This window comes from Hymenobacter sp. B81, from assembly GCF_044628455.1.
Lineage (GTDB): Bacteria > Bacteroidota > Bacteroidia > Cytophagales > Hymenobacteraceae > Solirubrum.
On the sequence record NZ_JBIYZW010000005.1, the window covers coordinates 1 to 89931 of the forward strand.

General features: G+C 58.5%; 92 protein-coding genes and 3 pseudogenes. 50 read left to right on the forward strand and 45 right to left on the reverse strand.

Annotated elements, in window-relative coordinates:
• Nucleotides 1-295 precede the first annotated feature (295 nt).
• The 5 genes from ACE191_RS20960 (at nt 296) to ACE191_RS20980 (ending at nt 3259) form a co-directional block, all read left to right on the forward strand.
• Complete coding sequence (locus tag ACE191_RS20960; RefSeq protein WP_400194212.1) at nt 296-1222, forward strand: T9SS type A sorting domain-containing protein; 927 nt, start codon at nt 296-298, stop codon at nt 1220-1222.
• A gap of 876 nt (nt 1223-2098) precedes the next feature.
• Complete coding sequence (locus ACE191_RS20965; RefSeq protein ID WP_400194213.1) at nt 2099-2233, forward strand: hypothetical protein; 135 nt, start codon at nt 2099-2101, stop codon at nt 2231-2233.
• A gap of 6 nt (nt 2234-2239) precedes the next feature.
• Nucleotides 2240-2539, forward strand: coding sequence for a helix-turn-helix domain-containing protein (locus ACE191_RS20970; RefSeq protein ID WP_400194214.1), 300 nt, complete (start codon nt 2240-2242; stop codon nt 2537-2539).
• 14 nt (nt 2540-2553) lie between these two features.
• Entirely contained in the window at nt 2554-2805 is a 252-nt protein-coding gene (locus tag ACE191_RS20975; protein WP_400194215.1) for a hypothetical protein, read from the forward strand.
• 22 nt (nt 2806-2827) lie between these two features.
• The gene (locus ACE191_RS20980) at nt 2828-3259 is read left to right on the forward strand and encodes an IS1 family transposase (RefSeq protein WP_400194301.1); all 432 of its coding nucleotides are present in this window, start codon (nt 2828-2830) and stop codon (nt 3257-3259) included.
• A 67-nt stretch (nt 3260-3326) separates the two neighbouring features.
• Here ACE191_RS20980 and ACE191_RS20985 read toward each other — a convergent pair whose 3' ends face one another.
• The 6 genes from ACE191_RS20985 to ACE191_RS21010 form a co-directional block, all read right to left on the reverse strand.
• Nucleotides 3327-4703, reverse strand: a complete 1377-nt coding sequence (locus ACE191_RS20985) for a toprim domain-containing protein (protein ID WP_400194216.1) — start codon at nt 4701-4703, stop codon at nt 3327-3329.
• Nucleotides 4704-4809: 106 nt separating this feature from the next.
• Nucleotides 4810-6681: a DUF3945 domain-containing protein gene (locus tag ACE191_RS20990; RefSeq protein WP_400194217.1), complete on the reverse strand. Its 1872-nt coding sequence runs from the start codon at nt 6679-6681 to the stop codon at nt 4810-4812.
• Nucleotides 6682-6776: 95 nt separating this feature from the next.
• Nucleotides 6777-7205 (reverse strand): helix-turn-helix domain-containing protein, encoded by a 429-nt coding sequence (locus ACE191_RS20995; protein WP_400194218.1) that lies wholly within the window; start codon nt 7203-7205, stop codon nt 6777-6779.
• Nucleotides 7206-7207: 2 nt separating this feature from the next.
• Complete coding sequence (gene mobC / locus ACE191_RS21000) at nt 7208-9220, reverse strand: conjugal transfer protein MobC (RefSeq protein ID WP_400194219.1); 2013 nt, start codon at nt 9218-9220, stop codon at nt 7208-7210.
• Nucleotides 9221-9251: 31 nt separating this feature from the next.
• Nucleotides 9252-10085: a relaxase/mobilization nuclease domain-containing protein gene (locus ACE191_RS21005; RefSeq protein ID WP_400194220.1), complete on the reverse strand. Its 834-nt coding sequence runs from the start codon at nt 10083-10085 to the stop codon at nt 9252-9254.
• Nucleotides 10082-10402, reverse strand: a complete 321-nt coding sequence (locus ACE191_RS21010) for a plasmid mobilization protein (RefSeq protein ID WP_400194221.1) — start codon at nt 10400-10402, stop codon at nt 10082-10084. The genes ACE191_RS21005 and ACE191_RS21010 overlap by 4 nt, the downstream gene beginning before the upstream one ends.
• Before the next feature lie 700 nt (nt 10403-11102).
• On the opposite strand from ACE191_RS21010, the gene ACE191_RS21015 reads away from it, so the two are divergent.
• Genes ACE191_RS21015 through ACE191_RS21080 form a run of 14 tightly spaced genes read left to right on the forward strand, consistent with a single transcriptional unit; the run spans nt 11103 to nt 22961 of the window.
• On the forward strand, nt 11103-11918 hold the full coding sequence (locus ACE191_RS21015) for a ParA family protein (protein ID WP_400194222.1): 816 nt from the start codon (nt 11103-11105) through the stop codon (nt 11916-11918).
• A 37-nt stretch (nt 11919-11955) separates the two neighbouring features.
• A complete protein-coding gene (locus ACE191_RS21020) occupies nt 11956-12573 on the forward strand; it encodes a hypothetical protein (RefSeq protein ID WP_400194223.1) in 618 nt (205 codons plus the stop codon).
• A 27-nt stretch (nt 12574-12600) separates the two neighbouring features.
• Nucleotides 12601-13485, forward strand: coding sequence for a hypothetical protein (locus tag ACE191_RS21025; protein ID WP_400194224.1), 885 nt, complete (start codon nt 12601-12603; stop codon nt 13483-13485).
• Between the two features lie 33 nt (nt 13486-13518).
• A complete protein-coding gene (locus tag ACE191_RS21030) occupies nt 13519-13833 on the forward strand; it encodes a DUF4134 domain-containing protein (RefSeq protein ID WP_400194225.1) in 315 nt (104 codons plus the stop codon).
• Between the two features lie 9 nt (nt 13834-13842).
• Nucleotides 13843-14175 carry a DUF4133 domain-containing protein gene (locus ACE191_RS21035; protein WP_400194226.1) on the forward strand — a complete coding sequence of 111 codons (333 nt, stop codon included), beginning with the start codon at nt 13843-13845 and terminating at the stop codon, nt 14173-14175.
• Between the two features lie 28 nt (nt 14176-14203).
• Nucleotides 14204-16693 (forward strand): TraG family conjugative transposon ATPase, encoded by a 2490-nt coding sequence (locus ACE191_RS21040; protein WP_400194227.1) that lies wholly within the window; start codon nt 14204-14206, stop codon nt 16691-16693.
• A gap of 24 nt (nt 16694-16717) precedes the next feature.
• Nucleotides 16718-17371: a hypothetical protein gene (locus ACE191_RS21045; protein WP_400194228.1), complete on the forward strand. Its 654-nt coding sequence runs from the start codon at nt 16718-16720 to the stop codon at nt 17369-17371.
• A 28-nt stretch (nt 17372-17399) separates the two neighbouring features.
• Nucleotides 17400-18047: a hypothetical protein gene (locus ACE191_RS21050; RefSeq protein ID WP_400194229.1), complete on the forward strand. Its 648-nt coding sequence runs from the start codon at nt 17400-17402 to the stop codon at nt 18045-18047.
• A gap of 36 nt (nt 18048-18083) precedes the next feature.
• Nucleotides 18084-18413, forward strand: a complete 330-nt coding sequence (locus ACE191_RS21055) for a hypothetical protein (RefSeq protein WP_400194230.1) — start codon at nt 18084-18086, stop codon at nt 18411-18413.
• A gap of 49 nt (nt 18414-18462) precedes the next feature.
• The gene (locus ACE191_RS21060; RefSeq protein WP_400194231.1) at nt 18463-19578 is read left to right on the forward strand and encodes a hypothetical protein; all 1116 of its coding nucleotides are present in this window, start codon (nt 18463-18465) and stop codon (nt 19576-19578) included.
• Between the two features lie 53 nt (nt 19579-19631).
• Nucleotides 19632-20246 carry a conjugative transposon protein TraK gene (gene traK / locus ACE191_RS21065; RefSeq protein WP_400194232.1) on the forward strand — a complete coding sequence of 205 codons (615 nt, stop codon included), beginning with the start codon at nt 19632-19634 and terminating at the stop codon, nt 20244-20246.
• A 12-nt stretch (nt 20247-20258) separates the two neighbouring features.
• Entirely contained in the window at nt 20259-21458 is a 1200-nt protein-coding gene (traM, locus tag ACE191_RS21070; RefSeq protein WP_400194233.1) for a conjugative transposon protein TraM, read from the forward strand.
• Nucleotides 21459-21465: 7 nt separating this feature from the next.
• Nucleotides 21466-22635, forward strand: a complete 1170-nt coding sequence (gene traN / locus ACE191_RS21075; protein WP_400194234.1) for a conjugative transposon protein TraN — start codon at nt 21466-21468, stop codon at nt 22633-22635.
• 35 nt (nt 22636-22670) lie between these two features.
• Entirely contained in the window at nt 22671-22961 is a 291-nt protein-coding gene (locus ACE191_RS21080; RefSeq protein ID WP_400194235.1) for a hypothetical protein, read from the forward strand.
• Between the two features lie 46 nt (nt 22962-23007).
• On the opposite strand, the gene ACE191_RS21085 is transcribed toward ACE191_RS21080, so the two are convergent.
• Together ACE191_RS21085 and ACE191_RS21090 are read right to left on the reverse strand one after the other, a co-directional pair.
• Nucleotides 23008-24435, reverse strand: a complete 1428-nt coding sequence (locus tag ACE191_RS21085) for a Fic/DOC family protein (RefSeq protein ID WP_400194236.1) — start codon at nt 24433-24435, stop codon at nt 23008-23010.
• Nucleotides 24436-24501: 66 nt separating this feature from the next.
• Nucleotides 24502-24729: an antitoxin VbhA family protein gene (locus ACE191_RS21090; RefSeq protein ID WP_400194237.1), complete on the reverse strand. Its 228-nt coding sequence runs from the start codon at nt 24727-24729 to the stop codon at nt 24502-24504.
• A gap of 603 nt (nt 24730-25332) precedes the next feature.
• On the opposite strand from ACE191_RS21090, the gene ACE191_RS21095 reads away from it, so the two are divergent.
• Complete coding sequence (locus tag ACE191_RS21095; protein WP_400194238.1) at nt 25333-26217, forward strand: hypothetical protein; 885 nt, start codon at nt 25333-25335, stop codon at nt 26215-26217.
• On the opposite strand, the gene ACE191_RS21100 is transcribed toward ACE191_RS21095, so the two are convergent.
• Nucleotides 26214-27107, reverse strand: coding sequence for a nucleotidyl transferase AbiEii/AbiGii toxin family protein (locus ACE191_RS21100; RefSeq protein WP_400194239.1), 894 nt, complete (start codon nt 27105-27107; stop codon nt 26214-26216). The two genes, ACE191_RS21095 and ACE191_RS21100, sit on opposite strands and share 4 nt — an antisense overlap.
• 237 nt (nt 27108-27344) lie before the next feature.
• On the opposite strand from ACE191_RS21100, the gene ACE191_RS21105 reads away from it, so the two are divergent.
• Complete coding sequence (locus tag ACE191_RS21105; protein ID WP_400194240.1) at nt 27345-28307, forward strand: tyrosine-type recombinase/integrase; 963 nt, start codon at nt 27345-27347, stop codon at nt 28305-28307.
• A gap of 441 nt (nt 28308-28748) precedes the next feature.
• Here the strand turns inward: ACE191_RS21105 and ACE191_RS21110 are convergent, their stop codons facing one another.
• From ACE191_RS21110 to ACE191_RS21125, 4 genes are all read right to left on the reverse strand, one after another.
• Nucleotides 28749-29345: a hypothetical protein gene (locus ACE191_RS21110; RefSeq protein WP_400194241.1), complete on the reverse strand. Its 597-nt coding sequence runs from the start codon at nt 29343-29345 to the stop codon at nt 28749-28751.
• On the reverse strand, nt 29342-30190 hold the full coding sequence (locus ACE191_RS21115) for a dCTP deaminase domain-containing protein (RefSeq protein WP_400194242.1): 849 nt from the start codon (nt 30188-30190) through the stop codon (nt 29342-29344). The genes ACE191_RS21110 and ACE191_RS21115 overlap by 4 nt, the downstream gene beginning before the upstream one ends.
• Before the next feature lie 700 nt (nt 30191-30890).
• A complete protein-coding gene (locus ACE191_RS21120; protein WP_400194243.1) occupies nt 30891-32141 on the reverse strand; it encodes an McrC family protein in 1251 nt (416 codons plus the stop codon).
• Nucleotides 32138-34423 carry an McrB family protein gene (locus ACE191_RS21125; RefSeq protein WP_400194244.1) on the reverse strand — a complete coding sequence of 762 codons (2286 nt, stop codon included), beginning with the start codon at nt 34421-34423 and terminating at the stop codon, nt 32138-32140. Before ACE191_RS21125 ends, ACE191_RS21120 begins: the two co-directional genes overlap by 4 nt.
• A 445-nt stretch (nt 34424-34868) precedes the next feature.
• On the opposite strand from ACE191_RS21125, the gene ACE191_RS21130 reads away from it, so the two are divergent.
• The 11 genes from ACE191_RS21130 (at nt 34869) to ACE191_RS21180 (ending at nt 49836) form a co-directional block, all read left to right on the forward strand.
• Entirely contained in the window at nt 34869-37958 is a 3090-nt protein-coding gene (locus ACE191_RS21130) for a site-specific DNA-methyltransferase (protein WP_400194245.1), read from the forward strand.
• On the forward strand, nt 37955-39058 hold the full coding sequence (locus tag ACE191_RS21135) for an AAA family ATPase (RefSeq protein ID WP_400194246.1): 1104 nt from the start codon (nt 37955-37957) through the stop codon (nt 39056-39058). Before ACE191_RS21130 ends, ACE191_RS21135 begins: the two co-directional genes overlap by 4 nt.
• A 139-nt stretch (nt 39059-39197) precedes the next feature.
• A complete protein-coding gene (locus tag ACE191_RS21140) occupies nt 39198-39866 on the forward strand; it encodes a DUF4276 family protein (RefSeq protein WP_400194247.1) in 669 nt (222 codons plus the stop codon).
• 17 nt (nt 39867-39883) lie between these two features.
• Nucleotides 39884-43156, forward strand: coding sequence for a DEAD/DEAH box helicase family protein (locus tag ACE191_RS21145; protein ID WP_400194248.1), 3273 nt, complete (start codon nt 39884-39886; stop codon nt 43154-43156).
• A gap of 1055 nt (nt 43157-44211) precedes the next feature.
• The gene (locus ACE191_RS21150; RefSeq protein ID WP_400194249.1) at nt 44212-44823 is read left to right on the forward strand and encodes a toll-Interleukin receptor; all 612 of its coding nucleotides are present in this window, start codon (nt 44212-44214) and stop codon (nt 44821-44823) included.
• 4 nt (nt 44824-44827) lie between these two features.
• Nucleotides 44828-46270 (forward strand): SIR2 family protein, encoded by a 1443-nt coding sequence (locus tag ACE191_RS21155; protein ID WP_400194250.1) that lies wholly within the window; start codon nt 44828-44830, stop codon nt 46268-46270.
• A gap of 4 nt (nt 46271-46274) precedes the next feature.
• Nucleotides 46275-46763: a TIR domain-containing protein gene (locus tag ACE191_RS21160; RefSeq protein WP_400194251.1), complete on the forward strand. Its 489-nt coding sequence runs from the start codon at nt 46275-46277 to the stop codon at nt 46761-46763.
• 42 nt (nt 46764-46805) lie between these two features.
• Nucleotides 46806-47456: a TIR domain-containing protein gene (locus ACE191_RS21165; protein ID WP_400194252.1), complete on the forward strand. Its 651-nt coding sequence runs from the start codon at nt 46806-46808 to the stop codon at nt 47454-47456.
• Nucleotides 47457-47730: 274 nt separating this feature from the next.
• Nucleotides 47731-48735: a nucleotide kinase domain-containing protein gene (locus ACE191_RS21170; RefSeq protein ID WP_400194253.1), complete on the forward strand. Its 1005-nt coding sequence runs from the start codon at nt 47731-47733 to the stop codon at nt 48733-48735.
• Nucleotides 48699-49193 carry a TIR domain-containing protein gene (locus tag ACE191_RS21175; RefSeq protein WP_400194254.1) on the forward strand — a complete coding sequence of 165 codons (495 nt, stop codon included), beginning with the start codon at nt 48699-48701 and terminating at the stop codon, nt 49191-49193. The genes ACE191_RS21170 and ACE191_RS21175 overlap by 37 nt, the downstream gene beginning before the upstream one ends.
• A gap of 1 nt (nt 49194) precedes the next feature.
• Complete coding sequence (locus tag ACE191_RS21180; RefSeq protein WP_400194255.1) at nt 49195-49836, forward strand: hypothetical protein; 642 nt, start codon at nt 49195-49197, stop codon at nt 49834-49836.
• A 31-nt stretch (nt 49837-49867) separates the two neighbouring features.
• On the opposite strand, the gene ACE191_RS21185 is transcribed toward ACE191_RS21180, so the two are convergent.
• The 3 genes from ACE191_RS21185 to ACE191_RS21195 form a co-directional block, all read right to left on the reverse strand.
• On the reverse strand, nt 49868-50440 hold the full coding sequence (locus ACE191_RS21185) for a hypothetical protein (protein ID WP_400194256.1): 573 nt from the start codon (nt 50438-50440) through the stop codon (nt 49868-49870).
• On the reverse strand, nt 50437-51609 hold the full coding sequence (locus tag ACE191_RS21190) for a toll/interleukin-1 receptor domain-containing protein (protein ID WP_400194257.1): 1173 nt from the start codon (nt 51607-51609) through the stop codon (nt 50437-50439). Before ACE191_RS21190 ends, ACE191_RS21185 begins: the two co-directional genes overlap by 4 nt.
• 491 nt (nt 51610-52100) lie before the next feature.
• Nucleotides 52101-53209, reverse strand: a protein-coding gene (locus ACE191_RS21195; RefSeq protein ID WP_400194258.1) for an IS3 family transposase whose coding sequence is annotated in 2 segments (ribosomal slippage) — nt 52101-52954 and nt 52954-53209 — 1110 coding nt in all. Because the reading frame shifts where the segments join, the coding sequence is not laid out codon by codon here.
• A 611-nt stretch (nt 53210-53820) separates the two neighbouring features.
• Between ACE191_RS21195 and ACE191_RS21200 the strand changes: the two genes are divergently transcribed.
• On the forward strand, nt 53821-54282 hold the full coding sequence (locus ACE191_RS21200; protein WP_400194259.1) for a hypothetical protein: 462 nt from the start codon (nt 53821-53823) through the stop codon (nt 54280-54282).
• 57 nt (nt 54283-54339) lie between these two features.
• Here the strand turns inward: ACE191_RS21200 and ACE191_RS21205 are convergent.
• A pseudogene (locus ACE191_RS21205) lies at nt 54340-54439 on the reverse strand (IS481 family transposase); the annotation flags it as partial.
• Between the two features lie 1391 nt (nt 54440-55830).
• Between ACE191_RS21205 and ACE191_RS21210 the strand changes: the two are divergent.
• A complete protein-coding gene (locus ACE191_RS21210; RefSeq protein ID WP_400194260.1) occupies nt 55831-56994 on the forward strand; it encodes a hypothetical protein in 1164 nt (387 codons plus the stop codon).
• 670 nt (nt 56995-57664) lie between these two features.
• Here ACE191_RS21210 and ACE191_RS21215 read toward each other — a convergent pair.
• The 4 genes and pseudogenes from ACE191_RS21215 to ACE191_RS21230 all read right to left on the reverse strand — a co-directional run.
• Nucleotides 57665-58573, reverse strand: coding sequence for a DUF4249 family protein (locus ACE191_RS21215; RefSeq protein WP_400194261.1), 909 nt, complete (start codon nt 58571-58573; stop codon nt 57665-57667).
• Between the two features lie 86 nt (nt 58574-58659).
• Nucleotides 58660-61083: a TonB-dependent receptor domain-containing protein gene (locus ACE191_RS21220; RefSeq protein ID WP_400194262.1), complete on the reverse strand. Its 2424-nt coding sequence runs from the start codon at nt 61081-61083 to the stop codon at nt 58660-58662.
• Between the two features lie 295 nt (nt 61084-61378).
• Nucleotides 61379-62392, reverse strand: coding sequence for an IS3 family transposase (locus tag ACE191_RS21225; RefSeq protein ID WP_400194302.1), 1014 nt, complete (start codon nt 62390-62392; stop codon nt 61379-61381).
• A pseudogene (locus ACE191_RS21230) lies at nt 62302-62541 on the reverse strand (transposase); the annotation flags it as partial. The gene ACE191_RS21225 and the pseudogene ACE191_RS21230, both read right to left, overlap by 91 nt.
• Nucleotides 62542-63021: 480 nt before the next feature.
• On the opposite strand from ACE191_RS21230, the gene ACE191_RS21235 reads away from it, so the two are divergent.
• Nucleotides 63022-63285 (forward strand): hypothetical protein, encoded by a 264-nt coding sequence (locus ACE191_RS21235; RefSeq protein WP_400194263.1) that lies wholly within the window; start codon nt 63022-63024, stop codon nt 63283-63285.
• Nucleotides 63286-63327: 42 nt separating this feature from the next.
• Here ACE191_RS21235 and ACE191_RS21240 read toward each other — a convergent pair whose 3' ends face one another.
• From ACE191_RS21240 to ACE191_RS21255, 4 genes are all read right to left on the reverse strand, one after another.
• A complete protein-coding gene (locus tag ACE191_RS21240) occupies nt 63328-63573 on the reverse strand; it encodes a hypothetical protein (protein ID WP_400194264.1) in 246 nt (81 codons plus the stop codon).
• Nucleotides 63574-63584: 11 nt separating this feature from the next.
• Nucleotides 63585-63944, reverse strand: coding sequence for a hypothetical protein (locus ACE191_RS21245; RefSeq protein ID WP_400194265.1), 360 nt, complete (start codon nt 63942-63944; stop codon nt 63585-63587).
• A gap of 78 nt (nt 63945-64022) precedes the next feature.
• Nucleotides 64023-64178 carry a hypothetical protein gene (locus ACE191_RS21250; RefSeq protein ID WP_400194266.1) on the reverse strand — a complete coding sequence of 52 codons (156 nt, stop codon included), beginning with the start codon at nt 64176-64178 and terminating at the stop codon, nt 64023-64025.
• A 78-nt stretch (nt 64179-64256) separates the two neighbouring features.
• On the reverse strand, nt 64257-64514 hold the full coding sequence (locus ACE191_RS21255) for a hypothetical protein (RefSeq protein ID WP_400194267.1): 258 nt from the start codon (nt 64512-64514) through the stop codon (nt 64257-64259).
• A 313-nt stretch (nt 64515-64827) separates the two neighbouring features.
• Here ACE191_RS21255 and ACE191_RS21260 point away from each other — a divergent pair, with 313 nt between their 5' ends.
• Genes ACE191_RS21260 through ACE191_RS21270 form a run of 3 tightly spaced genes read left to right on the forward strand, consistent with a single transcriptional unit; the run spans nt 64828 to nt 65768 of the window.
• Nucleotides 64828-65124 (forward strand): hypothetical protein, encoded by a 297-nt coding sequence (locus ACE191_RS21260; RefSeq protein WP_400194268.1) that lies wholly within the window; start codon nt 64828-64830, stop codon nt 65122-65124.
• Between the two features lie 9 nt (nt 65125-65133).
• The gene (locus ACE191_RS21265) at nt 65134-65331 is read left to right on the forward strand and encodes a hypothetical protein (protein ID WP_400194269.1); all 198 of its coding nucleotides are present in this window, start codon (nt 65134-65136) and stop codon (nt 65329-65331) included.
• Nucleotides 65332-65336: 5 nt separating this feature from the next.
• Entirely contained in the window at nt 65337-65768 is a 432-nt protein-coding gene (locus tag ACE191_RS21270) for a transposase family protein (protein WP_400194270.1), read from the forward strand.
• On the opposite strand, the gene ACE191_RS21275 is transcribed toward ACE191_RS21270, so the two are convergent.
• From ACE191_RS21275 to ACE191_RS21285, 3 genes are all read right to left on the reverse strand, one after another.
• Nucleotides 65752-65994: a hypothetical protein gene (locus tag ACE191_RS21275; RefSeq protein ID WP_400194271.1), complete on the reverse strand. Its 243-nt coding sequence runs from the start codon at nt 65992-65994 to the stop codon at nt 65752-65754. The genes ACE191_RS21270 and ACE191_RS21275 overlap by 17 nt on opposite strands.
• A gap of 5 nt (nt 65995-65999) precedes the next feature.
• A complete protein-coding gene (locus ACE191_RS21280) occupies nt 66000-66290 on the reverse strand; it encodes a hypothetical protein (RefSeq protein WP_400194272.1) in 291 nt (96 codons plus the stop codon).
• Between the two features lie 408 nt (nt 66291-66698).
• On the reverse strand, nt 66699-66839 hold the full coding sequence (locus tag ACE191_RS21285) for a hypothetical protein (protein WP_400194273.1): 141 nt from the start codon (nt 66837-66839) through the stop codon (nt 66699-66701).
• A gap of 1179 nt (nt 66840-68018) precedes the next feature.
• Between ACE191_RS21285 and ACE191_RS21290 the strand changes: the two genes are divergently transcribed.
• A complete protein-coding gene (locus ACE191_RS21290) occupies nt 68019-68954 on the forward strand; it encodes a replication initiation protein (protein WP_400194274.1) in 936 nt (311 codons plus the stop codon).
• Nucleotides 68955-69078: 124 nt separating this feature from the next.
• Here ACE191_RS21290 and ACE191_RS21295 read toward each other — a convergent pair whose 3' ends face one another.
• From ACE191_RS21295 to ACE191_RS21310, 4 genes are all read right to left on the reverse strand, one after another.
• Nucleotides 69079-69621, reverse strand: a complete 543-nt coding sequence (locus ACE191_RS21295; protein ID WP_400194275.1) for a hypothetical protein — start codon at nt 69619-69621, stop codon at nt 69079-69081.
• 59 nt (nt 69622-69680) lie between these two features.
• Entirely contained in the window at nt 69681-70076 is a 396-nt protein-coding gene (locus tag ACE191_RS21300; protein WP_400194276.1) for a hypothetical protein, read from the reverse strand.
• A 209-nt stretch (nt 70077-70285) separates the two neighbouring features.
• Nucleotides 70286-71182, reverse strand: a complete 897-nt coding sequence (locus ACE191_RS21305) for an ArdC family protein (RefSeq protein ID WP_400194277.1) — start codon at nt 71180-71182, stop codon at nt 70286-70288.
• A 29-nt stretch (nt 71183-71211) separates the two neighbouring features.
• Nucleotides 71212-71484, reverse strand: coding sequence for a hypothetical protein (locus ACE191_RS21310; RefSeq protein ID WP_400194278.1), 273 nt, complete (start codon nt 71482-71484; stop codon nt 71212-71214).
• Nucleotides 71485-72216: 732 nt separating this feature from the next.
• Between ACE191_RS21310 and ACE191_RS21315 the strand changes: the two genes are divergently transcribed.
• Both ACE191_RS21315 and ACE191_RS21320 read left to right on the forward strand, forming a co-directional pair.
• A complete protein-coding gene (locus ACE191_RS21315) occupies nt 72217-72540 on the forward strand; it encodes a helix-turn-helix transcriptional regulator (RefSeq protein ID WP_400194279.1) in 324 nt (107 codons plus the stop codon).
• Nucleotides 72541-72544: 4 nt separating this feature from the next.
• Complete coding sequence (locus tag ACE191_RS21320; RefSeq protein ID WP_400194280.1) at nt 72545-73822, forward strand: type II toxin-antitoxin system HipA family toxin; 1278 nt, start codon at nt 72545-72547, stop codon at nt 73820-73822.
• Between the two features lie 213 nt (nt 73823-74035).
• Here the strand turns inward: ACE191_RS21320 and ACE191_RS21325 are convergent, their stop codons facing one another.
• Nucleotides 74036-75025, reverse strand: a complete 990-nt coding sequence (locus ACE191_RS21325; RefSeq protein WP_400194281.1) for an IS110 family transposase — start codon at nt 75023-75025, stop codon at nt 74036-74038.
• Nucleotides 75026-75573: 548 nt separating this feature from the next.
• On the opposite strand from ACE191_RS21325, the gene ACE191_RS21330 reads away from it, so the two are divergent.
• The gene (locus ACE191_RS21330) at nt 75574-75786 is read left to right on the forward strand and encodes a hypothetical protein (RefSeq protein WP_400194282.1); all 213 of its coding nucleotides are present in this window, start codon (nt 75574-75576) and stop codon (nt 75784-75786) included.
• A 34-nt stretch (nt 75787-75820) separates the two neighbouring features.
• A complete protein-coding gene (locus ACE191_RS21335) occupies nt 75821-75961 on the forward strand; it encodes a hypothetical protein (RefSeq protein WP_400194283.1) in 141 nt (46 codons plus the stop codon).
• Nucleotides 75962-76044: 83 nt separating this feature from the next.
• On the opposite strand, the gene ACE191_RS21340 is transcribed toward ACE191_RS21335, so the two are convergent.
• From ACE191_RS21340 to ACE191_RS21365, 6 genes are all read right to left on the reverse strand, one after another.
• Nucleotides 76045-76488 carry a transposase gene (locus ACE191_RS21340; protein WP_400194284.1) on the reverse strand — a complete coding sequence of 148 codons (444 nt, stop codon included), beginning with the start codon at nt 76486-76488 and terminating at the stop codon, nt 76045-76047.
• Nucleotides 76428-76769, reverse strand: a complete 342-nt coding sequence (locus ACE191_RS21345) for a winged helix-turn-helix domain-containing protein (protein ID WP_400194285.1) — start codon at nt 76767-76769, stop codon at nt 76428-76430. The genes ACE191_RS21340 and ACE191_RS21345 overlap by 61 nt, the downstream gene beginning before the upstream one ends.
• A 69-nt stretch (nt 76770-76838) precedes the next feature.
• The gene (locus ACE191_RS21350) at nt 76839-77048 is read right to left on the reverse strand and encodes a hypothetical protein (RefSeq protein WP_400194286.1); all 210 of its coding nucleotides are present in this window, start codon (nt 77046-77048) and stop codon (nt 76839-76841) included.
• 347 nt (nt 77049-77395) lie between these two features.
• Nucleotides 77396-79444 carry a S9 family peptidase gene (locus ACE191_RS21355; protein ID WP_400194287.1) on the reverse strand — a complete coding sequence of 683 codons (2049 nt, stop codon included), beginning with the start codon at nt 79442-79444 and terminating at the stop codon, nt 77396-77398.
• Between the two features lie 44 nt (nt 79445-79488).
• Nucleotides 79489-79845: a hypothetical protein gene (locus ACE191_RS21360; protein WP_400194288.1), complete on the reverse strand. Its 357-nt coding sequence runs from the start codon at nt 79843-79845 to the stop codon at nt 79489-79491.
• A 308-nt stretch (nt 79846-80153) separates the two neighbouring features.
• A complete protein-coding gene (locus ACE191_RS21365) occupies nt 80154-80318 on the reverse strand; it encodes a hypothetical protein (protein WP_400194289.1) in 165 nt (54 codons plus the stop codon).
• A 407-nt stretch (nt 80319-80725) separates the two neighbouring features.
• Here ACE191_RS21365 and ACE191_RS21370 point away from each other — a divergent pair, with 407 nt between their 5' ends.
• Nucleotides 80726-81250 carry a transposase gene (locus tag ACE191_RS21370; RefSeq protein WP_400194290.1) on the forward strand — a complete coding sequence of 175 codons (525 nt, stop codon included), beginning with the start codon at nt 80726-80728 and terminating at the stop codon, nt 81248-81250.
• Nucleotides 81165-81887, forward strand: coding sequence for a transposase (locus tag ACE191_RS21375; protein WP_400194291.1), 723 nt, complete (start codon nt 81165-81167; stop codon nt 81885-81887). The genes ACE191_RS21370 and ACE191_RS21375 overlap by 86 nt, the downstream gene beginning before the upstream one ends.
• Nucleotides 81888-82288: 401 nt before the next feature.
• Here ACE191_RS21375 and ACE191_RS21380 read toward each other — a convergent pair whose 3' ends face one another.
• Nucleotides 82289-82786: a GNAT family N-acetyltransferase gene (locus ACE191_RS21380; RefSeq protein ID WP_400194292.1), complete on the reverse strand. Its 498-nt coding sequence runs from the start codon at nt 82784-82786 to the stop codon at nt 82289-82291.
• Nucleotides 82787-83310: 524 nt separating this feature from the next.
• Here ACE191_RS21380 and ACE191_RS21385 point away from each other — a divergent pair.
• Nucleotides 83311-83712, forward strand: coding sequence for an NUDIX hydrolase (locus ACE191_RS21385; RefSeq protein WP_400194293.1), 402 nt, complete (start codon nt 83311-83313; stop codon nt 83710-83712).
• Nucleotides 83713-84315: 603 nt separating this feature from the next.
• Entirely contained in the window at nt 84316-84444 is a 129-nt protein-coding gene (locus ACE191_RS21390; RefSeq protein WP_400194294.1) for a hypothetical protein, read from the forward strand.
• A gap of 83 nt (nt 84445-84527) precedes the next feature.
• On the opposite strand, the gene ACE191_RS21395 is transcribed toward ACE191_RS21390, so the two are convergent.
• Entirely contained in the window at nt 84528-86012 is a 1485-nt protein-coding gene (locus tag ACE191_RS21395; RefSeq protein WP_400194295.1) for a serine hydrolase domain-containing protein, read from the reverse strand.
• Nucleotides 86013-86775: 763 nt separating this feature from the next.
• Between ACE191_RS21395 and ACE191_RS21400 the strand changes: the two genes are divergently transcribed.
• Nucleotides 86776-86931 (forward strand): GntR family transcriptional regulator, encoded by a 156-nt coding sequence (locus ACE191_RS21400; protein WP_400194303.1) that lies wholly within the window; start codon nt 86776-86778, stop codon nt 86929-86931.
• Here ACE191_RS21400 and ACE191_RS21405 read toward each other — a convergent pair.
• Together ACE191_RS21405 and ACE191_RS21410 are read right to left on the reverse strand one after the other, a co-directional pair.
• Nucleotides 86928-87329 carry an IS1 family transposase gene (locus tag ACE191_RS21405; protein ID WP_400194296.1) on the reverse strand — a complete coding sequence of 134 codons (402 nt, stop codon included), beginning with the start codon at nt 87327-87329 and terminating at the stop codon, nt 86928-86930. The two genes, ACE191_RS21400 and ACE191_RS21405, sit on opposite strands and share 4 nt — an antisense overlap.
• A 19-nt stretch (nt 87330-87348) precedes the next feature.
• Nucleotides 87349-87612, reverse strand: a complete 264-nt coding sequence (locus tag ACE191_RS21410; RefSeq protein WP_400194297.1) for a hypothetical protein — start codon at nt 87610-87612, stop codon at nt 87349-87351.
• 499 nt (nt 87613-88111) lie between these two features.
• Between ACE191_RS21410 and ACE191_RS21415 the strand changes: the two genes are divergently transcribed.
• Together ACE191_RS21415 and ACE191_RS21420 are read left to right on the forward strand one after the other, a co-directional pair.
• The gene (locus ACE191_RS21415; protein WP_400194298.1) at nt 88112-88705 is read left to right on the forward strand and encodes a transposase family protein; all 594 of its coding nucleotides are present in this window, start codon (nt 88112-88114) and stop codon (nt 88703-88705) included.
• On the forward strand, nt 88620-89051 hold the full coding sequence (locus ACE191_RS21420) for a transposase family protein (RefSeq protein ID WP_400194299.1): 432 nt from the start codon (nt 88620-88622) through the stop codon (nt 89049-89051). Before ACE191_RS21415 ends, ACE191_RS21420 begins: the two co-directional genes overlap by 86 nt.
• Here the strand turns inward: ACE191_RS21420 and ACE191_RS21425 are convergent.
• Nucleotides 89048-89317: a hypothetical protein gene (locus ACE191_RS21425; protein WP_400194300.1), complete on the reverse strand. Its 270-nt coding sequence runs from the start codon at nt 89315-89317 to the stop codon at nt 89048-89050. The genes ACE191_RS21420 and ACE191_RS21425 overlap by 4 nt on opposite strands.
• Before the next feature lie 508 nt (nt 89318-89825).
• Nucleotides 89826-89931 (reverse strand): annotated as a pseudogene (locus tag ACE191_RS21430) (IS110 family transposase); the annotation flags it as partial.

The window sequence follows — 89931 nt, forward strand, 5'->3', positions numbered from 1 at the left end:
GGGCTCAAGGGCCCCAGGCTCTGCCATCTTGCTCCTGCTCGTTGCCCAATAACCTAAGTTTAAGCAGTGGCTCAAACATAGGAGCCTCTAGGTCGCGCGGCAATCAGCCCTGGCTGCTGATCGATTTGAAAACGGCCGTTTCGTAGTGCCTACGCACGATGGATTGCCCAAACCCTATCCCCTCAGAGACGTTAAGGCGTGCAACCCAATCGCATGTAGCTCTTTGTTGGCAAAAAATTTCCAGCGGCACAACCTTTCCGCTAAAAGTCTCCACTCTGTATCAAATCCCTTCAACATGAAACGTTTTGTACTTTCTTTGCTGAGCTTATTCGCGTTCAGTCCGGGCGTCTCTGCCCAACAGCTGCCCAACGGCGGCTTGGAAAACTGGACTAGCAATCCCCTGCGCGGCAACGTACCGCAAGGCTGGCTGACGGCCGACGACCTGATCGGCGCTGCCTTTGGCATAACTGTGCCCACTGCCACTACCCTCCGCTCAACCGACCGCCGCAGCGGCAACTTCGCCGCCCGGCTCGAAACCAAAACCGTTGCGCTGCTTCAGAACGCCCTCGTACCTGGCGGCCTCATCATCGGCAGTAAGATTAACCTCGGCCGCGGGCAACATGGCGGCGTACCGTTTAGCACCCGCCCCGCCAACATGGAGTTCTACTATCGGCTGTCGGGCGTTAATCTGGATCAAGACTCGGCTTACGTGAACGTGATACTGACGCGCACCGTCAACGGCGTGATTGAGCCGTTGGCCAGTGGCGAACTATACCTGAAGCAAGCCCAGGCCGCCAGTGCCTTTACCAGAACCACGGTTCCGCTCTTGTACGGCTCGTCGGCAGCGCCCGACTCTATCCGGATTTTCTTCACATCAGGCGCGGGCGAAACGCTCAACCCGGGCACGGCCTTCATCATCGACGACGTGGCGATGACCGGCACGGCAACCGCCACCCGCGACAATAAGTCGACGGTCCTAAGCGTGTACCCCAACCCGAGCACCGGCGGCCTCTTCACCATCGACGCGCGCCAAGAACCTGCGTTACTGAAGGCTAGCCTAACGGTGACGGATATTACCGGCCGCCAAGTTTTCGCCCAAGCCGCTCCCGCTGGCCCCTCCCCCACCCGGACAGTGGACCTACGTGGCCAACCATCGGGCATATACACCTTACGGCTGACCTCGCGGCAGGGCACCAGCATACGACGCTTAGTGGTCCGGTAGTGGCCGGCGCCATTGGGTTCCTGATTTTTAACTTGTAGGTCTCTAGATGTTTGTTTAGGGCTTCGCCCTAAAATACAGGCCCTTTTTACATCACCACCTCATGAAGCATATAATACAAATACTAGTAAGCTTGCTGGTATTATCACTTACGGCCTGCGAGGACCAAGACACGCGCACCATTCCTAGCCACGTCGCGGCGTGGCTGAACGAACAAGATGGCCAAGTACTGACCTTTCGCAACCCCGAAGGACGGGTGCGCACCGTTACCGTAGCCCGCACCCGCATAATTGGCCGGGAAAAATCCGGGGGCAAGACCCCAAGCTATTTTCACTCTGATAGGATTAAAGTTGCTTACCGTAGTGGCCCAGATTCCTTGCTGAACCTGTAATTAAATAGCGACTACGAGCGGATTTACGTGACTCGACTCAATGCTCAGTGTGGCCTTCTTTTGCCGCTGGAGCAAGAGGAATACGCTCGCTATTGCCCCAACGGAGCTCCGATGGGCGCTCCTTGCCGTGCACTTACACGCGATACTATTATCGGTAGCCGCACCTACAGCCGCTTAATCCGAATGCCTATCCCTAGTTCCCAACAGTTTCGCGACTCAGTAACCGCGGTTTACTTAGCGCAGAACGTAGGTGTAATCGGCTTTAGCACCAAGCACAACGGGTTCTGGTCACGTGATTAAACTTTGGTATGCATGCCCTTCTTCTCGAATTGGCCCTGGAGTTCGCTGGTAACCATCTTCGTGGTTTTGGAAGCCCGTGCACAAGTGCCGGCCGGTCGTTTGACGTCGAGCCACGCTGCGATCGGCCGGCATGAGGCAACACAAATCTTTAAGTACGTTGTTCAGGAAGTTTCCTGATACATTAGAGGATGGCAAGATCGCATCTCACCCTTACGCCGGAGCAGGTGGCACACCTGACGGACTTGACCACGCGCGGGACGGTGGCCGTGAAGACGTACCGGCGTGCCTGCGCCTTGCTGGCGCTGCACGCCGGGCAGTCGTAAGCGGCCGTGGCCGCGCACCTGGGCGTGCGCTACGCCACCGTGTCGGAGTGGGCCAAAGCCTTCGCGGCCACGGGCTTGCAGATGCTAGTGGACAAACCGCGCAGCGGCCGGCCCCTGCTCATCCAGCCCGCGGATCGGGCCCGGCTCACGGCCTTGGCCTGCAGCAAGGCGCCGGACGGGCATAGCCAGTGGAGTCTGCGCCTGCTGGCCGGCAAGTCGGTCGAGTTGGGCCTGTGCGCCCGCATGTCGGCCAGCTCGGCCCACGGCATCCTGAAAAAAACGGTAGTGGCACAACTGGATTGCTGACCGTATAAGCGGTCATGAACACGTGCCCTCATTGCCACTGCGCCGAGCTGCGCAAGTACGGCTTTGCGCCCAACGGCAAGCACCGCTTCCTCTGCCGGGCGTGTGGCCGCACCAGCCGCCGCGACCCGGGCCGAGGCGCCTACCCGGAAGCGCGCAAAGCCGAAATCCTGCGCGCCTACCAAGAGCGCACGTCCTTGCGCGGGCTCACGCGCATCTTCGGCGTCTCGCGCCAGGCGGTCACGGCGGGGTTAAAAAAAAGCCCGTAGCCTGCCGCCGCTGGCCCACACGCTGGCCCCGGCCAAGTCCATCGACGGGCTGGAACTGGACGAGTTGTGCACGTATGTGGGCTGCAAGGCGCAAAAAGTGTGGCTCCAGCTGGCCTTGTGCCGGCGCACGCGCCAGGTCGTGGCCTATGCCCTGGGCTGCCGCAGCCGGCGCACGGCCCGCCGGCTTTGGCGCCGCTTGCCGCCCCAATACCGCCGTGCCTGGTGCTACACGGACCTGTGGGAAGCGTACCGCGGCCTCATTCCCTGGCGCCAGCACCTGGCCGGCTACGGGCGCGGCCCGACCAACCACGTGGAGCGCTTCAACGCCACGCGGCGGGCCCGAATCGGTCGGCTCGTGCGCAAGTCGCTCTCCTTTTCCCGCTCCTGGAAGCTGCTCGACGCCGTCGTCAAGCTCTTCCTACACGACTACAACGCCACCCGTAAACCCACTTGAGCCACTACCCATTTTCCAAACGACCGTTCACAAAACGTGACAGTCCGGCGCCAATGCGACTTCGTACTTAAGCTAATCGCGGACCGCGCCGGCGCTCCCCGTTCGGAGTGGGCTCCGCAGTCTTGACAGGCGGTCTTAGTTCCCGCTTGACGACCTGCTCCATTTGCTTCTGCTTCAGGTCCTGGTTCCAATCCTTGCCCTGGCTCTTGACAATCTCGATGCGGTGCTGAAACGACAGACTTTGAATGGCTCCCTGGTTGAAGGCCGACAACGCCTCCCGGCTCATGGGAACGTGGAACTGGTACGTACTCGGGCCCAGCTTGGCGGAGCTGATCAGCTCATCGCGCAGCGTCTGGCTGACAGCCTGGGCAGACTCCCCGCTCACCTGGCGGTACTGGCGGGCAGCCTGGTCGTTGTAGTGCTTGAGGTGGTTGGTTAACGCCTGCACCCCGGCCGGGTTGGTAGCTGTTATTTCGACGGTCAGCAGGTGCTTGTGCTCCCGCACCACTTTCATCGGGTTTTGCTCGCTGGCCATGCCCGCCAGCAGGCGCGTGTCGTAGTGGTGGCCCTGGGTGTCGTTGTCGAAAGCCGCCTTGACGCCGCAGATGCACTCCTCCCCGAGCACCCGCTTCATCTCGAAAACCTTGTTCTGCGTCAGAATGCCGGCCGTGGATGCATACAATGCCTTCTCGCCGGGGTGCAGTTGCGCGTAAGACAATGCGTCGAGCGCGGACTCCGCCACTACCATGTGCGATGCCCGGCTTTCGGGCAGGTTGCTAAGCCACAAAGAGCGGAAAAACTCGCTGTCCGGAGCCTGTCCTTTGTAGCCCTCTCCTTTTAGCTCCAGCCCCACTACCCGCCCCTCGTGGTAGGCCGGGAAGGCCGTATTCACGAACGTCTTGGCCAGCATGCCTTCCTTCTGCACGGTATGCAGCTGATTGAGGATGCGGCCCGCAAACTGCGGCTGCTGCAGTGTGGCCTTGTGGATGCCGCGGCTCTCCAGGTAGGTGGTGTCTTCCAGCGGGCGGCAGTTCTGGGTGTAGATGCTCTGGAACCGCTCTCCCGGTGCCGTTTCGCTGAGGGGGGGCAACTCCAGCTTCGGGCGCTCCTGCTCGGGCAGCTTTAGGTACGCCCGAAACAGCTCATTCACGGTCTGCCACACGTTGCGGCCGGGCTGCGGTTCGATGCCGGCAATACGCCCGGAGTTTACCCGGTTCTTCATCCAATCGATGACGCTGCCCTTGTCGTGGTCGTCCTGGCTGTTGAAGTACATCCAGTCATTGCCCCGCCCCTTGAACACGACGAGCGTATCATCTCCCTCGAACACGTGCCATTTCCCCCGGCCCAGGCTCTCCCCTTTCTTCAGCGTGTATCCGTAGTGGGTTAGCAGCTCCGGGAGTTCTACCCGCTCTTTTATCTGCTGAAAGGTAAGGTCGTGTTCCATGCTGGGTGGGGGCGTTAGGTAGGAAGGGCGAAAAGGTAAATAGCAGAAGCCCGAAAATGGCTTTTCGGGCTTCTGCCAGCACAAGGCGGATGGCTCTGGCTAAGCGCTACAAACGGGGCCCGCGTCGGACGGTGGGCGCCTCGACCTTGGCCTTTTGCTCCTTGGGAGCGTCCACGGCGGCCACCTGTTTGGCGGCCACGGTTTGCTTCTGCTGCAGCTCGTGCGTGGCGGGCCGAATCTCAAGGCACGCCTTGGCGGCGTTTACCTGCACCGTGCCGTCGAACTTGCGCCCGCCGTTCCCGCTGGCCATATTCGACAAGTTCACGGGCTTGCCCTCTCGCAAGTCGTGGCACTGCTCCTTCGACAGTTTCACCCCGGCGATAGTGTCCTGCAGCGTGACTTTGCTCTCCGGCAGAATGACTACCTGGTTCATGGCTTTGTCCACGGCCACGTACCCGTTGTACTCCTGGCCCTGCGCATCTCTCAGGCCCCGCACCAAGCCGGCATTGCCCTCTGTTTCGAGCTTTTGGCGCTGCTCCGGGGTGAATGCCTGCCCGCCAATCTCATGCGGGATGACCAGCTTCTCCTGGGGCAGTTCCAGCTTGAGGGTAGCCGTGCCGTTCTCCTCGCGCCGCAGTACCATCTTGCCCTCGAACTGAACCGGCTCCTGGCCATCCGGGCCGGCGACCTGCAGGGGCAGCAGATCGGTTTTTTGACCGCTCAGCAGCTTTTGCAGCTGACCGTTATGTTCCAGCTCGCCAATGCTTATGCCAAGCGATGCCAACACCTTTTGCGGCACGTCGGCCGCTTGAAAGAGGGTTGGGACAGTGGCCTGAACTTCCGGTTTGGGAGTGGCAGCCGTGGCCCCAGCCGGCGTCGCTACGACGGGCGAGGTGGCGTCACCCTTCGGCTGGGCGTGGGCAGCTTGCCGCGGCGCCTGCTCGGGGTTGTGGTCCGGCTGCGCGGAGCCAGCCCTTTTCAGCAACCGGGCTTGCAGTTGCTCCCGGGTTCTATCATAATCCACTTCCAGGGTCTGCCGGGTCCTGGGGTTGCCGTTCAGGTGGGCGTAGAAGTTTTTCAGGAACGCGGAGGCAGGATTGCCGCTGGTGTCGATATCGAAGAGGCTTTTGCCCTCCTTCAGGACCTGCTCCTTCGTTTTTCCCTGCTGCTGAGCTAACTGCTCCACCCGCCGCTCCGCGGCCTTCTGCTGCACCTGTTCGGGCACCGTCAGCGCCGTTTTCGGTACGTCCGCCAGATTAGCGCTCAGCGCATCCCACTGCTTCACGCCAAAGGCTTCTTTTACCTGCTTGCTGCGCGGCGGCTCGTAGTCGTCGTCGTAGCCGGCCTCCTGCCGGCGGGCGGCCGCCTGGCCGGGCTTTTCAACTACCGCCAGCCCGTTTTCAACCTGCTTAAACCCCTGCAGCGTGGCTTCGAGCTGCCCGAGCTTATTGGATTCCGGGTCGTAGCTCACACCGAAGCGGCCGCTCAGCTTCCCGTCCTCGCCGCGTTCCAGCTGCAGGGCCCCGACCGCTACGCCGGCTTCTTTAAGTTGGTCGAGATAGGCCCGCATTTCCAGCAGCGGCGCTACCTCGTCGCCTTTCTGCTTCCATTGAATCTGCAGCTCCCCTATCGGTTCAACATCCGCGAGGTCTGTGGCATCGGGGGCCGCCGGTGCCGGCGCCGCACTCGGCTGCGGAGCAAGCGCATCCCCATAGGGCGTGGTCAGGTGCTCGTCACCCAATCCGTTCCCCTCAACGGCTTCGCCGGCATCTGCACCTGACTGAACCTGGTTCGCTATTGCTTCCGAGTTAGCCACCGCTACCGGCTCTTGGCTGTTATTTTCCGGGATAGCCGCTGCTTCAACAGCCTGTTCTGGCACCTCGATGCGCTGAGCGGTTTGTTTTGGAGCCAGGGACGTAGCCTCGCCCGCGGCATCCGGCTCGGGTGCCGGGACAAGGTTTTCTGCTTCGTCTACCATAGAGAGATAGTGTCTGGACAAAAAATGGGCAGGAACCTGGCCGGCTCCTACCCACTCGTTTACCCCCTTATTGAAATCGAGGTTCCCGATTGAACTTACCAATTAGCCTTGCCGCTGACCAGCAAGGCGCGCAAGTCGCTTATCTCCTGATTGTGAACCTGGCTGTAATGGTCGAGTCGCTTCAGCAGCTCAGCCCGAATGTTCGCGCTGGCATCCTGGGTGGCGTCCTGCAGCTGCAGCTTGCTCACCAGGATATTGTTCTCCGTCAGGATCCAGTTCAGGTTGTAACCTTCCTTCTCGTAGAGCGCCAACACCTTCAGCCAGTTTTCAATTTGCCCGCCTTTCCCGTTCTCCATCCGGTGGATGATGTTCTGGGTCAGGCCCGTCTGCCGGGCCACCTGCGCCTGGCTCCAGGCGTGTTCTCCGTGGAACCGGCCCAGCTCCTCCCGGATGCTCACCAGTCGCTTTCCGACGCGCACACTGTTGAGATTTTCGCCCGGGGCACTGGCCTTGGTTTTCGGCATCGCTACGCTTCTTTTTGCTTGATGAGGTGTTGCAGGGAGGGGTCGTTGCCGATTCTGAGTAGCTCCCGTTGGCAAAGCTCCTTTACGTCGGTCTTAATCCGATTAAAGTTAGCCTTTATCATCTCCTCCGCCTCATCCTTGCCGGTGGCCGGATTGACGAAGCTGGTGATGTCGGGAATGGGCTGGTACTCCCTGGCCTCGGCTGCAGCAAGGTTGAGGTCCACCTGAATCCTGGCGTGGAATACCTTCTGGTCGATTTCTTCCCCAAAGTTGTCCGCTACCGCCCCCACAAAGTTGCCTTGGGTGAGGTTGGCAATGGTGCTGGCCGGAATCATGCTATCCATCTGCGTCGACAAGCTGGTGCTGGTTTCGCGCATGTTGATGTTCAGGCTCTGGCGCTGCTGCAGGATTTTGCCGAACCGTTCGCTCAGCCACTTGCCGCTGTTACCAGACACCTGACCGGAGAAAACGTTGCCTACCGTGTTCTTAATTACCTCCGCCTCCTTCTGGCCGTAGTCGCGCTCGAGCTGCGAAAAGTCCTGGAAACCCAGACAGGTAGATACCTTGTTGCTGCGGGCCGTGGCAATCAGATTATCCAGGCCTTTGAAGTAGATGGTAGGCAGCTCGTCGATGATGATGGAGGATTTCCGCTGGCCCTTCTTGTTGACCAGCTTCACCAGGCGGGCATTGTAGAGACCCAGGGCCGCCCCGTAGATGGCCTGGCGGTCCGGATTGTTGCCCACGCACAGGACCTTGGGCTCGTCGTTGCTGTTGATGTCGAGCGTAAAGTCATTGCCCGACATCACCCAGTAAAGCTGCGGCGAAGCCAGCCGGCTGAGCGGAATCCGGGCGCTGGCAATCTGCCCTTCCAGCTGCTCAATGGCGTCCTTCTGGAACGCTGACACGAAGGGCTTGACCAGGTTCTCAATTTCCGGGTAGGAAGCCAGCACGGGGAAGATTTCCTCGTAGTCCCGGCTCAGAAATTCAATAACGTGGGGAAAGGTGCAGTACTTGCCCTTCTCGTACAGCTTCAGAAACCAGATGATGGCGGCCACGAAGTTGATGGGCGACTCCACGAAGAAGTCTCCCTGCTTCTGAATCCAGCTCTTGTTGAGGTTGAGCATGATGGTGGACGCGCTTTCGTAGGCGTCCACGATGTCGGTCATCATCTCCGGCAGCAGCGGGTTGCAGCGGTGGCTCTTGCGCGGGTTGTCGAAGTTGATGACGTAGAAGCCGACCGGCTTATCGTACTTGTCCTGGTGCTTCAGCAGCTGGTTGTAGCAAATACGGCTCAGGTCATCAAACTTGTAGTCGTAGATGTACATGCAGAAGCCCTTGGCGATGTGCTGCCGGATGAACTCGTTGATGACCGCGAAGCTCTTCCCGCTGCCAGGGGTGCCCAGCACCATCGTCGCCCGGAAAGGATTGACCACGTTCAACCAGCCCTGCCGCTGCTTGCCGCGCAGCTGGTAGGTCGTGCGCAGGTTCACCGAGTACTCGTTTTCCAGCAGGCGCTCTTCCTGGGGAAAGCTCTCGTTGTGCTTGTTGAAAATGTCCTTCATCAGGTCGTTGTTGAACAACCGACCAAGCCAGGCGCCGGCGCGCAGCAGCAGCAGAAAGCCGCTCCCCACGGCCACCGAGTAAAGCAAGGTGGCAAGCCCCAGGTTCATGGAGACAGCGCGTACCACATCGGAGCCAAACAGCAGCACCAGGCCTGCCAGGCCGTAGCCGACAATCGCTTTGCCCTGAAGCGTTTCATCGGCCCGCCCTTTGGTGCCCAGGCAGCTCAGCAACAGAAAGGCGGCGGCAATGGCTTTGCTTATCCAGCTGGCGTTGAAAAGCAATGTAGCGCGGGTGAAGTTACCCAGTATCGTTTCGATAACGGGGTGGCTCCACCCTGCCGACTTAAAATAGCCGAAGCAGAAATAGTACACATTCACGGCCAGCAGCACGATGGCCAGCAGCCGCATAAACTCCATAATCTTTCTTAGCCCTTTGTCTTCTTCCATCGGCATAGGTTTACTTGGTGAGTCGTGAGAAAACGGTTTAGCGCCCAGGCCCCTTCTTACTGCGCCCTGGGCGCTTCTGGTCGCGGCCTGTTGCCGGGAGTTGCGGGGCCTGGGCATGCGTTACGCTGGCTTGCAGGGCTTCGCGCAGCTGAGCCCCTTTGTAGCCTACTTCCTGACCTTTTACGGCGACGCCGTTCCATTCAAAGCTTACCCCGCGCAAAACGCCGCCCTTGTCGTGGGTGTAGCGAAGCTGGATTTGCTGCCGCCGCAGCTGCTCCTGCAGCCACTGCTCCCCTCCCCTACCCTGCTCTTGTAGCAGCTGCTGCACGGCTTCCCGAATGGCTGCCCGCGCCGCCTCTTTGCCCGGGTCCACGTCCTTGACGCTCTGCCGGCGCACCGGGAGCGGCTGCATTCCCAGCTCCTCGCTTATCTGCCGGGTCACGGCCGGCTGCCGGTAGAAATTGTTGCTCGTGCGCAGGGCGGGGCCGCCATCGACGGGCACCCGGTTGAGGTAGATGTGGACGTGGGCGTGCTTCTTATCCTTGTGCTCGTAGACCACGACCTGGTGCCGCGCCGCCGGGGCGCCCATCAGTTCGCAGTACCGCTTGACGGCTGCCACCTTCTGCTCCTTGGTGACCACCTCGCCGGCCTTCCAGGAAAGCACCGTGTGCCAGACCGGTTTCTGCACGCGGCGGCTCTCGGCCGCTACGCTTTGCATCTGCCGGGCCATGAGCTGCGGCGTGGCCGCGACCACGTTGGAAATGTACAGGGGCTCTACGTCCCCCGGCTCTTTGGTCTTGCCTTTCCGCAAACCCGCGCCATAAGTCAGTGCCCCCTCGAAGTCACTGCCGGTAACGGTTTTCGCTATCATGCCAGCAGCTCTAAAATGAGGGTGAGCGCCTGTTTCAATTGAACCTCATGGCTGTGAAAAGGCTTTCCGGAATTAGCCAGCCGCGCAATCTGATTAAGGTTATTCCCGATGCCTACCAGCTGCCGCCGTACCTCCGGCGTAAGCTTCTGCGTTAGCTCCGTTCCTTGTCCTACATCGCGCAAGTAGGCCGAAACGCTCTTGTAACCGGCTAGGCTGGCCTTCAATTCAATTGCCTTTTTTTCGTCTTCCGAGACGCGTACGGGAATCATTTTGTCGCGAAGCGGCTCTTTAGCAGTAGGTTCTGTTTCGTTGGTCATGTGCCTTCGGGTGGCTGATTGGCCTTAACTACGGCTAAACCACTCTCCCGGCTAAATTACGGTCGTCTGCTTTAGCAAGCCAAGCCAGGTGAGCCCGCGAACCTGGCGGTGCCATTGTATATACAAACGAAGTTTGTATATACAATGGCATGGCTTGCTGGACGATTGAACGAGCTGTCAGAACGAGGCCGTTGAACGAGCGGTGCTGGGGCTAGGGCTACTCCGTTGGTGACGCTTTGAGGCTATGATGCTTTGAGGCTGAGATGCACGTTGACAACTGCTCATTAAGGCAATCAACAGACTGTAGATTCCAGGCTGGCCCATCCACAACATGACGCTTTGAGGCTGTGATATTGTGAGGCTAAGGAGCAAAAAACCAAAGAGGCTTTGAAGCTTGATACGAGTATTTGACAAGTGTGTGCGCTCAACCGGCCTCACAGCCTCTTTGGGGCAATGATATTTGGTCGCAAAGAAGCTGTGATTATTTGAGGCTATGAGGCTGATATTCTATGAGGTTATGAAGCTATGATTATAAGCCTCACAATACCTTAGTATCATAACCTCAATGAGGTTTTGATTACTTGAACTTACGAGGCCATGATGTCTAGCCCCATCATACCAAAGCTCCTTTGAGGCCATGATCCTTTGAGGCATCAGTTCCGCTGTTAACTTTGCTTATCACCGTCCCATCACTTAAACCATGAGCGAACCCAAAGTCATTGCCTTTGCTACCCAGAAGGGGGGGGCTGGCAAGTCCACCATCACCGTCCACGTCGCCTCAGCCCTGGCCTATGTCTACGGCTACAAAGTGGCCATCCTGGACTGCGACTATCCGCAGAACACCATTCAGGTCTATCGCAACCAGGAGCTGCAGAAAATCAACACCGACGAGGCGTACAAGAACCGCCTGCTCAACCAGGGCATCACGCCTTACCCGGTCGGCATCTCCAGCGTGGAAAAAGCCGTGGACGCCATCGAGTCCCTGGAACAGCAAGGGTACGACTTCATCCTGGTCGACACGCCCGGTACCATAAACATCGCCGGCCTACCCGAACTGCTTCGCATGGTGCAGTACATCTTTCTGCCGATGGAAGCCGACCAGGGCACGGTGGCCTCCACCGTGGGTTACATGCAGATTCTGGGCAACTTCATCAAGTCGGCTCAGCCGGACCCGGACGAATCGAACCTGCTGGGCTACTATGCTTTCTGGAACCGGTTTGTGAAGTCGGAGAAAAAAGCGACGTACGACAAGATAGAAGCCTTTTTCGAGCAGAAGGGACTGCCGCTGCTGCAGAGCCGGGTAGAGTTGCTCATTGGCTACAAAGAGAAGCGGTCTACGCTGTTCTCCCTGCCCGAACGGGAGTTGGAAAAGCTAGGCCTGGGCAAGCTCATCATGGAGATGCTTTCCATCGTGCTCGGCCCCGGACAGACAACGCCCTCGGGCAAGCGCATTGAAATGCCGGTCGCCTCGACGGCAACCGTCGAAGCCGAGCCCGCCTCGGACGACTCGCTCTAATTCACTCACCAGCACTTTCACAGCCCTCCACTGACCCATGGCAAGACCGAAAGCCAAAAGCCCGGAAGAAAAGCAGGCCGCCCTTGACCAGTTGTTGAGCATGGCCGCCACCACCAACCTGTTAACCGGCGCGAATACGACTACTGCTCCCGCCGCCCCAGCAAGCGCTCCGGCCACGGAGGCGGCACCAGCTGTTGCTTCCCCAACAACAGAACAAAAGGGAGAAAAGACGGCCCCGACGGCAGCCACTTCTGAGCCCGCCCCGGCACCGGAGCAGCTCATTGCGGCGCCGGCAACTGACCCGGTACCAGCACCGGCCACAGAGCCTGTAGCCGCACCCGTAGCCTCTCAACCGGAAGCGGAATCAGCCCCCCAACCTGCGAGCGAAGCCATACCCGAGCCCGCTTCTGCCGTAGAGGTGGGTGCGCTGGACCTGGCCTCGCTGTTCGTCCCGGCCGCTGAAAAGAAGGTATTCACGATGCGTCTGACGGATGCACACTACCAATACCTGCTGCTTTTGGGCACCATCGTGGGCAATGGTGCATCCCCGCCCGACATCGTGCACAACATCCTGCGGCAGTTCATCGACCGGCACGACACGCAGATCCAAAAAGCGATCAACAAACAGTTGCGCCAGCGGCAGGGCAAGAAGTAAACACACACCAACCAAACACCTTTCCCAATGCTTAGCCAGTATTCCTGGGGTGACTTCGCCCTCTTCGTCCTGGTACTTGTAATCATCTACTACGCGGTGGTCGGCTTGCTCTACTACCGGCAGGAGTTAAGCGCATTCATCACCCGGAAGGGTAGGGGAGGGGCCCAATTGGCAGGCGCGGGGACCAGACCAGGTGCGACGGCCGCGGCACCGCCGCCCTCGCTGGTACGCACGACGTCGGCCTTCGCGCCCGTTACGCCAACGGCAACGGCGGAAGCTACGCCGCCCACCGCGGCGGGCGCGGCGCAGAGCCTGCCGGAGGGCCCGCCCGTGGCTGAAGTAAGCGGGGAATTGCCCGAATCCACGGCGGCGGCGACTGGCTTCGATGAAGGTCAGGACGCCGCCGCCCCGATGGATGGCGCCGGTGAGGCAGCGTACGAAGCGGAAATAGCGGCCGAGCTGGACGAGCAGCGCACGGAAGAACTGGACGAGGTGGACACGGACCTGGCCGAGCGGGCCCGGCAGTTGGCAGGGGAGATGCCGACGGAAGAAAACGGCTTATATGACGAAGTACTTATTGAAAATAACAATAATGTACCTACACCTATTGAAACCATCAGTAGATTCATCCACGTAGAAGCCGCAGTAGCCTACGAGCCGCACCCCGCCAGCGAGGACGTGCTCTATTCGTTTGAGGCTCCGATTGCCTCACCGACCGATGTGGTCCCCGTGCCGATGGAACAGCTGTTCACGGCCACCTCGGTAGTTGAGTTCATCGCCCAGGCGCAGGCCGGCAACCGGCCCCCTGTTCCTGCGGCAATCCGGGAAACCAGTCTGGCCAGCTTGGTAGCTGACCGGGTAGCGGCAAACAACGAAGAGTTGAACTCCCTATTCGGTGCTGAGTCGGCGTAGGCGGTTTCCTACATACGCCCCCTCTGCACCTCTATGAAAAACAAACGCATTGTTCGCAGCCTCCTGACCGCCATTCTGCTATTCTCCGCCCACCTCCTGTTTGCTCAGGGTGGGGGCAACGGCACCGCCGGCATTCAGGATGCCACGACGCAAGTAACGAGCTATTTCGACCCGCTCACCCGGCTCATGTACGCCATCGGCGCGGTGCTGGGGCTGGTAGGGGCTATCAAGGTGTACAGCAAGTGGAATTCGGGCGACCAGGACACGCAGAAAGTTGCGGTATCCTGGTTCGGCTCCATGATTTTTCTGGTCATCGTGGCCACGGTGGTACGGGCCTTCTTCCTGTAAGCCGCCGCCATGCCGCTCTACGACCTGAACCGGGGCATCAACAAGCCCGTTGAGTTCAAGGGCCTGGTGGGAAACAACATTTACTTCCTGGTCGCGGGCATCGGCCTGACGTTCGGGCTGTTTGTGACCTTGTACCTGCTCAGCACGCCGCTGGTGCTGACCATCCTGATAACCTTCGCAGTTGGTGGGGGAATGTGGGCGGGCGTGTTCGCGCTGAATCGCAAATACGGGGAGCATGGCTTGATGAAGGCCAGCGCCCGGCGGGCGTCGCCCAAATACATTACGAATCGGCACAGCCGCTTATTCCAACATCTCAACGAAGACCGGACCGGGCGCACGTAGCGCCCGGTTTCGGTTACAGCCGACCGGTATGAGCAACAACGTTCTCGCCTCCGCTTCGCTGGAGTCCAAGCAGCCTATCTACAAAGTGGAGAAAGACTGCCTCATCTCCAAGAATGCCGACGTAACGGTGGCCTTCCGCCTGGACCTACCCGAAATCTTCACGCTCTCGCGCCAGGACTACGAGCAGCTGCAGGCGGCCTTCGTGAAAGCGGTGCGCCTGCTGCCCGACCACTGCGTGGTGCACAAGCAGGACTGGTACGTCGAGGACCGGTACGCGCCGGGGTTTGAGGCGGAACGAACCCTGCTGTCGGCCTCTTACGAGCGCCACTTCAACGAGCGGCCCTTCCTCAACCACTTCTGCTACCTCTTCGTCACCAAAACCTCGTCGGAGCGGCCCGACTGGGGCAGCACCGCGGGCCTGCTGGCCCGGCGGCACATCGTGCCCAAGGAGATGCTGGACACCAAACAGCTCGAGGCCTTCTTCGACAGCGTGGGGCAGTTCGTGCGGACCCTGGAAAGCGTGGGGCCCACCAACGCCCCCTTCGTCAAGTCCCACCGGCTCACCTCCGACGAGCTGGCCGGCACAGAGCACGCCGCGGGCCTGCTGGAAAAATACCTCTCCCTGGACCTCTCCGACCAGGCGCTGCAGGTAGACCTGGACTTAACCAACGGGCTGAAGGTGGGCGCGCAGTTCTGCAACATGTTCTCGGTAGCCAACCTGGATGATTTGCCAACCGCCGTGGAAACGGATAGCCGCTACGAGCAATACAGCACCGAATCCTCCGACTTCCCCATCTCGTTCGCCGCCCCTCTGGGCTTGCTTCTGGGCTGCAACCACATCCTGAACCAGTATGTGTTTCTGGACAACACGGCCAAGACGGTCAAGATGTTCGAGCGGAAGAAGGACCGCCTCAACTCGCTCTCGCTCTACTCGCGGCAGAACGCTATTAACGTTGAGTATTACAACGCGTTTCTCAACGAGTTGATTGCCACCAAGCGCCGGCCGGCGCGGGTGCACTGCAACGTGCTCACCTGGAGCCCCAACGAGGGCCAGCTGACCGAAGTACGCAAGCTGGTGCACGCGGGCTTCAACGCCATGAACTGCAAGCCCCGGCAGAACACGGTGGACATCGCGGCCTTGTACTGGGGCGGCATTCCGGGCAACGCGGGCGACTTTCCCAGCGAAGAAACCTTTTACACGTTCCTCGAACAGGCCGTCTGCTTCTGGGCCTGTGAGACCAACTACCGCTCCACGGGCGCCACCAAAGGCATCAAGCTCTCCGACCGCCTCACCGGCAAGCCCGTGCTGGTAGACATCTCGGACGAGCCGATGAAAAAGCAAATCATCTTCAACCGCAACAAGTTTGTGCTCGGCCCCTCGGGTTCGGGCAAGTCATTCTTCACCAACCACATGGTGCGCCAGTACTACGAGCAGGGCGCGCACGTGCTGCTAGTGGATACGGGCAACTCCTACAAGGGGCTCTGCGAGCTGGTGGGCGGGGTATACTTCACCTACGAGGAAGAAGACCCGATTGCCTTCAACCCTTTCCTGATTTCGGGCAAGCTCGACGTGGAGAAGAAGGAAAGCATCAAAACGCTGCTGCAGGCGCTCTGGAAAAAGGACGACGAAACCGTCAGCCAGTCCGAGTACGTGTCGCTGTCTACGGCCGTCAGCCTATACTACGTCATGCTGGACGCCAACCCGGCTATCCGGCCGGGCTTTAACTCTTTCTACGAGTTCGTGCGGGGCCCTTTCCGCAAAGTGCTGGAAGAGGAGAAGGTCCGGGAGAAGGATTTTGACATCGACAACTTCCTCTACGTGCTCAAGCCTTACTACCGCGGCGGCGAGTACGACTACCTGCTCAACTCCGACAAGGAGCTGGACCTGGTGAATGCCCCCTTCATCGTCTTCGAGCTCGACAACATAAAGGACCACCCCATCCTGTTTCCGGTGGTCACGCTCATCATCATGGAGACCTTCATTTCCAAGATGCGCAAGCTTAAGGGGGTGCGGAAGATGATTCTGATTGAGGAAGCCTGGAAGGCGCTGACCACGCCGGGCATGGCCGCCTACATCAAGTACCTGTTCAAAACGGTGCGCAAGTTCTTCGGCGAAGCCATCGTGGTGACGCAGGAAATCGATGACATCATCGGCAACGAGATTGTCAAGGATGCCATCATCAACAACTCCGACTGCAAGATTCTGCTCGACCAGCGCAAGTTTCTGAATCGCTTCGACGAGATACAGGCGCTGCTCTCGCTCACGCCCAAGGAAAAGGACCTAGTCCTCTCCATCAACCGCGACAACAAGGCCAGCCGCGGACGCTACACGGAGGTGTTCATCAGCCTGGGCGGGGTCGTGTCGAAGGTGTACGCCATCGAAGTTTCCAAGGAAGAATACGTGACCTACACCACGGAGGAAACCGAGAAAATGAAGCTGTTTGACAAGTTCCAGCGGACCGGGGACATGCCAACGGCCATCAGGCAGTACGCGGCCGAGCTGCGCGAAGGCCGCTAAACTTTCAACAAAAGGGAAGATACGATGATGCAGAAGAAAGTAGTAACCCTCCTCAGCCTGGTTTTCGTCGCGCTCAGCGCCGGCCAGGCCCGTGCGCAGCTCGTGGTGACGGCCCCGGTGCTGGAAGTGCAGTCGGGCGTGCAGACCGGCCTGCAGAATACCATGAAAGGCCTGTCCTCGGCGGCCAACGTGCTCGTGCGCACCGGCGTCAAAGAGCAGGAGCTAACGAAGGTGTTCTCGGAAAAGAACCTGCAGCTGGCCAAGACCTGGTACGACGGCTTGCTGCAGGTCAGCAACGCCGTTCGCACCTACCGGCGCGTGCAGTCAGTGTTCGAGAAGCAAGGGCGCATCATTCAGACCTACTCCACGGCCATCGAGACGCTGCGGCAGTCACGCTACGTGCAGCCTCAGCAGCTCGCGACGATGACGACCGTTTACACCCGCATGCTCACCGACAGCAACAACACGCTGGAGGACCTGCGCACCATCGTCAGCCCGGCCATGCTCAAGATGACCGACGCCGAACGGATGCGCTTCATCGACAAGCTGGACGGCAAGATGTCCGACCAGCTGGGCCTCATCACCTACTACACGCAGCGCAACCTCGCGCAGATGCACATGGCGGAGCAAAAGGCGCGGGACGCCGAAGCGCTCAACGCGCTGATGACCGCCCGCTAGTACCACCGCTCTTTTCCGCCCCCCTGCTATGAAAACCCGATTCCTCCTGTGCGCCCTGGGCCTGGCCCTGGCCGCCGGCCCGGCCTACGCGCAAGTGCCGGCCGTCATCTCCGCCCCGATAGCCGAAGAAAGCTCCCGCAAGCAGATCTTCCACCAAGGCGTCTCCACCACCTTGCTCGGCCAGGGCAAGAAGCTGGCCGGTGACGTGAAGGAGGTCAGCGGTAAAATCAAAGGCATCATCGACCGCACCCAGCAGCTGCACGACCAATGGTACAGCAGCCTGCTTCAGATCAGCGCGGCCGTGCGCAACTACCGCCGGGTGCAGGAAATCTACGCCAACCAAAGCGCGATGATTGCCCAGTTCACGACGGTGCTCCCGGAGCTGCGCACCCGGCAGCTGACGCCCGCGCAGCTCACCGAAGCCACCACCGTTTACCAGGCCATCCTGCAGGAAAACGTGGGCTTGATGAGCGAGCTGATCGGGGTGCTTGGCGCCGGTCAGGCCAAGATGACGGACCCGGAGCGGGTAGAGTTCATCGACAACATCGCCGACCGCATGACCAAGCAGCGGCACTTGATGAACTACTACACCAACAAGTGCCGAGCCGTTGCCCAGCACCAGGCCCAACAGCGCCAGGACCGCCAATCCATGCAGGCGTTCATGACCGCCCAATAGGGCTTGTCCATCCTTCACTCTTACTCTTTCGACCCTATGAAAAGCAAGCTAAACCAGCTGCTCACGGTAGTTGCAGTCCTAGTGCTGGTAACCTTCACGTCGTGTTCCTCCTCCAGTGAAACAGACCGGTTTACGGGTGAATGGCAGTCAGTGAATAGTCCGGCCCGGCCGCACATGACCATCCAACAGCGCGGCGAAAACTTGACGTTGCTGGAAGGCAATAAAGAATACCCGCTCACCTACGATAAGGACAACCATAAGCTCACCGTAAACGCCGGGTTAGGAGCGATGGACATCATTTACCTGGAAGACAAGAACCACCTGCTGGTTTCAGGCGCAGGAGAGTATTCCAAAGTGGAAAAATAACCAGTGTACCGGACGGCGCTTTCTGCCAGTTACTTCTACCTACTACACAATGGACCCGACCGCAATTGATTTAAACATGGCTGCCTACGAGGCCAAGTTGGACGCCATCTACACGGAAATGCTCGCGTTTACCTCGCAGTTCATCAACCTGGGCCGCGCCATCGGCGGCATCGGAGCGCTGCTCTACATCAGCAACCGGGTTTGGGGCCACATCGCCCGCGCCGAGCCCATCGACCTGTTTCCCCTGCTCAGGCCCTTCGCCATCGGCCTGGCCATCCTGCTGTTCGTGCCGATGTGCGGGGCACTACGCGGCATCACCCTGTCCGTGGCCCGCGGTACGGATGACATCCGGCAGGGGCAGATTGCCGAAGTCAACCGCCTTACGGCCGAGCGGGACCGTTTGGCCGCCGCCGCCCAGGCCCGCTCGGACATGCAAATCAACGAGGAGTACGAAAAGGAGTTGGAGAAGCTGGGGGCCCTGGACGTGACGCGGCGCACCAGCCTGGCCATGAACCGGGTGCAGTACTCGGTGGGGCAGCAGTTCCGCGAGTGGGTGAAGTCCATCCTGGAGTTGGGCGCGCTGGCCGCCAAGCTGGCCATTAGCTTGATTTCGACCTTCCTGCTGGTGCTGCTCAGCGTGGCCGGTCCGCTGGCGTTCGGCCTCGCGATTCTGCCGGGCTTCGGCGGCGGCATCGCGAAGTGGTTTGGCTTGTTCCTAACCATTTCGCTGTGGGTACCGGTCGCCAACATCTACGCCTCCGTGCTGGCACATGTGCAGGTCACCATGCTCAACGAGAACATTCGGCAGCTCAGCGCCGGCGGCACCGTCGAATCGGCCGACATCGCCTACCTGTGCCTGCTGGTGCTAGCCATCGTGGGCTACATCTTCGTTCCGAAAGCGGCGGACATGCTCATCGACGGCTCCGGCATCGGCACCGCGGCATCGTCGGTTATCAGATCGACTACGGTTCTGACGACGGCTGTTGCCGGCGCGGGAGCCGGCACGGCAGTACGCACGGGGGCGGACGCGCTCGGGGCCGGGGTTGGCGCAGCGCAGGGCGCCACCGGCCGCACCGGCGTGAACGACGGCATGACGCGGGGCGAATCCTGGGGCTACCGCGCCGGAACGGCGCTGCGGGAGCGGCTGGGCCGCCGGTCAAGCTAAGCTCCTAAGCCTAAAAGTGGTCAATTTCCCACCCTCAAACGCCACCACTTATCATGTTTGCCTCCCTCAAAACCATCGACTCGGCATTTCAGCAGGTCAAGACGCTCGCCTTGATCTTCATCGTGGCCGTGCTGCTGCTGGCCGGCGCCATTGCCTACTTCGCGTTTCAGTCCACCAACGCGGCGGCCAACCGCATCTACGTCCTGGAAGGGGGGCAGCTGCTTACGGCCAGCGCCCAGGACGCCCGGGCCAATCGGCCGGTCGAGGCCCGCAGCCACGTCACCCGGTTTCACGAGCTGTTTTTCACCCTGGACCCGGACCAGAAGGCCATCGACCTGAACGTCAACAAAGCCCTGTACCTGGCCGACAACTCGGCCAAGCGGCAGTACGAGAACTTCAAGGAGAAAGGCTTCTACAACGATTTAATAGCGGCCAACATCAGCCTGGAAATGACAGTGGACAGCGTCATCATTCGCAACTCGCGGCCTCTGACGGCCCGCTGTTACGGGCACCAGCGCGTCATCCGCGCTACGTCGGTGACGAACCGCAACTTCATCTCGGAGTGCTCGCTGCGCGACGTCACGCGCTCGGAAAACAACCCCCACGGCTTCCTGATGGAAAACTGGCGAGTGGTGCAGAACAAAGACCTCAATACCCTTCCCCGCTAAGTAGCTATCCGCATGGCAACGCCTGTTAAACCCCACGATGCGCAGTTTCTGCGGGCCCGTAAGATGGCGACGTTCCTGCCGGTGGTGGGCGTGCCGTTTCTGGCCGTCATGTTCTACCTGGGTGGGGGAGGGGAGGGCACTCCCGTGGCCGCGCAGGACGTCGAATCCGGCTTCAACACGGAGCTGCCCAAAGCCGAGCGGGCTACCATCACCGCCAGCAAGCTCGAAGCCTACGCTAGTCCCGTCGACTCCATGCGCAACCGGGGCCTGGTCAATGCCTGCATTGATACCAGCTCGGGCGGGGGCATCTCCTACGGCATTCAGGCCGATGGGAAAGCCGGGCCGAATGGCTCGGTGGAAAGCTCCGTAGCCGCGGCCCAGGCGCAGCTGATTGCCGCGCAGCAGGCCCAGCTCAACGGCGCGGCGGCAGCCGGCACCCCGGCACCGCCGGCGGCGCAACCCGGCTCCCTGACGCCCGAAGAGAAGATGGAGCTGATGCGCTCCGAACACGAGCGGGAGCTGGCCGAAGTCCGGGCGCAAGCGCAGATGGCGGCCCTCATGGCGCAGGCCAACGCGTCCGGGGGCGGGGCTGCTCCCCGGCCCGTGGCCGCGGCATCGGTGCGGCGAAAGCTGGCCACGAAACTGCGGACCGTGGACGAAGACGCGGTGGTATCGCGGCTGGGCTCGAACGGCACGCGGCGGCGGCGCACGGCCTCGTTTCAGGGGCTGGACGACGGCAGCGCATCGGGTTTGGATGCCAACACGCTGCCGGCCGTCATCCACGAGTCGCAGGAGGTGGTCTCGGGCTCGCTGGTGAAAATGCGCCTGACCGCGCCGGCTGTTATCAACGGCCACCAGGTTCCGGCCAATACCTTCATTTACGGCAAGTGCAGCCTGGCCGGGGAACGGCTCAACATTGCCATCGAGACACTAAAAGCCGGCAACAGCGTGTTCCCGGCCTCCCTGGAGGTGTACGACGTGGACGGGCTGGAAGGCCTGCACATTCCGGGCGCCATTACCCGGGACGCGGCCAAGCAGGCCGGGGCGGGCAGCATGGACGCGGCCGACGCGATGGTGCTGAGCGCGGACCCGGCGATGGCCGCGGCCGGCGTGGCGGTCAGTGCCGCCAAGAACCTCGGCAAAAACAAGATCCGGCTGGTGAAGGTCCGCCTCAAAGCCGGCTACAACGTCATGCTCAAAGTCGATAAATAACCGTTCCATGCAAACGACCACCTGCCTGGCGCTGGCCCTGGGGCTGCTCACGTTTCAGTCACAAGCCGTCAATGCGCAGAACACTGCGATAGCGAGCCAGCCGTCAACAGCCCGCGTGACAGCCGCCTCTCGTCTCTCCACGCTGCCGCTGTTCGTTAGCGACCAGAAGACTACCCACTTAGTGTTTCCCTCACCGGTCACCTACGTCGATTTGGGCAGTTCCGGCCTGATGGCGGCCAAGGCGCCGAGTGCGGAAAACATCGTGCGCGTAAAAGCCTCGGCAGCCGGCTTCGGGGAAACCAACATGACTGTACTGTCCGGGGGCAAGCTGTACTCGTTCCTGGTCAATTACCAGCGCCACCCCCGCCTGGTAGGCCTGGACCTGGGCACGGCCGCTGGCAGCGCCGAGTCCGGCAAGCTCTCTACCACGCCGCTGTACGTGAGTGACCAGAAGACCACCCACCTAGTCTTTCCTTACCCGGTTACGTACGTGGATTTGGGCAACCCGGGCATCATCGCAGCCAAAGCCAATAGCGCCGACAACATTGTGCGCGTAAAGGCGGCTGGCTCCTCGTTCCCCGAAACCAACCTGACGGTTCTGACCTCCAACGGCAAACTGTACTTGTTCACCGTGCACTACCAGCACAACCCCAAGGTGCTCAGCCTGGACCTGGGTGCACCCAGCACGTCGGTTACCGCTAATACCGGGGGCGAAGCCATTCTGTCCAACTCCCCGATTCCACAGGGCAACCTGGATGCCTACTCCCGGCTGGCCCTGGCGTGGGGTGGCGCTTCGGCCCGTGAGAATGCCAACCAGCTCTCGGTTCGGGCGGGCAACGTCGGCTACCAGCAGGAGACGCTGTTCTTTCCGCTGCACATCGCCAACAAGTCCAACGTGACCTATGACGTGGATTTTGTGAAGTTCTACATCCAGGACAAGAAGGTAGTCAAACGCACGGCCGAGCAAGCCATTGAGATTACCCCCGTGTACGTCTACAACGGCAGTGCACGAAAGATTGCCGTGAACGGGAAGCTGCAGCAGGTGTACGTGTTCAAGAAGTTCACCATTCCCGACCAGAAGCAGCTCATCATCGAAGTGTACGAGAAGGGGGGCGGGCGCAACGTAAAGCTTCGCCTTTCCACCGCGGACTTGCTCAAAGCTCGCACGTTTAAATAAGCCCTGATTTCTTCTTCTTACTCAGTGCCCCTTGTATGAAAGCCTCACCCACCTCCCGCTTAGCGGCTATCCATGCTGCCCTGTTTGAAACGCCCAGCCAGCAGTACACCCTGCTGGCCATGGTGGCTTTGGTGGGCGGGGCCGCGTTCGTTTTCGGCGGTCATAATGCCCCGGACCTGGTAACCTACATGGTGATGCTGCTAACGCTGCTGGCCGCCTCGCGCATGTTTGCGCCGCAACCGCTACGCTCGTTCTGGTACGTGGTCGTGGGACTAATTGTGCTGGTCCTCGCGCTCGATCTGGCCGTGTTGCTGGTGGCTTATTAAGCAAGGTACAGGTAGGTGCCCGACCACTACGAAGTCATTCCAGCACTCACAACTTTGGCCCCCGCCGTTTGGGTACAGGGCCCTTCTTGGGCTTGTTGCTAGCCGAGTCAGGTAGGGCATCTCCCGTTGGCGCGGCTTTCACCTCTGGTTTAGGGATAGTAGCACCTTGCTGCTGATTCTGAATTCGTTGCGCCATATTCGTAGGCAAGTAAACATCGACGTCAACTGCGAGCGAAGGCAACCGCTTTAGCTGCAGCTGCATGGGAACCTGCTCCGGGCCATTGGCCCCGGGCACAGGTAAGGTGAGCTGGCCACTTCGCTCGCCCTTCAGCAGCTTCTCCATGTGCCCGCCCATCCAGAGTCTATCCAGCGGCTGGCCCAGCTGCCCCAATACCGGCGCAGGCAACTCCCGCTCGCGGAAAGGAAAGCTCAGGGCTTGGTTCGCATCGAGCACCAGGGCGGCACCCATAAATGCCTGCGTCTGCTGCTGCAGTTGGCGCAAGGCGGCGGCAGTCAATCCAGCGCCCGCCGTTTGAGTGAGCTGCTGCACCGTGGCCAGCATCCCACTCCGGTGCTCGGACCAGCTCACGGGCTCCCGCAAGACGGCCAATGTCGTATCCAGAAAGCCTTGCCCCAGAGCCCGAGCCGGCTCCCGGTAGGCCGGCCGGAATTGATGGCGGGCTAACTCAGCTTCCATCACCTCGGCACCCAGCTCCCGGCCTATCGTGGTCAGGGTGCGCAGCGCCTCGCTGTGCTGCAGGACCGGCACGGGCTCGGCCAAGAGGCGGGCTTGGCTAGGATGACGCAGCAGCTGCGCCTGCTCGCCGGCCGCTTCGGTAGTTGCGTCGAGCAATAGGGCGCGGAGCGGGTTCAGGTTCTGCTCGGAAGGCCACTGGTCCCGGTGGATGCCGGCGTTGCGGGCCAGGTTGTAGGCGTTATAATCGTTGCCCGCCAACTGAGCCGGCGTCAGTCGCACCTCATAGCCGGCGCTGCGGCCAATTTCGGCCAGCACCGCTTGCAGCACCCGGCCATTGCCCTCGCGGAAGGCGTGGACGTAGTTGTACTGGTCGGCGTAGTACGCCAAGCGGTCCACGAACGGCTCGCGGGACAAGCCCCGAAGCAGGTTTTCCTGACGCAGCTGGCTGCCGATTGCATCGAGGCGGGTGTCCAGCTGCTCGTACGGCGCATAGAACATAGGATTGCCGCTCAACGCCTTCACCCCCTGGAATTGGCCCCAGGCGCGGGTTTCCCCCGCCCACTCGTAGATGTTCTGAAACAGGGCCCGGTGAATGGTCTTCAGGTGGGCTGCGTCGAAGTCCCCGGGTACCGGGCGGATGCCTTCGACCACCAGCACCATCGCACCAATGTTACGGCCTTCCGCTTCGCGCAGCTCCCGGGGGTCGGTAAGGCCGAGCTTGTTGCGGAGCAGGGGCTGTTCGGGCGTACTGTGCTGCAGGTCTAGGAATCCATCCATAAGCGATACCCAAAGGGCCTACCGGCGAGGTAGGCCCTGGGTACAGAGAGACAAAAGGGAAAAAAGCTACGCGTGCACGGGCTGCGCGGCCGCGCCTTGTGGCTGGTACACGCGCATGGCTTCGGCCGTGGCCTGCTCCAGGGTTATTTCGCCGTTGACGTAGCGGTTGTACACGGCCTCCGTCTCAGGCGTGATGATGGCCCCCTGGGCCCGACCGGCGGCGAACCCGCGCTCCATGATGGCGCGGCGCTGCGCGACAGTGGCTTCCTGCGGTAAAAACTGGGGCTGCTTCATGTCCTAATATACGTAAAGCGGGGGCTAAAAGTGCGGCCTAAGCTCTTAGAAGAATTGAGGCATGGCATCCGCACAACGAGTGAGACAGCCCTAAAATGAATAAAACTCAGAAATGCGGCCGTTCGTCTTTTCGGCAGGCACTAGACGACCGCTCCCCATGCAACGTGCGGTGCTGCTACCAATGGACGCGGAATACCTTCAACGGCGGGGGTGACCCGGGCAGAACCGGCAGGACGTGACCTGTATCCGGATGGCCCCTGCAGGCTTGAACTTGCGGCCCAAGCTGGTGAGCCCTTGGTGAACCCATTGGCTGAAGAGTGTGCTTTGGTTTCCTAGTTTAAGGTTTACTCCGGCTTCGACCTTAAAAGACCTGCTCAGCCGTTGGTTCTGCCGCCGCGGAGAACGTTACGCCTAGACAAGAGGAGCTATTCAATCGTCACCTTAGCAGGTACTAGTACCTGCTAAGGTACGAATAAAATTCGAATTTGTTGTGGCAAAACGTTGCTTTCTACCCTGTACGGACTTGATTTTAACAAAAGTTTCCTGTAAATTTGCCTTAGTGCGTAAGGTACTAGTACCTTACGCACTCCGAGTGTTTTCGTTATGGCCAACAAAACGCGCTTCCAGATTGCGAAAAAGGACATCGTCGCCTTTTTCAACCAGCAGCAGCAGCGGTTATACAGGGAACGGGAATTAGAGCAACTCTTGGCCCAAAAACGGGAGGGCTGGCGCCTGGCGGCAGGGACCAGGGTGCGAGATTTTCTCGACTTGATGCTGGCTTCTACGCCGCTGCGGCCGGTCGTCATCCAAGTAGATGGTCAGCCCAAAACGTATTACAGTTGGGGCGACGTCACGGCTTTCGAAGTGGGAAACCACCTGGTGCCGCGCGCTTATCTTTCCCACTATACCGCCCTATACCTACACGGACTGACCGAACAGATTCCCAAGCAGATTTTTGTCAACCAGGAGCAGAGTGCCAAGCCGCCGGTTACGCTACCTGCCTTGACCCAGGCCGATTTGACAGCCGCCTACGCCCGCCCCACCAAGCTTACGTCCCCCAGCGCGCACTACGGCGACTATGCCTTTGTACAACTGCACAGCAAACACACCGGGCAGCTCGGAGTGGTAAGGCAGGATCACTTCGCAGCGGGCCGGGTCGCCCTAACGGGGCTGGAGCGGACGCTGCTGGATGTAACGGTGCGGCCCGAATACGCCGGGGGCGTCTACCAAGTGCAGGAGGCGTACCGATTGGCCGCGGGCCGCGTGTCGATTAACCGACTGCTCGGACTGCTGACTAAGCTTAATTACCGTTACCCGTATCACCAGGCAGTGGGCCTCTACTTAGAACGGGCCGGGAATTACAAAGCGTCGCAGCTGCAACTCGTGCGCAAGTTTCAGCCCATTACCCTAGACTTCTACCTCGCCCACGACCTGGTCAATCCGGCCTACGATGCGCAATGGCAGGTGTACCACCCGGCGCATTTTTAGGGAGCCGCGGCCGGGCCGGTTGCCGACGGCTCCAGTAAGCGGCTGAAGTGCGTCACGACGAAGTCGAAGTACGCATCAAAGCCGAGCAGGTGGGTGCCGGCCGTCACGTTCGCTTCCACGGACTTATAATCGGCGCGGTGCAGCTCGCGGTAATCGGCGATAGTAGCCAGATAGGCCTCCGGTACGCGTTTGGCGCCGAAAACCTGCCGCAGCACCTCCCGGGCAGCTTCACTGGCCGAGTCGATGGTAAACTCGTGGGTGAGCGTGTAGATGTCGTAGAAATCCCGCGCCCGCCCGGTCGACTTGGGGCCGCCCACAATGGCGCTGTAAGCCGGTATCTGCTGGCAGATGGCGCGGAGCTTTTCAAAGACGACGAGCTGGGGCGGGTACACGTAATAGGTATACCCGTTCAGGGTTTTCTCGACCTTCAGCTCGCAGTATTCAAACGGACTGATGTCGACCGTGAACTTGCGGTTCTGCTGCGCGTCAAACGTGAGGGAGTCGCGCCGCAGGCTGTCCAGGTCATCAGCGTGGCGGCGAGCCTGCGCGGCCGACGTCAGCTTGAATTCCAGTTGGTAGCCGCCCCAGAACGATTTCAGGTGCTCGGGCAGCTTGCTGGGCCGCTGCTGCCAGCGCACGTCGAACGCGTGCAGGCCCTCCTCGGCAAACACCGTTACCAGTGACTGCTTAATCGTGGCAAACGTGGCCTCCAGGTCCTCAAAGTCGTCGGCCATGGAAAAATCAAGGTCGGCCGAGCCGCGGTTGCCCACCTCGTAGGCGATGCTGATAGCATTGCCGCCCTTGAGCACGAGCTTTTCCATGAGCTCGTCGTCGGCCACCAGTGCAATGATGACCAAGCGCTTGATTTTATCGAGTAGCGCTAGTTCCATGTCCTAAAAGTACGCAATGCCAGGGTTGTCTCCGAAACGGTGGGGCCAAGCAAAAAAGGCTTCAGTACGAACAAGGAAGTTTAGGCATCATAACTCTTACTTATGATGCCTAACCGTGCACGCATGACACAGCTGCACTCTAGCAATAGGTTCCGATAAATCTTAATTATCGGAACCTAATAGTATATTCGTTTTTCAGGCCGTTTTTCGCCCGTTACTCCTTTATATATAGGTCACATGAAAACTGACGCTCAACTGGTGACCACGCCTAAGTCGACTGACTCGCTGGCGAGCCTCTCGGAGCAGACCGCTCGCTACGTCGAAGCCGGTTTGCAAGGCGCTCCCAACACGGCTCGGGCTTACGCTTCAGACCTTCGGCACTTCACCCACTGGTGCCAGGCTAACCAAGTTGAGCCGGTGCCGGCGACGGTGGACACGCTCGCGGGGTACGTTACTTACCTAGCTGACGCGGGCAAAAAGGTGGCTACTATTCACCGGCATCTTTCGGCCATCAGCAAAGCGCACGTGCTGCGCGGGCTGGACTGTCCAACGGACAACAAGCAGTTTCAGGTACTACTCGATGGCATCCGGCGCGTGCACGGGGTGCGGCAAAAACAGGCTCCGGCGTTTACCCTCGTGCAACTCAAACGTCTCGTGCGGGCTATCGATACGCAGACAGTGATGGGGCTGCGGGACAGAGCCATTTTACTACTGGGATTTACTGGAGCGTTCCGGCGCTCGGAGCTGTCCGCCTTGAACGTTCAAGATTTACGCTTCACCGAAGACTGCCTGATCGTCTCGCTGGCCAAGAGCAAAACTAATCAGTTGGGTGAGTACGAGGAAAAAGCCATTTTCTATTCTCCCGAGGCTAAGGTGTGTCCTATACGCTCCTTGCAGGCGTGGCTGCGCGTGTTAAGACGAGACGTGGGACCTGTGTTTGTCGGAATGCGCATGGGCCAGCGACTGACTCAAGTGCGGCTTTCTGACAAGAGCGTTAATTGTGTAGTACAACGGTACTTAGGACCGACTTATTCAGCTCATTCGCTAAGAGCTTCTTTTGTTACTGTAGCTAAACTCGCCGGCGCCGACGACAGTGAAATAATGAACCAGACCAAGCATAAAACGTCGACGATGATTCGTCGCTACACCCGTTTGGACGATGTACGTCAACACAACGCGGCGCAAAAAATTGGGTTATAAATTCTAATTGCTTAACAAACCTTAAGTATGGAACATCTTAACAAGATGAACACCTATATCAGATTGTTTCATACAATAAAATGCGAACATCTTTTTCTGCGTTTGGGCCGCCATATTCTGGCGGCTAGCAAACTATATGGAATAAATTATTACTAGTTGGAAAACGCAGTCGACAGAGACTCAAAGACAGGATTCAATTGATTAGGGCTAGTCGCCTTCCATGCTAATAAACTAAACTTCATAATAATGGCTACACCCAATTGTGCGCGAATTTAATTGATTTGCGAATGTTTGGGTCCTTCACATTGGCATTAAAAGCATAGGGCTAGCATCATGAAACCCACTGTATCCATCTCTGGATTCTAATAACTGGCCAGTAGATAAAAGTCGAGTTATAGTTGCTCAGAACAGCGGATGAATCAGAAAATATAACGCGTAGCCTTAGTAAATATTACGACTTTCACCTAAGTAATAGAGGTTCTTATTATACATGTCTACCTTGATCTTACCTCCCTTATTATGTCTTAGAAGACGAAACATTTCAAAACCTTTAAGGATTGCTTTCTGCCACTCTTCCCGAGATTTGTCTTGGACTTCAAACTTGCAGAACGCCATTCGCACCACATCAAGGAAGTTGTGGTCAATAGAATGCTGGTTTTCGAAGAAGCCGTGCTGCTCAGCATAGTTGAAGATTAAGGAAACCATTCCTTCTTCCACGCTGGTAGCTCTAGCTCCGTCTTCTACTTCGTCTACTTTGCTTTGGCTCTTCCTCTTCTTGCCAAGTATTTTGCGTATGCAAGCAGACCAGCCTAATACGGCTAAGTAAGACAGATGGAAAACATCGTGGTATCTGTACCCGTCATCAGTGTGAGCATTGTCGGTCAACACATTGCCGATCTGTTCACCCTCGATTGAAACAGAAACACTAACATGGGAAGATTCGTGGTGTTCTTGGAAGTCCACACAGAAGACCCTGGGCATCCGTTCATGAACGGGATACCCGTCATCATAGAAGCACATTTCAGAGGTCTTTTTCATCTAGTGACTGGATTTTTGCGCTGAGGCTGAGTTGCTTGTAACCTCTTCAAGGTACTATCAAGTTTAACAAGTACGGCTCCCTGTGCGTTCAAGATACTATCTTGATGAGTAAATTTCTTCTCTACCTGATGCTGTCTCGTTTCTACATCCTTTTCTAAAGCTCTATTAGGATCTGCAAAAACATATTTACCAATAATAAGCACTAATAAGGTTATACCTATTCCTCCAATTGTTTTAGCCAGTGTATCCAAGTTTTTAAAGTCCCTGTCCAAAGTGTTAAACTTTGTATCTAGACCTGTCATTGTTTTATTCAAAACAGCTGGAGATACTACGTTGCCCTCTATCTTGGAAACATCTTCGCTTGATATAGATCTTTGATTTTGATATTTCCCATCATATAATTCATCTCCTTCTAAAGTATTGCTAAATTCACTTAGCCAAAGAGGGAACATTTTCTGACCCTCAGAAATAGTAATTGCTCTACTACCTGCATTATACACAGAAAATTTGAGTCTTCCATGGAACCCAGGATCAACATGAAAACCTGATACGTTAATAAGTCCTTTGAATTTGATACTAGCTTTGATGGAAATAAATCCCAAATTGTTTGCTGGTATCTTGATAATTTCTTTCGTTATTAATAGAGCAAACTGTCCTGGTTCTATTACGAACTGCTCATCAGGCTCCAAAGTCTTTTTTGTTGCTGTCGCAGTATTTGTTGTAAAGTACTCATTGCCCATCGATAATTCATATGCTCCGCTTTCGATTCTGGATTGATCAAAAGGAATAATGCGCTCATTGCTGCCTAGCACTTCCAACAGCCTTTGGTTGTTTAGAAAACTCATTCTGTGTATTGTTTTTAAACGGCAGCTATCTTGTTCAAACGCCCCGAAACCGCACGAATATAAACAAACCTGCTAAGAGGGTGTTAGGGAATCTAGTAACTCGACGTGTAGCGGTTCAAGTTGGGAATTAGTCGTACTACATGGTATGGAACTCTATTTCGCTGCGGTGCCGAGGTTGAGCTGATGCGGGCCTAAAGAGGGGCAGCCTTATAGTAGGGTAAGGTCTTGATCATGTATTTTTCACAGCCACGAGCAGCCGGGCCAGACGGTTTGTCGCGGCCTGATAGCCTAATTTCTGGGGGAGCCTCACTCAGTGGTGTAAAGGTTATAAAGAATAGGCAGCGGTCGGTACCCACTTACTACTGAATAGCGCTGGTGCTGAGCTGCCGGCACAGGGTCAGCAAACTGAGGCTTTAGGTGCTGCCCACCTCGCACAGCAAAGGTGCGGGCGGTTTAGAGTCGCCTTAGCTAACTTATCCTTGAATTATACAACTAGTACAAACCGCCAATTTTAGTGATTGATTCAGATGAATACAAAAGTAATAATCACAGTTTCTTGTCGTTAAATCACAGATTGTGATATGTTTTTAGCAGCCCTATAGAAGGATTGATGTTGTTCTTAACCTATTAGTATTAAAATTCTCAAAACTGAAAACCACCACATACACCTTGTCTTATAATTGCACATGGTAGATAATCATCAGTTAAGCTTGGTTAAAGCTTGCAGTAAGTCGTGGCCGAGCCTGGTGTTTAGCTGTCCTTTAGAATTGAGAAGCTCTGCAAAATAGCTATGTCCGAAAATAGCTGTATGGGGCATGAATCCGCTGGCGACGAACGTATGACTTCGCGGAGCAGGACCGTGGCTGGAATGCGGATACAGTAGTAAACCGTGCTGTGCTTGCCAGATGTGGCAATAGGCGTACAGTTGCCGAATATCGTCGGGTTCAGGGCTGGCTCCTGGCACCTTCCATTTAGTGTCGAGAACAAAAACCCGGTTGCCGGACGGGGATGGTAGGGTTACTACTAGGTCGGGTTTGAGAGAAGAACGCCCCCATAAAGACTTAACGGCTTGGGCCTGCACGTGTACTCCTTGGGCGACGCCGGCGCGCTGTAATACCCGGGCTACGTAACGCTCAAAAAGGGTATTCATATCCAGTAGCAGGGACAATCCTTCGGTGGGGCCGGCGGCTAAATCGGGGCTGTATTCGCGCAGGAGCATAAGCGCCAGTTCGGCGGCGCGACGGTAACGCTCCGTTTGGCGGGTGAGCGGTGGCAACATGGCAGGTACTGGCACCCGAGGTAGCTCAGGCCAGTGTAGTAACGCCGTGCGGGTTTGGGCGGCCAGGGCTGGGGACTGCACTTGGCGGGCCGCTACCTCCAGCGCCATCCGTAGCAGGCAGTTGAGCGGGTGCACCGCATCGTAATTCTGCTGACGGGTGAAAAACCGGTCGCGCCGGATGAGGTTGTGCTGAATTTGCTGGCTGAAAAGTAGCTGGCCGCGCAGCGCTGGCCGGTTCGCCTCGGTGGGATGGTAGTGCCGGGCCAGCCCCTGACGCAACAAGGCATTGACCTCCTGTAGCAGCGCAGCCACAAACAGGTCGAGCATGGCCCGGGGTGTCTGGGCCAACTGCGCTACGTCGGGGATGGAGAGGGGCAAATCGTGTACTACGCGCAGCAGCTGCAGCAGCACCTTGCGCCAGAATAAGGGGGCTCCGGCGGAGGTTGTACGGTCGGTTTTGGGGAGGATTTCTAGGGTAAGGCCCGGCACTTGCAGCAACCCTACAAACTGGCTGAGCTTGATACCCCGGTGTACGCGCGTGAACCAAGCCGCCTGTTGGCGCTGCTGCAGCTCGTCCAGAGCTTCGAGGTGGGAGACCAGTAAGCCGGGCGTGCGCCCTATCGACAGGGTTTGGTGCTCGAATGCCGTTATGCAGACGGAGGTAGCACTCATGCCGTTACCGACTCGTAGATGCGGCGGAACTCCTCCAGCGTCCAGTCTACATCCCGGATGGCGTACAGGGGGCGGCCTTCGGGCTCAGGCTCTTCTGCGAACTGCAGCAGCGGGGAGCTGATGGCCGGGTTGACTTTTACAAAAGCTTCGCCTAGCACTTGACCGATGCGGCCCCAATTGCCGAAGAAATACTCCTGGAGCTGCGGAATGATTTTGTTGCGGAACACCGTGCGCAGGCTATCGAGGCTGTGGGCTCCCATCAACCAGGCGTGACCCAGGCGGTAGTCGCGGCCCAACAGGAATTCCAGACGCAGGTTGATGGCCTCAAGCAATAGTTCCAGGTTGAGCCCATTGACGGTAATGCCGGCAAATACCTGGACGGGGTCCTCCCCTGCCCGAATTCGCTTCCAAAGAGGTTCTTGGGCCTGCTTGCCTTGCAACGGAAAGCCTAGCATCTGATACAGCTGGGTTTCGGCGGTACGGTAGGGCTCGTCTTTCCAATCCACGACTTGGTACTTCCACCACAGTCGCGCCACCATAGCAGCCGGGGACAGCAAGGCCGGACGGGGAGCTACTTCGGTGAAGGCAAAGCGGCGGCGCAGGGCCGTATCCAGAGCCTCTACGCTGCGGTCAGCCGTGTTCATGGTGCCCAGCAAGTAGAGGTTGGGTGGCACCGTGAACGGCTGTTTGGAGTAGGGCAGCGTAAGGGTAAGAGCGTGGGCTTCGCCGGCTCGTTTATCGTCTTCGAGCAAGGTTATCAGCTCGCCGAAGATGCCCGCCACGTTACCCCGGTTGATTTCATCGAGGATGAGGACGTAGCGCGGTGGTAGGGTGGCCGCTTCGTTTGCCACCTCGGGCAATGGCTCGTCGTCCACGACTTCGGGGCCGCTGAGGTCGAGTAGGTGTGTAGGTAGGTAGTGCTCCTCGAATGCTTTCAGGTCGCGGAAGATGGCCCATTGCAGGGAAGCGTTGGGGCCACCTATTTGGCGCATCCGCTGGTTGAGGGGCACAATCTCATCGGGGTGGGCGTAGCGCACGAACACGTCGTGGGTCCAGCGCCGGCCCACGTTGTAATTGGTGGGGGCGCCTCCGTGCCGGATGCTGATGGCTCCTTCGGGGGTGATGCCAGTTATTTCGGCGTCCCGGTTTTCCCGCGTTGGAATGATGAGGGAGCCTCCCGCTTCCTGCAGTCGGTGTTTGAGGTGAATGAGGTACTCCTCGTAGAGCGTATCAAAATCAAGCTGGGGCTCGTCGGTGGGGTTGGAAAACTGTAGCCAGGCAGTGGAGGCCTCCTCGGCCAGGCGGCGGAAGATACCGGGCTCAATCTGGTAGCGAAGCTCGGCCGTGCTCAACTCCGGCTTGATGCCTTCGACAAAATCCTCGTAGCTGAACGCCTGGTGGAAGGTGGCGAACTGGATGCGGCCGGCGGCCCGGTACTGCTCGTAGCGCTGGCGCAGCTCGTCGGGGCGGGTGCGGTAGGCGGCTTCGAGCTGCTGAGGCGACACGCCTTCGAGAATGGCCACGGCCCAGGCCGTGGTGGCGTAGGTTTTGCCGGTGCCGGGCGGGCCGTAGAGAATCTGATTGAGCGGGTGCGGGTACACGGCGGCGGGAACGGGCTTGGGGCGGACGGCCAGCGACTCGTCGCGCAGCTTTTCCGCAATCAGGAAGGTATGGGCCAATGCTTCCAAGAGCTTGGTCTTGGCTTGGGTGCGCTGCGCGAGGGTGGCCGTGGGAGCCAACTCAGCTACAGGCAGGCGGGTGAGGATTTTCCACTTGCCCAGGCCGGGCCGGGGGTGTGGCTTCAGGTCAGAGGGAAAATACTCGCGCAGCACCTCGCCAATCCGGGCTTCCAGGTTGGCCCTATCCTGCTGGGTGCGGGTGTCGCGCTTGGTGAGGCCAAACCAGCGGTTTTTGCCGCCTTTACCGTTGCCGAATCGAAAGCCTAGATGCACGTATTGATCATCCTGCAGTAAGTGGTGAAGGACAAAACCTACTACATCGTTGTGCAGGCCGGGCAGATCGATGACCAGGACGGAACTGGGGATGTGGCGGCCCTCATCGGTGTCCCAGGTTTTGAGCACGAAGGCCAGCGGCACTTCCTCTTTGCCGCGCTGGAAAGTGAAGCCGCGCAAGGGGTCCTTGGGCAGGGGGACGTTGGGCGCCGCCGTGTTGCGGATGGCGTAGTCGGCGTAGGTGAGCTGGATGGGGTGCACGGGTACCGTGTGGTCGCGCAGCAGCGCCAGCAGGTGTTGAAGCACGGGGGCTTCAATAACACGAAGCATAGAGCAAGAATGATGGGAAGCAGAATACCGGGTGGGCAAGTTACCGCGGTGCGGCGCTTCGCGCAACTGGCGTGGGGGTGCGTGGTGCCGCCTGCCGTTGGGCCTCACCCCCCGGCCCCCTCTCCCGAGGAGAGGAGGAGCCAGACGAAGCGGTAGAGATGCTTGGCTACGCCGCCGACCTTTGGTTCGGCTTCGCTCAGCATGACGGACGGTCTGTTGGTTTGTTCTTATACTCAAGACGCTTCCTATTTCAGACTGACCGGCTTATGTTAGTCGCTCTAGCGAGAGGCCGGGGTGGGGTTTGGGGCCGGCGTGGGTTCTTTGTAGCTTGCGTACTGAATGCGCGGCCGGCTGCGGGCGGCCGGGCTCCCTTTGTTTCTCCTTCCGAACCTGGCCCGCGGTGGTATGCGCGGGCTTTTGCGTTCTATAGTCAGCTGCTTTCGATATGGCCACTCTTGTTTCGGCTTCTGCTACTACTTCCGATTCGTACAAAAAGCTGCGGCAGTCGCTGCAGGATATGTTTATGCTGGATAAGGCCGAGCTGGATTTCGGCATTTACCGGGTAATGAACCAGCGCCGGGCCGACATTCAGCAGTTCCTGGACCACGACCTGCTGCCGCAGGTGCGGCAGGCCCTGACCGAGCACCTGGGCACCGACACGCAGGCCCTGCAACAGGAGCTGGACCGCACGATTGAACAGGTGTTGCAGCTGGGTTTTGAGCCGGATGCTACGCCCAAGGTGCAGGAGCTGCGGGCCCGGCTGGGGCAGGCCAGCGACGTGGTGGCCCTGGAAAACGAAGTATTCTCCCTGCTGACGACCTTCTTCCGGCGCTACTACAATCAGGGCGACTTTGTATCGCAGCGGCGCTACAAGCGTGATGTGTACGCCATTCCGTACGAGGGTGAGGAAGTGAAGCTGCACTGGGCCAACCACGACCAGTACTACATCAAGACGGCCGAGCACTTGAAGCACTACCAGTTCCGATTGGGCACGCGCACGGTAGTGTTTGAGCTGGTGGAGGCTCAGCTGGAACAAGGCAATAACAAAACCCAGGGCGAGCGGGTGCGCCGCTTTGTGCTGCACGAAGCCGAGCCCGTGCTGACGGAGGGCAACACCCTGCGCCTGCGCTTCCGCTACGAGCTGGTAGAAAAGGGGGTTAGCCAGGAGGCCCTGCTACAAGCCGCCGTGGACGGGCTGAAGCCGCTGATTCCGGCGGATTTCGCGGCCCTGCTGGCCCCGGCCGGCGCGGATGTCAAAGCCCCTACCCTGCTGGAAAAATACCTGCGCGACTACACCGCCCGCAATACCTTCGACTACTTTATCCACAAAGACCTGCGCGGCTTTTTGCTGCGGGAGCTGGACTTCTTCCTGAAAAGCGAGGTGCTGCTGCTGGATGACCTGCTGGCCGGCCAGCAGCCCACGGGCCAGGAGCTGCAGCAGCGCATGGGCCGGGCGCGGGCCGTGCGCCGCATTGGGGAGCAGATTATTGGCTTTCTGGCGCAGCTGGAAGAGTTTCAGAAAAGGCTTTGGCTGAAAAAGAAGATGGTAGTGGAGACGCACTACTGCTTTACGCTGGACCGGGTGCCCGAAGCCCTGTACTCTACCATAGCCAGCAATAAGCGGCAGCTGGCCGAATGGAAACGTCTGTTTGCGGTGGACGATATTAAAGCGGACTCCGTGACGGTGGGATTCCAGGAAGAAGCGTTGCCGCTGGAATTTCTAAAGCAAAACCCCTACCTGCTGGTCGATACGGCCTTCTTTGATGAAGACTTTAAGCTGGACTTGCTAGGTTCTATTGAGAACCTGGATGAGGAGTTGGATGGCTTGCTGATTAGCTCGGAGAATTTTCAAGCGCTGAACCTACTGCAAGCTCGGTACAAAGAGCATATTGACTGCATCTACATTGATCCGCCCTATAATACTGATGCAGGGCCGATCATGTACAAGAACGGATATAAGTCGTCTAGCTGGACTGCACTAATGGACAACCGGCTACAGATGGCACGCCCACTTCTTACCGAAAAGGGAGTATTAGCTGCCGCCATTGATGACGCGCAACAACGCGAACTAAGCTTTTTACTGTCGATGAATTTTGATGGCAATCAGCTTGGCACTTTTTGCGTCAGGTCAAACCCGTCTGGGCGGCCTACAGAAGCTGGTTACGCAGTATCACATGAGTATGTAATTTTTGCAGGTAATACTCCCCGTTCTAGCATTAGCCGAATGCCACCTACACCAGCTCAAATGGCTCGGTTTAAGATTCGTGACGACAAAGGTTTATTTGAGTGGAGGAATCTTCGACGTGACGGTTCTGACTCTGACCGTGACTCAAGGCGTACAATGTATTACCCCATTTACATTAGTGAAGCAACGATTAGAGTCCCGAAAATGGATTGGGATGACAAATCAGAAAGCTGGATTGTTAAGGAAAATCCGAAAGATTATGAGCAAGTAATTTATCCAATTAACGATGATGGAATTGAAAAAAGATGGCGTTGGGAATGGGAAACCGTCATGTCTTCGCTTGATAAGTTAGTTGTACGAAAAGATGGGACAGGCAAAGATTATATCTACTCTAAACGTCGACCCAATGAAGCTGGAGTAGTATCAGTATCATCTTGGTTTGATGCGAAATATTCTTCCGTTGAGCATGGCACGAAGATGCTCAAACACATATTTGGATATTCTCCATTCACTTATCCTAAATCATTATATGCAGTAATGGACGCCATTTATATAGGAGGTGGAGCAAAGTCCAATACTACGATACTTGATTTTTTCGCTGGCTCTGGAACTACAGCAAATGGCGTAATCAATTTAAATCGAATAGATGAAGGTCGGCGTAAGTACATCCTGGTAGAAATGGGCGAGTATTTCGACACCGTTACCAAACCGCGCGTGCTCAAAGCGGCGTACAGCGCGGAATGGAAAAACGGCAAGCCCGTGAACCGCAAGGGCATTTCGCACGCTTTCAAGTACATCCGGCTGGAAGGCTACGAAGACACGCTCAACAACCTGGAGCTGAAACGGACCAACGCCCAGCAATTGGCGCTGGAAACGCACAAGCCTCTGCGCCACGAATACCTGCTTTCCTACCTGCTGGACACCGAAAGCCGCAGCAGCCTGCTGAACCTGGATTGGTTTGAGAATCCGTTTGGCTGCCAGCTGAACATCACGCGGCAGTACGAGCAGCAGCTGGTGACAGTGGATCTGGTGGAAACTTTTAACTATCTGCTGGGCCTGGTGGTGGAGCACACCTACCGGCAAGACGGCTTCCGGGTGGTGAAAGGCCGCACCCAGGCCGACGGGCAGCGGGTGCTGGTGGTGTGGCGTGACGTGCGCCAGCACGACCACGTGGCCCTGCGTGAGTTCCTCAAAACCTGCCGCTACAGCCCCCTGGCGCACCAGTTCGACCGCATCTACGTGAACGGCGACCATACCGTGCCCAATCTGCTGGCTGACGAAGACGGACAGTGGCGCGTTACGTTGATTGAGGAAGAGTTTGCCCACCGCATGTTTGCCACCTCGGTATGAGCCATCAACTAGATCGTATTACAGTGCGCGGCTTTCGGTCATTGGCCGACGTGGAGCTGCGCATCCGCCCCTTGAACGTTCTAATCGGGCAGAACGGGGCTGGCAAGTCCAACTTCGTGGAGCTGTTCACCTTCGTGCGGGAGGTAATAGAGGAACGGTTGCAACGCTATACCGAGCTACGAGGTGGGGCGGAACGGCTGTTATTTTATGGCAGCAAAACCACGTCAGAAATTCAGGTGGAGTTGCGCTTTCCGCCGAATGGCTACGACTTCACGCTTGAGCCAACCGACGACGACCGGCTAATTTTTGTAGAAGAGCACGGTGCTTTCAAAACAGGCGACCATAATCCATATCCGTATCGGGAACAGCTGGCACGTTCAGGGGACCGGGAATCGGGACTAGGAAAGTACGTGCGCAAATATACCTACGGCGTGGGGCACCACGTGCGGAACGTGTTGCAAGACTGGCGGGTGTATCACTTCCATGACACCAGCCGGGACGCGGCGGTAAAGAAGCTGCAGGACATAGAAGACGCGCACTTTCTGAAACCAGACGCAGCTAATCTCGCTCCTTTCCTGCGGTGGCTAAACCTCAAGCACCCCAAGCACTATAAGCTGCTGCTGCATTCCATTCGCGGAGTGCTGCCGTTTTTCAAGGACTTCGTCTTTCGTCCTTCGCCTTTCAACGACAAGCAGATTCGGCTGGAATGGCAGGATAAGCATTCGGATATTGTTTTTAGCGGGCAAGACTTATCGGATGGCTCGCTGCGCTTTATCTGCCTGGCTACGCTGCTGCTACAGCCGGAGTTGCCCAGCGTGGTGCTGCTGGATGAGCCGGAGCTGGGCCTACACCCTACGGCTATTGAGGCGCTGGCGCGGCTGCTGAAGCAAGCAGCGGCCCGCACGACTGTTATCGTGTCGACGCAGTCGGTGAACCTAGTGAGCAGCTTCGCGCCGGAGGATGTTGTGGTGGTAGACCGGGACGCCCAAGGCGCTTCGGTGCTGCACCGCCTGGAACCGCAGCTGCTGAATAAATGGCTGGAAGAATACTCGCTGGGGGAGCTATGGGAAAAGAATATCCTGGGCGGTAAGCCACAATAAAGAAGTCCTCAACGATACGTCAACCCGTCATGCTCCATCCAGCGTCCGCGCCGCCGAAGCGGTAGAGATGCTTGGCTACGCCGACCTTCGGTTCGACTTCGCTCAGCATGACAGTCAGTTGACTTCCTAGGTAGCATCAATGGTTCGCATTAACATTACGGCCGAAGGCCAAACGGAAGAGGCTTTCATCAATCAACTGCTAGCTCCACACTTGGCTGCCCACGGCAAGCTGGTGCACACGCGCCGGCTACGCACCAGCCAAGCTCACAGAGGCGGATACTCCAGCTACGGGAAAGCCCGGTATGACATTGTCCAATGGCTACGCTCGGAGCCTGACGCTTGGCATACAACTATGGTAGATCTGTATGGCTTGCACAACGACTTTCCGGGGTACGCGGCTACGCGCAGACAAACTACGCCGGCGGGTAAGGCACAGCTCATTCAGCAGGCTTGGTTGGACGAACTCAGCCGGACCGAAGAACACGCCTGGCGCTTTCGGCCATACGTGCAGCTGCACGAATTTGAGGCACTGCTGTTCACCGATCCGGCCGTGATGGAAGAATGGCTGGGTTTGAACCGGGGGCTGGAGCCGGGTTGCTTTCACGACATAGTGCAGCGCTACCCGGACCCGGAATGGATTAACGACAGCCCCCTCACAGCTCCATCGAAGCGGATTATAGACCTGTGTGGCGGCTACAACAAAGTAGATGAAGGACTGCTGGTACTGGAAGAAATTGGGTTAGCCCGGTTGCGGGTAGCCTGCCCCCTGTTCGGAGCCTGGCTGACCATGCTGGAAAACCTCACGTAACGACTACACTTGAACTGATGGCAAAAGCAAAAACCGCGACGAAAGCCGCTGCCCGCCCGAAGCAGGCAACGGAGCTATCGGCTGCGCTGGTGCTGAACCACTATATTCTGCGCCTGTTTGGGGTGGAGGACTTGAAAGCCCTGTCGGAAAATCTGAAAGACAGCGCGCTGGAGGGCTACGAAGTGGATGGCCGTTCGCACTACTTTCATACACTGGTAAACCGGCTCTACGGCAGTGTAGACCTGTCGGAAGACCGACTGCGGCTGTACGACGACAACATATCCCGCCACACGAAGGAGATTGGGCGTCTGCGCCCGGTGACCTGGAAGTATTTCCAGTATTTGGCACTGCTGTTCACGGAAATCTACCTGGACGAGTATTTCCGCAACCCGGAGGAGCTGCTGCGCAAGCTGAACGAGCACCGCCAGAATACGGCGCCTACGGCTACGCGGGACTTTCGGCAAGTAGAGCCCTTCACGCTGGAAGGCCTCAATAAGCTGGCGTTCTGGAATGCCACCGGCTCGGGTAAGACGCTGCTGATGCACGTAAACATTCTGCAGTACAAGCACTACCTGAAGCGAGAACGGAAAGAGAAGGAGCTAAACCGCATCATCGTGCTGACGCCCAATGAAGGCTTGTCGAGACAGCACCTGCGGGAGTTCAAGGAATCGGGGATACAGGCGGTGCTGTTTGATAAGAACGCCGGTTCGCTGTTCGAGGGCAATAGCATTGAAATTATTGACCTGCACAAGCTGCTGGATGGCGAAACGGCCAATGAGGGCAAACCTGGCAAGGCAGCGGGCAAGAAAACCGACCAGAAGAAGGTAAAAACCATCGACGTGGAAGCGTTTGAGGGCAACAACCTGATTCTAGTGGATGAAGCCCACCGCGGCGGCGAGGACAGCAAGAAGGTGCGGCCCGTGCGTAACAAGCTGGCTAAGGGCGGCTTTGCATTTGAGTACTCGGCCACCTTCGGGCAGGCCGTGGCCGCTCAGAAGGACAAGAAAACGTCGGTGCTGCTGCAGGAATACGCCAAGGCAACGCTGTTCGACTACTCGTACAAATACTTCTACAAAGATGGCTACGGGAAGGACTACCAGATTCTGAACCTGGATGCCACCTGGAAGGCTACGGCTATTGAGCAATACCTGGCGGCGCTGCTGCTCAGCTTTTATGAGCAAACGCTGGTGTACCAGGAGCACGAGAAAGAGCTACTCCCCTACCTGATAGCTCGGCCCCTGGCCGTGTTTGTGGGCGGCAAAGTGGCGGCTGATGGGGAAAAGGCTGCTTCGGACGTGGTACCGCTGCTGCAGTTTCTGCACCGGTTTGTAAACCAGCCGGCCGCGGCCACTAACCTGCTGCACCGGCTGCTGGAACACGAAGACGGATTGCTGGATGGGCAAACCCCCCCGCGCCCAATTTTCCGAACGGCTTTCCGGTTGGTGCGGCAACGGTTTGAAGCACATGGCGCCGGCCGGGCTGGGGTAGTATACCAGGATATGCTGCGGCGGGTATTCAATACCGAATCGGCGGGCGCTTCGCTGCACTTGGACAATCTGAAAGGTCAGGATGGCGAGGTAGGCCTGCGGGTTGGCACATCGGACTACTTCGGGGTTATCAACGTCGGCAATGAGGACAAACTGCTTAAGCTCTGCCAGAAGGAGGGCTTGCTGACGGATGACAAAGCGTTTTCCAGCTCCCTGTTTCAGGGCCTGAACCACACGGAGAGCAAGGTGACCATGCTTATCGGGTCCCGAAAATTCTCCGAAGGCTGGAGCAGCTGGCGGGTGAGTACCATGGGCCTGATGAATATTGGGCGGGGTGAAGGGTCCGAAATCATCCAACTCTTTGGGCGCGGCGTGCGCCTGAAGGGCTTGCGGATGTCGCTGAAGCGTAGCGCGGCGCTGGACCCTAGCATCCGGCCGGCAACGGTACCTAAAGCGTTGCCGCTGCTGGAGACCTTGAACATCTTCGGTCTGCGGGCCGACTATATGAATGAGTTCCGCGAGGCCATGAAGAAGGAGGGTTTGCCGACCGACCAGACCCAACAGGTAGTGGTTCCGGTGCACGCCTTGCTGCCCGATCTGGCCGCGAAGGGGCTGAAGTATGTACGGGTGCAGTCAGCCAACGACTTCAAGCGCAGCGAATATGTGACGCTGCGACGGGAGCCGTTGCCCAGTTTGGTACGGCTTGATCGGCGGACCCGGCTGCAGATACAGCGCAGTGCCGCTTTACAAGCTGAAGCCGCCGCCAACGCGGGTCCGGCTTACCAGCCCCCTGCCCCCACCCTAACGGCTACTCACCTGGCTTTTCTGGATTGGAACCAAGTATTTTTTGAGCTGGAGAACTTCAAGAATGAACGACGGTGGACCAATCTGCTCATCAAGCGGGATGTGTTGCCGGAGCTGCTGGCTGACACCACCTGGTACGAGCTGAAGATTAACGAGGCAGAGCTTGAATTACGCGACTTGGGGAAACGGCTGCCGCTGTGGCAAGAGCTGGCCACTAGCCTGTTGAAAGGGTACTGTGAGAAGCTGTATAACCTGCACAAAGGGCGCTACTATGGCCAGCGCCTGGAAGTAGCGAAGCTGGACAGTAAGCACCCCAACATGCTGACGGAATACCGGGTAACCGTATCGACGCGGGAGCAAGAGCTGCTACAGAACCTGGAGAAGCTCAGTGAGCAGCTGGGTTCGGCTCCGTTGGCGGCAACGCAGAAGTTAGCACCGGGCTTTGAAGCTCTGACTAACCTGCAACACCTGTATAGCCCGCTGCTGTACCTGGGTCGCGGGTGGTCAGCGGACACGGTGCACGTGCAACCAGTAGCTTTGAATGACGGGGAGCTGGAGTTTGTGGAGGATGTTCGGCGGAGCGTAGAGCAGAACGCCGGCTTCTTTGCCGATAAAGAGCTTTACCTGCTGCGAAACCAGAGTCGGCGGGGCATCGGCTTTTTCGAGGCTAATAATTTTTACCCAGACTTCATTTTGTGGCTGGTAGCCAAAGGCCACCAATACGTGCTGTTCGTGGACCCAAAAGGGCTGCGGCAAGTACAAGGCTTCGGGGACCCCAAAGTGGCGCTCTACAAGAAGCTGGAACAGGAAATTCAGCCTCAGCTCGGGGACGATACCCTGACCATTTCTTCTTTCCTAGTGTCGAATACTCCTTATCAAGAGGTGAGCCACTGGGCTGGGCAACAGGGCCCGCATGACTTTGTGCAGCACCATGTGTACCTGCGGGGGTCTAATTCAAACTACCTGATGAGTATGCTACGAACGGTAATGAGTGCATAGAAAACGGGCGGCTGCTTCAATAGCAGCCGCCCGTTTTCTATTATCCCGGTTGAAATCACAACACCAAATCATCAGCGCAACTACTGAAACTGAATAGCTGACTGGTGAACTGGCAGTCGAGCATAGATGCAACATTAGGTAGTGACTCAAGTGAACTGAAGCTCGCATAGCCAACATAGAAGCATATTCATATTGCGGTGCTTCCGCGCTGCGCAAGAATGGCTCGGTGCGCAACATCAAATAACTCTCCCCCTGTCGCGCTTGCGGGCGGAGTAGTCACTCGGCACGAACGCCTACGACGAGGCGCGCAAAGCCGAGATTCTGCGCGCCTAACAGGAATGCACTTCGCTGCGGAGCCTCACGCGCATCGTTGGCGCAACAGCAGCAAACCGTGACGAGTTGGTTAAAAAAGCTTAACAGCTGTCGCTACTACGCCATATACTGGCCCCGCCGTGGCCCGTCGAAGGGCTGGAGTTGGACGAGCACTGCACGTTGGTTGTCAGCAAGCAGCGAAAGATATGGCTCTGATTGGCTCTGTGCCGGCTTACGCGCCAAGTGGTCGCTTACACGCTGGTTAACCGCGGCCGGCGCACCGCATGTTGGCTCTGGCGCAAGACTACTGACACGCCTGGTGCTATACCAATTTGTGGGAAGCCTGCACTGGCTTCATCCCTTGTGCCAGCACCTTTCGGCTACGCGCCTTGACACAACCAACCACACTGAGCGTTTCAATCCCGTCTTGCGCGCCCGCCTCGACCGTTTAGTAGGCAAAATCCTCTCTTTATCCCGCTTCAGAAATCTTCTGGAGGCGTGGACCAAATACTTCTACGATAATGTAATGCCTCTCGTCAGCCTAATTGAGCCACCATTAACTAAATTTTTAACAATGACCCTAAGTGAGTAATCTAAGAAAAAGCTAATTTATTTAGTTGCTGTTAATCGCGCCAATTTTTTTAGCTTATTTTGCAGCTAAAAGCTGAATAGTTACTAGCTTATTCAACCGATAAGCATCTTCTCAGTCACTCTTTGTTTCGCGTCAGTACCTTTTGCACTTTATGGCTCTTTTTACTGAACAACAATTAATTAACCGGGTAAGTCGCCAGCAGATTACTGGCCTAGCCGGCTATGATATGAGCCGAAAGGCTCAAGTTCTTCTTAGCAAAACCCGAAATTTCCAGAATACCCCTCAGGGACGCTTGAAGAGTTATGACATCTTCTTGTCTCACAGTACGAACGACGCGCAGAAGGTAGCTGGCCTTAAGCTGTTGCTAGAAGACATGGGCTACAGCGTGTACGTGGATTGGATTGAGGACCCTCAGCTGGACCGCACCAACGTGACCAAGGACACAGCCGCCGTCCTCAGGGGCCGGATGCATACCTGTCGGTCGTTGTTCTACGCTTTTTCGGAGCACTCCGGCGGCTCCAAATGGATGCCGTGGGAGCTGGGCTACTTTGACGGCATCAAGCAAATGGCCGCCGTACTGCCAATCCGGGCGGGCAGCACGGCTTCGGATTCTTTTCAGGGCACCGAATACCTGGGCCTGTACCATTACATTACCGTCGGCGACGACACGACGGGTCGGCGGGGGCTGTGGGTGCGGGAGAGCGTCACCAAGTACATCGTCTACGAAGAATGGCTTAAAAGTTCCCAACCAATCCAACGCTAACCCCATGACGCGCGAACAGGAACGATTTATCAAGGAATTCGTCGCGCACCTCTTTGAGGGCGACGCGGCCATCTTCGCGGGGGCCGGGTTGTCGGCCGGGGCAGGCTACGTCAACTGGTCAGGGTTGTTGGCCGACATTGCCGATGATTTGGGCTTGCACATCGACCGGGAAACAGACCTGATCTCGCTGGCCCAGTTTCACAGCAACGCGCGGGGCCGCAGCAAGCTGAATCATAAGATCCTGGAGGAGTTTACGGCCGAAGCGGAGGAAACAGAAAACCACCGCATCCTGGCTCGGCTGCCGGTGGCCACTATCTGGACCACAAACTACGACACGCTGCTGGAGGATGCCTTCAAGAAATCCGGCAAGCGACCTGACGTGAAGTACACCGTGCCGCAGTTGGCCAACAGCCTGCCCAAGCGCGACGTGACCATCTACAAGATGCACGGCGACGTGAACCACCCCAACGAGGCCATCATCACCAAGGACGATTACGAGAACTACCACCGCCGCTTCCAGCCCTACGTGACGGCGCTAAGCAGCGACCTCATCACGAAGACGTTTCTCTTCATCGGCTTCAGCTTCACTGATCCCAACCTGGACTATATCTTAAGTCGGGTGCGGATGAATTTTGAAAAAAACTTCAAAAATCACTTCTGCTTCATTCGCCGCATCAAGCTCGGCGATAAAGGCTCTGAGAAGCAGGCAGACTTCGACTACAACACCCGCCGGCAGCAGCTGATGCTCAACGACTTAAATCGCTTCAACATTCAGGCCGTGATGATTGACGACTATGCTGACATCACATCCATCCTAGCCGAGGTGGAGCGACAGTACAAGCGGCGCACCATCCTGCTATCGGGCAGCGCCGAGGAATACGGCTCCTACAGCCGCGAAGAGGCCACGGGCTTCATCCACAAGCTGAGCGGCGAGCTGATTAAGGCCAATTACACGATAGTCAACGGCTTTGGCTGGGGGGTAGGCAGCGCCGTTATCAACGGGGCGTTGGAAGTAATTCACAAGCAGCCTGGGAAATTCAGCGAGAGCCAGCTTATCATGCGGCCCTTTCCGCAGTTCGAGACTGGCCAGCAGAAGCTGCCGGAACTGTGGCACGACTACCGGATGCGGATGACGAGCTACGCCGGCGTAGCCCTATTCATCTTCGGCAACAAGCTGGAAGCGGGCCAGGTGGTGGCGGCTGGTGGGGTGCGCAAGGAGTTCGACATTGCCCGGCAGCAGGGCTTGGTGCTACTTCCGGTTGGCGCGACCGGTTACATGGCGCGCGAATTGTGGGCAGCGATAACAGCTGACTACGACGCATATTTCGGCGCTGCGCCGGCTGAGCTGCGCCCGCTCTGGGAGCAACTCGGCGATGAAAGCCAGCCCCTGATGAGCCACATTACCACTATCAAGCAAATCCTCACCCTGTTAAACAGCGCACGCTAACCGCATGGCCCGCAACATCTACTTCAGCTTTCACTACCAGCGCGACATCTTCCGGGTGCAGGTCGTGCGCAACTCGTGGGTTTGCTACCCCTCCAACCGCCACGCCGGCTACTTCGACCGTGGCCTGTGGGAAAAAGCCAAGACGGAGGGGGATGCGGCCATTCGCCGCCTGATTGACAACGGTATGCAGCAAACCGGAGTCACGGTGGTACTTATTGGGGCCGAAACGGCTTCCCGGCCCTGGGTGCGCTACGAGATTGAGCGCAGCATCGAGTTGAGCAAGGGGCTGCTGGGCATTCGCATCCACGGCATCTCGTCGCTACACAATAGCCCCGACTACCCGGGCAGCAACCCGTTTGATTTGTATGGGCCTTATTCCGGCAACTCCCTGCGCACTTCGTACTCTGTACCCGTGTATGACTGGATTGCCAACCATGGCTACCAGAACTTTGGCTCCTGGGTGGAGCAGGCTGCCCTGCGGGCTGGCCGCTAAACCGGCGCATCCTTCTCCTGTGGTTTTAGTAAGCAGCATCGAATGGCTCGGCGGGTTTTCTTTAGCTTCCACTACGAGGACGTGAAGTCGTTCCGCGTAAACGTGGTGCGCAACAGCAATTTCTTTAAACTTAAAAATGATGCTTCGCGCATTATCGATGCCTCGCTATGGGAAAAGGCTCGCCTCAAGGGCACGGCGAACCTCAAAGAACTTATCGATACCAGCTTGGTAGGCTCTTCGGTCACGGCCGTGCTCATTGGCAGCGCTACTCACAGCCGTCGCTGGGTGAAGTACGAATTAGTCAAAAGCTTCATGAAGGGCAATGCCATTTTGGGCATTCACCTCAATCGCATCCGGGAGCGCACAACGGGCCTAATTACCCGCAAGGGTCTCAACCCGCTGGAGCGGCTGGCCATCTACGTGCCCGACGACTACCGGCAGCTGACCTTTCTGGAACTGGTCGATGGCCGCTGGCAGGAATTTGCTCTATGCCCAACGGTAGCGAACCGGGAACGCAACACGGTGCTGTTCGAGGAATCTTGGCGAGCGTGGTTTGGCCGTGTTAGGGATAGTGAGCGCATCATCCGGTTTTCCGACTTGTTCGAGACCTATTGCTGGATAAAGGATGATGGTTACTACAACCTAGCCGATTGGATTGAAGCGGCTCATGAACTGCGTATTTGTTCAGTTTAATAGCTTTTGCGAAAAGACATTATTCTAAGTTGTTTACAACTATGCGAATGTTAACTAGATGCTGCGTTACACTAATTGGGTCGACACTGATTTGTTCAAAACTATCCAGCGGTTAGTCGTTGATTTAAAAGTTGCCCGGTTTGGCTCGTCTCAATGGGATCAAGCTATTATTGTATCCACCGGATGTTTTACCAGGTGGTCGAAAATAAGGGGTATCCGCGTCTTGGTCTCCCCGAAAGACCGACAACTGCGCTGCCTAGGAAAATAAATAAGTATGCTAATTGGTCGAAAGAAGCCGCAAAAGTCCAAACTGTACGAGCATTATTGGTACTTCGCGGCTAAGCGGCAAGATGTTTTCTTGAAGCGTCTCGAAAAACCTACCGGTCCTTGGACGAGTGACCCGGTGCTGAATAGCTACCGGTTTACCAACGTCTTCCGCGCCCTAGACCGGGTAACCCAATACCTTATCGGGATACAAGCGGAGCAGCAGGATTCCCGCAACGTCTTGTTCAATACGCTGCTTTTCAAGCTATTCAATAAGATTGAAACTTACCGCTACCTGGAGCGGGCGCTGGGGCCGCTCCGCGCTGAGGAATTTGACCTAGCCCGCTACGACGAGCTGCTGACCTACCGTATGGCGGCCGGGCACACCATCTACTCGGGAGCCTACATTATGCCCTCGGCAGGGCGGGTGTACGGTCACAAGCTCAAACATACGAACCACTTGGCGCTGCTGGCGCAAATGCTGGCCGACAGACTGGAAGAGCGTGTGCAGGCGTGTCAGACCCTGAAAGAAGTGTACGACTTGCTCATTGCCTATCCCTCGCTCGGCAAGTTTCTGGCTTTTCAGTACGCCATAGACTTGAACTACAGCTCGCTCACGGACTTCTCCGAGATGGATTTCGTAGTAGCCGGCCCCGGTGCTATCAATGGCATTCACAAGTGCTTTTCCTCGCTGGGCGACTACAGCTACGAGGAGGTCATCCGGCTGATGACGGAAGAGCAGGAAGCGGAGTGTGCCCGGCTGGGGCTGACCGCTCCTAGCCTATACGGGCGACCGTTGCAACTTATTGACTGTCAAAATTTATTTTGCGAGGTGGATAAATACCTGCGGGTCACTCACCCGGAAACGGTCAGCGCTGGTGGGCAGAAACGAATCAAGCAGCGGTTTACCGCTAGTACAGAGCCGCTTACTTATCTTTTCCCCCCTAAGTGGGGACTAACTCAATCTACTAGTATAGAATGGCCTCAACCAGCAATCGCCGACATCTTTTCATAAGCCATCACCACCAGGACGATGCGGAAGTAACCAAGCTCACGCAGCTGCTGGCTGGCAAAGGCTACGACGTGCGCAACAGCTCCGTGCGCATGAAGCCCGAAAACCAGCGCCGCATGGAGAAGAAGCTCGTAAGTGAGGCAGTTATCCAACGTATTCTCAGCATCAAGATTACTTGGGCCAGCACCGTCGTCGTGCTCATCGGTAAAGACACGCACACCCGGCCGTGGGTGAACTGGGAAATCGACAAGGCAAACGAGCAGGGTAAGCGCATCGTGGGCGTATACGCCCGCGGCGGTACGGAGGCGGACATTCCGCCCAGCCTGGAGAAGTACGGCTCGGCTATCGTTGGCTGGAATACGAACAGCATCATGGCCGCAATTGACGGAACCAACGAGTTCCAGCAGCCCAATGGCACGCCCCGCGTTCCACCCACGCCAGCCAGCTCGTACACCTGCTGATATGAGCCGGGTCTACCTCTATGTAGTAGATAGGGACTTGGGCTTCGCGCCCAACCCCTACCACGGCATTTGCAGCTTGGCCACGTGTAAGCCCACCATTCGCAACACCGCCCAAGTTGGCGACTGGGTAGTGGGGATCGGAGGGGGGCGGCTAAACGCAACTGGCCGGTGCGTGTACGCGATGCAGGTCACCGCTAAAGTCACCTTCAATCAGTACTGGACAAACCCAGCCTACCAAGATAAAAAGCCTGTGCGCAATGGCAGCAAGAAGATGATGTTGGGCGACAACATCTACTTCCGCGACCAGACCGAACAGTGGCACCAGGCTCCCTCGCACCACAGCAACGTCGACGGCTCGATTAACACTGACAACCGCGACCGCGACACGCAGTCAGCTTATGTCCTGCTCTCGACCCGGTTTTACTACTTTGGCAGCGCGGCGGTGGATATTCCAGACGGCCTGTTGCAGGAGCTAGGCTATAAAAATGGCCGCGGGCACCGGGTCTACTCGCTGGAGGATGCCAGTAGGCTGATAGCCTGGATAGAGGGCCATGCGGAGGCTTACAACAAAGTGGTAGCCGACCCTTTCAATTTTGATAAAAGTGCCGCGCACTATTCCGTTAAAACCAACCGCATGACCTGACAGCCACTACTTGTGCGGCCGCCTTGCTGATCTACAAAAAGGCTAACTGCTTGCGAAACAGAGACAGGTAGGAGTAGCGGCGGCTGAGCATCGGGTCAAAAGCATCGGGCTGGCGGTCGAAGATGATCTTAGCCGCTCCACCAGTCGTGGCCACGGGTAGTGTAGGGGCATCCGGCTGGTGCTCTTGGAAGAGACGGAATTCCTCTTCAACCCCTTCCATACCACCGATGAAGATGCCCGCTTCAAACGTGTGCTCGGTCAGCATACGCCGCCGCATCTCGGCCAGGCTGGTTTCCCGGTCGGGTGTACCCTCGGTTACTACCACGGTCTCAAACACGGCATTACTTTCCGGGAAGCGTCCAGCGAAGAAGGCGGATTGGTACAAGACCACCTTATGCTGAGTCGAAATATTCAGCCCTTCCGCAATAACCCGTATCATCGGCGTAATGGCCGGATGGCCGCCCCACACTAGCGTGGCGCTTGGCAGCACCAGCGTGGCCAAGGCCCGAACGGCCTCCCGAATGGCCACGACATCGGCCGTGCGGTAGTACTGCTGGTTGCGCTGCGGGTCCGGCACGCTAGCCGAAAGAAATACCTTTTTCATAAGCTGGAGAGCCACTGTTTGACCTTGGCGATGCGCACGGATTTTATTGGCAGATGGCCGTCGAGCCACTGCAGGTGCTGCTGCCACTTTTGCCGCAGATTATTGTCATCATAGAGTAGGATAGCCCCCTCGCTGGACGAATTACCCACGGCCTCCAAAATTTCCCCGACCTCCTGGTACCGCAAGGCTTCGGGCACACCCACAGTCGGGATGGCCGCTACCTCTTTGTGGGGAGTCTTAATAAGCACGTACTGCTGCGGCTGAAGTACTACCTCGAAGTTCAACTCGTCGGCCGTCAGCTTTAACTCGCTCACGAGGTTATGGTACCGGGCCGACAGCGACCTGGCCCGAAGTGATTCCGCCAGCGTGGTTATGCTCGCAACAGTGGCATCGGTCAGGGTTTCCATGCCGTTAGCATCGGTCGATACATCGGCGCTGGATAGGTAAATCCGCTCGCACAGGGCGGAAGCCGGGTCAGGCTGGTGGCCGGGCCATATCACTTGGATGATCCCGATGGACATTGCTGAAGCCCGGGCCAGTTCCGCGCTCGTCCACCGGCTCTGCATATAGCCGGGAGTATCTAGGAGCACGACCACGTCCGTATCGCTCAGCTTATGCCAGAGTACTTCCTGGAATGGTTCGCCTGGCCGGATGCTGACTGTATCCAGAAATACGTCGAAGCCACTGCCGTCGAGATGCTCGTAGAGCTGGATGGCGGCAGCGCGTGAATCCAGCCGCCTGTAGCTGATAAAGAGCTTGCGCGTCCGGCGCAGCAGATTCAGGACTTCTAGCACGACGCTAGTAATGGCCGCAATGCCTCCCGAAGCGGCTTTTAATTCGAGGCCGTTGACCGGATACAGGCACTCGGGAACGAGCGACTGGTAGCTAGTTAGATTGTTTACCACCGGGATAATCATAAACCCTGCGTCCACGACCTTCTGCGCTGCCTCGATTGCGTCGGCGGGTAAGGTAGGGGTGCCGAAGAAAACGGCTACGAGTGGGGCGGACTCCACAAAAGAGTTCAGCGTATCTGCGTAGAGTATCTTGACATGGGTAGACGGGTCGATACCTAATTCGGCTACCCTAGCAAGTAAATCGGCTTGGAGCGCCGCCATATCAGCCGAGCCTACTTCCCCTAATAAGGCAACTTGGTAGGGTATAATATTCATACGATTGTGCGAGGAAACACCTAAGCAACTCAACAGATTGCCACGCGAAAATAGTGGTACCAGGTCCGACGACAAGCTTTACCGCAGCCTTTATACTTTCTGGAAAAGCATCTCAGCTTCTTAGCTGTATTTAAAAAGGTTGAATAAAAACTAATCGACATCTTCTCAATCCCAACTGCTGCTGGTAAAGATCAATGCTACCCTCACTCCCGACTCTGATTGTCACCGTTTGGTGCACCGATATCCCCGCCACTGGGGCGGCATTGGAGGGCTGACCACGGAGCGCAGAATTCGTCTCACCTAGGAATAGAAGTCGATTTAGGTTTGTCGGGTCTATGTTTTTAACTCAAAACTTAGTACCGATAAGTAAGTATTATCGGTACTAAGTTGATTGACCGGATAGTCTATCCATCGGTAATTGTGGGTTATCGATACTGATTTAGCTGCGCTGTGACCTCCTCCCAATTGCTGGACCGCCCAAAACTAGAGGTTCAGGCGTTCTGAAGCTCGACCGTAATGGCGGCTGCCATTACCTGATCAGGCGTTAAATTCTGGAGCGAGCTATGCGGTCGGAAGCTGTTGTACTCCTGCCGCCACTGCTCGATCTTTTCCTGCGCATCGGTCAGCGACAGGAACCAGTGTACGTTCAGGCACTCATCTCGGAAGCTGCCGTTGAACGACTCAATATACGGGTTGTCCGTCGGTTTGCCCGGGCGCGAGAAGTCCAGTGTGACTTGCCGCTCGTAGGCCCATTTGTCGAGCGCCTTGCTGATGAACTCGCTCCCGGTGTCGACCTGGATGCGCTCGGGCACCACGCCCAGCGCTTGGTGCAAGTGGCTCATCACGGCCACCACGTCTTCGCCTTTCAGCGACTGCCCCACGTGAATGGCCAGGCACTGGCGGCTATAGTTATCGACTATCGTTAAGGCCCGGATTTTCCGGCCGTCGAAGAGTTGGTCGGCCACGAAATCCATGCTCCAGCTCTGGTGCGGCCGCTGGAGCTCGACCCGCTCCAGCCGGTGGGCGGCGGCGCGGTTGCGCTTGGGCCGCTTGCTGCGCAAGTGCAGCCCTTCCAAGCAGTAGAGTCGGGGTACCCGCTTGTGGTTGTCGGGCCAGCCTTCCCGACGCAGCAGCGTGAACAGGCGCTGGCAGCCGTAGCGCACCCGCACCTGGGCCAGCTCCCGCAACCGTTGGCGCAATACGGTGTCGTCCCGCCCGTGCGGCTGGTAGTACCAACTCGAGCGTTGCAGCGAAACGAGCTGACAGGCGCGACGCGTAGACAACCGGTAGGCGTCGATCAAGTGTTGGGCCGCGTGCCGACGCTGCACGGGCCTCAGAACTTTTTTTTGAGCACGTCCTGCAGCATCTGCTTGTCCAGGCTCAAGTCGGCCACGAGCTGTTTGAGGTGCAGGTTTTCCTCTTCCAATTGTTTCAACCGGCGCAGTTCGGGCACGCCCAGCCCGCCGTACTTTTTCTTCCAGTTGTAGTACGTGGCTTCACTGATGCCCATCTTTCGGCACACCTCCGCAACAGCCACGCCCGTCTCGGCCTGGCGCAGCGCAAACACGATTTGCGCCTCGGTAAACTTTGTCTTTTTCATGGCACGTCTCTCTTGGTTTTAAGGTACGACAAGTGCCTGACGACTCTACTTTACAGCGGTCCAGTTTTGTGGGAGGAGGTCACCTAGACTTTAACGCCCTATAAGCATCGGCGCTTGCTAGCGCAAGGTCCCTGGTCCCTGGTCCCTGGTAAGTCCCAACGGTGAGCAACTTCCCCCGCCTCAATGCGCGGCCCAAATACTTCAAGCGCATTTCGTAGCACACCGCGATGGGAAGTCGCAGCCGCACGAACTGGACAAAAGTCCTGATCGTCGGGTGGCTTTCCACCTGGTGGAACCCAAAACCGAACAGAAGGTGTCCAAGGATGCGGGCAGCTGGAACCAACGCTGGCTCCGCCCGTTTATACCGAATTAGCCAAACAACCTTTGCCTAGCGGTTTTGCGCTTGGTCCGACCTAAATTCATACTTAATGATTTCTTCGTTTTTGCTCCTGCGCTATTCGGCTACGGCCGCAGTGCTTCTGAGCATGAGTGGCGCCTGCCCGGCTCAATCGCCTCCGCCCGCTTCTACCACTCGTTACCGGGCTACGGCCATTGGCATCTCGCTCGGTTGGAACGCTCCTTACGCCCTAGGCCTGGAATTGAGCCACTTGGTGAGCCGCAAGCTGGACCTGAACGCGGGCATCGGCACGGGCTTTAGCGGCAACAAATTTGGCCTGGGCACGCGCTACTTCGTGGTGCCGGAGCACCGGATTTCTCCCTACTTCGGCTTAAACGTAGTGTACTCACCCGGCCAGCGCGACATCAGCGTGGACAACAACAACACCCGGCTTTCCTCTCGCCCTATCGGCACCCTGGATGTGCGACCCACCACCGTGGTGCATCTGCGCTCGGGACTGCGCTGGCAGCCGGGCAAGCAGCCCGGTCGCGTGGGGGTGCTCGGCACCATAGGGTACGGCATACGGACCAGCAAACCCTTCCGCTACACGATATACGAAGGATACGAGGAGCCCAATAGCAGCACGAAGCTGGCCAACCGCATCCTTTTTCTCCCAGGTGGGCTGGAATTATCAATGGGGCTGAGCATCGGCCTAGGCCAGAAGATGCGGGAGTAGCGGCTGACTTCGTACCCGTCCTCAAGCGCCAGCGTCACCAACAAGCGGAAACCCTGAGCTCAGTACGGTAGAGGCGGGTTTTGGGACCCTTCGCCGCGTCCTGCGTGTTGGGGTGCTTACGCCACTTGGCTACAGTCTTAGGGTTGATGCCGTGGCGCAATCCAGCGCCGTCCGGAAAACCTATAAAGTTTAGCACAGTGCGGCGGCATCAACCCCAAGTTTGCGTCTATGTTCGCTGCCCCAAAACCACCCAGCGGTTACTTTCGACATCACCGCCGTGGCATGCGCCGCCCCAGCCGTCAGCGAGCTGCGCCAGATGTACCCCTACACCCTGAACAACAACGGGCTGGTGTACTTCGGCGGTGGCTTGCTCAAGCGCGCCTTGTAAGGGCCGGACCCGGCTTCCAGGCCGCCGCTGACCTACACCATGCCGTTATGAACCGCCTCTTCTTTACTGGCCTGCCGCTCGGAGCCGCCTAGTTTACATCCCTGGGTATTGTTAAACAAATAGGGCAAAACCTCCGGGCAGGGAGGAAAATGCCCCTACTACTAGCGCTCTGGCGCTAACGGGGCGTATGCGCCCTAAAAAGGGAGCTTTGCAGTTACTCCCCCAGTCAGTCGAAGTAGCGGGGAAACACCCGTGGACCCTAGTCGGCCCCAGCTAACGTTTGACTGCCTAACGGCTTGTTAGGGCCAAAAGCAGACGCCGGCACCCCTGAGTCGGGGGGGTACCCTATTTGTTTAACAACACTCATATGACTCTTGCTGATCTTGAATACTTCACCGGCAAAGGCGGACGCAACTTTTAGCAATTAAGAAAACCGCTGGAGTCTGAAAGATGCAAGAACGGGCCGTCCGGTAAACCGCAGGGGCGGCACGATTACAATCGTGCCGCCCCTGCGGTTTACCGGACGGCCCGTTCTTGCATCTTTCAGACTCCAGCGGTTTTCTTAATTGCTAAAAGTTGCGTCCGCCTTTGCCGGTGAAGTATTCAAGATCAGCAAGAGTCATATGAGTGTTGTTAAACAAATAGGGTACCCCCCCGACTCAGGGGTGCCGGCGTCTGCTTTTGGCCCTAACAAGCCGTTAGGCNCGCTGGGGTTGCCGTAGGTTACGCCGTTGCAGCCGCAAACGGGATTGAGCTCACGGGTTGTGAAAGTGGTCCGCCGGGCCAGCTCCGGGTCGATGCACTCACTCGGAGCCGGGCAGGTCTTCTGGCAAGATGCAAGCAGGCTGCTTATGCCTAGCAGCAAGGCAAATGTGTACTTCATGTGATTGAATGAAAGGGGTTACTAACGAGAGCCCGTCCCGCACCGAATGGTTGCAAATTCACTATCATCTATGGCCTTGGATAAAAGTTAAATGGTCTAGTTAAGCCGGACACTTTTCGGACGTGGTTTGGAGCGGGGTTTCAAAGCGGTTGGGTGAGTGGTAAGCGAAGGCGGAGTGCCTGCGCTCGTCGTTGTAGTAAGCAATGTAGTGGGCGGTTCCAGGCGCGCCTCTTCCAGGCTGGGGTGCGCCCTGGCCGAGCACGAACGCAACGTGCTCGTGCAACGCACCCGCGCCGGGCTGCCGGCCGCCCGCGGCCGGCAGGGCGGGTGCCCCGCGGGCCTGGCCCCGCGCTACCAGAAAATCGCGCCCGCCGTCAAGGGACTCTATGAAGCCGGCCAGCAGTCCACCCGCCAGCTCATAGACTACTTCCAGATCGGCTCGCGCCGTACGCTCTACAAAATAGGGCCAAAAGCAGACGCCGGCACCCCCGAGTCGGAGGTTTTACCCTATTTGTTTAACAACACCCTTATTGGGGTATTACTGTTCGTCTTCTACCTGTTTCACCCGGCCCCGCTTACCTTCAACCGGCCCATCTACGAGCAGGTACTCCAAAGCCCCGACGCCAGCAAAGCCCAGCAATTGGAGCGGCACCTGCGCACCGTGCAGGCTGCCCAGCAACAGGCCGCGACGGATTTCGTAAGCGCCCGCCACGCCGCCGACCCCGCCCGGCAAGCCGCCGCCCAGCGACGCTTGCAAGACACCCAAAACACCCTAACCGCCATTCGCACTAGCTGGCAGGCGCTGGTGAAGCGCACCGGCTCGGCGGCCGAGGCAAAGGATACGGACTACGTCTTCATCACCTTCGTGCTTCAATACCTGCCGCGAGGCCTCGTCGGCCTGCTCGTCGGCGTGGTGCTGAGCGCCGCCATGAGCGGCGCCGCCGCGGGGCTGAACGCCTTGGGTTCCACCACCCTGGTGGACCTTTATCGGCCGTTCTCCAAGCGGCCCGTCTGCACAGAAGCCCATCTGGTGCGCGTCTCGCGCTGGGCCACCATGGGCTGGGGCGTGCTGGGCGTGGGATTTGCCTTGTTTGCGGTTCGCATGGAAAACCTGATCCAAGCCGTTAATATTATTGATTCCCTGTTCTACGGCATCATTCCGGGCATTTTCGCCGTGGCCTTCTTTCAACCCAAAGTGGGCAGCCGGGCCGTTTTCTGTGCCTCAGTGGTCACGCAGATAGCCACGGGACTGGCTTTTTGGTTGACGGATATCGCCTATCTGTGGTATAACGTCCTAGGATGCCTGGCAGTGATGCTGCTGGCGATGGTCTTGGAGCGGATTTTTCTTGCCCACTCCCGGTTTGCTTTAGACGCGCAGCACGAGGCGGAAGAAGAGGCGACCGTTAACGACAATTTCGTACCACGAAGCAGCGTACGCTAACTGATGTGCTTAATTTCGTGCTCAGTCGCCGGGCGGGGGGTACCCTGCTGAGTAGGACGCCCGAGGTGAAGTGGTCGAACGATGGGATGCCACGTGCATTCGGATGCCCTGGGCGGACAGCGCATGGATGCATCGGCGTAGCATGCTAATCAGTGCCGACCAGAATAGCTGTTGCGCAAGAACCATTCTTGTCCAGTAAATTCTTCAGCGAACTGGAGGCCGCTTGCAAACCCTTACGCCCACGTATCCACTTTAATGATCATGCCTCTCTCGTCCAACACTTGCCTTGGCTGGATGTTTAATTCAAAGTTGAAGCTGGTGGGGTCAACTAAGGTTCATTGGAGCATAGTCCGAAGGTGAGCCGGGTGGGGTCACGAGATTAAGATAACCGGAGTTTGTTGATGTTGTCGTAGAGGAACTACCACTGGGCAGGTCGCGCACGGGCTTAGCTGTTTGGTGTAATTACAGGTATGCAGAAAGGTATGTAAGACCTTCTTTGGCAGCCATGTGCTCGACTATCGCGTCCCAGTCGCCAGAATAGTAGCTTAGGGCAAAAGCCCGGGTCCACAAACAAACCCCAAAGGCACGACGCCAGTGGCACCGTGCCTTTAGGGTTAGAGAGTTTACGCAGGGCGTTTGACGGTAGCCCAGCCGGGGCCACCGCCCGCGCTTACAGCCGCAGCTGGGCGCTGGCGTCGGTAGAGCCGCCGAAGATTCCGAAGCCGGCTGTAACGTTGGAGTACAGCGGCGATGGTTCAGAGAAGGGGTTGCCGTTGCTGTTGGAGTAACGCCGGTAGCTGGTGTAGAACAGGTACAGGTCGCGGGTGATGTGCGAGAGCGTGACTTCCAAATACGCCACTTGGTTGCCTACGCTGCCCAGGGAGTACTGCAGGTCATCGGAATAGCTCACACGCTGTCCATTCACGTTGGCGTCGGAAAAGGCGTTGAGGCTGGATGTGCCAAGACCCGAGATGCGAAAAGTCGGCAGGTTGAGGCCGTTCTCGTCCGGAACCGGCTGCAACGAGCCGATTGGCTCCCCTTGGGCGTTGACGAGGCGGGCCGTGGCTAGGTAATAATCGCCCTCGGCGGCGGGGTCGTCGAACGCGACGGTCACGCGCAGGCGGCTCTGGTCGCCGGTGCTGCTGAGGGGCATAACGCTGATCTGCACCGGCACAAGCGTCGGTAGGGTGAGGCGGCTTTCGGCCGGGACCATGTCCGGGACGGTCACGCGCACAGCGTAGGTACGGCCGGGCTCGAAGCGGTAGCGCTGCGTGGGTTGGTAGCGGCCTTTCTGGAAGGAAGGCGGTGCGCCTGGGGTCGGCACCACGGGGCGGTAGCGCTCTACCAACTGGTCGACCTCGTCGCGTACTTCGATGACCGCCTGGTCGTTGCCTTCCAACCGTCGCGTGTCGTAGCCACGCTGGCTGACGCTCACGAAGGGGGTCCGGCCAACGAACGAGGCACGGCGTAGCGCCTCGTTCGGGTCTAGGTTGTCGAGGGTGAGCAGCAAGGCCACGCTGGGCGTGTGTGCGGGCTCGGGTACGTCGATGGTGGTTTCGCAGCCGGCCAGCAGCGGCAAAACTAGTAGAGCCGCGGCGCCGTAGCCAAAGCTGATAATTCCGGCCGAAACTGACGAGGAAAGTGCATTAAACTGGGCGCGTTGCATTAAAAGTTGAAGTTTTTGCTGAACGAAGGAAGGATGGGAAACAGGCTGATCTGGCGGTAGCCGGGCTTCTCGCGCACGTTGCCGTTTTGATCGGTGTAGCCTTCGCGGTAGTACATGAAGTAGGGGTTGCGGCGGCTGTAGGCGTTGTAAAGCGAAAAGCTGTTGACGACTTCGCCCCACTTCTTCTTCTTGGTCTTGCTCAGGTCCAGGTCCATGCGGTGGTAGGCGCGCATGCGGTAGGAGTTGCGCGGACCGTAGTCGTCGAACTGCCCGAAATCAGATCCGAGCAGGAAGCGGCCCCGCGAGAGGGTGATGGCGTTGCCGGTGCCGTACACCCAGGTGCCCGACAGGCGCAAGGTGGGCGAAAACTGGTGAATGACCACCAGCGAAGCGTCGTGGCGCCGGTCGTACTTGAAGGGGTAGAGCTGGCCTTGGTTCAGCTCCGCAAAGCGGCGCGTGCTCCAGGCCAGGGTGTAGCCGATCCAGCCCGTGGTGCGGCCCGACTTCTTCTGCACGAACACTTCGCCGCCGTAGGCCCAGCCCCGGCCGCTGGTCACCTTGTCCTCCCAGTTGTTGTCGGTGGTGCCCAGGAAGTCGGCGCCCTCGCGGAACTCGATGAGGTTGTGCATGGGCTTGTAGTAGCCCTCCAAGCTTAGCTCGTAGTCCTCGCCGTGGAAGCGCAGGTTGCGGGCCGCGCCCACGGCAAACTGCTGGGCCCGCTGGGGCTTGATCTTGGGCGTGGCCGGCACCCACAGGTCGGTGGGCAGGCCGATGCCGCTGTTGGTGAGCAAGTGGATAAACTGGCTGGTGCGGGCGTAGGAGGCCTTGAGCGCCACTTCGTCGGTGAGCAGGAAGCGGGCGGCCAGCCGCGGCTCCAGGGAGGGAAAGAGCTTGCCCTGCACGGCGAAGCCGTTGAGGCGCAGGCCGCCGTTGACTTTGAGCCGTTCCGTCACCTTGTAGTCGTCCTCGGCGTAGAGGCCTACTTCCTGCCCGTACACGCGCTTGCCCAAGGTGAAGTTGGGGTTGCTGTTGGGGTCAGAGGACTTGGCCTGCACGGCCCCGGGCCGGAACTGGTGCCAGATGTACTGCCCGCCGAAGCGGACGTAGTGATTGGGTAGGGGCACGTAGTCAAAGTCCGACTTGATGCTCCAGTCGCGGATGTTGGAGAGGTACCGGAGCGAGAACTTCTCGGTTTCGAGCTGGTTGTCGGGGTTGCGCCGGCGGTTTTCCTGCTCCACGCCCACGTCGAACTGGTAGCGGCTGAAGGTCAGGTGGGTGTTGGCGAAGAGCCGGTCGTTGACGACGTGGTTCCAGCGCAGGGCCGAGGTGAGGTTGCCCCAGCCCAGCTCGGTGTTGATGCGTGAAAACTCCTCGCTGTTGCGGGCGCCCTCGCGGAAGCGGGCGTAGAACGCGTCGCGGCCGGTGTAGGCGCTCAGGTACAGCCGGTCGCGCGGGCTGAGCTTCCAGTTGACCTTGGCGTTGAAGTCGTAGAAGTAGTAGCCAATCTTGGGCCGCTCGTCGCGCGGAATGCCCTGCGAGGCCAGGGCCGCACTCACCAGCGGGCGGGTGAGCACGTCGATGTAGGTACGGCGGGCCGAGACGATAAACGAAGCGGTGTCTTTCTTGATGGGCCCTTCCAGCGTCACGCGGGAAGCAATCAGGCCGATGCCGCCTTCGCCGTGAAACTCCTGCATGTTGCCCTCCTTCATCGAAATGTCGAGCACCGAGGAGAGACGGCCGCCGTAACGGGCCGGGAAGCCGCCCTTCACCAGCTCCACGTTGTTGAGCGCGTCGGCGTTGAAGACGGAGAAGAAGCCGAACAGGTGCGAGGCGTTGTACACCGGCGTGCCGTCGAGCAGGATGAGGTTCTGGTCGGGCGAGCCGCCGCGCACGTACAGGCCGTTCTGGCCCTCGGCCCCGCTTTGCACGCCGGGCAGCAGCTGCAGCACCTTCAGCACGTCCCGTTCGCCAAACAGCGCCGGCACGGCCTTGATCTGGTTGAGCGGAATGTTGACCGTGCCCATGCGGGTGCTCTGGGCAATCTGCTCCTGCTTGGTGCCCACGATTTCCACGTTCTGCAGTTCGCTGGTGGCCGGCTTGAGGCGGATGTCGAGCGTCTTGCCTTTGTCGCTCTTCAGGGCTAGCACCTGACGTTGGTAGCCCAGGTACGAAGCCAGCAGACGGGTAGTGGAATCGGCCGCGGGCAAAGTCAGCGAGAAGAAGCCGTAGGTATTGGTAGCCGTGCCCTGGCCCGACGCCGGATGCACCACGGCCACGCCGATCAGGTTTTCGCCGGTGCTCGCGTCGCGCACGTAGCCGCTGAAGGTGACGCGCGCCGGCGCCGGCTGCTGTGCCATGGCTGCTGCGGTCGTCAGCCCCAGCAGGGCGCCGGTGGCCGTGGCGAAGCGCAGAAGTTGAAGCATATTGAGGTAAGATAGCGAAAGGCCAAAGACAAAGAAAGCGCTGCGCGCCGGGAGCTAGCCTCACATAATTGGGTGATAACACCGTTCTGGCCCATATTCAGGAGCCTGGAAAACCGACGCGAGTAGAGTGTACCCGGCCGGAAAAGGTATCGTCAGCGTAAGATTGGCCTGGCGCCAACAACGCCTGCCGAACTCCTTTTCTTATTCTTAACAATCGTCACCCACATCATCATGTGGTACTGGTACTCTCCACCTACGAAGAGCTGCGCCTGAGGCGGTCCAGTTGAGCCGGACACTATTGTGACGTTGTTTGCAGTTGGGTTTCGAAGTGGTTGGGTGAGCGGTAGCCGAGGGCGGAGTGTCGCCGCTCCTCGTTGTAGTAGGCAATGTAGTGGCTGAGTTCGAGGCGCGCTTCCTCCAACCCAGGGAAGCTGCCGCCGTCGAGCAGTTCGGTCTTGAGCCGGCTCCAGAAGGACTCGGCCTGGGCGTTGTCGTAGCAGTTGCCGCGCCGGCTCATGCTGGGCTCGGCGCCGTGGCGGGCGAGTAACTCGCCGAAGCGCGTGGCCGTGTACTGGCTGCCTTGGTCGGAGTGCACGATCAGTCCGGCGGCGGGTTGGCGCACGGCCAGGGCCCGGCGCAGCGCTTCGCTGACCAGGTCTTCGGGCATGATTTCGCGCACGTCCCAGCCGATCACTTTGCGCGAGCACGCGTCCAGCCAGCTGGCCAGGTAGAGCCAGCCGCCGCCCTGTTTGGGCAGGCACGTAATATCGCCGACCCACACCCGGTTGGGGGCGGTGGGGCGGGGCCGGTGCAGTAGGCGGTTGGGGGCTACGCGCCGGCTGTGGGCCGAATCGGTGGTGCGCGGCACGAAGCAGCGGGGTTGCTGGGCTTGCAAGCCGTGGGCCCGCAGCACACGACGGATGCGCCAACGGCCAATCTGATGGCCTTCGGCCTGCACTTCGGCCCGCAAGCGGCGCGTCCCATACCGTCGCCCGTGGCGCTGAAAGGCGCGCACGACGGCCCGCTCCCAGGCCGGAGCCGACTGCTGGCGGCGCTTGCGCCAAGCGTAGTAGCTGCTCGGGACCACCCGCAGCACCGTGCACAGCTCGCGTACCGGTACTTGCGCACGGTACTGGTCGATGAAGTGGTAGCGGCTCACGGCGTCTCCTGGCTGAAGATGGCCAAGGCTTTTTTTAGGATGTCCCGCTCGCGCTGCACCCGCTGCAACTCGGCGCGCAAGGCGCGCACTTCCGGGTCGCGGGCCAACTCGGCGCTGCCTAGCTCGGCCGCTGCTTGCTGCTCTTGCCAGCGGTAGAGCAGCCGCTCGCCGACACCGAGCTGGCGCGCCGCTGCCCGCGTCGAGCGGCTTTCCCGGGCCAGACGCAGGGCCTCGGCCTTGAACGCGTCGTCGTACTTGCGCCGTTTATCCGGCTTGCTTTCGTGTGGGGTCGTTGCCATGACAGAAGGAATTTACGTCACAATTCTGTCCAGCTTCGCTAGGCCACCTCACTGGCCAAGCAAGAAGATAACTGGGAAAGAGCCCGGCTGGCGCAGCTGCTTCGCTGGGGTAATTCCACGTATTGCTACTACCACCATCACTACATCGAGGCGACGGAAGCCGACTACCTAGAATGGCTAAAAGGAGTGCCGGCAGGACCGCAAGCGGCTATGCGCGCCTTAGGCTTTGAGGCTAACAAGGACGCGCTGCCGCTTCGTCGTTACGTGCTCGAAAAGAACGATATTGGGTTAAGCGACTTTATAAAGGGTACAATCTCCCCCACCGACTGGCAAGACTACCAGGACGCCGGCGCGGGAGCAGTGCATCCGTAGCCTTTGGCGCTGCACTAGGGCTAAAATCTGTCTCGCAAACGCAGTCTGTTCTCCTTCATAATTTCTTACAAGCGATAGCTTGCCACCTCAGTCTGTTCCCTCTAAGCAATGACACCTACCATTTCCGAACTTGAATCAGAAGAGTTTAATGGATGCAAAGCAATGATATGCAAGCTTTCGCTCAGCGACACGGATTGCCCCGGTGGTCGCTGCATTGTCGTTGCCTCACCCTATGGAATGGCCGAAGTTTGTGTCGATGAAACGGAGTTTGAATGCTTGAAGCATCTGGGCGTTTTAACGGAAGAGGATAGCGCTGACTACCATCAGGTGTCGCTTATACTGGATATTTTGCGACAGTGTCCTGCTAAATAAGGGCCCCGCATTCCTATGTAGCAGAAATAGCTGGGTAACAAATCAGGGCAGGCATACGAGCCCGTCTTGGCGCTGAAAACGTGCGCGCAGCTGCTCGACCGTCGTATCCTCCCCAAGGAATTGCAGCCACTCGGCTATCGTATCCAAGTCGGGGGCCTCGACCAAAAACTCGTTAGGCGCGTCGAGGGCACTGGCGGTGGCCGGGTGCTGCACCGGGTCCGGGTAGGGCAACAGCAGTTCGGCCAGTTGGTAGAGCATTCCACGAACACCGGCAATAACTGGTTGCATACGGGAAAGAATTAAGCCTTGCGGGAGGTACTGCCGAAGGGGCGGCCTAGATGGGCAGTGGGCACCTCAATGGGGTTCTGCATCTGGTGGTATGCCAGCTTTACTACTGTTAGCAAATCCAGCCCCGTGAGCGCGCCTAGGCGCTGCAATTCCTCCAGCGAAGCGGTTTCAGGCTTTTGCATCCGCAGCGCGATGGTGCGCGGGGCGACTCCCCACCGCTCAGCAACCATCGCACGGCTGCCCAGTGAGTGAATCAGCTCGGCCAGCGTAGAACACTCCGTAGCCGTAGTCGGCTCGGGGCGGGGTAAAGGCTTTACGCGGACGGTTACCGGGGCGTCGGCAGATGGGGTGGGCGTTGCTTTCTTGGTCATGACAGCAAAAGAACCAGGATAAATTGTCACTATTACGGTGCGCCGCCCGTAATGACAATGCCAAGCTCCGGGAACTGCCTACTCGTAGAGCATGGGGGCCGCGTAGCGCGCCCGCTCGCGCCCGTCGGGCTCGGTGATACGGTCGAGGTATACCAGAACGTTGCCCCGGCGGGCCTCACGTTCATCGGCGCGCTGCCAAATGGAGTAGAGCTGCGCGTAGGGAAAGAAATTCATTTGGTCGAAGCCGCTGGCAAAGCCCTGCACCATTTCCTGTACCTGCTCCCGCTGCTCGTGGGAGACGTGGTTGTATACCTACCGCAGAAACGCCACCGTATCGGCCGGCAGGTCGAAATACGCCAAGGTCTGCGGCGCGGTGTGGCTCCCCATGTACAGCAGCAGTTCCCAGAGGCGATAATGGTCTTTCTCCGCCTGCCAGTAAGACACGATGTCTCGGCGTCGCGGGCCGATGGCCTGGCCCGCGAAGGTCATGGTGCCGGGATTGGCTTCCAGGGCCTTGCGAAAGCCGTAATCGGTAACCCAGTCTCTCTTGGTGAGGCATTGTAAAAACATAGCAGGCAGCGGGCTGGAGTGGCTAAAAACCACTTTTTATAAGTCAAGGATACGCTATTTGCGCTTAATAACACGGGGCTTAGCGGCCAGGCCTAGTGGTTATCAGGGCACCGTCCCTGGCTACCGCTACCAGTTGGCGGCTATGCTGCCGGCCAGCGTCTGTGAGATGAGCAGGACTTGTGCCGTGTGCAGGGCCTCGCTGAAGACGCGGCGCCGGTAGTCGGCGGCCAATCGGCCCACGTCGGTGAATAGACCCTATTCGGAAAAGGTGTGTAAGTTATCCCGCGTGGAATGCGGGTCGTAGCTTTGTGCCATGGATTATTTGGCTTTACGCACCAAGCCGCGGCAGTTTGTGGCGCTGACCAGCCTGCACGTGGCCGAGTTTGACGACTTGCTCACGGACTTCGCGCCGGCTTGGGAGCAATACCACCGCTGGCACACGTTGGCGGGCGCCCGGCGGCAATTCCCCGCGCATCGGGAGCGGCCGAACGCCGTGCTGGCCGGCAGCGAAGTGAAGCTATTCTTCTTGCTCACGTGCCTGAAAAGCAACGCCTTGCAGCAGCACCAGGCCGCCAGCTTCGGCGTTTCGCAAGCGCGCGTGAGCCAATAGGCCACGGCCGTGCTGGGCGTGCTGAACCAAGTGCTGCACCGGCGCGGGCTGCTGCCCGTGCGCGACGGGGCCGAGCTGGCCCAGCGCCTGGCCGCCCACCCCGACAAGGTCTTTGCCTACGACGGGCTCGAGCGCGGCGTGCCGCGCAACCACGACCGGGACGGGCAAGCCGAAGAGTACAGCGCCAAAAAAAAGCGCACCGCCTGAAGCACATGACCTTGTGCGACCGGGCGCAGTACGTGCACTACCTCTCGCCCGGGGAAGGCGGGCGGGTGCATGACAAGAAAATGGCGGACGAGTACGCGCAGCACCTGCCGCCGGGCAGCGTGCTGCGCCAGGATCTGGGCCTGCTCGGCCACGCCCCGCCCGGCGCCGTGGTGGAGATGCCACACAAGAAGCCGCGCAAGGGCGAGCTGACCTTTGCCCAGCGGCTTTACAACCAACTGCTCAGCCCCTTGCGCGTCGTCATCGAGCACGCCCACAGCGGCATCAAACGCCTGCACGCCATCGGCGGCACGTTGCGCCTGCGCGGTGAGTGGCGCCGCGACACGGTGATGCTCGTCGCCTGCGCCCTGCACAACCTGCGTGTGCGCAGCCCGCTACGCGCCTACTCACGCGATAAAATCACTAACCAGTCCGAATAAAGTCTAATGTGTAGTGCAGGCCCGTGTCTCCCAACGGCTGCAGGAACCGGTCCGCTTCCTGGGCACTGAAGCCGCCCAGGTTGCGCCCATCGGCCAGCAGCAGGCTCACGCCAGGCCGGGCGGCCGGTCCGTCAACAAAGGTATACGTCTCGTAAATGATGCCTACGCTTTGTTCACGCGCATAAAACACGGCGTGGCCAGCGGGCAAGTCCTGAGGTGAGTCCACGGGCGTTAAAGCAGCAGTAGAGCGAATTGTCCGCCGTGCTGCTCGCGGGTGCAGCGCAGGCTTTCCTGGGCGATGGACCGGGTGGCTCGCACCAGCGTCAGCAACCGCTCATAGGCGGCCGTGGTATCCAGCACCAGACCTAACTGCTCGGCGACTTCCTCGGTCAGCACCACGCAGTTAATGCCCCGGCCCCGCTGTTGCATCAGCACCTCCGCGTCGGTAATGGCGGCGATGACGCGGGCACGGAAAGCCTTCCAGTCCGGGTCCTGAACGGTGGGGATCAGGGCTATGCTCATGGATGGGAAGCAGGGGCGAAGCCGTTTTGTGGTAAGATAAGGGTCAGCCACTCAGGTAGCTCGTGGGTAGTGATACTGGCGGACCACTCAGCCCGGTATTCCTGCCACCCATCGCTCATTGCCGAGTAACACATGCCGGTGGCTCCCTCGGGCAGCTCCGCGGGCATCGGACCGGGGTGGCTGTATACCCGTTGCCGGATACTGACGCTGCGCTACTACCGCGGCGTGGTGGCACGCCGCGGTAGTAGCGCAGCCGGCTCTCCTTGGGGTACTGGTCACCCGTGAAGGACAAGGTTTGCGCCGGCCCCGGCGTACTTCCAGTGTGAATAAGGCAGTTGGCATGCGCTAAAGGTGCGTATCGTAGCCCGTAACTGCCGTAAACAGTGCTGGCAACTGGTCACCATAGACCTACTTAAAGGTTTGCAGGTGCGTAATCACTGGCAGGTAATCGACCATCTTCTGGCAGTAGAATTCCATGGTGTAGGTGTCGGTCGGCATGAGGGTAATTTTCAGGCGGTTTACGTGCGCCTGGTTCTTCCGCAGGTTCATGCGCAACCAGGGATGCGGGTTGTGTTCCGACCGGCCAGCCGCCAGGAGCTTGTGGGCTCCGGTCATGACGAGAAACTTGTTGCTGCCGAGCTGCTGAAGAATCAATCGTGTAGGCTTCTTCGACAACGGCGGATTTCGGGCTGGGGGCGGGGTTCATACAGCAGGGATACATAGGGTGGGCTTCTATAACTCTAACGCACACATCTGCATTAATGTTGCATAAATGTCAATGTTAATAGCAAACTTTAATCAATATTATTCATTGCCTGTGCTTCCTTCCTGTCAATTTTGCAATTGCAAAATGTCCTGCTGGCTGAGCCGAATGCTTATTGTTGGGCTGGCCTTGGTTAAAAAATTGGTACAGAAGTTAAGCGGCCCAAGCAGTTAGCTTGACGGGTAATATGGGGCTAAGTGACGTTACTCTGAGATTTTATAAGTCGTGGTACAGTTGAGGTCCACGGACAAGATGCTCGCCCACGAGGGCAAGTGACCCGCGTTGGCTGGGCCTTGCTACTTGGGGCAAGTAAGTCTTCTGCCTATGGCTAGGGCCAAGAAAAGAGGCTTTGCCGTGGTTCTGCCGGCTTGCACGGGCGGATCCTGCCACGTGCGCGGGAAGGGCTAAGGGTGGCCAACTGAGTTGCTACATTCAGGCTCTTGCCGAGCGGCACGCTAACTATGAGATTTTATAAGTCGAAAGGGGCTCCTAGGGGCCTTGGGAGCAGTATTGTTAAAGGCACGCACTTGTACGTCTGGTTGATAAAGGGTATAACGCACGGGCACAAGCATGTAAATAATAGTAAAAAATAGTAGAAAAGTACAATCGCAGGTTGTGCTATTTTGTACTCTGTTTTTTTGTTGTTTTTCCTTCCTGCCCTCACTATCAGTCTAAAACCCTTTTTAAATGCCTCCGACATCAACTTTGTGGTATTTTTAGTATTTGTCAGTATTTGTAGAGCGTGCTAACTCATTATGTACCAGCTTGATGCAAGCACAAAATGCGAGGTTTTATAAGTTAACTCTGAGGTTTTATAAGCTGAGTACGAGGTTTTATAAGTTAACTCTGAGGTTTTATAAGCTTAAGTGTGAGGTTTTATAAGCTAAATGCGAGGTTCGTAAACATGGCTCATAGTTTCCGATTTTTCGCCGTATGTTTGGTCGGTCGAACCATACTTAGCTGCTATGTCTACTCCTGGTAATGAAGGTGTTACATCGGTCCAGGTGCGCCAGCACAATGCCATTACCACGGCCCGCTATGAGATGAGCGCCTGTGAAATGGATATTGTCTTTGCGCTCTTGTCCAAGCTGAGCAGCCAGGATAAGCCAGGCACCATGTATCAGGTGCGCGTCCGGGAACTGGAGATGCTGACCGGCCGCCAGTGGAACTACAAGCAGCTGCTTGAATCTACTGAACAGCTTAACAGCCGCATCTACCACATCGAGGACAAGGCCAAGGTACTGCAGGTCGGTTTGCTGGCCTCGGCGGAATACCTGAAGGGCAAGGGGATCATCGAGCTGGAAATCTCGGAGAAGATGCGGCCCTACCTCATCGACCTGAAAAGCAACTTCACGAGCTACCACCTGCAGGCGGCGCTCAGCCTGACGAGCAAGTTTGCCAAGCGGGTCTACCAGCTCGTGTCGCAGTGGAAGGACGTGGGCCACACCAAAACCTACAGCCTGGACGAGTTCAAGTACATGCTCAACCTCAAGGACCCGAAAGGCAAGGAGCCGGAGCAGTACGTGAGCGTAGCCGATCTGCAGCGCTACGTGCTCAAAGTCGCCGTCGCTCAAATCAACGAGCGAACGGACCTGAACATCAGCTACGAGCTGCTAAAGTCGAGCCGGGCCTACGACCGGGTAAAGTTCTTCATCAACGCCCAGGAGCCGAAGCAGCTGCTGATCCCCTTTGAGCTGCCGGCCGACGACGCCCGCGCCCAGATGGCGCGCAAGCATTTAGAAACCATGGGCATCGTAGACGCCAAGCTGGTGCACGAGATTCTGGGCAGCCCCAAGCTCACGGAAGCGTTGTTCGGCTTTGTCTACAAGCTCAAAACCGAGAAGATTAAAGCCGACAAGAACCCAGGTGGCCTGTTCCTTAAGATGAACGGGCTCCGCTAGCTGTGCTGCACTTCAGCATCTGCTTTGGTTGCGCGCTTGTTTGGCCAGGCGAAAAAGACAAAAGAAATAAAGATCAAGCCAGCCAGGCAGCTTCCGGGGCGGGTACTGGCCACGGGGCCAAAGCTTAACTACGCTGGAAAGGTCCCCCGGTGGCCAGCACTAGCCCCGCGTCTGGGCGGGTTTCCGGATGCTCCGCGCCATGCTGGTTGGCCCGGACCAGTTCGTCCCCTTCCTCGGGCGGGTAGTCCGGAATCCAATCATTGGATTGATTCAGGGGAAAAGCGACCGGCTCAATCGCCCCGACTTCTGCTGCCAGCGCCGGGGCGGCAGGGCCGGGCGAGTAGGGCTCCAACTCCCGGCCGAAGAAATGCCCCAGCGTCACGCCGTGCTGCTGCAGGCGCACCGGCATCGTGTCGGGCTGGCATATCACGCCCAGGTAGCCCTCCGCGTGAAAGTACGCCATTACCTGCGCGGGTCCGAACCCGTTCAGGTAGATGTGCACCCGGGCACCGATGGCCGGCACGTCGCCCCGGCCGGACCAGGTCAGGCCGGCCGGTAAACCGGCGAGGGAGGGAAAGCCGACCCATGGCGGGCACTGCTGCGGGTTCCCTGCCCAGTCAAGCGGGCTGATTACGGGCTGCTGGGGGGCTGGAACAGGAGTAAGCATAGTGGCGAGAGTAGATGCGTGAGAAAAAGCAGGGCCACGCTGGTGGCCTGGAAAGCAGACTAAGTGGCCAGGGCTAACTGGCTGCCGAATACCACGCCGGCCCTGGGGCCGGGCTGTTTGCGGCGGCTGGGTTTGGCCGGGCGGGTGGTTTCCGTCACCAGCCCCAGAAAGCCGGACACGTGGCAGTAGCCCTTTACCTCGGCCTGCTCCGGGTGTCCCTCCCGGTACACGGTTACCGTATCTCCGACCGCCGGCACCGGCGCCTGATTAAACCAGTGCAGTCCGCCGGGCAGCAGCGTCAGGCGCGGGGCGGGCTCGAACTCGGGCACCGGGTTGACCAATCGCGCAGCCGCGTCTTGGCGGGCCTGGCGTTTCACGGCGTTGCTGGCTTGCAGGCGTTCCAGGCGGGCAGCGGGAATGCGACGGGCGGGGCGGTAGGGCTGGGCGGCTTTCATGCTGTCTTTGTGCTGGTAGCTTGTACTACTTAAACGAAAACGCCCGTATTAATGTTGCATATTTGCCATAATTAATAATGATTTTTTTACCAGATTATCCAATCCTTTTCCTTTCCCTTTGGTCTGGCATCCGGGTTGGAAAGGCTATTCTCCTTTTGTCGCGGCCCAGGGCCACCCGGCACTTTCCAGGTGGCCCGTTTGCCCCTCCCCTACTCTGCTCCGGCCTCGCTGGCTTCGTAGCCGGGGGTAATACCCAGAATGTGGTTCAAGGCTTTCTGGGCCTGGCTGGCGGCTGAAATAATCAGGGTCTTATCGTTGCGCAGGGCCTGCAACCAGCTCTCGATATAGGCTGCGGTATTGTTCTCGGTCACGGCTAAATCAAGGCCGGCCGTGTTGCTCAGGAACGCGGCGCCCAACTCGGCAACCAGCTCTTCCTTGGCATAGGTCGCACTGCCGAAAGAAGCTTTTTCGGTTAGGGTGGGGCGGTTCAGGCGCTTGCCGTGCCCAGTGCTGTGGACCAGTTCGTGAAACGCGGTCAGGTAAAAGTCCTCGGCCGAGTGGAAGCGGCTGGCCTCGGGCAGCGTTACGGTGTCCGTGCTCGTGCGGTAGTACGCTTCGCTGCCCAGGTACTGGATGCGCGGGCCATCGGCGTAGCCGGCCATAATGCGCTCGGCGGCTTGCCGGGGGGTGTGCTCCCGGCTTGAAGGCTCGGGCAGCTTCCATTCCACCCCGTCAATCTGGGCAATGTTGAAAACGGTGCTGTACTGCAGGAATGCTACTTTCTTCTCCTTGCCCTGCGCGTCTTCCTTCTTGGATACCTTCCAAAATACCACCGGCATGCCCTTCTCGCCCCGGCGAACCTGCCCGCCTAGCTCCTGGGCCTGCTTGTAGGTCAGGTAATACGGCTGGTCGTAGGGCAGCATGCCGAGCAGCAGCGCGTTGATGCCGGTATAGACGTGCTTGCTGCGGTAGTTGCGGGGCGCGCCATGGGCCGCGTTCCACGGCTTTTTCCACGGGGTAACGCCGTTCTCCAACGCCAGGATAATGCGATTGGTGATGATTTCCTGCACGTCGGTGCGGGGGGCGGAGGTGGGGGCGGTTTTCATAGCGGTAGGCGTGAGGGTTGGGGTTGCGGTTAAAAGAGGTAGTCCGGGTGGGCGGCCGGGCCGAGCAGGTTGGCTTCCTTGATTAGCTCGGCGTCCTCCCACGCTTCGCACTCGCGCAAGGCCAGCTGCTTCCAGCGCAGCAGTTGCGCCGCGTCGGTGCAGGCGTTGATGACGGCTTCGGCCCGCTGGCGGCGCTCGGCGGGGAAAGCCGGGTGGTTGAGGACTTCCCGCACGTTGCGGCGGGCTGATGAAAGCAGGAGCATTTCACCTGGAGTAATGCCGGCGGCAGTGGTCGTTTCCATGTCTAGAAGCCTGTTTATCCGTTCGTTACTTATAGTAATTATACGAACAGGAATCTATTAATGTTGCATTTTTGTCAAAATTATTAATGACAATAAGTTTTATTTATAGCACAGTGATTGGTTTTTTCCCTTTTGTTGAGTCTTAGCCGGTTCCACCCTTCAGGAACTGGCAACGGGTGATGCATCAGCTGCGGTTGGGGTATCCCCTTAGTTGGCGGTGCGGGTGAGCACGTCCCCCGGAGCGCTTACCACCACGTCACATCGCTGGATGTGCTCAACTACCTTCCATCTGATTGCGGTAGGGATGGAAAGGGAGCGACCAGCGGGAGCTGTCCGTCAGGACCGCAGCACAGCGGAGTCCTGCACAGCCTGGCCACCGCCCAACTCTGAGATTTTATAAGTCACCGCGTTACGTCTACTGCCGTTCAGCACACCGGCTACAGGCATCGAGCAGCTTCCACTTTGCGTATTCTCCGTAGCCTGCCATCCGCTGCTGACTGTATAATTGTCCGCACTCCCAGCCGGGTTTAGTGGAGCACCAGGCTGAGCAGCGCAGCAGTTGTACCCTTGGCACAGATCCCACGGGGTGCGTGTTGGTGATTGCCAAGGGAAGCATTTGTGCACTTGGCAACCTCGCAGCCGAAGAATCCGCCTTTTCTGAATTTCAGCAGGACTCACAATGCGTAATATAATGCGCAAATTCTTTTATTTTTGCCTATTATATTACACCTTATGGCCAAAGTCCCCGTCATCCTGCTTCCTCGCTTGCAGCAGCTGCTGACCCAGACGGGCGAGAACATCCGCTTGGCCCGCCTGCGCCGCAAGCTCAGCGCGGCCCAGGTGGCGGAGCGCGCCGGCATCAGCCGCAAAACGTTAACCGCCATCGAACAGGGTGCCTCCACCGTGAGCCTGGGCGGCTACCTGCAGGTGCTGTTCGTGTTGGGCCTGGAAAAAACCGTGCTGCAGCTGGCCGCCGATGACGTGCTGGGCCGCAAGCTGCAGGACGCGGAACTGACGGTCGGCGCCCGGGCCCCCAAGCATTCTTCCCCGGAGTAGCCCCATGGCCAAGAACGCTGAACGCCGCCAGGTCTACGTGTACGCCGACTGGCAGGGCCTGCCCGCCGGCCCTCCGCTGATGGGCACCCTCTCGGCGGTGCCGGTGCGGGGCAAGGAGGTGTTTTCCTTCGCTTATGACGCGCAGTGGCTGGCTCTGCCCCAGGCCCAGGCGCTGGACCCGGCGCTGCAGCTGTACGCCGGGCCGCAGTACCTAGCGGAGGACCAATCCAACTTCGGCCTCTTCCTGGACTCCTCGCCTGACCGCTGGGGGCGGCTGCTCATGCGCCGGCGCGAAGCCGCGTTGGCCCGGCAGCAGGCGCGCCCGGAGCGGACGCTGCTCGAGTCGGACTACCTGTTGGGCGTGTTCGACGGCCACCGCATGGGCGGGCTGCGGTTCAAAACCGACCCGGCCGGCCCGTTCCTCAACGACAACCGAGCCATGGCGGCCCCGCCGTGGACCTCGCTGCGGGAGCTGGAACACGCGAGTCTGCAACTGGAGCGGATGGACGCCCCCCAGGACCCGGACTACCTCAAGTGGCTGTTTATGCTCGTAGCCCCCGGCTCCTCGCTGGGCGGGGCCCGGCCGAAAGCCAGCGTGGTGAACGAGCACGGGCAGCTCTGGATTGCCAAGTTTCCCAGCGGCCAGGACGAGCACGACGTTGGCGCCTGGGAAGCCGTAGTGAACGAACTGGCCCGGGCCGCGGGCCTGCGGGTAGCCACCGGCCGCGCCCAGCGCTTCAGCAGCCGGCACCACACGTACCTGTCTCAGCGTTTCGACCGCACCACGGCGGGCGAGCGGTTGCACTTTGCCTCCGCCATGACCCTGCTCGGCTACCAGGACGGTACCAGCCACGCCGAGGGCGCCAGCTACCTGGAGCTGGCGGGCCTGCTCATCCAGCAGGGGGCCCAGGTGGCCGAAGACCTGACGGAGCTGTGGCGGCGCATCGTGTTCAACATCTGCGTCTCCAACACCGACGACCACCTGCGCAACCACGGCTTTCTGCTCACGCCCAAGGGCTGGCGCTTCGCGCCGGCGTTCGACCTGAACCCCATCCGCTACGGGCAGGGCCTCAAGCTCAACATCTCCGAAACCGACAACGCACTGGACCTCGATTTGGCCCGGGAGGTAGCGCCCTACTTCCGTCTGTCGGCGGCGCAGGTCGAATCGGTGCTCGCGCAGGTCGTGGCCGCGGTGCGGCAATGGCCGGAGGTGGCCAGCCGCTACCAGCTCTCGCGCAGCGACCAGGAGTTGATGGCGGGCGCCTTCGAGGCGGCCCGGTAACCTAGGCGCCAGTTCAATGCGGTCTTCCCTGGCCGCCCGCCGCCACCCTGTGGCCGCGTGAGGGTTCGGCACTTTCCTTTATGGGGTACCGCATCCCCTTCACGCCAGGGGTTGGCCTTGGTTAAAAGTTTGGCACAAAAATTAAACGTCCGAGCTTAAATCAGGGAGGCGCTGAGGCCGGAACATTCTACTGAACATGAACTGTGTTGAAAGTCAAGCGATGCTGGTTGTTTTTTGGCCAAAGTCGGCTTGGTAAGCCGTCCCCGAGCGTACGATGGCAAAGGCCTGCTTGAGCAGCTTGTTGCAGACGGCAATCAAGGCCAGCTTGCGGTTTTTGCCTTTGCTGACCAAACGTTCGTAGAGCGCTTGACAGGCCGCGTTGCGCTTGGCGGCGGATAAGCTGCACATGAACAGCTTGCTGCGGATCAAACTGCCGCCCATCTTGGTGATGCGCACCCGGCCGCGGATGCTGGTGCCGGAGCTGTGCTCACGCGGCGACAAACCGGCCATGGCGATGAGCTGCCGGTAGTTCGTTAAACGCGCAAACCCGCTGGCGAACAAGAGCAGCATGCCGGCCGTCTTGCGCCCGATGCCCGGGATAGAACACAGCAGCGTCATGTCGGTGCCAAACCGCTGCTCGAGCAAGGCCAGCAGTTCGGTTTCCAGCGTTTGTAGCTGCTTGGTGAGCCCCTGTAGGGTTTCCCGCAACTGGGTGAGCGCGGATTGGCAAATGACCGGCTGCTGCTGCAACGCTTCCAGCGCGCTGCTGATCATGCGTTTTTGCTTGAGCAGCAACTCGCTCGCCTGTTCCAACTGCCGGCATTCCACCAACGCCGTCTCCTCCGGCTGCCACGCCACGAGCGTTTGCTGCTGGCCGTAGCGCAGCAGCCACTGCGCGTCCTTGCGGTCGGTTTTGCCCTTGCTCAGGTGCATCTGAATGAAGCGCCGGATGACCAGCGGGTTGAGGATGCTCACCCGCGCCCCGTGCTCGTGCAGGTAGTAGGCCAGGGCCAGGTGGTACGTGCCCGTGGCCTCAAACACAAACCAACAGCCGGTGCCGCACGCGCGTAGCAGTTGCTCGTAGCCGCTTGTCGAGTTGCGCACCTCCACGTGCTGGACCTGCTCTTGCACTTGGTAACAGACCGCCAGCGAGGCTTTGCTAACGTCGATGCCGACAACGGAGAGGGGCGGTTGGGGAGCCATAGCGGAAAGCAAGCAAGGAGGTGAACAAAAGGGAGAAAGGATTTCCAGGGGATCTTGCGTTATCCTGATACAGGCTCTAAGGCCTCATGGAACTGTCCGAAGTAGCCCTGGAAAAGGGAGGGGATTGTCATGTTAAACGAGCTCGAACGCCCCATAATGGAGGAATCTTACTCCTCCCTTTTCCTTTGCTGCAGCCGCTATTACGGTGGGTAGGCGAACATAGGATAATGCCACTTCTACAGCCGCAGCTCACTTCGCTTCGAGCACCCAGTTCGAATACCAATGACTGCGATTAGGACCCGGGATCAACACGGTCGGGACTGCGACGAAGGTGCCGGGGCAGGGCTAAAAACAGCTGGGTTGCTCGCGGGCCGGCCGAGCAGGTGAGTCCAGGAAGGGTAAAAAGGGGTTCTCAGAGCGGCTAGCACGGCGGTCGTTACCTTGTGCAGCGAGACAGCCAGCGCTTCCCGCATCCGCTTTCCCACCCCGGCCGTACCTTGACCGCCGGCGGCCCGCAAGGCGCGGCTACCATCAACCGCCAGCCGTTCATGCAACACACCCTGCGCCGCGGCGACGGCAGCGTCTTCTTGACTTTGGAGTACCTGCCCGCCAACGGTTGGGTCCACGCCCAGTGGGTGGACCGACAAACTTTGATCACGGCGATGACCGACGGGCTCAGCCACCTGGACATGCTGCGCGCCCAGCCCTGCGCCAAGCTGCTCAACGACCATCGCGTCCGGGGGCACCTTTGCCGAAGCTAACGACTGGATTCGAAAGGTGTGGTCGCCGCTGATCATGGCTGCTGGGCTTCGCTCCATCGGGCAGGTGGTTTCGCCGGACGTCTTCGGCCAACTGTCCATTGAGGACCTGCAGCACCGTATCGGCAACCAACTCGATTTGTTCTTGTTCGAGAACTTGGAAGCCGCCAAAGTTTAGCTCCGAGCGCAGTAATCACCTATCTTCGAGCTTTTAAACTCGTCACAGAGTGTTGTGCGACTCGAAGAGGTGGAAGTTAAGCGTCAGTAAGGACGCGAGGTCTTGCCCAAACTCGTCGAGCCGGGAAAAGAAACCGAGTACCGCCTGCCGAAACGCGCCCTTGGTGCGGTATAAACAGGGGTTGATGATCTTCTGCCGCAGCAACCTCCACAAGCGCTAATCAGGTTCAGGTTGGGCACGTAGGGCGGCAAAAACACCTGCACCACGCGCCTACCTTGCAGCCACTCGGCTAGTTCCCGGTTGCGGTAGTAGCGGGCGTTGTCGCAGACGACGTATATCGGCTGCTCGCCGGGATGGGCGCTTAGCAGCTGCTCGTACAGGGCCTTGGTGCTTTGCGCGTTCACACAATCCGTCTCGTGCAGGTGCACCTGGGTGGGGCAGTGCGCGTTGAGGGCCGCGTTCAGGTTCACCCGCTCACGCCCGCTGACGGTGGGCAGCGGCCGGGGCTGCCCGGTGCGGGTCCACACCCGCGTCGAGCGCGTGTTGTGGGTGGGGTGCGCCGCGCCCAGGCGAAGTACACCACGGCCTGTCCCGACTCCGCCTGGGCCAGCAGCGGGAAAAAGGTGTCGGCCAGAAAGGCGGCTTGGCGCTCGGGGGCAGCCTCGCAGGGGACGGGCGTAGTAAGCTTGTAGCTAAAGCCCAGCCGGTGCAAGAGTTGCGTCAGGCCCGAGACGGAGTAGGCCACGCCCCACTGGCGCTGCAACCAGGCGCCGAGGGCACGCACATCGGTGTAAAGCGTCTGCTCCACTTCCCGGCACAAGGCGGCCAGGCCCGCCGAGGGCAGCAGGCCCCAGTAGCCGGGGCGCTCGTGCAGCAGTTACTTCTCCACGCCCAAGCGCTGCCAGGCCTGCGCGTAGCGGTACACCGTCCCGTCGTCCAGGCCCAGCGCCTGCGCCACGTGCCCGGCGCCCCAGCCCGCATCCAGCATCAGCACGACCGTGACCTTGACGTAGCCTTCGTCATCGCGCCGCTGCTTTTGCAGCTGCCGCAGGTGCGCGCGCTCCGTTTCGGTCAAGGCCAGCTTCATGCTGCAAACTACTTAGCTGCTTTCGCTTTTTACTTCACGACGAGTTTAAGTTTGGCATTGAGGCACTGCTTCACGGGGCGGGATGAGCGGAGATGTATAGGAACCTTAAAGCTCGGAACGCTCCGTTTTTATGCGCTAGAATTCAGTAGGGTAGAGTAAGCAGCTGGTTCTCCACCTGCAGCTTTCAAATGGCCGCGTAAAGCGGTTCCAGGTCCGGGGCAGCGGGCGCGACGGCACCCGCCAGCTAAATAAGAAGCACCGGCCTACCGGCCGGCGCTTCTTAAGTTTTGGGTAAGGACAAGCTTATGAAACAAGGCCTTTTTTATGATTAAAATCTGAGATTTACTTCACCGCCGTTTCGTTGTTTCGTTGGCTAGCTGCACCATTTTCGGGTCGACGGTGATTTCCTGTAGGCGCTTGGCTACGGCCTCGGGCATGCTTTCCTGGTAGCGGCCGCCTAGGTGCTGGGCTAAAAATTTTTCGGTAGCAGCCAGCATGGCCATATTGTTTACGGGATGGGCAAAGCCGTGGCCCTCATCGGGCGCCACGAGGTATTGCACTGGGTAGCTGCGGTCGCGCAGGGCCACTACTATCTGGTCGGCTTCGGCCTTGTTCACGCGTGGGTCGTTGGCGCCCTGCACCACCATCAGCGGGGTTTTGATTTTATCAGCGGCGTTCAGCGGCGACATGCGCGCCAACTCGGCGCGGCCGGCTTCGGTGCTGGGGTCGGCCATGCGGGCGTAGATCTGCTTTCGGCCAGCTTCCCAGTAGGGTGGGATGGCGTTCAGCAGCGTGGTGAGGTTCGAGGGCGCCACGATGGCCACGCCGGCCGCGTACACATCGGGGGTGAAGGCCACACCGGCCAGCGTGGCGTAGCCGCCGTACGAGCCGCCCATGATGCCCACCTTCTTGGGGTCGGCAATGCCCTGGGCGATGAGGTACTTCACGCCCCAAGTCAGGTCGTCTTGCATTTTGCGGCCCCATTCGCCGTTGCCGGCTTCCAGGAATTTTTTGCCGTAGCCCGTGCTGGCGCGAAAGTTAGGCGAAAGCACCGCGTAGCCGCGGTTGGCCAGAAACTGGTGGTAAGCGTTGAATCCATAGCTGTCGCGGTCCCAGGGCCCGCCGTGCGGCAGGATAATAACCGGCAAATTCCTAGCGGTCACGCCCTTGGGCAAAGTTAGGTACGCCGGAATTTCCAAGCCATCCGACGACTTGTAGCGCACCACTTTCATGTCGGCCAGGTCGGCCGATTTTAGATTGGGGCGGGTTTCGTACTGCTTAGTGAGCTGCTTGGTCTGGCGGTCAAACAGGTAAGCCACGCTGGGCTGGGTGGCCGAGCTGACCGCCAACAGCCACAGCCGCTCGTCGGTGGTGTTTGATACGGGGGACACGTCCAGGCCCTTGAGTTGGGCGCTGGCTCGCTGAAAATCCTGCTCGAGGGCCTTGTCTTTCCACACGTGGCGCATCCGGTCGTCCTCGAAGCTCACGTACACCGGCTCGCGTGTTTTTTCTGAAAGGCGCAGGCCGCCTACGTCCACGCGCTTCAACGGATCGGCCTGGTAGGCCGTTTCCTTGCCGGTGAGGGGGTCGAGCAACACAATTTCGGCCAGGTCACGGTTTTTGCCCTGGTTCGTGACGAGGTATACGTTACGATTGTCCTTCGTGAAGCCCACGATGTTGCTTTGCTCGTCAATCGACGTTTTGTAGAACGGCGTCATCTTGTCGCCTTCCACGCGCAGCCATTCGGTGCTGCCGTCCGGGTTCGAACGCGAAGCCAGCCGCAGCTGGTCGTTCCAGTCGAACACCCAACCGTCGAGGCGGTCGGTGTTCTGGCGCACCAGGGTTTTTTCGCCGGTCCTCAAGTTCAGCTTGTAAAGGTCGTGCCAAGCTTTGTCTCGGTCGTTCAGGCCGATGTACAGCGCGTTGGGATCGGAGAGGGGCGCGTTGATGAGCTGCACGCGCACGCCTTTCAGGCCGGTGAGGTCGCGGGCCGTGGGCACGGGCTGGCCGGCGACCGGGGTTTCGGCCGGGTTTACGGCATAGATGTTGAAGTTCTCGTCGCCGCCCTTGTCTTGGCTGTACAGCAGGTACTTGCTGTCGCGGCTCCAGAAGTAGCCGCGCACGGGGCGGGCCTGGTCGTTAGTCATGGGGCGGGCCTTTTCGAACGGCTCGTTCAGGCCCTTTACCCAGATGTTGCGGGTGCCTTTGTAGGGCTTGATGAACGACATAAACTTGCCATCGGCCGAAAGCTGGGCGCCGGAAATTTCCGGGTCGCCAAACAGCAGCTCGCGGTCAATGAGGGCCGGCGGAGCGCTGGCTGCGGTCGGCTGCGCTACGCCGGTGTGCGGAGCTGCCGCAGCCAACAACAGGCCGAAGTAAAGAAATAAGGATCTCATGGTTTGCAGAAGAAAAAAAGTAGAGGCCTAGGAAGCAAAGGTGTTTAAAGCGGCTGTTGTCGGAGCAATTTAAACAGGAGGTTGTAGAGGTCTTCGTGTCGATGGTTGCAGAGGGGTTCGCACTCTGTCTTGTCCTGGCATAGGTTAGCTTTTCCTTCAAAACTGTCCGCATGCCAGACCACATCCGCAACCTGCTGCAGCGCTTTCAGTGCAGCGAGCAGCTCAAGGAAACGGCGGCGTTCCGCCTCCTCTTCGGCGGGGAAGATCCTCGCCAAGTCATGGCGGACCTGGACATCCATAACAGCTGTACGCTGCGCAATTGGGGCAGCCAATACCAGCGCAAGATCCAGACGGCCTTGTTCGTTGCGCCCGCCACGACCCGCACCCAGAAACAAAGGCACTCAGGCGCTGCAGCAGCGCAACCAGGACCTTACGCACCTGCTGCCGGAAGTTAACCTGGTCATCTTAGCCTTGATCACCCTGATCGGGGTGTTCGAGCAAGAGTTGAAAATCCCGATTTGAAAAAAGTCTGGCACCAAACGGTCGCACAGCTGAGAAGCAGTGACCGGGCACGAGTGAGTGTCGGCCGGCTGTGTCATCTGTTTGATGTAAGCCGACAAGCCTTTTCCGCAAAGAGCAACGCGAGCAGCGCGCCCACGATCAGTCGCTGTTGGAACTGGTGCTGGCACTCCGGCGCGAGATTCCCGGCTTAGGCACGCGCAGGATGCACGTATTGCTGCAGCAACCCTTGGCCGGGGGCGGCGTTGTCGAACTCGTCGCCCAGAGTGGCCAGGTCGTCGGCCGCGGGCGGAGTGGTGAAGGCGTTCAGGCTGAGAAGGGCCGTGAACAGGGGCAAAAGCAAGCGTTGGGGCATGACGGTTCGGCAGTGAAAGTTCAATTAGGCACAGGACCCCGATCCAAGGCTGCCGTTGCAGGGCCCCGCTTCACATAATGATGTGAGGACCGCCAGCAACGGCCATGCGCCCGCTGCTTCGGTGATGGCTCCTGCCGGAGCTCTCGACTGTCCATCTGCAGATTAAAGTCATGCCTGAGTAATGGGAATGGCCTCTGTTTGATGAGAAATTGCTGCCGCGAGCCGCGGAGCTCAACAGTACCAGTGGTTGGGCAGCCTCAGTTCCTGCGCCGCAATGTTACTGGCCCGCCTTTTTTATGGGTCGTTTGCTGCTCGTTACGAAGCCCCAAGCCGCCTCTCCATAAGCGCTAAGCGTCTATTCCAAAAAAGATTTCGTGGCTGTTGCAGAGCTCCGACTCCCTGCTGCCTTGCTGTGCGTAGCAGGTATCCAAGGCAAGAAGCAGTACCTGGAGCAGCCCATTACTTCATTCCGGCTCTCGGAGCGGGTGCCGAAGCACAACTTGTACCGGCGCTTGGACGAGTTGCTGGACCTGCGTTTCCTCTGCAACGCCACGGCTGCACTCTACCACCATACGGGCCAGCCCTCGCTTGACCCGGTCGTGTTCTTCCAGCTGCTGTTGGCCGGGCGGCCGGAGAACATTGTCAGCGACCGGCGCCTAGTCGAGCCCTGCGCCTTGCGGCTGGACATCCGCTACTTCCTCAGCTACGACCTGGACGAAGAACTGATTATCGGCGGCACACAGGCGCTAGATTCGGCCCCAGTGAAAGCCAATGCCGCCCTGAAGGGCCTGCAGGAGAAACGCGCGAACGCCACGGAGGGCGCGGCGGCAAGCCAACCCCGGCGCCTTGGGCGCCACGCATGCCAAAGCCCGGGTGCTGAGCAACAAGACTCACTACAGCCCCACCGATCGGGACGCGCGCGTCTCGGTTAAGCCCGACAAGGTGCGGGTCCTCAACTACCTCTGTAGCCTGGCCGTGGACGCGGCCGGTGGCGTGATCAACCACGAGCAGGCGGACTTTACCGACAGCCGCGACAGTCGGCATCTGCCCGGCATGGTACAGCGGCTGCTGCCGCGCTTGCGCGCTCAAGACCTGCTCTGGTGCAACGTGTTGTGCGATACCGGCTACGCCAACGGCTTCAACTACACCTTTCTGACAGAGCGTGGCCTTACGTACGCCCTGGACTCCGGTCTTCGGCCAATACAAACCGGTGGTGGGAGGTTTCACGTACGACGCGGCGCGGATACCTGCACGTGCACAGCGGGCAAGCCACTGCCCTTCAAGAAGTACGATACCACGGCCGATGGCGGCTGGCTGAAGATCTACTGGGCGGCCTACCAAGACTGCATGGGGTGCCCGCTCAAAGCCACGTGCGTACCCACCGCCCAGCGCAAGCAAGTCACCCGAATCGCTTACGATCCAGCGTACCGGCGGGCCTGGGCCCGGCAGCAGAGCCGCCGCGGCCAGGCCATACGCTGGCAAGGTACCGTCGAGCCTGTCTTCGGCAGCTTGATCCACCACTATGGCCTCAAGTCGGGTCAACACGCGAGGCAAAGCCGGGACGCATAAAGCCATGCTCCTGGTGGCAGTAGGCTATAACCTCAAGAAGCTACTCAAGCACCAACCCCGCTAGGCCAGCAGCCTCGCCGTGGCCCTGCGCCCGCCAGCGGAGGCTCCGAAAGTCCACTGGAGAAAACTACGGGCGCGGATACCCAGCAAACGACAACCACAAGACCAAAATAGGAAATTTAGGTCGCGGAGTTCTGCAACAGCCACGAAACTAGTAAGGTCATGCGGAAGAAGAACAACACCGGCCGTAGAGAGTGTGTGAGAAAGCAGAGCGAAGCAGCAGTAGAACCAGGCAAAGCGCTGTTACTGCTTAGGTCCCATAAGCAGCAGAAACTTGCGGTGACCCTCCTTTTTTTCCTTCGAAGGGCCGTTTTTACTCGTTTGACTTTGGAAGCAAATTCTTAACCAAGGTCAAAATCGAAAGAAGGAGATACGTCATGCAGAGCTAAGGCCAGCACCAGTTGATGCTTGCACCGGATGCCATTTTCCCAGATGGGTTGTGGGTATTGGCGCAGAAAATAATCGTAATGGACGGCCTCTAGTTCAAAGCCTAGCTGCTGATACAAAGCCAATTGTCCAATGGCGGAATTCCCGGTTTTGATCAGGAGCTTTCGTGGGGCCTGAGTCCGGGCTTCGCCGATCACGTGCTGCAGCAAGCGCCGGCCCAGCCCTTGGCCTTGGTGCTCCGGGGCGATGGCCACATTCATTATTTCGCTTTCCTCGCGACGTACTTGCAGCACGCACACGCCGATTGGCGTCCTGGGCGCTCCAAGCAGATAGATTTGGCTCTGCGGCAGGTAAGCAGCGAGTAGCGCCGGGTTCTCGTCACCGAGCAGCAACAGTTCGTGCGGCAGCGGCTCATCAGCAACGGCTCGCCAAATGGACTTTACTTCGGTCATGTTCACAAACGTTTAACCTCCACGTAGTTCTATGCTGTCGTAGAGGATTTGGAAGGCGGGGCGGGTAAATTGGGTAGAAGACTTGGCCGGCAAGTTACCAACAGGCACATTGTGAGGTGGTCTAGCCCTCCGCAACTTGGGTTAACAAGCCCCGTTTAAGCCGTCTAGTTTTTGGTGAGTACCACAAACAACGTACATGGTCTACGATTTTGACTTATATTGCAACACATACGAGTATTTGCTTGGTAGCAGTTTGATTGTCGAACTGGCCGATGCCTTTCTGGTCTTGCTCATGGATATTTATATTTTTATAATATATCTATGACACCCCGACTTGGGCTCTAATAGTTTATCAGCATAAACTTTGCGGCGTGCTCAACACCAACGCGTTCCACGATGCGCTCCAATCATTGCTGAGAACAATGTCAACCAACGGGTTTCCACGGCCTGAACACCAAGCATTGCTGCCGTTTGTGGAGCAATGAGTAAAATAGCTGCTACAAGCTCGGCCCCTTTACACCTAAATGAATACATTAGTCCAAGTCGGCGTCGGCATTATTATTCGCAACGCGCAGGGGCACGTGCTACTAGGGCGGCGCAAAGGCTCCCATGGGGCCGCTACTTGGTCGTTTCCAGGCGGACACGTTGAGTCCGGAGAAGAGCTAGAACAAACGGCCAAGCGGGAGGTAAAGGAAGAAACAACGTTGAATTGCCTTGCACTACACCCCTATTATTTTACGAATGACATTTTCAGGGAAGAAAATAAGCATTATGTTACGCTGTTTTTTGAGTGTACACAATGGGAAGGGGTGGTCGTTAACGCGGAGCCTACTAAGTGCTTAGGCTGGGAGTGGTTTGACCCTATGGCCTTGCCGAACCCGCTTTTTCTGCCCATTCAACAGCTCATTGCGGCCAAAGGCTTATAGACTTCTCATTACTATTTTATTGATGCTCTATTGCGACAACCCACGGCACTGCCTGCGGCTTTCTTATGCGGGTGAGCGACTAGATTTTCCAGGCGGCAAGTAACCCGTTTTGCCTGCAAAGTTTTAGGTCTGGCTTGCAGACCAGCGCAACGACTGTTGCTATCGACGCACTTCTTCCTGCTTGCGCTACTGTGCCTGCTCGATCATCCGCTAATGGTGGGAGCCGGCTTGGTCAAGCGCCCCGACTTTTCGGGTGGTGCAGCCGCATCGTCTTGTGGCGCTGGCGCGGCTGCGGGTATTGACCCGACTTGAGACCTTGGTGGTGGATCAGGTTGCCGAAGACGGACTCGACCGTGCTTGCCATCGTCGGCGCATGGCCTGACTATGGCGGCTTTGCTGCCAGGCCCACGCCCGTCGGTACGGCGGGTCATACGCCGTGCGGGTGAGTTGCTTGCGCCGAGCGGTGGGTATGCACGTCGCCTTGAGCGGGCACTGCTTACAGTCTTGGTAGGCCGCCCAATAAATCTTCAGCCAGCCGCTGTCGGCCTCTTCATCGGCAGCGGCACACTCGAGGCCGCCCACCGCACCGTGCTGCAGGTGCGTATGAAGCGCTCTGGCCAACGCTGGGCCTACCATAGCTGCGACAACATGCTCCGCCTGCGCGTGGCCTACAAAAGCGGCAAGTTTGGCCTCGTCACCAACCTGCTCCGTAACCCGCCTGCGAAGTTTTGAATTGCACCCGCAACGAGTGAGTATCCAAGCCAAGCCCGTAATACAACATCTGCGCGTTTTATACTAAATGCAATGGTCGCGATTCACCTTGCTTTTTTGAACTCATAGCCGTCTGCTTCCACAAATCCATCCACGAAAAGCGTAAAGGATTTCACCCCGTTTTTCTCAATAACGAATGGAAATTGGACTTTGCCGAACATGGGATGATTGTAAGTGCAGGTGAGCTTCTCCTTTTGGTGGGGTGACAAAACCCCTTTTAGCGAAGGGTGATGTTCCAGGGTCAGCACATACTCGCTCTTCTCCTTGCTAATGAAGGCTTTGCCGTAGTAATCACAAACGTATGTTCCCACAAGGGCATCGAAGCTGACAGTAAAATTTTCGGCCGCTGTTTGATTTTCCTTCTGTTTATCATTTTCTGTCTTTCGCTGGTTCTGCCGCTCAATCGTGGCAAGCGTGTAGTTGGGTGCTTTTCTGTGCATGAATGCATCAATCACCTGCCATTTAAGGGTTTCATGCAACAGGTGATTATCCCCATTAGTGAGTACGGCGATGCCCAACTTCAGTCCTGGCACCAGTGCCAGCGAAGTCAGGGCCCCGGAGTATGCCCCGTTGTGCTGCATTACTTCAACGTTTTGGTACTGCATGATCTCCCATCCCAAACCGTACGTTTTGAAATACATCTCGCGGTCTGCCGCCCTTGATTTACCAATGATGGTGTTGCTCAGCCACATTTTTGTGACGGCGTTCTCGGGAATAACGCTTTTGTCGTTTAAGTATCCTTTGTTAAGCAAAACCTTCATCCAAGTGCCCAAGTCCTGAATACTTGCGTACATCCCCCCGTGGCTGTAGGGCTCAATTTTGTCGGGCGGCAGCACCGTTAAAGCTTTGTTCACCAGGGTGTGGCCCACTGCTTTGTTCGTTTCTTTTTTGATGCCTTCTTCGAAAACCAAGGTGCGGCTCATGCCCAACGGGCAAAGCAGGCGGTTCTGCAAATAAGCATTCCAGCTTTGTCCCGTGATATTTTTGACGCTTTCGCCGGCTATCATGAAGCCGAAGTTAGAGTACCCGAACCTGGTCCGAATAGGATAGGCAGGCGTTTGCTTGCCAAAGAGACGAATCATTTCTGGATATGTCAAGTTGGATTCGGTGTTAAGTAAATCGCCTTGAAAGGTTTTCCAGCCCGACCGATGAGACAACACATCAGCAAGCGTAACCTGCTGCTCATACAGCTTATCATGCATGCTGAACTCTGGCAACCATTTTTTAACCGGGTCATTGATGGATATTTTTCCCTCAGCTTCCAACGTAGCGAAGAGTGTTCCAGTAAATGTTTTGGAGATGGACGCCAGGGGAAAAACTGTTTTTTCGTCAACCTTGGTTTTGGTGCTCCAATTGCTCACTCCGTATCCTTTTTGAGCCAACACGATGCCGTCTTTCACAATGCAAACAGCCGCGCCGGGTATTTGCCATTTATCGAGTGCCTGCTGCATGTAGCGATCTAAACTATCTGCCACAAAAGCGTTTGAGGTTTGTCCAAAAGCCTGCGGATTACTTAAAAAAAGTAACATGAGAAGTGAGAAAATTAACCCTCGCACGTGTTTCATTTGCCCGATTTTCAACTTGGTGTTTTGATTTCTGAGTCAGTTGCTAATAGTTGGATTGACGCAATTGACTATGCTTACACTATAGCGTCGCCGATCGGAGAGTATATCTTATTTCTTCAACGACCTACTAGCAAGTCCGAGAACTAGCAAGGTGGGCGGCATAGGCCTTCGTTGAAAGATTGTTTTAAAACCATAGCGGTTTCGCGAACGGCGTAACCGGCCCGTAGCCCGGACTTGCGCCTTCCTATGGTTCAGCCCGAAGCCCCAGAACGAAATCAGTGCGGCTGTTTAGCGATATCAGCCGAAGAGTGTGGGCAACGGTTCCCGAAACCGCTATAGTGGGAAATTTGGCCACAATCACGAAGGCGCCACTGTTACGGAGCGTCCCATCGAAACACGCCTCGAACACTGCCAGTTATTAGCGATCAAGCGTCGGGGGCTGTTCCCAAATGCGGGCGTCGGTGGCCACGACGTACAACTCGGAAAAGTCAGTGAGTTTCAGGGGCACCAAACGAAGGCGCTCGGTTTCCAGCACGGATTAGATGTAAAACGGAGGCGAGGAAGCGGACATGAGCCGAAATGTTGGTTAAAAGTAAACTGCAGCAAACTTATCAGGTTCCTAGCTGGTTGATATGGTCCAGTTTTTGGAATAGCACCCAGCCAGTTGCCCCGTTGATGCTTCCTTACCAAACCCTGCTGGTGCTCAACCGCCACGCTCACCCAGCAACTGAGCACGGGCCTGATCCACTTGATGCAGCAAGGCCTGCTGCCTAGAGGCAGCCGCCTCCCCGGTGCCCGGACGCTGGCCTCGTTGCTGGGCGTGCACCGCCAGACGGTGGCCGTGGCCTTTGAAGAGTTAGCCGCGCAGGGGGCAGTGGTTTAATGCGTGGTGCAAGTACGGTTGTGCTCGTCAATGACGCGCTGAATGCGCACGCGGTGCATGGCCAGCGAGCGGCTGAAGCAACAGGATTTGCGCACGAGCACGGCGCAGTTGATTGCTTCGACGATGCTGGTCTGCCCGCTGCCTTTTGGGTGCGCCTCATGGACGCGGGTGGGTAGCACGCCTTTGTAGGCCCGCCACTCGTCCGTGTAGTACCAGGTGCCGGTGCGGTAAGCCGCGGGCAGCGCCGGCCAGAGCCGGTGGGCCGTGGCCCGGCCGCGACTGCCGAGCACCCAGGCCACGATGCAGCGCGAGTGCCGCTCCACCGCTAGCCAGAGCCATTTTTTGCGCTTTTTGCAGCCCACATACGTCCACATCTCGTCCAGTTCGAGCTCTTTCACGCGGTGCGGGCGCAGGCAGCTAGGCGGGGGCGGGGGCGAGCGGGCTTTGCTTTGCCAATTTTGAAATCTTCATGCGCGCCACGCCCGTGGCCCGCTGCGAAACGCGCTCGCGCAAGAGCTTTTCCACCTGCGCGTACTTGGCCGCTTTGCGCGGGGCGGCCGGCGCGAAGACGGCTTGGTGGCGGCAAGCCGTGCACAGGTACTTCGCATTACCTCGGCTGCTGCCGTTCTTGCGCAGGGCCGTGCTACCGCACTTGCCACAGTTGAGCGTCGTCTGAATCATCGCCTGCTATACGGCTAAACCACGCTTTAGACCACCGCCGCTCAGTCTACCGATGGTTGCCCTGGGTACGTGGGTGCTGCTACGGACGGGGAAATGGCCGGGTAACCCACACGGATACGCCCGGCGCGATTTAAACGAGAATGAAGCCCCTCCCCTGCTGCGGAAGTTTGATGTCGTGCCACAAGGCTGGAAAGTTCAGGAGACGGCTTTGACGAGGTCTGGGCTCGGCCACTACGCGTCCGTTCACCGCGCATGGGCCGACATTATCCAGCCCTTAAGCAGTAGGCCGCGAGCCCATCGGGTGAATCGCTTCAACAACCCTTTAGCCGCTTGGCGTGCGGCATTGAGGATGGCAACCGGTCCCGGAATATTCGACTGCAAACCAGCTCTTAGGCTTCTCAATGGAAATTTACTTTATTTTTCCCTCTCCATGATACCATAGACATAATGCGGAAAAGACTGCTAAGTTATCCCGAGAGGATTGGCCGTAGCTTTGGGGATGGATTACGTAGCCATACGCGAGTGGCCGCGGCAGTTTGTGGCCCTGACCAGCCTGCACGTGGCCGAGTTTGACGACTTGCTGACTGATTTCGCGCCGGCCTGGGTGCAGTACCAGCGCTGGCACACCTTGGACGGGGCCAAGCGGCGGTTGCCCGCGCACGGTGAGCGGGCCAACACCGCGCTAGCGGGCAGCGACGTGAAGCTCTTCTTCCTGCTCACCTACCTGAAGAGCACCGCCTTGCAAGAGCACCAGGCCGCCAGCTTCGGCGTCTCGCAAACGCGCGTGAGCCGTTTGACCACGGCCTTGCTGGGCGTCTTGAACCAGGTGCTGCAGCGGCGCGGGCTGCGGCCCGTGCGCGACGGGGCCGAGCTGGCGCGGCACCTGGCCCGGCACCCGGACAAGGTCTTTGCCTACGACGGGGTAGAGCGCGGGGTGCCGCGCAACCAGAACCGGAATGGGCAAGCGGAAGAATACAGCGCCAAAAAAAGCCCACCACCTCAAAAACATGACCTTGTGCGACGCCATGCAGTACGTGCACTACCTCTCGCCCACGGAAGGCGGGCGCGTGCACGACAAGAAAATGGCCGATGAATACCCGCTCGCCCTGCCGCCGGGCAGCGTGCTGCGCCAGGACCTGGGCCTGCTCGGCCACGCCCCGGCCGGCGTCGTGGTGGAGAGGCCCCACAAAAAGCCGCCCAAGGGCGAGCTGAGCTTTGCCCAGCGACTCTATAACCAGCTGCTGAGCCCCTTGCGCGTGGTCATCGAGCACGCCCACAGCGGCATCAAGCGCCTGCACATGGCCGCCGGAACGCTGCGCCTACGCGGCGAGTGGCGCCGCGACCCGGTCATGCTCGCCGCCTGCGCCCTGCACAACCTGCGCGTACGCAGCCCGCTCCGGGCGTATCGCGCCTGCGCGCCCGTCAAACTCAACACTTAATCCGCATCAACTCTAAAGTAAGGTTGCCGGTTGAGGTAAAACATGCTGTTGGCTACACCAGCTAAAACACGTGGTTGGCGTGTACTCGTAATCGAAGGCGAGGCGGCGAAACTGGTGAGCCATTGTAAGGTGCGTTCCTTCACCCATCTCCTGGCCACAGGCACAAAGCCTTTGGACGAGCGTGAGCGGCTGGCCCATTCGTGCTGCACCCGGAGCTTGGCCTTGTGCCGGGCAAAGCAGCCGCCGTAGCCGTTGTCAATCAACACCGTGTGCAGGCGCTAAGCCCATCAGGGGTGGTGTGGCAACAGGGCCACGGCCGCGTAGTCATATTGGTTGGCCGCGTGCCCTTGGGCCAACTATATGCCCCTGCCGGTATCGACCAGGATCTGGTGCTCACGCCCATTGACCCAATTGCCCCAGTCCAGGTTCCGGTGCTCGCAGATGCGGGGGCTAAACGCACACGCCGGCTGTCGGCGCCGAGTAGGCTCGGGTTCGCTTCGCATCCGTGCGCCACCCGGTCCAGGGCGTTGACCAGCGTGTTGAGCTGCTGCCACGAGCCCGTCCGCTGACGGCAGTAGAAGTAATAGTCGGCCGACCAGGCAGGGTACTGGGCCGGCAAGTTGCGCCACTGGCGACCCGTGCGGCACACGTACCACGTTCACTACGCGCCGCAGGCACAGCCACGGTTTGCGTTATACTGGCAACACGCAGTGCATAACTTGCCACTGTGAGTCGGCAAGAAATTAATGTTCGACAATCATAATGTTATGGATGCTAGAGGTTTACGCTGTAAGCTTGCTTGAGCAGCTTGTTGCAGACGGCAATCAGGGCCAGCTTCTTGTGCTTGCCTTTGGCCATGAGCCGCTCGTAGAGCGCTTTG

Coding starts and splice junctions, on each gene's coding strand:
- ACE191_RS20960 (WP_400194212.1), top strand. CDS start 296: ATGAAACGTTTTGTACTTTCTTTGCTGAGCTTATTCGCGTTCAGTCCG.
- ACE191_RS20965 (WP_400194213.1), top strand. CDS start 2,099: ATGGCAAGATCGCATCTCACCCTTACGCCGGAGCAGGTGGCACACCTG.
- ACE191_RS20975 (WP_400194215.1), top strand. CDS start 2,554: ATGAACACGTGCCCTCATTGCCACTGCGCCGAGCTGCGCAAGTACGGC.
- ACE191_RS20985 (WP_400194216.1), bottom strand. CDS start 4,703: ATGGAACACGACCTTACCTTTCAGCAGATAAAAGAGCGGGTAGAACTC.
- ACE191_RS20990 (WP_400194217.1), bottom strand. CDS start 6,681: ATGGTAGACGAAGCAGAAAACCTTGTCCCGGCACCCGAGCCGGATGCC.
- ACE191_RS20995 (WP_400194218.1), bottom strand. CDS start 7,205: ATGCCGAAAACCAAGGCCAGTGCCCCGGGCGAAAATCTCAACAGTGTG.
- mobC (WP_400194219.1), bottom strand. CDS start 9,220: ATGCCGATGGAAGAAGACAAAGGGCTAAGAAAGATTATGGAGTTTATG.
- ACE191_RS21005 (WP_400194220.1), bottom strand. CDS start 10,085: ATGATAGCGAAAACCGTTACCGGCAGTGACTTCGAGGGGGCACTGACT.
- ACE191_RS21010 (WP_400194221.1), bottom strand. CDS start 10,402: ATGACCAACGAAACAGAACCTACTGCTAAAGAGCCGCTTCGCGACAAA.
- ACE191_RS21015 (WP_400194222.1), top strand. CDS start 11,103: ATGAGCGAACCCAAAGTCATTGCCTTTGCTACCCAGAAGGGGGGGGCT.
- ACE191_RS21020 (WP_400194223.1), top strand. CDS start 11,956: ATGGCAAGACCGAAAGCCAAAAGCCCGGAAGAAAAGCAGGCCGCCCTT.
- ACE191_RS21025 (WP_400194224.1), top strand. CDS start 12,601: ATGCTTAGCCAGTATTCCTGGGGTGACTTCGCCCTCTTCGTCCTGGTA.
- ACE191_RS21030 (WP_400194225.1), top strand. CDS start 13,519: ATGAAAAACAAACGCATTGTTCGCAGCCTCCTGACCGCCATTCTGCTA.
- ACE191_RS21035 (WP_400194226.1), top strand. CDS start 13,843: ATGCCGCTCTACGACCTGAACCGGGGCATCAACAAGCCCGTTGAGTTC.
- ACE191_RS21040 (WP_400194227.1), top strand. CDS start 14,204: ATGAGCAACAACGTTCTCGCCTCCGCTTCGCTGGAGTCCAAGCAGCCT.
- ACE191_RS21045 (WP_400194228.1), top strand. CDS start 16,718: ATGATGCAGAAGAAAGTAGTAACCCTCCTCAGCCTGGTTTTCGTCGCG.
- ACE191_RS21050 (WP_400194229.1), top strand. CDS start 17,400: ATGAAAACCCGATTCCTCCTGTGCGCCCTGGGCCTGGCCCTGGCCGCC.
- ACE191_RS21055 (WP_400194230.1), top strand. CDS start 18,084: ATGAAAAGCAAGCTAAACCAGCTGCTCACGGTAGTTGCAGTCCTAGTG.
- ACE191_RS21060 (WP_400194231.1), top strand. CDS start 18,463: ATGGACCCGACCGCAATTGATTTAAACATGGCTGCCTACGAGGCCAAG.
- traK (WP_400194232.1), top strand. CDS start 19,632: ATGTTTGCCTCCCTCAAAACCATCGACTCGGCATTTCAGCAGGTCAAG.
- traM (WP_400194233.1), top strand. CDS start 20,259: ATGGCAACGCCTGTTAAACCCCACGATGCGCAGTTTCTGCGGGCCCGT.
- traN (WP_400194234.1), top strand. CDS start 21,466: ATGCAAACGACCACCTGCCTGGCGCTGGCCCTGGGGCTGCTCACGTTT.
- ACE191_RS21080 (WP_400194235.1), top strand. CDS start 22,671: ATGAAAGCCTCACCCACCTCCCGCTTAGCGGCTATCCATGCTGCCCTG.
- ACE191_RS21085 (WP_400194236.1), bottom strand. CDS start 24,435: ATGGATGGATTCCTAGACCTGCAGCACAGTACGCCCGAACAGCCCCTG.
- ACE191_RS21090 (WP_400194237.1), bottom strand. CDS start 24,729: ATGAAGCAGCCCCAGTTTTTACCGCAGGAAGCCACTGTCGCGCAGCGC.
- ACE191_RS21095 (WP_400194238.1), top strand. CDS start 25,333: ATGGCCAACAAAACGCGCTTCCAGATTGCGAAAAAGGACATCGTCGCC.
- ACE191_RS21100 (WP_400194239.1), bottom strand. CDS start 27,107: ATGGAACTAGCGCTACTCGATAAAATCAAGCGCTTGGTCATCATTGCA.
- ACE191_RS21105 (WP_400194240.1), top strand. CDS start 27,345: ATGAAAACTGACGCTCAACTGGTGACCACGCCTAAGTCGACTGACTCG.
- ACE191_RS21110 (WP_400194241.1), bottom strand. CDS start 29,345: ATGAAAAAGACCTCTGAAATGTGCTTCTATGATGACGGGTATCCCGTT.
- ACE191_RS21115 (WP_400194242.1), bottom strand. CDS start 30,190: ATGAGTTTTCTAAACAACCAAAGGCTGTTGGAAGTGCTAGGCAGCAAT.
- ACE191_RS21120 (WP_400194243.1), bottom strand. CDS start 32,141: ATGAGTGCTACCTCCGTCTGCATAACGGCATTCGAGCACCAAACCCTG.
- ACE191_RS21125 (WP_400194244.1), bottom strand. CDS start 34,423: ATGCTTCGTGTTATTGAAGCCCCCGTGCTTCAACACCTGCTGGCGCTG.
- ACE191_RS21130 (WP_400194245.1), top strand. CDS start 34,869: ATGGCCACTCTTGTTTCGGCTTCTGCTACTACTTCCGATTCGTACAAA.
- ACE191_RS21135 (WP_400194246.1), top strand. CDS start 37,955: ATGAGCCATCAACTAGATCGTATTACAGTGCGCGGCTTTCGGTCATTG.
- ACE191_RS21140 (WP_400194247.1), top strand. CDS start 39,198: ATGGTTCGCATTAACATTACGGCCGAAGGCCAAACGGAAGAGGCTTTC.
- ACE191_RS21145 (WP_400194248.1), top strand. CDS start 39,884: ATGGCAAAAGCAAAAACCGCGACGAAAGCCGCTGCCCGCCCGAAGCAG.
- ACE191_RS21150 (WP_400194249.1), top strand. CDS start 44,212: ATGGCTCTTTTTACTGAACAACAATTAATTAACCGGGTAAGTCGCCAG.
- ACE191_RS21155 (WP_400194250.1), top strand. CDS start 44,828: ATGACGCGCGAACAGGAACGATTTATCAAGGAATTCGTCGCGCACCTC.
- ACE191_RS21160 (WP_400194251.1), top strand. CDS start 46,275: ATGGCCCGCAACATCTACTTCAGCTTTCACTACCAGCGCGACATCTTC.
- ACE191_RS21165 (WP_400194252.1), top strand. CDS start 46,806: ATGGCTCGGCGGGTTTTCTTTAGCTTCCACTACGAGGACGTGAAGTCG.
- ACE191_RS21170 (WP_400194253.1), top strand. CDS start 47,731: ATGCTAATTGGTCGAAAGAAGCCGCAAAAGTCCAAACTGTACGAGCAT.
- ACE191_RS21175 (WP_400194254.1), top strand. CDS start 48,699: ATGGCCTCAACCAGCAATCGCCGACATCTTTTCATAAGCCATCACCAC.
- ACE191_RS21180 (WP_400194255.1), top strand. CDS start 49,195: ATGAGCCGGGTCTACCTCTATGTAGTAGATAGGGACTTGGGCTTCGCG.
- ACE191_RS21185 (WP_400194256.1), bottom strand. CDS start 50,440: ATGAAAAAGGTATTTCTTTCGGCTAGCGTGCCGGACCCGCAGCGCAAC.
- ACE191_RS21190 (WP_400194257.1), bottom strand. CDS start 51,609: ATGAATATTATACCCTACCAAGTTGCCTTATTAGGGGAAGTAGGCTCG.
- ACE191_RS21220 (WP_400194262.1), bottom strand. CDS start 61,083: ATGCTTCAACTTCTGCGCTTCGCCACGGCCACCGGCGCCCTGCTGGGG.
- ACE191_RS21235 (WP_400194263.1), top strand. CDS start 63,022: ATGACACCTACCATTTCCGAACTTGAATCAGAAGAGTTTAATGGATGC.
- ACE191_RS21240 (WP_400194264.1), bottom strand. CDS start 63,573: ATGCAACCAGTTATTGCCGGTGTTCGTGGAATGCTCTACCAACTGGCC.
- ACE191_RS21245 (WP_400194265.1), bottom strand. CDS start 63,944: ATGACCAAGAAAGCAACGCCCACCCCATCTGCCGACGCCCCGGTAACC.
- ACE191_RS21250 (WP_400194266.1), bottom strand. CDS start 64,178: ATGAATTTCTTTCCCTACGCGCAGCTCTACTCCATTTGGCAGCGCGCC.
- ACE191_RS21255 (WP_400194267.1), bottom strand. CDS start 64,514: ATGTTTTTACAATGCCTCACCAAGAGAGACTGGGTTACCGATTACGGC.
- ACE191_RS21260 (WP_400194268.1), top strand. CDS start 64,828: ATGGATTATTTGGCTTTACGCACCAAGCCGCGGCAGTTTGTGGCGCTG.
- ACE191_RS21270 (WP_400194270.1), top strand. CDS start 65,337: ATGACCTTGTGCGACCGGGCGCAGTACGTGCACTACCTCTCGCCCGGG.
- ACE191_RS21280 (WP_400194272.1), bottom strand. CDS start 66,290: ATGAGCATAGCCCTGATCCCCACCGTTCAGGACCCGGACTGGAAGGCT.
- ACE191_RS21285 (WP_400194273.1), bottom strand. CDS start 66,839: ATGAACCTGCGGAAGAACCAGGCGCACGTAAACCGCCTGAAAATTACC.
- ACE191_RS21290 (WP_400194274.1), top strand. CDS start 68,019: ATGTCTACTCCTGGTAATGAAGGTGTTACATCGGTCCAGGTGCGCCAG.
- ACE191_RS21295 (WP_400194275.1), bottom strand. CDS start 69,621: ATGCTTACTCCTGTTCCAGCCCCCCAGCAGCCCGTAATCAGCCCGCTT.
- ACE191_RS21300 (WP_400194276.1), bottom strand. CDS start 70,076: ATGAAAGCCGCCCAGCCCTACCGCCCCGCCCGTCGCATTCCCGCTGCC.
- ACE191_RS21305 (WP_400194277.1), bottom strand. CDS start 71,182: ATGAAAACCGCCCCCACCTCCGCCCCCCGCACCGACGTGCAGGAAATC.
- ACE191_RS21310 (WP_400194278.1), bottom strand. CDS start 71,484: ATGGAAACGACCACTGCCGCCGGCATTACTCCAGGTGAAATGCTCCTG.
- ACE191_RS21315 (WP_400194279.1), top strand. CDS start 72,217: ATGGCCAAAGTCCCCGTCATCCTGCTTCCTCGCTTGCAGCAGCTGCTG.
- ACE191_RS21320 (WP_400194280.1), top strand. CDS start 72,545: ATGGCCAAGAACGCTGAACGCCGCCAGGTCTACGTGTACGCCGACTGG.
- ACE191_RS21325 (WP_400194281.1), bottom strand. CDS start 75,025: ATGGCTCCCCAACCGCCCCTCTCCGTTGTCGGCATCGACGTTAGCAAA.
- ACE191_RS21330 (WP_400194282.1), top strand. CDS start 75,574: ATGCAACACACCCTGCGCCGCGGCGACGGCAGCGTCTTCTTGACTTTG.
- ACE191_RS21335 (WP_400194283.1), top strand. CDS start 75,821: ATGGCTGCTGGGCTTCGCTCCATCGGGCAGGTGGTTTCGCCGGACGTC.
- ACE191_RS21350 (WP_400194286.1), bottom strand. CDS start 77,048: ATGAAGCTGGCCTTGACCGAAACGGAGCGCGCGCACCTGCGGCAGCTG.
- ACE191_RS21355 (WP_400194287.1), bottom strand. CDS start 79,444: ATGAGATCCTTATTTCTTTACTTCGGCCTGTTGTTGGCTGCGGCAGCT.
- ACE191_RS21365 (WP_400194289.1), bottom strand. CDS start 80,318: ATGCCCCAACGCTTGCTTTTGCCCCTGTTCACGGCCCTTCTCAGCCTG.
- ACE191_RS21380 (WP_400194292.1), bottom strand. CDS start 82,786: ATGACCGAAGTAAAGTCCATTTGGCGAGCCGTTGCTGATGAGCCGCTG.
- ACE191_RS21385 (WP_400194293.1), top strand. CDS start 83,311: ATGAATACATTAGTCCAAGTCGGCGTCGGCATTATTATTCGCAACGCG.
- ACE191_RS21390 (WP_400194294.1), top strand. CDS start 84,316: ATGAAGCGCTCTGGCCAACGCTGGGCCTACCATAGCTGCGACAACATG.
- ACE191_RS21395 (WP_400194295.1), bottom strand. CDS start 86,012: ATGTTACTTTTTTTAAGTAATCCGCAGGCTTTTGGACAAACCTCAAAC.
- ACE191_RS21410 (WP_400194297.1), bottom strand. CDS start 87,612: ATGATTCAGACGACGCTCAACTGTGGCAAGTGCGGTAGCACGGCCCTG.
- ACE191_RS21415 (WP_400194298.1), top strand. CDS start 88,112: ATGGATTACGTAGCCATACGCGAGTGGCCGCGGCAGTTTGTGGCCCTG.
- ACE191_RS21420 (WP_400194299.1), top strand. CDS start 88,620: ATGACCTTGTGCGACGCCATGCAGTACGTGCACTACCTCTCGCCCACG.